Source organism: Aureimonas jatrophae, from assembly GCF_900104035.1.
Classification (GTDB): Bacteria; Pseudomonadota; Alphaproteobacteria; order Rhizobiales; family Rhizobiaceae; genus Aureimonas; species Aureimonas jatrophae.
Window position 1 is genome coordinate 167,993 of the sequence record NZ_FNIT01000006.1, and the last position, 109,529, is coordinate 277,521.

Consider the following 109,529-nt stretch of genomic DNA (forward strand, 5'->3'; position numbering starts at 1 on the left):
CCGAAATCCTGTGTCGGCGTCGGGTCGGCTCGACCACCTGCCGCCGTCGCTCGCTCGACCATGGCATCGACGTCGTCACGCGCCTCCTGCGAAACGCAGAGAAGGACCTGAGCGTCCGCATGCGCGTCGATGATCCGACGCGTCGTGAACTGACGGAACTTGTCGTGCGTCAGGAGCATCACGTGGATTGTCTCGGAGACAACCATGCAGGCCGCCGTCCCGTCGCTGAACTGCGGGTTTCGGCGGGCGCCTGTTGCCTCGTAGAAGCGGATCGACCTGTCGAGATCGGTCACTGGCAGGTTGATGAAGATGAGTTGCGGCATGGTCCCCTCCCGCTGGCTGATCGACTTGCCAACGGAGCGTCGCCTTTCTAGTTATCAAATACAATGGAAAAGGTAGATAAAATAACCAAGACGACGCGTCGTCGTTACGAGGACGCCTGCGCAGCCGCTCATGCGCTCGACCTCGTCGGCGAACGGTGGGCTCTTCTCGTCATGCGCGAACTCATGCTAGGTCCGCGTCGCTTCACCGATCTACGAGCGGGACTGCCGGGCCTCAGCGCCAACGTTCTGACCCAGCGTCTGGGCGATCTGGAGCAAGCAGGGATCCTCGTGCGTCGACGCCTGCCGCCGCCCGCCAACGTCGCGGTCTACGCCCTGACCGATTGGGGCCTCGAAGCGGAGCCCATCCTGCAGGTCATGGGTCGTTGGGCCGCGCGTTCGCCGCGCCATGACCCGACCATGCCGATCAGCGTCGCATCACTGGTCCTGTCGCTGCGCACCATGTTCGATGCGGAACGCGCGCAAGACTATGACGGACGGCTGAGGCTGCGCATGAACGAAGAAAGCTATCTCCTTGAGATCCGGCATCGCGCCCTGCGTATCGAGCGCCAAGCCGACGAGAGCACGGCCGGCGCATCCTTGGAGGGGATACCCGCTTCGATCGCCGCATTTATCTACGGCGGTATCCCCTTGCGGGACTTGGAGAACACGCATTCGCTACACGTGGCCGGCGATCGTCGGCTGATCGAGGCGCTTCCACCCTTCTTTCCCCTGCCCACGAAGGCGTCCGCCCCCCTCCAGCCCGGCAAAAGTTAACGGCGCGATAACCGGTTCGCGCCGAAGGCCCGGACCGGATACGCCGTTCGCCCGTCGGCCGCGCCTTTGCGCGAGGAGCCGATGACTGCCGATACGATGAAGCTTGCCGGGCCCGCCTCGACGCAGGGAGCGGCGGTCCGCTCCTCGCGCGATATCGGATTTGCGATCGGCATCGTCGCGATCCTGGCCGTTCTCTTCGTGCCGATCCCCGCCTTCGTGATCGACATGGGCCTGGTCCTGTCGATCGCGCTGTCGATCCTGATCCTGATGGTGGCGCTTTGGATCGAGAAGCCGCTCGACTTCTCGGCGTTCCCGACCGTCCTTCTCCTCGCCACGATGTTGCGCCTGTCCCTCAACATCGCGACGACGCGTGTCATCCTCAGTCATGGCGACCAGGGGCACAACGCGGCCGGCTATGTGATCGGCGGCTTCTCGCAGTTCGTCATGGGCGGCGACTTCGTGATCGGCATCGTGGTCTTCATCATCCTGATCACGGTGAACTTCCTCGTCATCACGAAGGGCGCGACCCGTATCGCGGAGGTCGGCGCCCGCTTCACGCTCGACGCCATCCCCGGCAAGCAGATGGCGATCGACGCCGACCTGTCAGCGGGTCTCATCGACGAGAAGCAGGCACAGACGCGTCGGCGCGAGCTGGAGGAGGAGTCGAGCTTCTTCGGCTCCATGGACGGTGCCTCGAAGTTCGTGCGCGGCGATGCGATCGCCGGTCTCATCATCACCGCCGTCAACATCTTCGGCGGCATCATCATCGGCGTCACGCGTCACGGCATGGATGCCGGCCATGCGGCCGACGTCTTCGTGAAACTCTCCGTCGGCGACGGTCTGGTCACGCAGATCCCCGCGCTTGTCGTCTCGCTGGCCGCCGGTCTTCTGGTCTCGAAGGGCGGAACCCGCGGCGCGGCGGAAAAGGCGATCATGACGCAGCTCGGGCACTACCCGCGCGCGCTGATGGTCGCCGCCGCGCTGCTGGGCATCCTGTCGCTTCTCCCCGGTCTGCCGTTCCTGCCTTTCGCCGCGGTATCGGGCGGCCTGGCTGCGCTGGCCTACGCCATTCCCCGCCAGCGTGCCGAAACGCAGCGCCGGGCGGACGAAGAGACGGCCGAGCGCGAGGCCAAGGCGATCGAGGCCGAGCGCCAGTCGGTCAAGGAAAGCCTGCGCATCATAGAGGTGGAGCTCGTGCTCGGCAAGCAGCTGGCCGCCCACCTCAACTTCTCGCGCGACGAGCTGGCCAATCGCGTCGGCAAGATGCGGCGCCGTTTCGCGTCGCGCTACGGCTTCGTGATTCCCGAGATCAAGCTGTCGGACGACCTCAACGTCGATCCGCGATCCTACGAGATTAAGGTGCACGGCACGACGGTGGCGACCCAACCGCTGCGGCTGGGAGATCGGCTGATTGTTCTTGGCGAAAGCGCGGCTCCCGACATCCCGCACGACCTGACGCGAGAGCCGGCGTTCGGTCTGCGGGCGGCCTGGATCTCGGAAACCTTCTCGGCAGCCGCTCGGCGCGCGGGGTTCGAGCCCGTGGACACGCTGTCGATCATGCTGACGCACCTGTCCGAGGTCCTGCGCAACAACCTGGCCCAGCTTCTGTCCTACAAGGACATGCGCTCGCTGCTCGACCGGCTCGAGCCGGAATACAAGCGCTTGATCGACGAGATCGTCCCGTCGCACATGAGCTATTCCGGACTGCAGGCCGTTCTCAAGCTGCTGCTGGCGGAGCGCGTTTCGGTCCGCAATCTTACCCTGATCCTCGAGGCCGTGGCCGAGATCGCGCCTCACGCGCGGCGCTCCGAGCGCATCGTCGAGCATGTGCGCACGCGCATGGCGCAGCAGATCTGCGGCGATCTGCTGCACAACGGTCAGCTGTCGGTGCTGCGGCTCGGCAACCGCTGGGATCTTGCCTTCCATCAGGCGCTCAAGCGCGATCCGAAGGGCGATGTCGTCGAGTTCGACATCGATCCGCGTCTGGTGGAGCAGTTCGCGGGCGAGGCGTCGAAGATCATCCGCGAGAAGACCGAGCAGGGCGAGAACTTCGTTCTGGTCGCGTCGCCCGACGCCCGTCCTTACGTCCGCATGATGATCGAGCGCATCTTCGTGAACCTGCCGGTTCTGTCGCATCTCGAGATCGCGCGCGGTGTCGACATCAAGGCCCTGGGCTCGATCTCGTGACCGCGGAAACGCAGGCGACGATCATCGCCGCCTTCCTGATCTTCTGTCGCGTCGGTGCCTGCCTGATGCTGTTGCCCGGCTACGCCAGCGTGCGGATCCCGGCTCAGGTTCGCCTCTTCATCGCCATCGCTCTCTCGCTCGCCATCTCTCCGGGACTGATGCCCGCGATCCGCCCCATGGTGGCGGGCGCGACCGACGACATGCGGATCGCCATGGCGATGGGCGAACTGGCAACCGGACTTCTGATCGGCCTCCTTGGCCGCGTCTTCATGGCGGCGCTGCAATTTGCGGGCTCGCTTGTCGCCAACGCGATCGGCATGGGGCAGACCCTGGGCGTGCCGATCGAGGATCACGAGGCCGTTCCGGCCCTCGTCACGCTCGTGACGATGACCGCGACGGTTCTGATCTTCTCGCTGAACCTGCATGCCGAGATCGTCAAGGCGCTCGTGGCCTCCTACGGCGCCATGCCGGTGGAGCGCGGGTTCGGCATCCGGGCGGCGCTGGCTTCGCTGGTCGATAATCTCGACGAGACCTTTCGGCTGTGCCTGCGCATCTCGAGCCCCTTCGTCGTCTATGCCGTCGTCGTGAACTTCGCGATCGGCCTGGCCAACAAGATGACGCCGCAACTTCCGGTCTACTTCATCTCGCTGCCCTTCACGCTCGCCGGCGGCCTGGTGCTTCTTGGGTTTTCGGTCCGCGAGTTCCTGACGATCTTCGTGGAAGCCTATCGCACCTGGGTCCTGTTCGGATGAGCGCGGGGCGGGCCGATCGGCTGGCCCGTGTTCGGGCGGTTCTGGACCAGAAGCGGCAACTCGCCGAATGGAACCAGGCGCGCTGTCGCCGCGAGGAGGCCGAGCGTGATGCTCTGAGCGTCGAGCTTCTCCAGACGCTGGGCGACCAGTCGCTCATGCAGGGCCTGTTTCTCGAAGCCAAGGCCAATGCCATTCGCCGCAACGACGCGGAACTGGCCGCGGCACGGATCGCATCCGAAAAGGCGACCATAGCCGCGCGTGAGGCCGGCGCCACGCAGAAACGGGTCGAGCGCGCCGAAGCGCGTGCTCGGGTGGACGAGGCCGCTGCGAAGGAGCGCGCGAGCCTTCTCGACATTCTGGACGACCATCTGGCCGCGCAAGCGATGCGCCGCCTCTGATGCTCTCGCAAGCTTCGAATAAGTGGAAACCTGTATCCCTATGAACACGACAGGTCCGGCATCGTCCGGATCGCGCCGAGGGCAGGATTTCCGATGACGAGCGTGACCGCACCCACCGCGACCCAGGCTGCCGCATCGGCTTCGCTGACGCGCACCGGCACGACGGTCGCGAGCGTGGACGCGGATCGTGGCTTTGCCGCCGCGATGAACGAAGTGGGAGCGACGACATCCGCCGCGCCCGACACAAGCGTCGCGTTTCGCCACCAGACCTCGCGCAGCGGGGAACTCAAGCCCGAACAGGCCTTCGAGAGTTTCGTCCTGCGTTCCTTCATCGAAGAGATGCTGCCGAAGGAGAACACGGCGGTCTTCGGCTCGGGTACCGCCGGTAACATCTGGCGCTCGATGCTTGCGGAGCGCATCGCCGACGAGATGGCGGCGGGCGGCGGCATCGGCATCGCGAAGACGATCTCACGCGACGCACCCGCCAAGCCCGACTGATCCGGCAAGCCTCTCGATACCCATTCGACCACGTCGGCTTCGGCCGCACAGGAAGGACATACGCAGTTGGAAGCGGTTCTTACCCAAGCCATCAATCGCCTCGAAGCGGTGCTCGCCGGCGAAACCATGGCCCTGATGGCCGGCGACCACGTCGGGCTCGGCGACATCGCCAACCGCAAGAACCAAAGCCTCCTCGAACTGTCGCGCATCTCGCGCGGTCTCGATGCCGCGTCGATGAGCGATGGACTGCGCGGCCGTATCGGAACCCTTCGCTCGCGCCTCGACGACAACCGGCGCCTGCTGGAACTCCACATCGAGGCGACCACCGAGGTCGCCGGTCTGATCGCGCAGAGCATCGCCGATGCGGAATCGGACGGGACCTACGCGGTCACCTCGCGGGGCGTTGCGGTCAAATGATCAAGGTTCTGGCGATCGGCCTCTGGGTCTGCGCGGCAACGCTCGGGTCGAGCTGGGTCGCGGCGAACCTGCGCGCCGGGGAGAGTGCGGAGGCTCCGAAGAAGCCCGACTTCTTCGAAGGGCTCGATTACCGCAAGACCGATAGCATCGCCGTCCCGCTGATCGCCGATAACGCGATCAGGGGATATGCCTTGGCGCGCTTCGTCTACACGATCGACGGCGAGCTCGCCGCCTCACTGTCCGTGCCTCCGGATCCGGTGATCCTCGACGAGGCCTTCCGCGCCGTCTACTCCGTCTCGGGCTTCGACTTCGAACACCCCGAACGATACGATCTCGCCGCTCTGGTCGCGTCCGTAAAATCCGCGGTCAACACCCGCTACGGCCGGGACGTCGTCGAAGACGTCATGGTGGACCAGTTCGACTTCATTCCGAAATCGCCGACCGGCCCGCTCGCCGAGGTGAAGGCCGCGCAGCTTCCCTAAGCATCCGGTTAACCATTCCCCAACCGGGAGGCTGGTAAACAGCGAGCAGGCCTTTGCCCCGCCGGACAGCTGTCCGCCTATTGATGGCGCGCTCATGATCTCGACGCTTCTCAACTACCGGCTCTACACCAACAACATGGCTCGAACGCTCGAGCAGGTGGCGAGCCAGGCGCAGACCGAGCGGGCGAAGGCCTACTACGACAGCCACATCGGGGGCGTCGCGACGGTCGACGAGTTCCTCGACGACTACAAGCTCTACTCCTACGCCATGAAGGCCTATGGTCTGGAGGACCAGATCAACGCCAAGGGCCTCATGCGGAAGGTCCTGGAAAGCGATCTCACCGACAGCAACAGCTTTGCCAACAAGCTGGTCGACAAGCGCTACCAGGCCTTCGCGAAGGCGTTCGACTTCTCGTCGGGCACCAAGGATCCGCAAGCCCAGACGACAGCTCAAAGCGCGCTCGTCACGGAAGCCTACACGGACAGACTGTCGCGGACGGGACCGCTGGCCGCTCAGGCCGCCGCAAGCTTCACGGCTGCGGTTGCAGGCGCCACGAGCCTCGACGATATTCTCGCCAACCGAGCGAATGTCGACTTCGCGCTGCGGGCCGTCGGGATCGACGATCCGTCGCTGTTCCCGACGGACTACGTGCGTTCGGTTCTGGAAGGGCGGGCCGCCACGCCGATCCCGGCCGGACTGGCGGATCTGCGGACGCGGCTGACGCAGGCGTCGACGCCTGCCGGACGCGCCGACGTCGTCTCCCGGCTCGTCTACGACTACTACAACGAAACCGGCAACGGCTCGACGCCGGGCGCCGCCCAGGCCAACGTCGACTACTTCACTCAGAAGGTTCAGCCGACGCAGACCGCTGCGGCGTTCGTCGCCGACACGCGTCTCCTGCAGATCGCGCTGACGGGGGTCGGCTTCGAACTGACGAGCTACTCGGCCGATTATGTCCTGCCACTTCTCAAGGACGCCACCGCGATCGATCGTCTGGTCGGCGTGTCCGATACCGACAAGGCCCGCTTCCGTCAGTTGAACCAAACCATGGGCTTCGACGCGAACGGCACTGCGACGAACCGCGGATCGGGCTCGCTCCAAACCCTGACCGGGCGATATCTTCAGAACTACGCGACGGCACAGACCGGCAAGGACAACCTGGCGGCCAAGGTCTATCTCGCCGCGATGCAGAACGTCGACTCGGTCTCCGATCTGACGGGTCAAGCCGTGGACAGCCTGCGCTATGCGATGCGCGCGTTCGACATCGACCCGGCCACCACGTCGTTGAACAAGATTCGCGCGGTGCTGACCAGCGATCCGTCCGATCCGGCGAGCTATGTCTCGAAGCTGAAGGACGAGCGCTTCTCGAAGCTGGCCGCCGCCTTCAACTTCGGCGCGGATGGCAAGGCTGGACCGGCACAGGGCGTCCAAACGACGTCGCAGCAGACGCAGACCGGAACGCTCTACGCCGCGTCGTTCGGCGCCGACGTCTCGACGGCCCAGAAGGCCCTCATCAAGTCCGCGACCGAGTCGTATCTCACAGGCATCTCGAAGGCCTATTCGCTCGACTCCCTGCTATCCGACAAACGCACGGTCGCCTTTGCCTTGAAGGCCTACGGTGTGGAGAACGCGAACCTGTCGACGGCGGAGCTTCGCAAGATCCTGACGAGTGATCTGTCGGATCCGAAGAGCTACGCCAATACGCAGGCGGACAAGGCGATCGCGAAGTTCGCGGCCGCGTTCCAGTTCGAGCCGGACGGGTCGGTGCGCGAGGCCGGGCAGGGCATTCAGTTTGGCGCGACGAAGCTGGCGACCGACAACCTCTACCTTCTTCAATCGCTGGAAGAGAAGGCGGGCGAGACCAGCGAGGGGACGCGGCTTGCGCTCTACGCGTTGCGAACCGCGCCCACGATCACATCCGCCTACGGCATTTTGGCCGACAAGGCGCTGTTCCAGGTCGTGCGCACGGCCCTTGGCCTGCCCGAGGGCATGGCCGCAGCCGACATCGAGACCCAGGTGCGGGTTCTGGAAGCGAAACTCGACGTCAAGGATTTCGCCGATCCGAAGTCGTTGGACAAGTTCATCGCGCGCTTCGCCGCCCTCTACGACGCGCAGAACACCGATGCGTCCCAGAACCCGATCCTGCAGCTCTTCGGTGCGTCCTCGGTCGGCAGCGGGATAGCCTCGATCCTGTAGGCGGCGGAACCACTTCGAGCGCCGTAACCTTCCTCCTTGAACGAGAAAGGAACTGCGTCATGTCGAACAGCCATCCCGACCGCATGAACGATGCCCAACTCGACGCCGATATCAGCGTCTTGGGCGACGACAGCCAGGGCGAGCCGAAGCTGCCCCGTCTCGGCGACGCACCGACGCCGACTTCGAAAGAAGGTCTCAATCAAGCCGTCGACGGCACTGGGGAGCGGGGCTCGACAGCGGTGCCGGCAGACCAGCAGCGGGTCTCGCGCGAAGCGGTTCGCGACGTCGTGGACGGCTACGGAAAAGGCTGACGGTCCCTGCGACGGTAATATGTCGGCGGCCAAAGATTCTTAGGCCGCCGATAGGGGCTTGGCGACTTGTCCGCCCCCGACCTCTCCGGCACATGACGACGCCTTTCCATAACAGGGTCCTCATGTCCGATCGCGATCCCTTCATCCTCAAACTCGAGACGTTTGCGACCCTCGACGAGGGTGATCGCGACCTCCTTCGCGACCGTTGCAGGCGTGTGGTTTCCCTCAGGGCCAAGGAAGAGATCGTTCAGGAAGGAACGGACCCGCAGGTCGTGCATCTCGTGCTGTCGGGCTATGCCTGTCGCTATAAGATCCTGGCCGACGGAAGCCGCCAGATCGTCGGGTTCCTGCTTCCCGGGGACTTCTGCGACCTCCATGTCTTCATCCTCGACGAACTCGACCACAACATCGCGACGCTGACCGATTGTCGCTTGGCGGTCCTGTCTCGCGACGACATCACGGCGCTCTGCGGCCGGCCGCGCGTCGCGCGGGCTTTATGGTGGTCGACACTGGTCGATCAGGCGATCCTGCGCGAATGGCTTCTCAACATCGGACGCCGCTCGGCCGACGAACGCGTGGCCCATCTCCTGTGTGAGCTCCTCGAGCGGTTGCGCAATGTCGGCCTCGTGTCGACCGACAACACTTTCACGCTGCCGGTTACGCAGGGCGAGCTTGCGGACACGCTCGGCCTCACCGTCGTGCACGTCAACCGCATGATCCGCAATCTGCGCGACATGAGCCTGATCGCGATCTCCGGACGCCAGATCAGTGTTCGCGACGTCGATGGCCTGAAGCGCTTCTGCGGCTTTCGCGCGAACTACCTTCACATGGACGGCGCGAGGTCCGGTCGCGACGATCTCCTGGCCGAAAGCGAAGCGTTCGCGATGCGGGTCGACTGACGCGTCGTCGGAACTCAGCCGTTGGTTCGCGTGCGTCGAACGGCGTCGCTCCAGCCTCTGAGCTTGCGGCCCCGCTCGACGGCGTCCAGCGTCGGCTCGAAGCGTCGCTCCAGGTGCCACCGTGTCGAGAAGCCGTCCTGATCCGGCCAAACTCCGGCCTGACGACCGGCAAGCCAAGCCGCGCCGAGAGCCGTCGTCTCGAGAACGGTCGGGCGATCGACCGGTGCGTCGAGAATGTCGGCGAGGCGCTGCATCGTCCAATCGCTCGCGACCATGCCGCCGTCAACGCGTAGCACCGTGTCGCCGGCGGCCGGCCAGTCGCGGCGCATGGCATCGAGAAGGTCCGCCGTCTGGAAGCACACGGCTTCCAGAGCCGCACGGGCGAACTCGTCCGGTCCCGTATTGCGCGTCAGCCCGAACATCGCGCCGCGGGCCTCCGCATCCCACCATGGCGCGCCGAGGCCGGTGAAGGCCGGGACGAGATAGACGTCCTGCGTGTCGTCCGCGCGGGCTGCCATGGAACCGGTCTCGGCCGCGCGCTCGACGATGCGAAGGCCGTCGCGCAGCCATTGCACGGCCGCGCCCGCGATGAAGATCGAACCTTCCAAGGCGAACGTCGAGCGACCGTCGAGACGATAGGCGAGGGTGGACAGGAGGCGATTGCCCGAGCGGACGCGCTCCGAGCCCGTGTTCAGAATCGCGAAACACCCGGTCCCGTAGGTGGACTTCATCATGCCGGGTTGGAAGCACGCGTTTCCAAGCGTTGCGGCGTGCTGATCGCCCGCCATGCCGCCGATGCGGATTGAGCCGCCGAACAAGGCGGGCGCGGTCTCGCCGAAGTCGGCCGCGCAGTCGCGCACCTCCGGCAGAAGCGCCATCGGTACTCGCAGGAGCGCGCAGAGGTCGTCGTCCCACGCGTTGGCGACCGTATCGAAGAGCATGGTGCGCGCGGCGTTGGTGGCGTCCGTCGCGTGGACACGGCCCCCCGTCAGGCGCCAGAGCAGAAAGCTGTCGATCGTGCCGAAGGCGAGGGCACCGCTCTCGGCCCGCTGCCGGGCGCCCGATACGGCGTCGAGGATCCAGGCGATCTTCGTACCGGCGAAATAGGGATCGATCACGAGTCCGGTCCGTTCGGCGACCAGGTCTTCCGCGCCATACTGCACCAGTTCACGACAGCGCTCGCTGGTGCGCCGATCCTGCCAGACGATGGCGTTGTGGATCGGCTTTCCGCTCTCGCGGTCCCAGATGACGGTCGTCTCGCGCTGGTTGGTGATGCCAAGCGCGCTGACGTCGCCAGCCGTAAGCGATGCGTCGGCGAGGGCCGCCTTCACGGTGGCGACGACGCTCGTCCAGATGTCCTCCGGATCGTGTTCCACCCAGCCGGATCGTGGCAGGATCTGCGGGAACTCCTGTTGCGCGACGCCGACGACGCGGAAGCTGTCGTCGAAGACGATGGCACGGGTCGACGTCGTGCCTTGGTCGATCGCAAGGACATAGCCGGACATCGGTGGGCGTTCTCCGTGAAGGGTGGGATGCAAGAAGGGCCGGGATCGCTCCCGGCCCTTCGTCGTCGATCGACCTGCCTTACTTGGCGGGCGCGGAGACCGGGGTCGCGGCCGGCATGGCGGCACCACCGGCATTCGAGTCGGCCCAGCTCTTCACCAGCTCGTCGTAGCTGACGGTCTGGCCCTGTTCCTTTTCGTTCTCCTTCTTCGGCTGCGGCGCGAGCGTGCCGTTGGCCTTGGCCTGCTCGACCCAGTAGGCCATGTCGTGCTCTTCGTTGAGCTTCGGCCCCTTGTCGCCCTGGACGCCGGCGCGCTCGAGGCGCTGCATGACGCGCTCCTGCTCCTCGCAGAGTGAGTCCATCGCCTCCTGCGGCGTCTTGTTGCCGGCCGCCGCGTCGCCGATCGCCTGCCACCAGAGCTGCGCGAGCTTCGGGTAGTCCGGAACGTTGGTGCCGGTCGGCGACCACTGCTTGCGCGCCGGCGAGCGGTAGAACTCGACCAAGCCACCGAGGTCCTTGGCACGCTCCGTGAAGCTCTTGTCGCGGATCGTCGATTCGCGGACGAAGGTCAGGCCCACATGGCTCTTTTTCACGTCCACGGTCTTGGACGACACGAACTGCGCGTAGAGCCAGGCCGCCTTGGCGCGATCAGTCGGCGTCGACTGCATCAGCAGCCAGGAGCCGACGTCCTGATAGCCGAGCTTCATGCCCTCCACCCAATAGACGCCGTGCGGCGAGGGGGCCATGCGCCACTTCGGCGTGCCGTCCTCGTTGACCACCGGCAGGCCGGGCTTCACGGCGTCTGCGGTGAAGGCCGTGTACCAGAAGATCTGCTGAGCGACCTCGCCCTGCGCCGGCACCGGACCGGACTCCGAGAAGTTCATGCCCTGAGCGACCGGAGGCGCGTACTTCTTGAGCCACTCGAGGTATTTCTCGATGGAGTAGACGGCCGCGGGCCCGTTGGTGTCGCCACCGCGCGCCACGCACGAGCCGACCGGCTGCGACTTGTCGTTGACGCGGATGCCCCACTCGTCCACCGGCAGGCCGTTCGGCAGGCCCTTGTCACCGTTGCCGGCCATGGAGAGCCAGGCGTCCGTGAAGCGCCAGCCGAGCGAGGGGTCCTTCTTGCCATAGTCCATATGGCCGTAGACCTTCTTGCCGTCGATCTCGCGGCCCGTGAAGAACTCGGCGATGTCCTCGTAGGCCGACCAGTTAACGGGAACGCCGAGGTCGTAGCCGTACTTGGCCTTGAAGTCGGCCTTGTTCTTCTCGTCGTTGAACCAGTCGTAGCGGAACCAGTAGAGGTTGGCGAACTGCTGGTCGGGCAGCTGATAGAGCTTGCCGTCCGGCGCGGTGGTGAAGCTCGTGCCGATGAAGTCGGCGAGATCCAGACCGGGGTTCGTGACGTCCTTGCCCTCGCCGGACATCCAGTCGGTCAGGTTGCGGACCTGGTTGTAGCGCCAGTGCGTGCCGATCAGGTCGCTGTCGTTGACGTAGGCGTCGTAGATGTTCTCGCCCGACTGCATCTGCGTCTGCAGCTTCTCGATGACATCGCCCTCGCCGATGATGTCATGCGTCAGCTTGATGCCGGTGATGTCCGAGAAGGCTTTCGCCAGCACCTTGGACTCGTAGTCGTGGGTGGTAATGTTCTCGGAGACGACCTTGATTTCCATGCCGGCGAAGGGCTTCGCCGCATCGATGAACCACTGCATCTCCTTTTCCTGGTCGGCGCGCGACAGGCTGGAGAGATCCTTGATCTCGCCATCGAGGAACTTGGTGGCGGCGGCCATGTCGGCGAAGGCCGGCGAGGACCCGAGCGCGAGCGCAAGGCCCGCTGCCGTCATCATCCAATGCTTCTTCATGTTTCCCTCCCCAGGGCATGGTTGATCCGGTGAACGTATGGCCCGACCGCGCGACCGGTGACGCGCGAGGGTATGCCGATGCCCGTCCGAACGCGCCGCTCAGACGAAGCGAAAGACGAAAAGGGCGTAGATCGCGCAGACGCCGAGCGCCCACCACAGCGGCGCGTCGACGAGACCCAGCCAAGCCAAGCAGATGAAGGCAGAGCCGAGCAGCGAGACGAAGAGCCGATCGCCCCGCGTCGTCTCGAAGCGCAGGATGCCGAAGCGCGGGCCGCCGCCGGGCGAGGCGATCTCCCATGCTCCCATCAGCCCGATCAGCGCCGCGATCACCACGAAGAAGAGGGCGGTCGGCCAGGTCCAGGCCATCCAGGCGAAGCTCATCAGACCCTCCCCAGGGCGAAGCCCTTGGCGATGTAGTTGCGCACGAACCAGATCACGATCGCGCCTGGAATGATGGTGAGGACGCCGGCGGCCGCGAGCACACCCCAGTCCATGCCGGACGCCGAGACCGTGCGCGTCATGATGGCCGAGATGGGCTTGGCGTCGGTGACCGTCAGCGTGCGGGCGATCAGGAGTTCGACCCACGAGAACATGAAGCAGAAGAAGGCCGCGACACCGATGCCGCTTGCGATCAGCGGCATGAAGATGCGGAAGAAGAAGCGCGGGAACGAGTAGCCGTCGATATAGGCCGTCTCGTCGATCTCCTTCGGCACGCCGGACATGAAGCCTTCGAGAATCCACACCGCCAGCGGCACGTTGAAGAGGCAATGGGCCAACGCCACGGCAATATGCGTGTCGATCAGCCCGAACGCGGAGTAGAGCTGAAAGAAGGGCAGGGCGAAGACCGCCGGCGGGGCCATGCGGTTCGTCAGAAGCCAAAAGAACAGGTGCTTGTCGCCCAGGAACCGGTAGCGAGAGAAGGCATAGGCCGCCGGCAGCGCCACCGCGACCGAGATCACCATGTTCAAAACGACATAGATGATCGAGTTGACGTAGCCCATGTACCAGGACGGGTCGGTGAAGATCGTGCGGTAGTTCGCGATCGTTGGGTCGCTCGGCCAGAGCGTGAAGGTTCCGACGATCTCCTGGTTCGTCTTGAAGCTCATGTTGACGAGCCAGTAGATCGGCAGCAGCAGGAACAGGATGTAGAGGGCCGGGATCAGGGCCTTGGGCCGGAAGCGGCCCGAGGCCATCCTCGAGCGGGCCTTCAGCGCGTCCTCGGAATGGAGCGCGGGCGGGATCGGCCCGGCGCCCGGCGCTTCCACGAGCCGCGGTGCGGTGGTCGTGCTCATGCGGCATCTCCCCGGCGCGGCCTGTCGGTGCCCGCATTCGTCATCACGGTGTAGAAGACCCAGGACAGGAGAAGGATGATCAGGAAGTAGACGAGGCTCATGGCAGCCGCCGGGCCGAGGTCGAACTGGCCCACCGCCATCTTCACGAGATCGATCGACAGGAAGGTGGTTGAGTTGCCGGGACCGCCGCCCGTCAGCACGAAGGGTTCGGTGTAGATCATGAAGCTATCCATGAAGCGCAGGAGCACGGCGATCAGCAGCACGCGCCCCATTTTCGGTAGCTGAATGTAGCGGAACACGGCCCAGCGCGAGGCGCCGTCGATCTTGGCGGCCTGGTAGTAGGCGTCGGGGATCGACACGAGGCCGGCGTAGCACAGGAGCACGACGAGGCTCGTCCAGTGCCAGACGTCCATCACGATGATGGTGATCCAGGCGTCGAGCGGGTCCTGCACGTAGTTGTAGTCGAGCCCCAGTGCCGCCAGCGTGTGGCCGAGCAGGCCGATGTCGGTGCGCCCGAAGACCTGCCAAATCGTACCCACGACGTTCCACGGGATGAGGAGCGGCAGCGCCATCAGGACGAGGCAGACCGGCACCCAGATACCCTTCTTGGGCATGGCGAGCGCGACGAGGATGCCGAGTGGAACCTCGATCGCCAGGATGATTCCGGAGAAGACGAGATTGCGCCAAAGCGCATCGTGGAAACGCTGCGATTCCAGCACCTCCGTGAACCACTCCGTCCCCGCCCAGAAGAACTCGTTCTGCCCGAACGTATCCTGCACGGAGTAGTTGACCACCGTCATCAACGGGATCACCGCCGAGAAGGCGACCAAGAGCAGCACCGGCAGGACCATGAACCAGGCCCGGTTGTTCCAGGTCTTTTCCATCGCGCGTCAGGTCCTTCCGCCGACCAGCCAGGAGTCGGCATAGAGGTTGAGGGCACCGGGTTCGAAGAGAACGGCCGCGTCCGCGGGAAGCGCGGCGTCCTCGGCCACGACTGCCGCCAGCTTCTCGCCGCCGATGCGCGCGCGCACGATGCGCTCGGACCCGATATCCTCGACCTTGTCGATCGTCACCGGCACCGCGCCCGGCGAGCCGGAGGGCACCACGCGCACGAACTCAGGGCGGATGCCGAGCTCCAGCTTCCCCTGCGGCCGGCTGGCCGGCGGCGACGGCAGCCTGATACGACCGGCGCCGAGGTCCGCCTCGTCGCCCTCAATGCGGCAGGGGAGGACGTTCATGCCGGGCGAGCCGATGAAGTAGCCGACGAACGTGTGGCGCGGCCGCTCGAACAACTCCTCGGGCGTACCGATCTGAACGACCTCGCCGTCGTACATGACCATGACCTTCTCGGCGAAGGTCAGCGCCTCGGTCTGGTCGTGCGTGACGTAGATCATCGTGGTGCGGAACTCGCGGTGGAGTTCTTTCAGCTGCGAGCGCAGGATCCACTTCATATGCGGATCGATCACCGTCAGCGGCTCGTCGAAGAGGATGGCCGAGACGTCGGAGCGGATGAGACCGCGTCCCAGCGAGATCTTCTGCTTCTGGTCGGCGGTCAGACCGCGCGCCTTGCGGTTCGCCTCCGCCACCAGCCCGAGGCGCTCCAGCATCTCCGGGACGTGCCGCTTGATCTCGGCCGCAGAGACGCCCCGATTGCGCAAGGGGAAGGCGAGATTCTCGGCCACGGTCATCGTGTCGTAGATGACCGGGAACTGGAAGACCTGGGCGATGTTGCGCGCCTCGGTCGAGCGGTGCGTCACGTCCGCATCGTCGAAGAGGACGCGTCCCTCGCTCGGCGTGACGAGGCCCGACATGATGTTGAGGAGCGTCGTCTTCCCACAGCCCGAGGGGCCGAGCAGCGCGTAGGCGCCGCCGTCGTCGAACGTGTGGTCGACACCGCGCAGCGCGAAACTGCCGCGCGCGGCCAGTTCGGGCGTGTAGGCGTGTCGGATGCGGTCGAGCCGGATGCGAGCCATCGGGAACCTCCGGTCAGGCCGCGAGCGGCAGGGTGGAATGATCGACGCGTCGCCCATCGGCATCGAAGACGAGAAGCGAGGCTAAATCGAAGGTGAAGCGAAGTGCCTCGCCCCGCTCCACGCGGCGCACGCCCGGCAGGAGCGCCACCAGCCGCGCCCCGCCGCCATCGGCATGGACGAAGGTCTGCGAGCCTGTCACCTCCGAGGTCAGGACGGCGGCGGCCAGCGTTCCCGCAGCCGGTTCGGTGTCGCCCAGACGCAGCTTGTGCGCGCGAATGCCGAGCTGGTAGCGGCCGGGCGCGAGACCGGTGCCGAAACCCTGCGGCAGCGTGAGGCCGTTCGAGCCCGTCACCCCTCCGTTCTGCACCTCGAAGGGCAGGACGTTGAGCGGGGGGTCGGACACGATGCGCGCGGTCGCGAGGTCGGCGGGCGTGCGGTAGACGGCGGGCGTCGGCCCGAACTGCGTGATGCGCCCTTCGCGAAGCGTCGCCGTGTTGCCGCCGAGCAGCAGCGCCTCGGTCGGCTCGGTCGTGGCGTAGACGAAGATCGCGCCGGATGCGGCGAAGATGCGCGGCAGTTCCTCGCGCAGTTCCTCGCGCAGCTTGTAGTCGAGATTGGCGAGCGGCTCGTCGAGCAGCACGAGGTCGGCGCCCTTGACGATCGCCCGCGCCAGCGCCGTGCGCTGCTGCTGGCCGCCCGACAGGTTGAGCGGCGTGCGATCGAGATAGGGTTCAAGCTTCATCAACTTGGCGGCGCGCGCGACGGCCTCTTCGATCTTGGCAGATGGCTTGCCGGCCACGCGCAGCGGGGAGGCGATGTTCTCGCGCACCGTCATCGCGGGGTAGTTGATGAACTGCTGGTAGACCATCGCGACGTTGCGCTTGGCGACCGGCACACCGGTCACGTCCTGGCCGTCCATCAGGATGCGGCCTTCGGTCGGCCTGTCGAGCCCGGCCATCAGTCGCATCAGCGTCGTCTTGCCGCTCAGCGTCGGGCCGAGCAGCACGTTCAGCGAGCCGCGCTCGAGGCGCAGGTCCACGTCCGCGACGTGCACGTCGCGGCCGACGGTCTTGCCGACCTTCTCCAACTGCAGCATGGGCTCCTCCCGGCGCCGCTCAGGCGCCAACCCTTGTCGTTCTCCCCGACGCGCCGACGCTACTGCGCCGCCACGCCCCGTCGCAATTCCAGTCGCTCGGCGATCCGTTGATCGAGTCGTTCCGCCTCGGCCTTCGTGAAGTGCAGGCCGAGCTTCGAGCGGCGCCACAGGACGTCCTCCGCGCTGCGGGCCCATTCGTGGTCGATCAGGTAATCGAGCTCGGCCTCGCGGAGGCCGTGACCGAGGTCGTCGCCGAGCTGACCGCCTTGGACGATTGTGAGCGCCCGCGTGCCGTAAGCGCGCACCATGCGCCGCGCGGTCCGCTCGCTCAGCGTCGGGACGGCGGCACGGAGCCGCGCTTCCAGCGCGCCTGCGCCATCCGTCGCGAAGTCGCCGCCGGGAAGCGCGGCCTTGCCGGTCCAGGCAGCCCCGCGCGTACCGATCCGCTCGCCGATCTGTGCGACGGCGTCCTCGGCCAGCTTGCGGAAGGTCGTGATCTTTCCGCCGAAGATGTTGAGGACCGGCGCCTGTCCGGCCTCACCGTCAACGCGAAGGACGTAGTCGCGCGTCGCTTCCTGCGCCTTTGTCGCGTGATCGTCGTAGAGCGGGCGCACGCCAGAGAAGCTCCAGACGATGTCGCTCTCGACGAGGGGCTTGGCGAAGTACTCCGATGCGGCCTTCAGGAGGTAGTCGGTTTCCTCCGGGGTGATCGCGGCCGCCGCCGGATCGCCCTCGAAGTCGCGGTCGGTCGTGCCGACCAGCGTGAACTCGTCCTCGTAGGGGATGGCGAAGATGATCCGCCCGTCCGCATTCTGGAAGATATAGGCGCGGTCGTGCTCGTAGAGCTTGCGCGTGACGATGTGGGAGCCCTGCACGAGACGGATGTTGCGCGCCGAGTTCGACCCCATCGCGCCGCCGAGAACGCGGTCGACCCAGGGGCCCGCCGCGTTCACGAGGAAGCGGCAGCGGTAGTGCGAGACCGCGCCGGTCTCGCGCGATCGCACCGTGATGTGCCAGCGATCACCCTCGCGGCGCGCCTCGCTCACCTCGCTGCGCACCAGGATCTCGGCGCCGCGATCTTGCGCATCCAGTGCGTTGAGCACCACGAATCGCGTGTCGTCGACGCGCGCATCCGAATATTCGAAGCCGCGCCGGAATTCCGGTTTGAGGGGGCCTGCGAGCGGGCCCGTGGTCAGGTCGACGCTGCGCGTTGCGGCCAGTTCCTTCCGGCCGCCGAGATGATCGTAGAGAAAGAGGCCGGTGCGCAGGAGCCAGGCCGGGCGCAAGCCCTTGTGCAACGGCAGGACGAAGCGCAGCGGGCGGATCACGTGCGGTGCGATACGCCAGAGCACCTCGCGCTCCATCAGCGCCTCGCGCACGAGCCGGAATTCGTAATGCTCGAGATAACGCAGGCCGCCATGGATGAGCTTGGTGGACCAAGACGAGGTCCCGCTGCCGAGATCCTTCATCTCGGCCAGAGCCACGCTATAGCCTCGGCCGGCTGCATCGCGCGCGATGCCGCAACCGTTGATGCCACCACCGATCACGAACAGATCGACGTCTCGCATAGCCTCCCCCGAGACTTTCGCAGTGCAGCGAATCCGGCTGCATTGCGAAACCGATATGAGTTAAGGCGAAACAGAAACGAAAGTCAAACGCGCTCGGGCGTCGGCAGCTCGGCCGGCGCCGTCTCGATCAACCGCGTTCCGGTCTCCCGGCACAGGCGACGAAAGTCGTCGTTCGGCACGTGGTCGGTGACGAAGGTCTGGATCTGCGAGAGGTGGCCGACCCGGACCGGCGCGCCGCGATCGAACTTCGAGCGGTCCGACACGAGAATGACGTGCCGGGCGTTGGCCATGATGGCCTGTGCCACGCGGACCTCGCGATAGTCGAAGTCGAGGAGGGATCCGTCCGCGTCGATCGCGGAGACGCCGATCACCGCGTGATCGACCTTGAACTGCCGGATGAAGTCGGTCGCCGCCTCGCCGACGATGCCGCCGTCGGAGCGGCGCAGCACGCCACCCGCCACGATCACCTCGATCTCAGGATACGGCCGCATCACATTGGCGACGTTGATGTTGTTGGTGATGACGAGGAGCCCCGAATGGCGCAGCAGCGCATGCGCTACGGCTTCCGTCGTCGTGCCGATATTGATGAAGAGCGACGAGCCGTCCGGTACGAGGTCGGCCGCCGCGCGACCGATCAGCGCCTTTTCCGAGGCGGCCATGGCGCGTCGCGCCTCGTAGTCGACGTTCTCCACGCCGGAGCCAAGCATCGCGCCGCCATGCACACGCTGCAGAAGCCGCGCCTCGCAAAGCTCGTTGAGATCCTTGCGGATGGTCTGAACGCTGACCTCGAAGCGCTGCGCCAGGTCGTCCACGAGGACGCGCCCCTGCCGTCGCGCGATGGCGAGGATGTCGGTTTGCCGATCGGTCGTCACGCGTTCCTCCCCCAGAAACGCGCGGAACCGTAAAACGAAACCGCTGCCGCCGAAAGCGAAAGTTCGGCGGTCAGATCTCGTCGGTCACCACCTCGAAGTGGGACAGGTTGGCCGGGCCGAAGTTCGTGGACAGGGCGACGTCGGTCGCGTCGCGCCCGGTCGCCATGAGGATCCGACCGATGCGCGGTTTGTTGTGCCGCGCATCGAACGTGTACCAGTGGCCCCCGAGATAGACCTGGAACCAGGCGCTGAAGTCCATCGGATCGGGCACCTTCGGCACGCCGATATCGCCGAGATAGCCGGTGCAATAGCGCGCCGGGATATTCATGCAGCGGCAGAGCGTGATGGCAAGGTGCGCGAAGTCCCGGCAGACGCCCGTCATTTCCGTGAAGCCGTCATGGGCCGAGCGCGTCGAGCGCGCGTTCTGGTAGTTGAACGCGATGCGCGCATGCGCGAAGTCGCAGATCGCCTGAACGAGGCCCCAACCCTTGGCGAGGTGGCCGAACTGACCCCAGGCGAAGTCGGCCAGCTTGTCGGTATCGCAGTAACGACTGCCGAGCAGATAGACGAGCACGTCGTCGGGCAGGTCCTGAATCTCGTGCTGCTGCGCGTCCCAGTTGGTCACGTCCGGCAGGCCGGTGTCATAGATGTCGAACTCGGTCGAGATCGTCGTGCGACCGGGCGGTGCGACGATGCGGGTGCAGCTGTTGCCAAACCCGTCGACATAGTTCCACGACTCGATGGGTCGGTCGAAGGACAGGACTTGATCGGTCAGAAGATCGACGCGCCGCGTCGGATGAATATTCAGGACCAGCAGCATGGGCGTCGGCTGGAAGCAGTCGTAGCCGAGCGTGAAGCCTGCGCGAATCTTCATGCCCGTCTCACTCCGACCACCGATACCCGCCAGTGATATAAGGGCGGATTGGAGGGGCCAAGGTCGATCGCGCGCAAAGTGTTGCGCAAAGATTCCGCAACCTGCCGCGCGGGAAGGCAAAGTCGGAGCAGACCGCTCGGCGATCCGACTCCGAGCGCCGTTGGGCGCGCTTCCAACCGTTACCTTACGACCGGAAGGCTTTCGATATCGAGGTTGCCGTTCCGCGACGAGAGCCGGAGCCGGGTGTCGTGACCTTGCGACTGGGCGGCACCGACGATCTCATGATCGCCCGTGTCGTAGACCGTCGTCCGGCCGTCCCGCTCGATAGCGAGACGCCGCGTATCTGGAAAGACCGCATAGCGTACGCCGTTCTGCTCGCCGGTGGAGGAGGCACGGCCAAGATCGCTGGGCCACCAAGAGGCGTGCGGTGGTTCCCTTCCGTCCCGATCGCCACGATCGCCACGATCGTCGGGAGCCGTGGCGTTGCCGAGGTCTTGCCCGGAGAGATCCTGCGCAAGAGCCGCGACCCGCGCCTTGAGACCATGGTCGTTCATGGCGCCGATCATGATCATGCCGCCCTTGGACCACTGCCCCATGCCGCCCAGCTCGGGGTGGCTGAACTGGGCCTGCGTACCGCCGCCGCGCCGCAGGGCGTCGGCCAGAACCGACACGGCCTCTCGGCTGAACCCATGGCGCATGCCCAGCGTCTCGATCGTCTCGCCCATCGCGTGTTCCCTTCGAACGTGATCGGTGCGAACGCGCAGCCGGGCCGGACCGTTTCATCCGGGATGCGGTCGTTCTATGAAGCTCTGGCCCAACCCGACGGGACCGCCGCACCATGCCGACCGAACCCAATACCCTCGACCCCGTCGCCGACCGCTTCGCCTCGGCTCGCGCGCACGGCTTCCTGCGAGTGGGAACGGGCACGCCCGTTGTCGCGAGCGCCGACCCCGCGCGGAATGGCCAAGCCATCGCCGACCTCGCGCGGCGCGCAGCGGGCGAGGGCGTCGATCTCCTGGTCCTGCCGGAACTCTCGCTGTCGGGCTACGCGATCGACGACCTGCATCTGCAGGACGCGCTCCTCGAAGGCGTTGAGCGAGCGCTGACGCAACTCATCGAGGACACGGCCGCGCTTCGCACGGTGCTGCTCGTGGGCGCGCCGCTTCGGCGCAACGGCCGGCTGTACAACTGCGCCGTCGTCTTGGCGCGCGGCCAGGTGCTGGGCGTCGTGCCGAAGAGCTTCCTGCCGAACTACCGCGAGTACTACGAGAAGCGCTGGTTCGCCGCCGGTGCCGGCGTGCCGGCCGGGGGCACGATCCACGTCGCGGGCCGCGAGGCACCGTTCGGCACCGACCTCCTGTTCGAGGCCGACGATCTGGCGGACTTCGTCTTCCATGCCGAGGTCTGCGAGGACTTCTGGGCACCGCTGCCACCCTCGACGCGCGGTGCGCTTGCCGGCGCGCTCGTGCTCTGCAACCTGTCGGCCTCCAATATCCTCGTCGGCAAGGCAGCCGAGCGGCATCTCCTCTGCGCCTCGCAGGCCTCCCGCTGCATTGCCGCTTATCTTTATTCGGCGGCGGGCGCGGGCGAGAGCACGAACGACATGTCCTGGGACGGGCAGGGCATGATCTACGAGGCCGGCGACCTTCTGGCGGAGGGGCAGCGCTTCTCGCGCGAGCCGCAGCTCGTCGTTGCCGACGTCGATCTCGGCCGGCTGCGCCTCGAGCGGATGCGCACGCCGACCTTCAACGATGCGGCCGCCGCCGAGGGGCACCCCGAGACACGCTTCCGGCGCGTCCGCTTCCCGCACGAGCCGGTCTTCGCCGACGAGGGACTGCGTCGTCCGCAGCGTCGCTTTCCCTTCGTGCCCAACAACCCGCACCATCTCGACCAGGACTGCTACGAGGCCTTCGAGATCCAGGTCCACGCACTGGAGCGACGTTTCCTTGCGACGCCCGGCGACAAGATGGTGATCGGCGTCTCGGGCGGATTGGACTCGACCCATGCCCTGATCGTCGCCGCCAAGGTCTGCGACCGGCTCGGGCTGCCGCGCTCCTCGATCCTCGCCTGGACCATGCCCGGCTTCGCCACGGGCGAGAGCACCAAGGCGAACGCCTGGGCCCTCATGCGCGCGATCGGTGCCGAAGCCGGGGAGATCGATATCCGCCCCGCCGCGCGCCAGATGCTGCGCGACATGGAGCACCCGTTCTCGAACGACGAGCCGATCTACGACATCACCTTCGAGAACGTGCAGGCGGGTCTTCGTACGGACTATCTCTTCCGCCTCGCCAACCAGCGCGGCGCCTTCGTGATCGGTACGGGCGACCTGTCGGAACTGGCGCTCGGATGGTGCACCTATGGCGTCGGGGATCAGATGAGCCACTACGCCGTCAATGCGGGTGTGCCGAAGACGCTGATTCAGCATCTCATCCGCTGGACCGTGGCGAGCGGGCAGTTCGACGACGCGACGGGCCGCATCCTCACCGCGATCCTCGAAACCGAGATCTCGCCCGAACTCGTGCCGGCGGGAGCGGACGGCCTGATCCAGTCGACGGAGTCGAAGATCGGCCCTTACGAGCTCAACGACTTTTTCCTGTTCCACACGCTGCGCTACGGCCAGCCGCCGGCCAAGGTGCTGTTCATGGCATGGCACGCATGGCGGGATGCGGCGGCCGGCGTCTGGCCGGCGCACATGCCGGACGCGAAGCGCCGCCAGTACGATTTGGCGACGATCCGCCTCTGGCTGGAGCGCTTCCTGTTCCGCTTCTTCCAGACCAGCCAGTTCAAGCGCACCGCCATCCCGAACGGCCCGAAGGTTTCGGCGGGCGGGGCGCTCAGCCCACGCGGCGACTGGCGGGCGCCCTCCGACAACACGGCGAACGCCTGGCTGGAGAGCCTCCGGCGCGACGCGCCGGAGGCGTGAGGCATCAGGCCGTCTTGAGCGATCCCGAGCGATAGCGCTTCGCCATGTCGGCGAGCGCGATCGGCTTGATCGACGAGGCGTGACCGGCGGTGCCGAACTCCTCGAAGCGCTGGGCGGCGAGCTTCGTCACCGCCGCCATGGCGGGGCCGAGATACTTGCGCGGATCGAACTCCTCGGGCTTCTCCGAGAACACCTTGCGGATCGCACCCGTCATGGCGAGGCGGCAGTCCGTATCGATGTTGATCTTGCGCACGCCGTGGCGGATGCCGCGCTGGATCTCCTCCACGGGCACGCCCCAGGTCGGCTTGATCTCGCCGCCGTAGCGATTGACGATCTCCTGCAGGTCTTCCGGCACCGACGAGGAGCCGTGCATGACGAGATGCGTGTTCGGCAGCTTCTGGTGGATCGCCTCGATGACGTTCATCGCGAGCACGTCGCCATCGGGCTTGCGCGAGAACTTGTAGGCGCCGTGGCTCGTGCCCATTGCGACCGCCAGCGCGTCGACATGCGTGTCGGCCACGAAGCGCGCCGCCTCGTCCGGGTCTGTAAGCAACTGGTCGTGGCTGAGCGTGCCCTCGAAGCCGTGCCCGTCCTCCTGCTCGCCGCCGCCGGTCTCCAGCGAGCCGAGAACGCCGATCTCGCCCTCCACCGAGGCGCCGCACCAATGGGCCATGTCCGCGACGCGACGCGTGACGCCGGCGTTGTAGGCGTAGTCGGCCAGCGACGTGCCGTCCTCCTTCAGCGAGCCGTCCATCATCACCGAGGTGAAGCCGTGCTGGATCGCGGTGATGCAGGTGGCTTCGTTGTTGCCGTGGTCGAGGTGCATGCAGAGCGGGATGTCGGGGTGCATCTCGGCGAGCCCCTCGATCAGGCGCGCGAGGATCAGGTCGTTGGCGTAGGCGCGCGCGCCCCGGCTTGCCTGCAGGATGACGGGCGCGTCGGTCTGGGCTGCGGCAGCCAGGATCGCGAGACCCTGCTCCATGTTGTTGATGTTGAAGGCGGGCACCCCGTAGCCATGCTCGGCGGCATGGTCGAGAAGCTGGCGAAGCGTGATCAGGGCCATGGAGCTTTGTCTTTCCGGGAGGGGCGTTACGTGCGCAGCGCTGCGATGACGTCGGTGACGATGCCGAGATAGCCTTCGGCCTGCCAGGCGGAGCGACCGATGAAGAGGCCGTCAATCTCGGCTTGCCGCGCGAGTTCCACGGCGTTGCCGGGATTGACGCTGCCGCCGTAGAGGACGGGCAGGGCGGCGCCGAGCCGCTCGCGCAGGAGGCGCTTCACGAGCACGTGCTGTTCGTTGGCGAAGTCCGGATCGGCGGGGGTGCCTCCTTCCCCGATCGACCAGACCGGCTCGTAGGCGATGAGGACCTGGGCGGGCCGGCTCCAGTCGACATGGGCCACGGCGGCCTCGGTCTGGCGCGCCAGCGCCTCGGCGGTGCGCCCGCTCTCGTATTCCTCGCGCGTGTCGCCGATGCAGACCAGCGCCGTCATGCCATGCCGCACGGCGGCGGCGACCTTAAGGCCCACGGTCTCGTCGGTCTCGCCGAAGTGCTCGCGCCGTTCGGAATGTCCGATCTCGACGAGGCTCGCGCCGCAGTCCTTGACCTGGACCGGGGAAATCTCACCGGTCCAGGCGCCGGCATCCTTCCAGTGGGCGTTCTGCGCGCCGACGATGATGTCGGTTTCGTTCAGCGCATCCGCCACGCGGTGAAGCGCGGTGAAGGGCGGGATAACGAAGAGCTGCGCCTCCTCGCAGTGCGTGTAGTCGGATGCCTTGAGCGTCGCGACGAAACGGTCGGCCTCGGCCAGCGTCTTGTTCATCTTCCAGCTGGTGCCGATCCAGGGGCGCTTTTGCATCCGTCGTCCTTAACTCTTGCGTGTTCAGCCGGTGGTCCGGCCCATGAGCCTGTCGATCGCCTCGATCCGGCGGTCCGCCTCGTCGGCGGACAGTCGTCCAAAGCGCATGTCGAGATGCCATTCCCGCTCGCCGTCGAGCGGCACGAAGCGCCCGGCTTCCACCTCGTTGCGGCGTCCGAGTGTCGAGGAGGTGGAGGGAAAGGAGAAGCCGATCGCGTCCTGGTCGGGCGTGCGGCAGATCCAGCGGTTGAGGCGCGGCGCCTGGTCGGGCCGGTGCGCCACGTAGTCGGCCGAGCCGTCGGCGTGTCGCTGCACGGCGTGTGCCCAGCCCGCCTCGTCGGCCACGGCATCGATCGCGAAGACGACCTCCGGATCGAAGCCGAGACCGGGCTCCAACCGGTGATGGAGCGTCGGGTCCGCGGCGAGCGCCTCCAGGAACTCCGCGTAGCCGGGACCGGCCCGCACATGGGCCGGGATGCTGCGGCGGACGCGAACCGCCTCCGGCGTGTAGGGCGCCGTGTAGTGCAGGGTCGCGCCGTCCGAGGGGCGGAAGTTGATGTGGGCGAGGTAGAGAACCTCCATCGGCGTGCGCTTGTCGTTGCGTAGCCGCAGATGGCAGTCGATCAGCGTCTCGTCACGGCCGATGCCGAGTGTGGCCGTCAGCGTGTATCGCGTCGAGAACGCAACGGCATAGCGGAACACGCCGCCGAGCGTGACGCGGCCCGCCGCCTCATCGAGGTCGAGCCAGGCATCCTCGAACGGGGCGCTTGGCAGCTCGCCGTGCAGCGGGTGGCTATCGCCGGCCTCGGGCGCGCCGATGCCCGTCAGCCCGCAATGGATCAGAAAGGCGCCGTAGGTCTCGAGATAGGTCGTCGAGCGCGCGGGCTCGTCGAACATGGACCGCATGGCGAATTCGCGCCCGTCGAAGCGCGCGCGCCAGATCTGCTGGCCGCGAAACGGCAGGATCACGACCTCGCCGCGGCGCGTTCCGATCCGCAGCCCGGCGACGCCGCTCGCGTAGCGGAACGTGGTGACGCTGATGCCCTCGAAGGCGCAAAGCCGGCGTTCGGTTTCGCCGAACATCGCCTCCGTCAGGTCGATGCGAATCCCCATCCGCTCCCCCATGCGGTGTTTCGCCTCCGCACATAGGCGCAAGCGGCGCGGCGGGCAACGCGCGCGGCATGGGATGACGAACGCGAAGAAAGCCTTAGTTTTTGCCGCCGTGCGCCGGTTTCGGGCGCCCGCCACAGGATGCGATCCCCATGGATATCGTGAAGCTCGGCCGCACCGGCCTCGACGTCTCCCGCCTCTGCCTCGGTTGCATGAGCTACGGCACACCCGATCGCGGCAACCATCCCTGGACGTTGCCGGAAGAGGAGAGCCGGCCCTTCATCCAAAAGGCGGTGGAGCTCGGCATCAACTTCTTCGACACGGCCAACGTCTATTCCGACGGCACGAGCGAGGAGATCGTCGGCCGGGCCCTTCGCGACTTCGCGCGGCGTGACGAGATCGTGATCGCGACCAAGGTCCACGGGCGTATGCGGCCGGGCCCCAACGGTGCGGGTCTGTCGCGCAAGCACATCATGGCCGAGATCGACGCGAGCCTGACGCGACTCGGCACGGACTATGTCGACCTCTACCAGATCCACCGCTGGGACCCGACCGTGCCGATCGAGGAGACGCTGGAGGCGCTGAACGACGTCGTGGCGGCGGGCAAGGCGCTCCATATCGGCGCGTCCTCGATGCGCGCCACCCAGTTCGCCAAGGCGCTGGCCGTCTCCGACCGCGAGGGTTGGGCGCGCTTCGCCACGATGCAGAACTACGTCAACCTTCTGTATCGCGAGGAGGAGCGCGAGATGCTGCCGCTCTGCCGCGAGGAAGGGATCGGCGTCATCCCCTGGAGCCCGCTCGCGCGAGGCCGCCTGACGCGTGACTGGGACGAGACGAGCGAACGCTCGCAGAGCGACACGTTCGGGCGGACGCTCTACGAGCACACGGCCGAGGCGGACCGGCGCGTCGTCGAGGCGGTGGCCGAGATCGCGAAGGCGCGGGGTGTGCCACGGGCTCAGGTCGCGCTCGCCTGGGTCCTCCAGGTGCCAGGCATCACGGCACCGATCGTCGGAGCCACCAAGCCGCATCACCTCGACGACGCGGTCGCCGCGCTCGCGATCAAGCTGACGCCCGATGAGATCCGGGAACTCGAAGCCCCTTATGTTCCCCACGCCGTCGTCGGCTTCTCCTGAGGCTTTGCGGGGCGGCGCGCCTTGCGCTAAGCCGCTCTCCTTTCGAAACTCAGGGACGAGGCGGTGGTGGCGGGAACGAACCGAACGGGCGAGATCATGCGCGGGGGACCGGCCATCATCCTCGTCGAGCCGCAGCTCGGCGAGAACATCGGCATGGTGGCTCGCGCCATGGCCAATTTCGGCCTGTCGGACCTTCGTCTCGTCAACCCGCGCGACGGCTGGCCGAACGAGCGGGCGGTCGCCGCCGCGTCTCGTGCGGACCACGTGATCGAGGCGGCGCGCCTCTTCGACACGATCGAGGAGGCCGCGGCCGATCTCACCTTTCTTCTCGCGACCACGGCGCGGGCGCGCGATTCCCACAAGACCGTGCTCGGACCGCGTGACGCGGCCGCAGCGCTTCGCGCGCGCATCGATGTGGGGCAGGGCGCCGGTATTCTCTTCGGGCGCGAGCGGACCGGTCTGGAGAACCACGAGGTCGATCTCGCCGATACGATCGTGACCTTTCCGGTGAACCCGGCCTTCGCCTCGCTCAATCTCGCCCAGGCCGTGCTTCTGATGAGCTACGAGTGGATGAACACGACCGGGGAGACGGCTCCACGCTTCCAGGCGCCCGAGCAGGTTCCCGCCGAGAAGGACGAACTTTACCGCCTGTTCGATCATCTCGAAGGCGCGCTCGACAAGGCGAACTACTTTCATCCACCGGCCAAGCGCGAGGCGATGATTCACATCCTGCGCGGAATGCTGACGCGGCCCGGTTTCTCGGAAGGCGAGGTGCGGACCCTGCGGGGTGTCGTGCGCACCTTCGAGCGGAGCATGGGGCGAGCCGGGGCGGAGGAATGAGCGCGGAGCCGCCGATCCTCGTCTTCGATTCCGGCATCGGCGGTCTCAGCGTCCTGCGCGAGCTGCGCACCGTGATGCCCGACCGACGCTTCCTTTATGTCGCCGACGACGCGGGCTTTCCCTACGGCGGCTGGGAAGAGGCAGCACTGCGCGACCGGATCGTCGCGCTGTTCGAGACCCTCGTCGCGGATCATCGGCCGCTTCTGGCCGTGATCGCCTGCAACACGGCCTCGACGCTCGTGCTTCCGGCGCTGCGCGCTCGTTTCAGCCTGCCTTTCGTCGGCACCGTACCGGCCGTGAAGCCGGCTGCCGAGCGCTCGCGCTCCGGCCTCGTCAGCGTGCTCGCCACGCCGGGAACCGTGAAGCGTGACTACACGCGCGCCCTGGTATCGGAGTTTGCGCAAGGCAAGGACGTGGCACTGGTCGGCTCGCAGCGACTTGCGACGTTGGCCGAATCGCACATTCGAGGGGAGCGGATCGATCTCGACGAGATCGAAGCCGAGATCGCGCCGTGCTTTCGCGAGCGCGATGGTCGGCGCACCGATATCGTCGCGCTCGCCTGCACGCACTACCCGTTTCTCGCCAACGCCTTCCGGAAGGTCGCGCCCTGGCCGGTCGACTGGCTCGACCCCGCCGAGGCGATCGCCCGTCAGGCGGCGCGCTTCCTGCCCGATCGACCCTCGACGCTGCCCGAGGGCTTCGACCGGGCGGTCTTCACAGGGGGCGCACCGGACTACCCGACGCGCCGCCTGATCCATGGGTTCGGCCTCTCGTGCGAGACGCCCTGAGGGTCGATCAACCGCGCGACAGGGTGACGTTCGAGGTCTGCTGCGGCTTTCCGTCGACCTGATCAGTCACCTGCATCGTGAACTGGCCATTGCCGCTGTTGGTGATGCGCATCACCGCATTGCGGTCGCCATGAACGACCTGCGGATAGACGAGATCGAACACCAGCGTCGAGCCCTGCAGGCGACCGTTGCGCAGTTGCGCCGGCCCCCGGCTGGCGCCGGTATAGGTGCCGGAGAAGCGCTGGCTGTCGGGGTCATACCGGATCGAGGCGCCGATCTGACGTGTGACGATGACCGCGGCGCGGCAGCTTCCTGCGATCTCGATGTCGTTGCTCGACGGCGTTCGGCCGGTCACGCGGCACGTGACGTTGCGCGGTGACGAGTCCTGCTCCCGCTGCACGGTGCCCGAGCCGCTGTAGGACCCCTCGAAGCGGGACAGGAAGTTGGTGTCGGCGTGGCTGGGTCCTGCCAGGACCAAGGGCAAAGCGGCAGCGATCAGGGCAGTGGGGATCAGGCGCATCGGATCGTCCTCATGGCGGATGCGACGCGTCCGGCCGCTCCGGCGAATGTGTGCTCGGCTTCGGGAACGGCTCTGCCGCCGTTTCGTTCGATGCGCTGCGACACTGTTTCCAGCGGATGCCTCATGGACCTGATCAAGATCATCATCGCCATCATCTTGCCGCCGCTCGGCGTGTTCATGGAGGTGGGCCTGGGCAAGCACTTCTGGATCAACATCATCCTGACGCTGCTGGGCTACATTCCGGGTATCGTTCATGCGGTCTGGGTGATCGCCCGGCGGTAAACTTCCGCCGGCTTGACTTCGGCGGCCCTGTCACTTAACCGACACGCAACGGCGGAATGCGAGTTCCGCCGTTTTACGTGTCCCGTGGATCGCCGTGGCCTATCGCCGGCCCGTGGTCCTGTCAGTCCGCTCCATGCGGGCAGAGGAGGGCGCGTTTCCTCGAAGGGCCCCCGGATCCGCCGGGCTGGCCCGCCAACCGTTTGGGAAATGCGATGTCGAAGCGCGAAGCTTCCAAGTACAAGATCGATCGCCGTATGGGCGAGAACATCTGGGGACGCCCGAAGTCCCCGGTGAACCGCCGTCAGTACGGCCCGGGCCAGCATGGCCAGCGCCGCAAGGGCAAGATGAGCGACTTCGGCACGCAGCTGCGCGCCAAGCAGAAGCTCAAGGGCTACTACGGAGACATCTCCGAGAAGCAGTTCCGCAAGACCTACGAGGAAGCCGCCCGTCGTCGCGGTGATACCTCGGAGAACCTGATCGGTCTGCTCGAGTCGCGCCTCGACGCGATCGTATACCGTGCGAAGTTCGTTGCGACGATCTTCGCCGCCCGCCAGTTCGTCAACCACGGCCACGTCAGCGTCAACGGCGTGCGGACCAACATCGGTTCGTACCGCTGCAAGCAGGGCGACGTGATCGAGGTCCGCCAGAAGTCCAAGCAGCTGACCGTGCTCATCGAGGCGACCCAGCTCGCCGAGCGCGACGTGCCGGACTACATCGAGGTCGACCACTCCAAGATGGTCGCGACCCTTCAGCGCGTTCCCGGTCTCTCCGACGTTCCGTATCCGGTCGTCATGGAGCCGAACCTGGTGGTCGAGTTCTACTCGCGCTGATCCCTCAGCCGGATCGCCTCGCATTCGCGAAAGGCCGCCCCTTCGGGCGGCCTTTCGTTTTTCGGCCCGCCGCGTTAAGCGAAGCCGATCTGAGGGAAATCGCCATGCTCGATCAGGACGAGTCCGCGGCCGCCGCGTTCGAGGCGGCTCCCGCCGAGGAACCCGGCGGAAGTCATCCGATCTTCGCGGACGCGCCGGCGAGCGTCTCCTTCAAGAAGGGACGCAAGCGTCTCCTGCGCCAGATGCGTGAGACGATCGAGACCCACGCGATGGCGCGTCCCGGCGCGCGATGGCTGGTTGGAATCTCCGGCGGCAAGGACTCCTACGCGCTGCTCGCTCTCCTGCTCGACCTGCGTTGGCGCGGGCTCTTGCCGGTCGATCTTCTGGCCTGCAACCTCGACCAAGGACAGCCGGGCTTCCCGAAGCACATTCTGCCCGAGTTCCTCACACGCCACGGCATCGCCCACCGGATCGAGTACCGCGATACCTATTCGGTGGTGAAGGAGAAGGTGCCGGAGGGCGCGACGACCTGCGCGCTCTGCTCGCGCCTTCGTCGCGGCAACCTTTATCGCATCGCGCGCGAGGAGGGCTGCGAGGCGCTGGTGCTCGGTCACCACCTCGACGACAGCCTCGAGACCTTCTTCCTCAACATGTTCTTCGGCGGCAAGCTGTCGGCCATGCCAGCGAAGCTGGTGAACGACGAGGGCGACCTTCTCGTGCTTCGCCCGCTGATCCAATGCGCGGAAGCCGACATCGCGCGCTTCTCGGCGGCGATGCGCTTCCCGATCATTCCCTGCGACCTGTGCGGCAGTCAGGAGGGGCTGCAACGCGGCGCTTTGAAGACGCTGATCGCCGACATGGAGCAGCGCTTCCCTGGGCGACGCGACACGATCGCCCGCGCTCTCGCCAACGTGCGGCCGGGCCACCTTCTCGACACCAGCCTCTTCGACTTCCGCAGCCTCGAGCCTCGATCGGATGCCCTGTGAGCGACATCGCCGACTTCCTGTTCCAGACGCTTCGCGAAGCCGCCAGATCTGAGGTGCTACCGCGCTTCCGTCGTCTTGCCCAAGGCGACGTGCGCGAAAAGACCTCGGCCATCGACCTTGTGACCGAGGCCGACGAGGCCGCCGAGCGTTTCATCCAGGCGGCCTGTGCCCGTTCGCAACCGGCGGCGGTGTTCGTCGGCGAGGAAGGCGTGGCGGCCGATCCCGGGCTTCTGACGCGTATCCGGCATGCCGAGATGGCCATCGTGGTCGACCCGATCGACGGCACCGCGAACTTCGCCGCTGGCGCGCCCATGTTCGGAATGATGGCGGCCGTGGTGCGCGGAAACGAGACGGTGGCTGGCGTCATCTACGATCCGCTCGGCGACGACGCAATGATCGCGGAACGCGGCGCCGGCGCCTTCCTGGTTCGCCCCGACGGCGAGCGCGAACGCCTCCGTGTCGCATCGGCGCAGCCGTTGACCGACTCCATCGCCGTCGCCAGCACGAGCTATCTTCCGCTGCCGCAGCGCCGGGACGTGCTGACGCGAATGGCCGAGCTCCGCATCCTGGCGAACTACCGCACGGCGGCGCAGGAATATCGGCTCATGGCGTCAGGCCATATCCACTTCCAGTTCTACCTGAAGCTCATGCCTTGGGATCACCTCGCCGGCACGCTCCTTGTCGAGGAGGCCGGGGGATACGTGCGCAGGCTGGATGGCGGACGTTATCTGCCGAGCGACGTCGCGGGCGGTTTGCTGACCGCGCCGGACGCCGAGAGCTGGGCTGCCATGCGCGCGCTTCTCGGTCCGAATATCGCCTGACGCCTTATTCCGCAGGGGAAGCGGCAGCCGCAACGGGAACCGCGGGCGCGCCTGCCTTGGCGGGTGCGAGTTCGCGCCGGAAGAGCTGGCCGCGCTCCGCGATCAGGACGCAGCCGATCGACAGCAGCGAGAGGACGACGTAGCCCGTCAGAAGCGGGATCAGCGTCCCGTCGTAGAAGTAGCCGATCGTCGCGCCGATCAGGCCACCGCCAAGCGTCTGCATGAAGCCGAGCACCGACGAGGCCGTACCGGCGACGTGGCCCAACGGGTCCATCGCGAGCGCGTTGAAGTTCGTGCCGACGAAGCCGAACATGCACAGCGTCAGGATCGTCATCGGCATGAAGATCGCAAACGGCGGCACCCCGCCGGACGCCAGCGCGATCACGAGATGAAGGCTGCTCAAGGCCGCGTAGAGAACCAGGGCGCCATGCGAAAGCCGGCGCATGCCGAAGCGCTGCACCAGGCGCGAGTTCGAGAACGAGGCGAAGGCCATGAAGATGGCGCCAGCCGAGAAGTAGAGCGTGAAGGCGGGACCCAGCGCATAGGTGTGCGCGTAGACCTGCTCGGCCTGGTTGATGAAGGCGAAGAGCACGCCCAGCATCAGCATCGTGCCGAAGGAGTAGGAGAACGCGACGCGGTTGGTGACCACGGTTCGGAAGGCGCCGGCGACCCGTGAGACCGTCAGCGGCAGGCGGTCTTCCGGATGCTGCGTCTCCGGCAGCCGGAAATAGGTCCAGAGCGTCACCAGCGTCCCGAACGCGGCGATCGCGTAGAAGATCTCACGCCAGTTGCCGAACAGGAGGATCAGCTGCCCGAGGTTGGGCGCGATCACCGGGATGACCATGAAGATCATCATGATCAACGACATGACGCTGGCCATGCGGGCGCCGCCGAAGCAGTCGCGAACGATCGAGACCGCGATGACACGGGTCGCGGCCGCACCGATGCCCTGAACCGCACGCCAGAACAAAAGCACGCCGAATGTCGGCGAGAAGACCGCCGCCAGCGACGCGGCCACGTAGATCGCAAGCCCGATCAGCAACACGGGACGCCGTCCGAAGCGGTCCGACAACGTACCGTAGACGATCTGCGCCGCGCCGAATCCGAGCACGTAGGCCGTGATGACGAACGGCGCACGGTTGGGGTCGCTGAGTTGCAGCGACTGCGAGATGTTCGAGAGAGCGGGGATAAAGACGTCGATCGCGGCGGCGTTGAGCGCCATGATGCAGGCGATCAGGGTGACGAGTTCCCAATAGGGAAGCGTGCGCGATCCGGTCTGGACGTTCGGCATAAGACGGTCTTCCTGAAGGATGCGGCCTTCTTATACCGCGGCGCGACAGAAACAAAGGGTACCTGACAATTCGCAGGCCATGGGTTCGCGCTGTGGTCCCAAACGCAGAAGGCCCGCTCGGGTTTCGAGCGGGCCTTCGGAGATACAAAGAGGAACGAGAGGCTAGTTCGCCGGCGCCGGTGCCGCGATGCCCTTCTCGCTCAGGAAATCCTGCAGTTCGCCGGCCTGGAACATCTCGCGCAGGATATCGCAGCCGCCGACGAACTCACCCTTCACGTAGACCTGGGGAATGGTCGGCCAGGAGCCGTATTCCTTGATGCCCGTACGCAGCTCGTCCGACGACAGGACGTTGACGCCCTTGTACGGCACGCCAAGGTAGTTGAGAATCTGGACCACCTGACCCGAGAAACCGCATTGCGGGAAGTCGGGCGTGCCCTTCATGAAGACCACGATATCGTTGGTCTTCACCTCGTTGTCGATCCAGTCGATGATGCCGCTCATGATGGGCCCTGCTTCTAGTCGCCATGCGGGAAAGCTCCATCCCACATACGGTCTTGAACGCCGGATTTAAAGGGCACTCCCGTTGGACGGCCCGTTCGCTGAACCGGTTTCCAGTCGCGAAAGCCATTCCTCGTGATCGTCGAGGCGTTGTTCGCGGTCGCGCAGATCCGCGATCTCCTGCGAGATGCGACTTTCCAGCAGCACGATGTCGCTCTTGATCTCCTTCAGGTCGCGATCCGACCGGGAGAGACCGTCGCGCAGGTCGCGATCGATCAGCGCGAAGCCGTCGCGCAGATCGCGCTCCAGACGGTTGATGAGGTCCTGCTGGCGAAGGATCAACTCCATCATCTGCCGCTGGCGCTGGTCGATGCCGCGCAGAAGGCCGAGCGTATGGCTCGCGATCTTGAGGTCCGGCAGGGAGTCCGACACCACGCCGCCCTACTTGGGCGCGCTGGTTTGGAGGGCGAGCGCGTGAAGCGGTCCTCCCATGTTTCCCTGCAGCGCCTGGTAGACCATCTGATGCTGCTGCACGCGCGACTTACCGCGGAAGCTTTCGGCGACGACCTCGGCGGCGTAGTGGTCGCCGTCGCCCGCGAGGTCCCGGATCGTCACGGTCGCGTCGGGAATGCCCCGCTTGATCAGCGACTCGATGTCGTGGGCATTCATGGGCATCGCTGAACTCCTCGGCTACCGCGAACGCGTTGCGGCGCGTCGCTTCGGCTCACGATAGGGGGCATCGCGGCGAGCGGCAACCGCCGGTCAGGCCGCGGTCGCCGCGGTCTCGGGCACAGTGCCGGCCATGAAACGCGGGAACCACGACTCGTGCGCGATGGTCATGTCCGCAACCTCGACGACCAGCGGTCCGGCCCGCAGCGTGTTGCCGCCCACCGTCCCGAGACGACGAACCGGCACGCCATCGGCGGCCGACAGAATGCCTTCGGCATCTGCCGACGATACCGCCAAGACGTAGCGCGCCTGGTCCTCGCCGAAGAGGCGCGCGTGAAGCGAGCCGTCGCCGGGCTCGACGTCGGCACCCAAGCCCGAAGCCATGCACATCTCCGCCAGCGCGACCGCGAGGCCGCCATCGGACAAATCGTGGCAGGCGGTCACGCGGCCCGACCGGATCAGCGTGCGCACGAAGTCGCCGTTGCGCTTCTCGGTCTCGAGGTCGACCGGCGGCGGCGCACCGTCCTCGCGCCCTTCGATCTCCCGCAGGTAGATCGTGGCGCCCAGATGCGTGCCCTCCGACCCGACGAGGATGAGAACGTCGTCCTCCCGCATCCCGCCGATCGTCGCCGTCTTCGTGCGATCCTCGACAAGGCCGACACCGCCGATGGTGGGTGTGGGCAGGATACCGGTGCCTTGCGTCTCGTTGTAGAGCGAGACGTTGCCCGACACGATCGGGAAGCCGAGCGCGCGGCAGGCCGCGCCGATGCCCTCGATGGCGCGCACGAACTGACCCATGATCTCGGGCTTCTCGGGATTGCCGAAGTTGAGGTTGTCGGTGGCTGCGAGCGGTTCGGCGCCGACCGCCGTGAGGTTGCGCCAGCACTCGGCCACGGCCTGCGCACCGCCCTGGTAGGGGTCGGCCTCGCAGTAGCGCGGCGTCACGTCGGAGGAGAAGGCGAGGGCCTTCGTCGGGTGTCCGTCGACGCGCACGAGGCCGGCGTCGCCGCCGGGTCGCTGCAGCGAGTTGCCGCCGATCAGCGTGTCGTACTGCTCGAACACCCAGCGGCGCGAGGCGATGTCGGGCGAGCCGAGCATGCGCAGGAGCGTGTCGGAGAGATCGGCGGGAACGGTCAGATCCTCGGCGCGAACCACGGCCGCTGCCTTTGGCGCGACCCACGGACGGTCGTATTCCGGCGCCTCGTCGCCGAGCTCCTTGATCGGCAGGTTCGCGACTTCCTGTCCGTCGAAGAGGATGCGGAAGCGCAGGTCGTCGGTCGTGTGGCCAACCACGGCGAAGTCGAGACCCCACTTACGGAAGATGGCTTCGGCCTCGCCCTGCTTCGAGGGCTCGAGCACCATGAGCATGCGCTCCTGGCTCTCCGAGAGCATCATCTCGTAAGGGGTCATGCGCTCTTCGCGCACGGGGACGCGGTTGAGGTCGAGCTCGATCCCGAGGTCGCCCTTGGCGCCCATCTCGACCGCCGAGCACGTCAGGCCGGCCGCGCCCATGTCCTGGATCGCAATCACCGCGCCGGTCTGCATCAGCTCGAGGCACGCCTCCAGAAGGCACTTCTCGGTGAATGGGTCGCCGACCTGCACGGTCGGGCGCTTCTCCTCGATGCCCTCGTCGAATTCGGCCGAGGCCATGGTGGCGCCGCCGACTCCGTCGCGGCCGGTCTTGGCGCCGAGATAGACTACCGGCAGGCCGACGCCCTTGGCTTCCGAGTAGAAGATCGCATCGGTCCTGGCCAAGCCCGCAGCGAAGGCGTTGACGAGGCAGTTGCCGTTATAGCGCGGGTGGAAGTTCACCTCGCCGCCCACCGTCGGCACACCGAAGGCGTTGCCGTAGCCTCCGACGCCCGCCACGACGCCCGAGACCAGATGGCGCGTGCGGGGGTGGTCGGGCGCCCCGAAGCGAAGCGCGTTCATTGCCGCGATGGGGCGCGCGCCCATCGTGAAGACGTCGCGCAGGATGCCGCCGACGCCGGTCGCCGCGCCCTGGTAGGGCTCGATGAAGGACGGGTGGTTGTGCGACTCCATCTTGAAGACGACGCACAGGCCATCGCCGATGTCGACGACGCCGGCATTCTCGCCCGGACCCTGGATCACGCGCTCGCCCTTGGTGGGCAGCGTGCGCAGCCAGCGCTTCGACGACTTGTAGGAACAATGCTCGTTCCACATGGCCGAGAAGATGCCGAGCTCGGTGATCGTGGGCTCGCGGCCGATGAGGTCGAGGATGCGCTGATACTCGTCCGGCTTCAGCCCATGCGAGGCGACAAGATCGGGCGTGATGGCGACGTCCTGCATGGGACCTCCGGCGGGCGTGGTGTTGAACTCGTGCGTCACCGGACCGGCGTCCAGTCGGTGCGGTTGCGGCAGGGGGCGACCTCGGCACCCGAGCGCAGGATTGCAGCGTCGTCCTCGACCTGGCTCACCGCACCGTCGATCCGGCGCTGGAGCACGAGAAGCGTATGGTCGAGGCGTCCGTTGCGCACCGCCCGCACGCACAGGCCGTAGCCGCGTCCGTCGCCGGCGAACACGAACCCGCGCGTTTGTTCGACGGGAAGGCGACGGTAGATGGCGCGTCCGGTCTCGGCGGCGTAGCGAAGTTCCGCCGCGTTGGGAGCCGGGCCGCCGAGGTTCGGGGGTGGCGCCGCCACGGAGGCGCAGCCGCTGCCGAGCGCCAGGAAAATCGAGAGCGAAAGCGCGAACCGCAGCCGGTCAGGCATCGCAGGATGTCGACCCCGACCGCCACCGTGAGAGATCCGTTTCGAGACGCGGACGCAGCGCTCCGTTCAGAAGCGGGCCGTAGGTATCCACGCGCGTCGAACCCGTGAAGCCCTCGACGACCAGGAGCGGGCGCGCCTCGATGCGCCCGCGCGGCACGAGCAGGAAGCGCGGCTTGCCGGAGAAGGAGGAGAGTTCGGGCGCGAGCGAATAGGCGGCAAAGGCCGGATCGCCCGACTTGAACCAGCAGCGATTCGCCGTCAGCGCCAGACGCTCCATTCGGTCGAGCCCGGTATCGGCGCGCGGCGCGGCGGACTTCGACGGAGCGGGCGCGGGCGAACCCGCACAACCGGCAAGTGCCAGGCCGACGACTGCCAGGGCAAGGGCGGTCTTGAGACGCATCACGCGGCGAGCGAACGACCGGAGAGCCCGAGCGCGGACTCGAAGATGCCGCGTCCGTCGGTGCCCCCGTGCTCGGGCTCCACGAGATTCTCGGGATGGGGCATCATGCCAAGCACGTTGCCGCCCTCGTTCAACACGGCCGCGATGTCGTTCAGCGCGCCGTTCGGGTTCGTGCTTTCGGCGTAGCGGAAGACGACACGACCCTCGCCCTCGACACGAGCCAGCGTCTCCGCATCCGCGAAGTAGTTGCCGTCGTGGTGGGCGACCGGGCAGCGGATCACCTGGCCTTGCGAATAGGCCGTGGTGAAGCGCGTCTGGGCGTTGGCGACTTCCAGCTTCACCTCGCGGCATACGAACTTGAGGCTCGTGTTGCGCATCAGGGCCCCCGGCAGGAGACCGGCCTCGCACAGGATCTGGAAGCCGTTGCACACGCCCAGCACCGCGACGCCGCGCGCTGCCTCGTCGGCCACCGCGCGCATCACGGGCGAGCGGGCGGCTATCGCGCCGCAGCGCAGGTAGTCGCCGAACGAGAAGCCGCCCGGGACGACGATGAGGTCGACCTTGGGAATCGTCGTCTCGGTCTGCCAGACGGTCGCGGGCGCCGAGCCGCTGATCGAGGTCAGCGCCGCGATCATGTCGCGGTCGCGGTTCAGGCCGGGCAGAAGGACGACGGCGGCTTTCATCGGGAAGTTCCTCGGGCGCTCACGGATCGACGGGTCGGCAGGGCGCCGGTCAGGCGATCTCGACCGCGTAGTTCTCTATCACCGTGTTGGCGAGGAGCTTCTCGCACATGGCGGAAAGCTGGTCTTTCGCCTTCTCGCGGTCGTCGCCGTCCACCACGACGTCGAACACCTTGCCCTGCCGCACGCCCGCCACGCCCTCGAAGCCGAGCGTGCCGAGCGCACCCTCGATCGCCTTGCCCTGAGGATCGAGCACGCCGTTCTTCAGCGTGACGACGATGCGCGCCTTGATCACGTTTGCCGCCTGTTCTGCGAATGAACCAGTCTCAAAGCCGGCGCGGGTCGCGACGCCGGCGGATGCGTCACTTCACCAGCACCGGCCCCGAAGGGCGGGGTGGTTCGTTCTCGTTCATGATGCCGAGACGACGGGCCACTTCCTGGTAGGCCTCGACGAGACCGCCCATGTCGCGACGGAAGCGATCCTTGTCGAGCTTGTCCTGGGTTTGGACGTCCCACAGACGGCACGAGTCGGGCGAGATCTCGTCGGCTACGATGATGCGCATCATGTCGCCCTCGTAGAGGCGGCCGGTCTCGATCTTGAAGTCCACGAGCTGGATGCCGACGCCCAGAAACAGGCCCGACAGGAAGTCGTTGACGCGGATCGCCAACGCCATGATGTCGTCGATCTCCTGCGGGCTCGCCCAGCCGAAGGCCGTGATGTGCTCTTCCGACACCATCGGATCGTCAAGCTGGTCGGCCTTATAGTAGAATTCAATGATCGAGCGGGGCAGCACGGTGCCCTCCTCGATGCCGAGGCGCTTGGCCAGCGAGCCGGCCGCGACGTTGCGCACCACGACCTCGAGCGGAATGATTTCGACTTCCTTGATCAGCTGCTCGCGCATGTTCAGCCGACGGATGAAGTGCGTCGGAATGCCGATCCGGTTGAGGTGCGAGAAGATGTATTCCGAGATGCGGTTGTTCAGGACGCCCTTGCCGTCCACGACCTCGTGCTTCTTCTTGTTGAAGGCCGTCGCGTCGTCCTTGAAGAACTGAACCAGGGTGCCGGGCTCGGGCCCCTCGTAGAGGATCTTGCCCTTGCCTTCGTAGATACGGCGGCGACGTGTCATAGGGTGATGCCTGATCGTGGACGAGGCAGGCCGACGGCGACCCGCAAGAAAAGCTTGTGTCTTGTGCGGGTCAATAGCCCATAGGGTCGCCTGAAACAATCGGTCGCCCGCAAATGGTCCGTGGAAGCAACACGATACGATCACGTTCCCTGGGGATCGGCTGGACGAGACGGCTCGATGGCATAGGCTATGGCGCGCGAATCCATCGCCCGCACGAGGCGACGGACGCAACGATCAACGGAGGACGTCCATGTCGCTGAGGGACCGGGGAGACGATTTCGAGGCACGCTTCGCCCACGACGCGGACTTGCGGTTTCGCGTCGAGTCGCGCGCGACCAAGCTTCTCGGACTTTGGGCGGCAGGACGGCTTGGGCGCTCGGGCGATCCGGCCGAGACCTATGCCGCGGACCTCGTTCGCCACGATCTCGGCGCGGCGGGATCGGACGACGTCGTGGACAAGGTGACGGCCGACCTGGCCGGGCAGGCGTCGCGCGAAGAGGTGGTGCGCCAGCTCGGGGCCGCGCGCCTGGAGGCCGAACGGCAGATCCGCGCCCAATGAGCGATTCTCTTCTCACGTTGCGCCGCCTTCTCGATCGCGAGGGAAGCGCCCTGTCGGCCTGGTCGAGCCTCGGCGATCCGACGGTCCACGAGGTTCTTGCGCGCACCTTCGATGCGGTGACGCTCGATGTTCAGCATGGGCTGCAATCCGTCGACGAGATCCGGGACGGTATCGCCCGTGTGGTTCTGGCCGGGCGGCCCGTGCTGGTGCGAGTGCCGGTGGACGACCTGTCGCTGGCCGCGCGTGCGCTCGACTTTGGCGCGCACGGCGTCATCCTTCCCATGGTCGAGGGAGCCGAGGACGCGCGGCGGTTCGCTCGCGCATTGTCCTATCCGCCGCGTGGGCAACGGTCGTATGGTCCCGCGCGAGCCGCCGATCTTCATCAAATGCCGTCGGGACCCGATTACATGCGGGCGGCGCACGACGCCATCATGACCTTCGCCATGATCGAGACGCCCGCCGCTTTGGCCGCGATCGACGACATCCTCGCGGTGGAGGAACTGCACGGCGTCTTTGTGGGGCCGTCCGACCTGTCGCTCGCCATCGACTCGAGCCGGCTCGATCCGGACGGCGAGCGGACGGAGTCCGCCGTGCGCACGATCGCGCAGAAGGCGTCGCAGGCCGGCAAGGCGACGGCCATCTACGCCGCGACGGCCGAGACGGCGCGCCGCTACGCTGCGATGGGGTACGACCTCATCTGCGTGGCGAGCGACATCGCGCTTCTGAGGGACGCCTCGCGCCGCATCGTCGAGACGATTCGCGCGCCCTAGCGTCAGCCGAGCGGGAGCGACGACAGGAACTTGCCGAAGGTGAGCAAGCCTTCGGGCCAGGGACCGTGGCCGCTCTCGCCGTTCAGGTGACCCGATTCGCCGGCATCCACGAACCGGGAGCCCCAGGCTCCCGCAGCGTCCTCGGCAGCCTCGAACGACGAGAACGGGTCGTTGCGACTCGCCACGACAACGGACGGGAACGGCAGCGGCTCGCGCGTATAGGGGCCGAACGTGCGCAGGTGCTTGGGACGCAGGCGCTCGTCGTCGACGTCCGGAGGCGCGACCAGAAATGCACCGGCGACCGGGCGGCGAAACAACGGCACGGCCTGCACCGCTGCCGCGACGCCCAGCGAGTGCGCAACGAGCACGGGCGGTCGTTCGCTCGCGTTCACGGCCTCGGCGACGGCTTGCGTCCACTCCTCGCGGACAGGCTTGGACCAGGCCACCTGCTCCACACGACGGGCCGTCGAGAGCTTGCGCTCCCAACGCGTCTGCCAGTGCTGCTCGTCGGAGTTCTGATATCCGGGGATGATGAGGATGTCGGCTTCTGAAACGCGCATCGCGGGCAGATGCGGACGGGTCTGCGTCCTGTCAAGGGCGCGTCACAGAAGCGGGCTGATGAGGCGCGTGACGTTCTCGGCGAGCTGGCGCCAGAAGCCGCGCCGCTGCCATTGCGCCATCTGAAGGCGGTGGCTCTTGGCGCGATAGTCGTCCTCGATCACGCGCAGGTCGCGCACGAGATCCTCGTTGAAGGCGATCAGTGTCACCTCAGAGTTCAACTCGAAGGAGCGCCGGTCCATGTTGGCCGAACCCACCACCGCGATGTCGTCATCGATCGACAGGTGCTTCGCGTGCAGGAACCGTTCGCGGTAGAGCATGACCTCAATGCCCGCCTCGAGAAGCTCGTCGTAGTAGCTCTGCTGCGCGTGATCGATCAGGACGCTGTTGGTGGTCGAGGTTACGAACAGGGTCACGCGAACGCCCTTGGCGACCGCCGTGCGCATCGCGACGAGAAGCGGCTCGTTCGGAATGAAGTAGGGCGTGGCGAGAACCACGCGCTGGCGTGCGGCGTAGATCAGGTCGGTGAAGAGAATGTCGACGCCGGCCTCGGGGTAGTCGGGGCCGCTCGGCAGGACCTGCGCGATCGCCTTGTGCTCCACCGTGGGCGGCGGCGGCTCCGGCATCAGGTCCGGCGAGGCGATGTCCTCGTCCGTCTCGAGATACCAGTCGCCGATGAAGATCGACTGCAGCTCGAGGACGACGGGTCCCTCCACACGCGCCATGACCTCGCGGTAGAAGGTCTTCGGCTCGTACTCGATGCGGTGCATGTTCTGCGAGCCGACCCATCCGATCAGCCCGTCCACGACGACGATCTTGCGATGGTTGCGCAGGTCCAGGCGTGTCGCCTGGTTCCAGAAGCGCAGCGGAAGGATCAAGCGTAGCTCGACGCCCGTGCCCGTGAGGCGCTTGGCGATAGCGCGTCGATCGCGCGAGGAGCCGACCGCATCGATCAGCAGGCGACATTTGACGCCGCGCCGCGCCGCGCGCTCCAGCGCGCTCAGGATCTTGTTGCCAGCCTGGTCGTTCTGGAGAATGTAGACCATGACGTGGGCATGGTGCCTGGCCTTGTCGATGTCGGCCGCGATGCGGTCGACGACGCGATTGTAGTCCGCGTCCAGCGTGATCTTGTTGTGCGCCAAGCACGGGAAGTTGCCGATACGCTGGACGAGGTGGGAGGTTGCGCGATGCCGCTGGGGCAGGGCGCGCAGCCCCGACACGCCGTCCAGCTTGATATGGGCGATCGCCTTGCGGATGATCGACGGTACCTGCTCGATCCGGTCGCGACGCCATTTCGGATGGCGCGCGTTGCCGACCGCCAGGTAAACGGGCAGGGCGATCCAGGGCAGGAAGAAGAACAGCATCAGCCAGGCCTGCGCAGCCACGGGACTGCGCCGGAAGGGAATGTAGACGAGCGCTCCGACGATGATGCTCCAGCCCGCCACGCTCACGGCAAGGGGCCAGACCGTCCCGTCGAAAAATTCGATCATAGGGCCTCGTCGATTCGGTCAGATGCGGAGCGATGCCGGCGGTCCGGCCATGAAGCGTCCCGCCATGCCCGCGGATTCGGGCGGGCGCAAGGCCCCGGCCGGGATCGGCCGATCGGACGACCTTCCGGACGACGACGGGACCCTATATGGACCCCCGCGCGTGCCGCCCGGTGTCCGAGGCGGCGCGTCGAGGGATGTCGCATGATCCGCATCGTCTACGCCAATCTCGGCTACTCCCGCGCGATCGACGGGTCGCTTGGTCACCACGTGCGTCGGGCGCACCGCCACCTGTTCACGACGGAACGGGTGCAGCGGCGGGCGCTGAACCAGGTGCGCGAGCGGCTCGACGCGCTGCAGCCCGATCTCGCGTGCTTCGTGGAGATCGATCGGGGGTCGTTCAACAACGGCTTCCTCGACCAGATGCGCATTCTGGCCGACGAGCGCCACACGACGGTCCGCATCGACAACAAGTACGGAGCGGACAAGCACTTCCGGCGCCTGTCGGTCTCGCGCGGCAAGTCCAATGCGTTTCTCGCGACCCGACCGATCCGCTATGCGGCGCGCTATCTGTCGGCCGGCAAGAAGCGGCTCGTCTACGACATCGAGATCGAGGGTGTCCGCGTCCTCGCCGCGCATCTGTCGCTGCGCTATCGAATCCGCTGCCTCCAGATCGGGGAACTGGCGAGATGGGTGGCGGAACGCGAAGGGCCGACCGTGGTGGTCGGCGACTTCAACCTGTTTCGCGGCGCCAGCGAACTCGCGCCGCTGCTCGGCTCGGGTCGCCTCGTTCACGCCAACGCCGACAGCGGCCCGACCTTTCGGCTCGGGCCCTACCGGGCGACGCTCGATACCTGCCTCGTGTCCCGCGACCTGATCGACTCGTGCCGCGTCAGCATCCTCGATCAACCCTTCTCGGACCATCAGATGATCCGCCTCGACATCGAGGGTGTCGGCGGCGATGGCGGGGCGAGCGGCCGTGCGGTTCTCGTCGCCGATCCGGTTGACCCGGCGGAGTTGCCGTCGGAGGCTTGACGGATCAGGCCCGACCGAAGACGCGCCGGAAGATCGTGTCGACGTGCTTGGTATGATAACCGAGGTCGAACTTCTCCCGGATCTCGCTCTCGCCCAACGCCTGGGTCACCTCCGGGTCGCCCAGAAGCTCGGTCAGAAAGTCCGCGCCCTGTTCCCACACGCGCATCGCGTTGCGCTGGACGAGGCGATAGCTCTCCTCGCGCGAGAGGCCGGCCTGGGTCAGTGCCAGGAGCACGCGTTGCGAATGGACGAGGCCCCGGAACTGGTTGAGGTTGCGCTCCATTCGCTCGGGATAGACCAGCAGCTTGTCAACGACCCCGGTGAGACGCGCGAGAGCGAAGTCGAGCGTGATCGTGGCGTCCGGCCCGATGAAGCGTTCCACGGAGGAGTGCGAGATGTCCCGCTCATGCCAGAGCGCGACGTTCTCCATCGCAGGCATCGCGAACGAGCGCACCATGCGGGCCAGGCCCGTCAGGTTCTCGGTCAGAACCGGGTTGCGCTTGTGCGGCATGGCCGAGGAGCCCTTCTGACCGGGCGAGAAGTATTCCTCGGCCTCGAGTACCTCGGTGCGCTGGAGGTGGCGAACCTCCGTTGCCAGCCGTTCCACGCAGGAGGCGATGACGCCGAGCGTCGCGAAGAACATGGCGTGCCGATCGCGCGGGATGACCTGGGTCGAGACGGGCTCCGGCTGGAGCCCCAGCGCCTTGGCGACATGCTCCTCGACGCGCGGGTCGATGTTGGCGAAGGTGCCGACGGCGCCCGAGATGGCGCAGGTCGCGACCTCCGCGCGCGCCGCGACGAGCCGCTCGCGGCAACGCGCGAACTCGGCATGGGCGAGAGCCAGCTTGACGCCGAAGGTCGTCGGCTCAGCATGAATGCCGTGGCTGCGCCCGATCGTGACAGTGTCCTTGTGCTCGAACGCGCGACGCTCCAGCGCGGCCAACAGGGCGTCGAGGTCTGACAGCAACAGATCGGCCGCGCGCGTCAGCTGGACGTTCAGGCACGTGTCGAGAACGTCCGACGAGGTCATGCCCTGATGGATGAAGCGGGCGTCCGGGCCGACGAACTCGGCCAGATGCGTCAGGAAGGCGATGACGTCGTGCTTGGTCTCGCGCTCGATCTCGTCGATGCGCTCGACATCGAAGGTGGCTGCGCCGCCCCGCTCCCAGATCGTCTTTGCGGCCTCGTGCGGGATGACGCCGATCTCGGCCAGCGCATCGCAGGCATGGGCCTCGATCTCGAACCAGATCCGGTACTTGGTCTCCTGCGACCAGATCGCGACCATCTCGGCACGGGAATAGCGGGGGATCATCGTCGAGACCTTTCGCGGCAGGCTGGGGAGGAGCGTGGCCGGGCCTTAACAGACGCGCCCGCACGCCTCAACTCGCGCTAGCCGGCGAGCGAGGTCCAGGCCGGCAGCGTGTCGCCGGGAAGCGGCAGGGTCGCAAACACCGCGCGCGCCACCGCGCGTGCCATGACCGAAGAGGCGGCCGCCGCAACCTCCACCCGTGCGCCCCCATCCGGCACCGGTCCCCGCTCGCCGGTCGCCAATGCGAAGACGAGATCGCCGTCGTAGTCCGTATGTACGGGCCAGAGCGCCAGGGCGAAGCCGTCGTGGGCGGCCAGCGCGAGGCGGCGCGCAGAGGCCTTGTCGAGATGCAGATCCGTCGCGATCACTGCGATCGTGGTCGCCGTACCCGGCAGGGCGATCTTCGAGCGCGGAACCGCGACGTCGTCGGGCAGGGGATGGGGCAATCCGAGGCCGCCGAACTCGCCGCCGATCTCGAACGGGGCGGCGCGGAAGTGGCGCGTCGAGCCGACGAGCGGCGAGCCGAGGGCATTCACCGCGACGAGGGCTGCGATCGTGGCGCCGTTCGGGAGCTGCACCGACGCCGAGCCGAGGCCGCCGCGACACGCCGCCGTGGTCGCACCCAGCCCGGCGCCGATGCCGCCGAGCTCGAAGTCGAGCGCCGCCGCCTGGGCCGCGACAACCCCGAGATCGCGATAGGGCGAATGGTCGCCCCAGTCCTTGTCGCCGCCATTCGCAAGATCGAACAGGATCGCGGCCGGAACGATGGGCACGCGAAAGGCACCTACCGCAAAACCTCGGCCCCAGCCGCGCAGCACCGACTGAACGCCCGATGCGGCGTCGAGGCCGAAGGCCGAGCCGCCGGACAGGACCAGCGCATCGACGCCTGCGACCGTCGCGTCGGGTGCCAGGAGGTCGGTCTCGCGCGTGCCGGGCGCACCGCCCAGAACGGCGACCGAGGCCAGCGTCGGCCGATCGCACAGTATCGCCGTGACGCCGCTCCGCAGCCGCTCGCTGGATGCGTGGCCAACGCGCAACCCGGCGACGTCGGTCAGACGATTGCGGGGTCCAGCCCGCCAGCGCTCGCTCACCCCTCGTCCTCGGGCAGAAACCGGTCGCCCTCCCATCGGTAAGCACGGAAGGGGAGGATGTCGGCCGCCCCGTCCGTTCCGAAGCGGGCGGTTCCGGCGGAGGTTTCGAACGTCCCGGATGCAAGGGTGTCCGCGAGTGGTCGGCCGGATGCCAGAGCCGACTGCGCGATCTCGACGCCCAGGCGAGCCGGCCACCCGTAACCTTCGTCGACCGGCGCCTCCTCCGATGGCGGCCAGGCCGCGTCATGGGCGGCGCTCACGGCAACGATGCCGTTCGGAAGCATCGGCTCCGTGCGCGTCTCGTCGAGCAGCGCTTCGCCGCCGACGACCGAGAGGTCGAGGCCGATCGCGGCGGCATCGCGCACGATCACCGCGACATCAGAACGACTGCCCAGAATGACGACATGCGTCACGCCGCTTTGCGCGATCCGCCGTGCCAACGCGAACTGCTTCTCCTCGGCGGGTCGAAAGTTGTCGATCAGCGCAAAACGGTATCCGTCGGCCTCCAGACGCTCCCGTATCCGATCCGCCAGGTCGCGGCCCGTCGCCGAACCGTCCTCGACGAGACCGACGGACTCCGTTCGCCAACGCTCCCGAACAAAGCGCGCCAGCGCCTCGGCTTCGTCGTCCGAACCCGGCGCGATGCGCCATAACGGCCAGCTGTCGCTCTCGCGACGCTTCAGCAGGCGGTCGGCCCGTACGCCGACGTCGATCACCGGTATCGTCGCATCTCGCAGGATCGGCATCGCCGCCTCCAGCGCGCTGGTGCACAGAAAGCCAACGGCGATGCGGACGCCGGCGTCGCGCATCTGCGTTGCGACGCGCGCGCCGCCCTCGGCGGAGCAGCCGTCGTCGAACTCCTGGAGTTGCGCACGCTTCGGGTCGAGCGCCGCGCGCGAGCCGGCAACGAGCTGGCGACCGAGGATCTCCTCGGGACCGCTGAGCGGCGCGGCGATTCCGATGCGCGGTGGAACGCCGTCCTGGGCGGACGCGGGACCGGCAAGAACGAGGGACACGAAGAGGGCGCGAACGAGTGTCATGGCGGCCGTAGTCTAGTGCCTTTCACCTTGTGCTGCGAGGGCGGCTTGATTCCGGCTTGCGCGCTCCGTTAACTCGCGCCCGAGTGCGGGACCGGCGTCCCGCGCCTTGCCCACAGGAGCCCATCTCGATGACAACCGGCGGCACGCTGCGCAGCCTTCTCCTCGCCACGGCCGCCCTGGCCCTCGGGCCCTCCCTGGCCCAGGCCCAGGACGTCGTCCGGATCGGCATGATCGGCGGCATCACCGGACCGATCGAAAGCCTCATGCCGCCCATCACGGAGGCCGCCCGCATGGCGGTGGGACAGGTGAACGTAGCCGGCGGTCTGGGTTCTGCGGGCGCGAAAGTGGAGATGGTGGTCGGCGACGACGGCTGCATCGACGCGGCACGTGCCTCGGCGGCGGCGGACCGGCAGGTGAACTCGGAGACCGTAGCCGGCATCGTCGGCGCCATGTGTTCCGGCGCGACGATCGCCGCCGCCAACTCGGCCGCGATCCCGGCGAAGGTCGTGATGGTCTCGCCTTCCTCGACCTCGCCGGCCGTCACGGACCTGAAGGACAACGATCTGGTCTTCCGCACCGCGCCCTCGGATGCCTATCAGGGCGAGGTTCTGGCGCGTGTCGCCCGACGCAACAACATCGATACGGTCGCCGTGACCTACGTCAATAACGACTACGGATCGGGCTTCGCGAAGGCCTTCGAGGCGGCCTTCACGGCGGGCGGGGGAAAGGTCACGCTGTCCCAGGCCCATGAGGACGGCAAGGCCGACTACCGTCCCGAGATCGGCGCGCTCGCCTCCAGCGGCGCCGATGCGCTTGTGGTGCTCGCCTATGTCGATGGTTCGGGCGGCCGCATCATCAGCCAGGCGCGCGAGACCGGCGACTTCTCGACCTTCGTCGGTGGTGACGGCATGGTGGGCGGCAACCTCACCAACGTGGCCGGCGGAGACGAGCGGTTGATCCTGACGCGTCCAGGCGGCACGGCGGCCGGCGGAGCCGAGCGCTTCGCCGAGGCGGCAAAGGGAGCCAACCTGGACCCGGAGGCGACCTATGCCGCGACGAGTTACGACGCCGCCTTCTCGCTCCTGCTCGCGCTGGAGAAGACGGGTGGCAAGCGCGAGCGCCTTTCGGCGGCGCTTCGCGACGTCTCGTCGGCGCCCGGCGAACGCATCCTGCCGGGCGAGTGGGACAAGGCCAAGAAGCTGATCGCGGCCGGCACCGACATCGACTACGAAGGTGCATCCGGATCGCTGGAGTTCGATGCGAACGGAGACGTTCCCGGTTCCTACGACGAAGTCACGATCGAGGACGGGCAGATCAAGGTCGTCGGTCCGGCGACCTGATCGACGTCTCGGCCGCATTTCGAAGGTCCCGAACGCTCTGCGTCCGGGACCTTCGTCATTTCAGGGGGTCATGTCCCCAGTTCATCAGCGAGTAGCGCCACTTGGTGTCCTCGACGTCGCCCTTGGGGCGCTGCTTCGAATGGCGGGCGATGTAGCTCACAACCTTCTTCATATGCGCCCACTGCGCGTCGGTAAGGTCGACCTTCTTGGTATGCTGGATCTCGATGATCTTGCGGCCCGATTCGTGCCCGATCGACTCGCCACCATCCTTGGACTGGCCGACGTCCTTGGACTCGTCACTCTCCAACCAGTGCTCGATCTCCTTGGGCGTCATGTTCACGCCGTCGCGGAACTCACGCCAGGTATCCTCGTGGTCATCCTTCGCCGTCATGGCCGTCTCCGGGCTTCGTGGATTCGTCGAACCCGCGAATCGGCAGCCGCGTTCCATGGAGCCGCCTAGGGCGCGGCACGCCGCTCCGGCAGGAGCCCGTTCGGCGCGAAGCGCAGGACCAGCGTGATCGTCAATCCGATCACGAAGACGCGCATCTGGAGCGCACGGGAGTCGAGATCGGCCGGCGCCTGCCAGCCGAACCAGGCCGAGCCGAGATCGCGAGCCAGACCGAAGAGCCAGAGCGCTGCGGGTTCCGACATGGTCCAGACGACGTAGACGAAGACCGCTCCGACGATCGCGCCGCGGTTGTTGCCGGCGCCGCCCAGGATCACCATCACCCAGATCAGGAAGGTATGGTTGAGGTCTACGAATCCGGCCGGGTCGAAGATCGTCGTGAAGTGGACGAGGATCGCACCGCCCAGACCCATCAGGCCCGCCCCCAGCATGAAGATTTCCAGCCGGCGGCGGTCGACGTTCTTGCCCATGGACGAGGCGGCGATCTCGTTGTCCCGGATCGCCCGCATCATGCGGCCCCAAGGGGCATGATAGGCGCGCTCCATCAGGAGATAGACCACGAGCAGGATCACGGCCGAGAGCGCGAGATAGCTGCCGCGCGCCCAGAGGAAACCGACATCCGCGGGCGTCGGAACGGGCCAGGGCAGGGGCGAGATCGTCAGGGGACCGCGCGTCAGCCAGTCGGCGTTGCGCAGGAAGGTCTTCACGATCTGCGCGATGCCGAGCGTCGCGATCGCGAGGTAGTCGGCCCGCAGCCCGAGGCAGATGCGTCCGATGACATAGGCGAGAAAGGCCGCGACGAAGCCCGCCGCCGCCCAGCCGACGGCGACCGGCAGGCCGAAGCCTCCGACGAAGCCCGCCTCCCGCTCGATCGCCTCGATAGCCGGAGCAAAGCGGGACGTGACCACGGCAAAGGCGACGAGCGAGGCCACGATGGTCAAGGCCGACGTCTGGCCTCGGCTGAGCCCCCAGCGGTGCGCGCGTGCCAGCATGGCCACGACGGCCACGCAGGCCCCCAGCCACAGCAGCGCTTGGCCGAGCAGCGGCGCGCCGGTGCCGGCCCAGAAGGCGTCGTTGACCGGAATCGTCAGAAGCACCGACGCGCAGGCGCCCGCCACGATGAAGCCCATGATGCCGACGTTGAAGAGGCCGGCGTAACCCCACTGGATATTGAGGCCGACCGCGATCAGCGCGTAGGCCGCGGCCTCGGCGAGCATGCGTACCGCGTATTCCGGTCCCTGGAGCGCGAACACAGCCGCGAGGATCGCGGCAAGGCCGGCTGCGATCCACAGCTCCGAGCGCGGCTTGTTCGTGATCGAAACGGCCCGGCTCATGCGAAGACCCTTCCCTTGAAGATGCCGGTCGGCCGGTAGATCAAGACCGCGACGAGAATCACGAAGGGCACGACGAGGCGGTACTCGTTGGGCACGAGGGCAAGGTTCGCGGGCAACTCCCACCCGACCGGTAGAACCGCGCCGAGCGGACGCAGCAGCGTCGCCACGTTGAAGACCGCCAGCGTCTCGGCGAACCCGACGACGAAGCCGCCCGCGACCGCTCCGTAGGGCTGCCCGATGCCGCCGAGGATCGCGGCGGCGAAGATCGGCAGAAGAAGGTTGTAGGCGAGGTCGGGTCGGAGTTCGACGTCGAGCGCGAGCAGCGTTCCCGCGACGGCTGCAAGGCCCCCGCCGATGATCCAGGTCGCCGCCACGACCCGCTCGATCGGAATGCCGGTCACCCTCGCCAGAGCGGGATCGTCGGCCACCGCGCGCATCGCGACGCCCAGGCGCGAGCGCGTCAGGAAGAGATGCAATGCCGTGACGAGAACGGCGGTCGCCAGCAGCAACGCCACTTGCGGTTCGGTGACGACGATCGGCCGCCCGCCGGTCGGAATGCGAAAGATCGTCTTCGGCGCGCCGAGCGCGAGGTTCCAGGAGCCGGTGCCCGCAAAGAGACGAATCAGCCCCTGCAGCATCAGTGCGACGCCGATCGAGGCCATGACCATGACGACGGGCCGCGCACCCCGTTCGCGCAACGGGCGGTAGAAGACGCGGTCGAGCCCCACCGCGAACCCGGCCGTGACGATCATCGAAAGCGGAAGGACGAGCAGCGCCAGCGGCAGCGGGGCGGCGATGCCGAGGCCGGATGCGACGCCGGCCAGGATCAGCGTGACGAAGGCACCTGCGGTCATCATGTCGCCATGGGCGAAGTGGGCAAACCGCAGGATGCCGAAGATCAGAGTCACGCCGACGGCGCCGAGCGCATAGATCGAGCCGATCACGAGGCCGCCGACGAGGCCGCGATTGATGAAGAAGACGAGATCGTCCAAGGGGGCGTTCCGGAAGCGAGGCGGGGCGTCAGCCGCCGAGGAAGGATCGGGCGACGTCGGGGTCGGCGAGAAGCTCGGCGCCCGTGCCGGTGAAGCGCATGCGCCCGCCGGCCAGGACGAAACCCCGCGTCGCTATGCCGAGGGCTTGGCGAGCGTTCTGTTCGACCAGCGCCACCGTGACTCCGGTCCGGTTCACCGCCACGACGCGGTCGAACAGTTCGCTCATGTAAAGCGGCGACAGGCCGGCCGTCGGCTCGTCGAGCAGGAGGACGCTCGGGTCGCTCATCAGCGCCCGGCCGACCGCGACCATCTGGCGCTGGCCGCCCGAAAGCTCTCCCGCCGGTTGCGCACGCTTGGCTTTCAGCGGCGGGAAGATCTCGAACACGCGGTCGAGCAAGGCGGCACGCTCGCCTCGACGGACATAGGCACCCATGTCGAGGTTCTCCTGCACGGAGAGCGTGCGGAAGACATTGTGCTCCTGCGGCACGAAGGCGAGGCCGCGTCCGGCATGCGACTCGGTCGGCCGGTTCGCGATGTCCTCTCCGCGCAGGAGGATGCAGCCGTCCGATACGGCGAGAAGCCCGAACACGGCCTTCAGCGTGGTCGATTTGCCGGCCCCGTTCGGGCCGACGATGACGCCGATGTCGCCCTCGTCGAGCGCAAGGTCGAGCCCATTGAGGATCGGGGCGGAACCATAGCCGGCGACGACGCCCTGGAGGCTGAGGATGCTCATGAGCGAACGCTTCCGGTTGCGTGTCCCGTGGGCGACCCACCGAAATACGCTTCCACGACCGCCGCGTCGTTGCGCAGGTCGCCAAACGAGCCCTCGCGCATCACCGTGCCCGCCGCCATGACGATAACGGGATCGCACAAGCGGCTGATCAGATCCATGTCGTGCTCGATCACGAAGAAGGTGTAGCCGCGCTCGCGGTTCAGGCGCTCGATGCTGTCGGCGAGCGAGGCGAGAAGCGTGCGGTTCACGCCCGCCGCGATTTCGTCGAGCAGCACGACCTTGGCGTCCACCATCATGGTGCGGCCGAGCTCGAGGAGTTTCTTCTGGCCGCCGGACAGGTTGCCCGCCAACTCCTGCGCGACATGGCCGAGACGCAGGAAGTCAACGACCTCCTCGGCGCGCTCGCGCACCCGTCGCTCGCCCTCGCGCATTCGGCTTCCCTGTAGCCATACCGAGGCGAGGTTCTCGCCAGGCTGCGCGGCTGGCACCATCATCAGGTTCTCGAGAACCGTCAGGCGCGAGAACTCATGCGCGATCTGGAAGGTGCGCAGGAGCCCGCGTCCGAAAAGCTCATGCGGCTTCAGTCCATCGGTTTTTCGGCCATCGAAGCGGATCGTGCCGGACGAGGGGGCGACATTCCCGGCCACCATGTTGAAGAGCGTCGTCTTGCCCGCGCCGTTGGGCCCGATCAGACCCGTGATCGAGCCGCGCCGAACCTGGAGCGAGCAATCGTTCACGGCCGTGATGCCGCCGAACCGTCGCGAGACGTTCTCGACCTCGATGATAGCGTCCATGAGGTCAGGTCCCGTAGTAGACGATCGGATCGCCAAAGCGCGGATGAAGGCCGGTGCGCAGACGGTGCAGCCCGGCGCGCTCATAGAAGCGGCAGGCCCGCTCGTTGCCTGGTCGGGTGTAGAGCGTGAACCCATCCGGAAGGACGCCCCGCACCCAACCGAACAAACGCGTTCCAATCCCGGACCCGAGCTCCTCGGGAGCGACGAAAAGTTCGGCCAGGACCCGTTCCGCCGGCTTCACCGCCGCGAAGCCCAGAACCTCGTCGCCTCGCGTCGCGACCTGGGCGAGCCAGCCTTGCGCGAACTCCGCATCCACGCGCTGTCGCAACGTGGCCAACAGGGGCGCTGCCGCAGGACCGACGCCCGGAAGACAAGCGCCGGCATGCCAGATCTCGGCGATCCGGTCCCGGTCGGCCTCTGTGGCCGGGCGCAGTTCGATGCTTGCGGTATCGCTCGTCATGCCTTCGCGAGCCGCCGTTTGCGGATCGCCCTCGTCGAACGGTGAAACAGGGGTCGGCTCGGCGGACGATGCTCCGCCAACCGAAGCCGTGCTGCATAAAGGCGGAAGCTCGCGCACGCAAATGCCGCCATCCGACGCCCGCCTACAGTGTTCATCAACGGGTCGAGTGCTATGTGTGGCCGCACACCTCCGGCAAGCCGGCGGTAACGGCTGAAGGACGAGCGTGCTGACCATCCAAAACGATACGGCGAGCGATGCCTTCCGCGAGGCGATGAGCCATGTCGCCTCGGCGGTCTGTCTGGTCACGACCGACGGCGCGGCAGGACGGCGCGGCGTGACGGTCACGGCGGTCTGCTCGGTTTCCGACAACCCGCCGACGCTTCTCGTTTGCCTCAATCATGCGAACGCCGCCAACGCGCTGTTCGATACGAACGGCGTGTTTGCGGTCAACGTCCTGGCCGAGCACAACGAGGGCGTGGCTCGTGCTTTCGCGGGCGAGGGGAAACTGGAGCCGGAAGAACGCTTCAGACGCGGACATTGGCGCACGTTACGGACGGGCGCACCAATTCTCGAGAACGCGTTGGTCGCCTTCGACTGCCGGTTGGAAGACAGCCGCATCGTCGCGACCCATCGCGTCCTGATGGGCCGGGTCGTCGCCGTCAGCGAGCCGGTCGCGGGCTCGAGCCTTCTTTATCGCGCACGCCGCTACCATTTTCTTCCCGCGCTATAGGTTCGAGGCGGCGGCCGCCGCTGCCGGACAGCCGCCGGGAGTGGGTCATGGACGACGTTCTGGAGATTGCCGAGCGATGGAGCGCCGAAGGGCGGCGCCTGGCGCTCGCTACGGTGATCGAGACCTGGGGCTCGGCCCCTCGCCCGAGCGGCAGCCATCTGCTGGTGGACAGCGAGGCCAACTTCGAAGGGTCCGTATCGGGCGGTTGCGTCGAGGGCGCGGTGATCACGGAAGCGATCGACGTCATCGAGACCGGTGCGCCGCGTGTTCTCGAGTTCGGCGTCGCCGACGAGACGGCCTGGCAGGTCGGCCTGTCCTGCGGCGGTCGCATTCGCGTCTACGTTGAACGGCTGGTCTGATGGACGCTACGCTGCTTCATGATCTGAACGCGGAACGTGCGGCGCGTCGCGCCTGCGCGGTCGTCACACAGCTTGACGGCGGCGAACAGCGCCTCGTTCGCGAGACCGGACTGGAAGGCGACGCTCTGGCAAGCGAGATCGTCGCCGCGCTTCGCACGGGCCGCGCGCGGCTGACCGAGGACGGCAGGAGTTTCATCAACGCCTACCTTCCGCCGGCCCGCATTCTGGTGATCGGTGCCGTGCATATCTCGCAGGCGCTGGCGCCGATCGCCCGTATCAGCGGCTTCGACGTGCGCATCGTGGATCCGCGCGGCGCCTTCGCGACCCCGGAGCGTTTCCCCGACGTTCCGGTCTCGGCGGCATGGCCCGAGATCGCGCTGCGCGAACAGCCGCTGGATCCGTACACGGCTCTGGTCGCCGTGACGCATGATCCCAAGATCGACGACCTGCCGCTCGAGATGGCGTTGCGCACGGGCTGCTTCTACGTGGGGGCTCTCGGGAGCCGGAAGACCCACGCCCGGCGCGTCGAACGCCTTCTCGCCGCCGGCTTGCCCCAACATCGCATCGACACGATCGACGCCCCGATCGGCGCCGATATCGGTGCCTCGACGCCGGCCGAGATCGCGGTGGCCATTACCGCGTCGGTGATCGAGGCATTCCGGAAGCGTCGCATGCATGCCGAGCGCCGAGGCGAGACGCAGGCCGCATGAAGTTCGGGACATGGCCGCTCGACGAAGCCGAGGGTACGCTGCTCGCCCATGCCGTCCGCTTGCCGGACGGTCGCCTTCCCAAAGGTCGGAAGCTGACGACGGATGATATCGAGCGCCTTCGGGCAGGCGGTCAGCGCGACGTGATCGCCGCGCGGCTCGACGCAGGCGACATCGGCGAAGACGAGGCCGCTGGATGGATCGCGTCGGCGCTTGCCGGCACGGACGTTCTGGCAGAAACGCCGGCCACCGGGCGGAGCAATCTCTTCGCGCAGAAGGCCGGCCTGTTCCTGCCACAGCGTTCCGTTGTCGACGACCTCAACCGCATCGATCCCGCGATCACGCTCGCGACGCTGCCGGAACACGCGTCTGTCGAGGCAGGCCGCATGGTGGCGACCGTCAAGATCATACCGCTGGCCTTGCCGCGCACGGCCGTCGAGGCGGCGGTCGAGTTGGTGCAACGCTCGCCGGCATGGCGACTTCAGCCGTTCCGTTCGATGGCTGTCGGGCTGGTGCAGACGCAACTTCCGTCCGTCAAGGCAAGCGTACTCGACAAGACGCGCGGGGCATTCGAGGTCCGTCTGAGGCCGAGCGGCTCCCACCTCGTCCGCGAGCGTCGCTGCGACCATGAGGCCGCTGCTTTGGCCGAGGCTTTGAGCGCACCGGCCGGCGGCGAGCAGCTGACCGTGATCTTCGGAGCCTCGGCCGTGATCGACCCGGACGACGTCGTGCCGAGCGCCGTACGGCAGGCCGGCGGGACGGTCGATCACCTCGGCATGCCGGTCGACCCGGGGAACCTGCTCCTGATCGGCCGCATTGGGGAGCGCACCGTGATCGGCGCACCGGGCTGTGCGCGCAGTGTGCGTGAGAACGGTTTCGATTGGGTGCTGAACCGGATACTGGCCGGACTTCGCGTCACGCCTCAGGATCTGACGGGCATGGGCGTCGGCGGATTGTTGATGGAGATCGCCTCCCGCCCGCAGCCTCGAGAGGCTGTCGTTGACGGCGCATCGAACGGCGTGTCGATCGTCCTGCTCGCGGCCGGGCGATCGAGTCGTATGGGCGGACCCAACAAGCTGCTTGCGACGATCGACAGCAAGCCGCTCGTGCGGCGATCGGCCGAGACCGCGCTGGCTGCGGGAGCCGAGCGCGTTCTCGTGGTCGTGGGACACATGGAGGCGGAGATCGTCGAGGCGCTGGCGGGGCTTCCGGTCGAGATCGTGCGCAACGGTCGCTTTGCCGAAGGACTGTCGACATCCGTTCAGGCTGGGTTCGCGGCGGCGGGATCGGCGGCGGGTGTCCTGGTCATGCTGGCCGACCAGCCGCTCCTGACCGCGCAGCATCTGCGGCAATTGATGGACCGCTTTTGCCCGACCGGCGAAGGCTCCATCGTGCTCGCCTCCGATGCCGGGCAACGGGCCAATCCCGTAATTCTGTCCGCGCTCTATCGGGACGAGATCGGCCGTCTCGTCGGCGATGTGGGCGCGAGATCCATCGTGCAGGCTCATCGATCAGCGGTTGTCGAGGTCGACCTCGGTCCGGCTGCCTCCTTCGATGTCGATACACCCGACCTCATGGTCCGCGCCGGTGGCATCCTGCCGGTGGCTTCGCCAGGATTCTGAGGCGCTCGCGTCAACCCTTCGCGCGAGCGTGATTTTTCTTGGCGTCCGCCTGACAGCGGTCGGAACAGTAGAGAACGTTGTCCCAGTTGCGAGCCCAGGACTTTCGCCACGTCATGGGGCGACCGCACTGGACGCAGGTCTTCGTGGGAAGCTCGCCCTTTCGACGCATCCTCGGCATCGCAACTCCTCGTTTGATCGCGCCAATGCCGTATGTCCCACTCGGGTTCCGGGCCGCGCTTTGAGGACACACTTGAACGGCCGAAGTGTCGCGACATCTCGCCTGCCACAATGAACAAGGAGAGTGCGGGCGTGGGGCGTTACATCGTGATCGGGGCACACGGGGGCATCGGCGAGGCCACCGCACGGCGTTTGGCGGCAGCCGGCCACGACCTCGTACTGGTGGGGCGGGATGGCGGAGCCGTTTCCGCGCTCGCGTCCGAGCTCGGAAACGCGGAGCCGGTCCTTGGCGACAGCGAGGACGGCGACCCCTACGCCGATCTCGGCGAGAAGGCAGGCCCGCGTCTGGATGGGCTCGTCTACGCGGCGGGGACCATCACGCTGAAGCCGTTCCCGAAGGTGACGCCCGACGATGCGTTGCGCGACTTCCGCATCAACGCGCTGGGCGCGATGATCGCGGTTCAGCGTTGCCTTCCCGCTCTGACGGCAGCCGAGAACGGCGCAAGCGTCGTTCTGTATTCCACCGTGGCCGTCGCGCAGGGCTTTGCGTCCCACGCCTCGATCGCCATGGCGAAAGGAGCGGTCCAGGCGCTGGCGCTGTCATTGGCCGCCGAGCTCGCGCCAAAGGTGCGCGTCAACGCCATCGCACCCTCGCTGACCCTTTCGCCGCTCGGACGCAGCGTCGCCGGCAACGAGCGGATCGAGGATGCCCTGGCGAAGCTCCACCCGATCCCGCGGCTGGGCGAACCCGACGAGATCGCGGCCCTGACCACCTTTCTGCTGTCGGCGGACGCCGGCTGGATCACGGGCCAGGTGTTCGGCGTGGACGGCGGACGCTCGACGCTGCGCACCGCGCGTAGCTGACCGCATGGCCGGCACGCTGCGGTTCGTCCTCGGCGATCAGCTGAGCCGGTCGCTGTCGTCGCTGCGGGACTGCGCCGACGGCGACGTCGTGCTGATGGCGGAGGTCGGCGACGAGGCGACCTATGTGCGCCACCACCAGCGCAAGATCGCCTTCCTGTTTGCGGCCATGCGTCACTTCGCCGGCGATCTGCGCGCGGAGGGACTGAGCGTCGACTACGTCGTGCTCGATGACCCCGCCAACACCGCAAGCTTCACCGGTGAACTGGCACGCGCCCTCGAGCGGCATCCCGACCTCGATCGGGTCGTCGTGACCGAGCCCGGCGAATGGCGTGTTCTGGAGATGATGGAGGACTGGGAAGCCTTCATCGGACGTCCGGTCGAGATCCGCTCCGATGACCGCTTTCTCTGCTCGCATGCCGAGTTTGCCGCCTATGCCGGCGAAGCGAAATCGCTTCGCATGGAGGACTTCTACCGTGGCATGCGTCGCCGGACCGGCTTCCTGATGGAGGGCGAGCGGCCGATCGGCGGACGCTGGAACCTCGACAGCGAGAACCGCGAGCCGCTTCCCGCACGGGTCCAGGCGCCCGAGCGCCCGCACTTCGAACCGGACCAGACGACACAGGAGGTGTTGGGTCTCGTATCGGGCCGTTTCGGCAATCATTTCGGTTCGCTCGACGGCTTCGACTATCCCGTGACGCGCCACGACGCCTTGGCCTACCTAGACTGGTTCACCGAAGTCGCGCTTCCGAACTTCGGAACCTACCAGGACGCGATGCGACAGGGCGAGCCGCTCCTGTTTCATTCCCATTTGTCGGCTCTTATCAACTGCGGTCTTCTTCTGCCTCGCGAATGTTGCGAGCGGGCAGTGGCTGCCCACGGGACGGGCGCCGTGCCGCTCAACGCCGCTGAAGGCTTCGTGCGTCAGATCATCGGTTGGCGTGAATTCGTACGCGGTGTCTACTGGCGGGAGATGCCGGACTACGCCGGGCGCAACGCCCTGCGAGCGGAGCGACGGCTACCCGACTTCTTCTGGACCGGCGACACGGACCTCAACTGCCTCGCCCAGTCCATCCGCGAGACGGCCGCCAATGCCTATGCGCATCATATCCAAAGGTTGATGGTGCTCGGCAACTTCTGCCTGCTGGCCGGCATCGATCCACGCGAGGTGCAGGAGTGGTATCTCGTCGTGTTCCACGATGCCTACGAATGGGTCGAGATGCCGAACGTCGTCGGCATGATCCTGCATGCCGACGGCGGGCTGCTCGCGACCAAACCCTATGCGGCGTCCGGCAACTACATTCATCGCATGTCGGACTACTGCGACCACTGCCGGTTCGATGTGAAGCAGCGGACAGGCGAGGACGCTTGCCCCTTCAACTATCTCTACTGGGATTTCGTGGCGCGGCATCGCGAACGCCTTGCGCGTAACCATCGCACCGCACGCACGGTGTCATCGCTCGACCGTCTCGATCCGGCGCGGCTTGATCAGATGCGCGAGAGTGCGCGACGCTTTCTGCATGCGCTTCCCGCGAGTGCCTCCTATTGAGCATGCTCATATGTGGGGCAATGCGAAGTGCGCCGTTAACGTCTCGTTCATGATGCGGGCGCACGCTTCAAGGTGCAGGCGGCGATACGCCCGCCGAACGAAGCACAAGGAGCCGACATGCCCTATGCGCGCGTTTCCGATCCAGCCTTCATCGAGCGACTCCGCGGCGCCGGACTGACGACCGCCGAAATTCTCTACCGCATGCCGGACCATCCCGCGCTGCTGCAGACCTTCTCCTGGCAGTTCGAGGATACGGCGCCGAACTATCCGCGCCTGCGCCGCTTCCTCGATTACTGGGAGCGGGAGATCGAGGCCAAGATCCACTCCGTACGGGTGATGCATTCCCGCTTGATCAAGCCGCAGGAGATCCACTGCCTCGCCGAGATCGGCTACCTCAACTGATCAGTCCGAGTCCTCGGAAGCTCGCCTGGCTATTGCGGCCTATGATGATGTGATCGTGCACGCTGATCGACAGCGTCTTGGCAGCGGCCACGATCTGGCGCGTGAGCTCGATATCGGCGCCCGACGGTGTCGGATCGCCCGATGGATGGTTGTGCACGAGGATCACGGCGGTCGCCGAAAGTTCCAGGGCGCGCCGCACGACCTCGCGAGGGTAGGCGGGCGTATGATCCACCGTGCCCGTGCCCTGTACCTCGTCCGCGATCAGGGCGTTCCGCTTGTCGAGAAACAGGATGCGGAACTGCTCGCGCGTTTCGAAGGCCATGGCCGCGTGGCAATAGGCAATCACCGCGCTCCAGGACGACAGAACTTCGCGCTGACGCAGGTCCGAGCGCATGACGCGCTGGTTCAGAGCCGCGAGGATCTGGAAATCGACGATCGCCGATCGGCCCATGCCCTCGACCTCCGCCAGGAGACGCGGTGGCGCGTTGACGACGTCGGCCAGCGTTCCGAACCGGCGCAAGAGCGTCTTGGCGAGCGGCTTGACGTCGCGCCGGGGGATCGAGCGGAACAGCACGAGCTCCAGCATCTCGTAATCGGCGAGCGCGTCCGCGCCGGCCTCGACGAACCGGGCCCGCAGGCGGTCGCGATGGCCGTCGTGATGCTTCGGGGCGGCCGTCGCTGAGGACGCCTCCGACACGTCGAAGGCGGACGCTGCCTCGCTGATGCCGCCCCGGCGGTCGCTCATGCGGCGTTGGAAGTCCAGGGCGCCCAGGTCGAGGGAGGGAAGCCCGGCATGTCGCGTCCGCCGGGCGAGTAGGTGAAGACCTCGCAGCCTGTTTCGGTCACGCCCACCGTGTGCTCGTATTGCGCGGAAAGGGACCGGTCGCGCGTCACCGCGGTCCATCCATCGTTCAAGACCTTCACATGGGGGCGGCCCGTGTTGATCATCGGCTCGATCGTGAAGATCATGCCCGGGCGCATCTCGACGCCTTCGCCACGCCGTCCGTAGTGCAGGATGTTGGGTGCGTCGTGAAACAGGCGGCCGACGCCGTGGCCGCAGAAGTCGCGCACGACCGAGCAGCGCTCGCCCTCCGCATATTCCTGGATCGCGGCACCGATGTCCCCGACGTGGCCGCCGGGCTTCACCGCCTCGATACCAAGAAGAAGCGAGCGATAGGTGATCTCGCACAGGCGCTCGGCAACGCGCTTCACCTTGCCGACCGGATACATGCGTGACGAGTCGCCATAGTAGCCGTTGACGATCAGCGTGACGTCGATGTTGGCGATGTCGCCCTCGCGCAACGGCTTGTCGTTCGGGATACCGTGGCACACGACGTGGTTGATCGAGATGCAGGTACTTTTGCCGTAGCCACGATAGTTGAGGGTCGCCGGCAACGCCTTGTTGTCCATCGCGAATTCGAAGACCCGGTCGTCGATGAACTGGGTGGTCACGCCCGGCTGAACGAGATCGGTCAGCTCGTCGAGGCAGCGCGCGGTCAGCTGACACGCACGCCGCATGCCCTCGAACGCTTCGGCGTCATAGAGGCGGATCGAGCCGGTGTTCCGGGTCGGATGGGCTTCGGCTTCGAGATAGACGGTCATCGGACGGCATTCATCGTGTGCGGGAAAGTCTTCCGCACCGATGTCGCATTGCGCGTGCCGCGCTTCAACCCCGCAGATCGGCGATGCCGACCGGCAGGCATCTCAACTGCACACATAGGATCCGGGCGCATCCTCGATCGGCGCCAGCTTGTCGCCGCCCGGTTCGCGGGCCGCCACGCGCTCCTCGCCCGACTGCTCCCGCAGCCAGGCTTCCCAGTCGGGCCACCAGGAACCCTTGGTCTCGTTTGTCTCGGTCCACCACGCCTCGAAGCTCAAGCCCTCGCGCGGCTGCGGACCGGTCCAGAACTGGTACTTCCCGCGCGCGGGCGGGTTCACGACACCCGCGATATGTCCGGAACCCGTGACCACGAAGCGCACGGGTCCGCCGAACGCACCGCTTCCCTCATAGACGCTGAGTGCGGGCGCGATGTGGTCCTCGCGCGTGGCCAGGTTGTAGATCGGCGTATCGATCGACGAGAGATCGATATCCACGTCGCCCAACCGCATCCGGCCGCGCGACAGGCGATTCTCGAGATAGCAGTTTCGCAGATAGAAGAGGTGGTTGGCCTTCGCCATCCGCGTGGCATCGGCGTTCCAGAACAGCAGGTCGAAGGGCAGTGGCTCGCGGCCCTTCAGGTAGTTGTTCACGAAGTAGGGCCAGATCAGATCGCCCGAACGCAGGAGGTTGAAGGCGGTCGCCATCTTCGTGCCGTCGAGATAGCCGCGGCTCATCGCCTTCTCGATCTCCGCCAGCTGTTCCTCATCGACGAAGACCTTGAGGTCGCCGGCGTGGCGGAAGTCGACCTGTGTCGTCAACAGCGTCGCCGAGCGGATCCGGTGATCTCCCTTCGCCTTCAGGTAGGCGAGGCTGGCCGCCAGCAGCGTGCCGCCGACGCAGTAGCCGACCGCGTCGACCTCGGTCTCGCCGGTCGCCTCGCGCACCGTGTCGAGACCGAAGACAAGGCCCTCCTCGATGTAGGCTTGCCAGTCCTTGTCGGCATGCCGCTCGTCCGGATTGATCCAGGACACGACGAACACCGTGCGACCCTGCTCGACCAGCCAGCGGATCAGGCTCTTCTCCGGCGTCAGGTCGAGAATGTAGAACTTGTTGATCCAGGGCGGCGAGATCAGAATCGGCCGCCGGTACACCGTCTCGGTCAGGGGCGCGTATTGGACGATCTGACACAGTTCGTTCTGCGCTACGACCTTGCCGGGGGTCGTTGCCAGGTTGTCGCCGACACGGAAGCGGCTGGCGTCGGACTGACGCAGCTTCAGCGTGCCGGCTCCCTTGGCGAGGTCCTCGGCGAACATCTTCATGCCACGCGCTAGGTTCGCGCCGTTCTCCGCCACCGTCTCGCGAAACAGCTCCGGATTCGTCAGGACGAAGTTGGAGGGGCTGATGGCGTTGGTGATCTGGCGTACGTAGAAGATCGCCTTCTGGCGCGTATGGGGGTCGAGGCCCTCGGCCCTGTCCACCAGACCCTGCGCCCATTGCGTGACGAGGGTGTAGGCTTCGCGAAGGAAATTGAAGAAGAGGTTGCGTCGCCACTCCTCGTCCGCGAACCGCTTGTCGTTCGGCGCCGAACCCGGGACGGGGGGCGCAGCCGGCTCGGTCGAGACCGTCTGGAGCGATCGCATCCAGATATTGAAGAAGCCGGCCATCAGGCCCGTCTGCGCCTCGAGCGCGCGCACCGGATCGTTCAGCCAGTACTCGGCGACGCGCGACAGCGTCGAGACGACATCGCCGTAGCTCACCGGTCCATCCACGGCCTCGCCGCGTTCGCGCGGCTCGACCCAGGCCGAGGCAGCCTTTCCCAGGTGTTCCAGCATGTGCGCCATGTTGCGCGCGAACGCTTCCGGATCCCGCACCGCATAGGGCGCGAAATCGGCCGCATCGTCGCGGCTGGGCCGGGTCGCGGACTCGGACATGACGTGACCTCCTCTAGCGCTCCTAGAAAGCACAGAAGCGGTCGGAGTTCAGCCGCCGGGCATGATGCATCGCGCAGTTTCGTCGCCGCAGCGCAGCATCATCGACGCCATTCCAAACGGGCGTTGCTTCAGCTAAGACAACGGCCAGCGGATCAGGTAAGTCCGCCCGACGGCGAAGGAACGGTCGCGACATGGGAATGAGACTTCCGGCAGTTCTGGCCATGGTGGCGGCATCGGGTGCCGCACTCGCCGGCTGCCAGTCCTTTGTTCCCCAGGCGTTTCTTCCGCAGGACGACACGCCCGTCATCCCGGCGCGTCTCTCGGCCGCACCGCCCGTCACCTCGTCCGGGCAGCAGCAGGACAAGAACGGCTTCCCCCTGATCGGGGCCTATCCGAAGGCCGCGACGAAGCAGGTCTCCGACGAGACGGTCGCCCAGACGCGCGAGCGTTACGCCCGCGCCGGCCGACGGGGCACAGGGTCGACGGCGCCCCAATATCGCCGCACGGTCGCGGAGATGCAGGCCCTGGCTGCCTCGCAGGCGCAAGCCGCAGCGGATCTGCCGGCGGCAGCCGCGCCGGCGCAGGCCGGCAGCCGGGCGCAATAGAGCGCCGCCGGCGCCTCTCCGGCGCCGATGCACCCGGCTTCAGCGGACGCTCGCGATCCCACGCTTGCCACGGCGCCGTTTGCACGCGCGCCCTATCCGTCCTGCCGAACATGAAGGCCTCGCAGCCATGACCGAAGAATTTCACAAGGTTCGCCGTCTCCCTCCCTACGTCTTCGAGGAGGTTAACAAGAAGAAGGCGGCTGCCCGTGCCCGTGGGGTCGACATCATCGACCTCGGGATGGGCAATCCCGATCTGCCGACCCCGAAGTTCGTGGTCGATAAGCTGTGCGAGGCGATCCGGGATCCGCGTACGCATCGCTACTCCGCGTCCAAGGGCATTGCGGGCCTGCGGCGGGCGCAGGCGGCCTACTACGAGCGCCGCTTCAACGTGAAGCTCAATCCCGACACGCAGATCGTCGCAACGCTCGGATCGAAGGAAGGCTTCGCCAACATGGCGCAGGCCATCACGGCACCCGGCGACGTCGTTCTCTGTCCCAATCCGACCTATCCGATCCACGCCTTCGGCTTCCTGATGACGGGCGGGACGATCCGCTCGATTCCGGCCAAGCCCGACGAGGACTTCCTGCGCGCGATCGACCGCGCCGTGCGCCACTCGATCCCGAAGCCGATCGCCATCATCCTGAACTATCCGTCGAACCCGACGGCCTACGAGGCGGATCTCGATTTCTACAGGGAGGTCGTCGCGTTCGCGAAGCAGAACGAGATCATCGTTCTGTCGGACCTGGCCTATTCCGAGATCTTCTTCGACGGTGCGCCGCCGCCTTCGGTGCTGGAAGTGCCCGGCGCGATGGATGTCGCGGTGGAGTTCACCTCCATGTCCAAGACCTTCTCGATGCCGGGTTGGCGCGTGGGCTTCGCGGTGGGCAACGAGCGACTGATCGCGGCGCTGGCACGCGTGAAGAGCTATCTCGACTACGGCGCCTTCACGCCGATCCAGGTGGCGGCGACCGCCGCCCTGAACGCGGGCGACGCCGCGATCGAGGAGGTGCGCTCGATCTATCGCCACCGGCGCGACGTCCTTGTGGAGAGCTTCGGCCGCGCGCATTTCGACGTCCCGCCGCCGTCCTCCACGATGTTCGCCTGGGCGCCGATCCCCGAACGCTTCCGGTACATGGGTTCGCTCGAGTTCTCCAAGCTCCTGATCGAGAAGGCCGACGTCGCGGTCGCACCCGGCATTGGCTTCGGCGAGTACGGTGACGACTACGTGCGCATCGCGCTGGTCGAGAACGAACACCGCATCCGGCAAGCCGCGCGCAACATTCGCCGCTTTCTTGCATCGGGCAACGATCCCGTTCAAAAGGCGGTCGCGGCGGCGCAGTAGCGGCCATCCCCGGCCGGGGATGCCGGACGGCTCCGCCGTACCCGGTTCGCTCGCAACGCAAGGTTTTCCATGGAACGCCCGATGAGGCTCGGCATCGCCGGGCTTGGAACGGTGGGCGCCTCGCTCGCCCGTCTCCTCGCGGACAAGCGGGATGTCTATGGCATGCGGGCCGGTCGGCCGCTCGAGGTGGCGGCCGTGTCGGCGCGCGACCGCACGCGCGACCGGGGCGTCGACCTTTCCGGCGCGACCTGGTTCGACGATCCGGTTGCGCTCGCCCGTGACGGCGAGATCGACGTCTTCGTGGAACTCGTCGGCGGCGCGGATGGCGCGGCGTTCGAGAGCGTGAAGGCTGCCCTCAACCGCGGCCTGCCCGTCGTGACGGCCAACAAGGCGCTCCTGGCTCACCATGGCCTGCAGCTCGCCCGTCTGGCTCATAAGCGCGGCGCCCCGATCTTCTTCGAGGCGGCCGCGGCTGGCGGCATCCCGATCATCAAGACGATGCGCGAGGCTCTGCGCGGCAACACGGTCGAGCGCGTCTACGGCATTCTCAACGGCACCTGCAACTACATGCTGACGCGCATGGAGCGCGAGGGCATCGCGTTCGATGCCTGCCTCGCCGATGCGCAGCGCTTGGGCTACGCCGAGGCCGATCCGACCTTCGACATCGGCGGCTTCGACGCTGCCCACAAGCTGGCCCTCCTGACCTCGCTCGCCTTCGGCTGCGAGATCGATCTCGACGCGATCTTCATCGAGGGCATCTCGACGGTGACGAACGCCGATATCGAGGCCGCTGCCGAACTCGGCTACCGCATCAAGCTGCTCGCGGTCGCCCAGCGCACGGACTCCGGCATCGAGCAACGGGTTCACCCGACCATGATCCCCGCGCACTCGGCGTTGGCACAGGTCGACGGCGTGACGAACGCGGTCGCGGTGGATACCGATCTCCTGGGCTCCGTGCTTCTGGTGGGGCCGGGCGCAGGCGGCAACGCCACGGCATCGGCCGTTCTATCCGACGTCATCGACGCGGCGCAGGGCATCCGCATGCCGGCCTTCGGCCTCGAGCCGTCCAAGCTCGCGCCTTACCGTCGGGCCCGGATGCGGGCGCATGAGGGCGGCTACTATATCCGGTTGTCGGTTCTGGATCGCGTCGGCGCCTTCGCGTCGATCGCGCGGCGCATGGCGGAGAACGACATCTCCCTGGAATCGATCGTGCAACGCAAGCCCGAAAGCGGTCGGGCGGCGGAGACCGTGCCGGTGATCCTGATCACGCACGAGACCACGGAGGCCGCCGTCCGTCGGGCGCTGGATGCCGTGTCGCGCGACGGGCACCTGAGCGGCGAGCCACGCATGATCCGCATCGAGGCGCTCGATTAGAAGCGCCCGGCAGGCGTCCGGGGGAACGACATGAACACACAGGTCGAGGAGATCGACGAAGCGGCATCGCTGGAGCGCGTCCTGTCGATCGAGATCGCGCGCGTGACGGAACGCGCCGCCGTAGCGGCCGCGACATTTCGCGGACGGGGCGACGAGCGAGCGGCCGATGGCGCGGCGATCGCGGCCATGCGTGAGGAACTGGACACCCTCGCTGTCAGCGGCACCGTCGTGATCGGCGAGGGCGAAGCCGACGACGCGCCGTCCTTGTACCTCGGCGAGGAATTGGGCAGCGGGGGGCCGAGGGTCGACATCGCGCTGGATCCCCTGGAGGGAACCACGATCTGTGCGAAGAACCTTCCAAACGCGATCTCGGTCGTCGCTGTGGCGACGCGCGGCGCGTTGCTGACGACACCCGACGTCTACATGGACAAGATCGCCGTCGGCCCCGGCTATCCCGACGGTATCGTCGGGCTCGACCGTTCGCCCCGCGACAATATCGAGGCGTTGGCGCGAGCCAAGGGTGTTCGCGTGCAGGAGATCACGGCCTGCATCCTGGACCGGCCCCGTCATGCCCGCTTGATCGAGGAGGTCCGGCAGGCGGGTGCCGCGATCCGGCTGATCGGCGACGGCGACGTCGCGGGCGTCATCCACACGACGGATCCGGCCGTCACCGGCATCGACATCTATCTTGGCATCGGTGGTGCGCCCGAGGGTGTGCTCGCAGCAGCCGCACTGCGCTGCCGCGGCGGCCAGATCGAGGGTCGCCTTCAGCTCAACACGATGGATCGACGGATCCGCGCCGAGAAGCTGGGTCTGACGGATCCCGACCGACTTTTCCGCCTGGACGACATGGTGATGGGCGATGTGATCTTCGCCGCGACAGGCGTCACGGGTGGCACCTTTCTCGAGGGCGTTCGCTTCCAGGCTGACCGGATCGAGACCCATACGGTCGTGATGCGGTCGCGAACCCGCACCGTGCGCGACATCCGGGCGCGCCACTACGATCGCGAGAAGTTCGGCCTCTGAGCCCGCAGTCCGCATGACCGAGGCCGCGCGAACCTTCCTCGACGTCGAGCGCTCCGCCAACGGCCGACGCTGGGTGCATGCGCTGGACACCCGGCAAGAGGCGAGCGCGGCCCGGATTTCTCAGCTTGCCGCGCTGCCGGATCTGGTCGCGCGGGTTCTGGCGGGGCGCAACGTGCCGGCCGACGACGTCGAGCGCTTCCTGCATCCGACACTGCGCGATCTGATGCCGGACCCGTCGCGCCTGCGCGATATGGACGTGGCGGCCGCGCGGCTGGCGGATGCGGTCGAGCGTGGCGAGCGGATCGCGATCTTCGGGGACTACGACGTCGATGGGGCCGCCTCGTCGGCGCTGCTGTTCCGTTATCTGCGTGAACTCGGCCTGGAAAGCCGGATCCGCATCCCCGACCGGCTGACGGAGGGGTATGGTCCAAGCGTTCGGGCGATGAACGAACTCGCCGACGAGGGCGCGACGCTGATCGTCACCGTAGACTGTGGCTCCGCCGGTTTCGAGGCGCTGGCGGCCGCGAAGGCACGAGGCGTCGACGTCGTCGTTCTGGATCATCACCAGACCGGTCCCGAACTTCCCGAGGCGGTCGCGCTGGTGAATCCGAACCGGCAGGACGATCTGTCGGGACAGGGGGCGCTCTGCGCCGCTGGCGTCGTGTTCCTGACCCTCGTTGCCATCTCGCGCGAGCTGCGCCGGCGCGGTCGCACCGACCTTCCCGATATCCGCGACGACCTCGACCTCGCGGCGCTCGCGACCGTATGCGACGTCGTTCCGCTGACGGGCTTCAACCGGGCGCTCGTCGTGCGCGGCCTGGAGCGGATGCGGCTGCAGCTCAACCCGGGTTTGCGCGCGCTGGCGGAGGTGGCGCGCCTCTCTGGACGGGTGGAGGCCTTCCATCTTGGTTACATCCTAGGGCCGCGCATCAATGCGGGCGGGCGTATCGGTGCCGCAGACCTCGGAAGCCGCTTGCTGAGTACGGTTGATGGCAACGACGCGCGCGAGATCGCAGAAGAACTCCATCTCCTGAATGCGGAGCGGCAGGCGATGGAGCGTGAGATGCTCGTCGATGCCGAACGGGAGGTCGTTGAGGAACTGGGTGAGGGGACAGGGCCCGCCGTTCTGGTCGCGGGTCGAACGGCATGGCACCCCGGCATCGTCGGCCTGATCGCAGCCCGCCTCAAGGAACGCTTCAACCGCCCGGCGTTTGCGATCGCCTTCGACGCCGGTGGGCGCGGCACCGCGTCGGGTCGCTCGATCGAAGGCTTCGATATCGGCGCCTTTGTGCGCGATGCGGTGGCAGCGGGCATAGCCGTGAAGGGCGGCGGCCACCGCATGGCGGCCGGCCTGACCATCGAACGATCGCGGCTCGGCGACTTTCGCGAGTTGGCCGAGACGCGCGCCCGAGAGAAGATCGACGCGTTGGTCGCGGCGGACACGCTTCGCATCGACGGCGCCGTCACCGCCTCCGCGTTGAAGCCCCAGATGATCCATGCCCTCGAACAGGCTGGTCCGTTCGGCGCCGGACATCCCGCTCCGATCTTCGCGCTGCCGCGGCATCGCCTGACCTCGCTTATACCGGTTCGCGGCGGACACCTGCGGCTGACCTTGCGCGCCGCAGATGGCGCCAGCACGAGCGCGATCGCATTTCGCGCGGAAGGGGCGCCGGTCGGCGACCTTCTGGCGCGCAGCCGCGACGAACTCCTGCACGTCGCCGGCCACCTCGATCTCGACCGCTACGGGGGGCGCGAGAGCGTCACGCTACGCGTTTCCGACGTCGCGAAACCACCGCGCTAACGGCAGGGTGCCGTTCGCAGTCACGAAGCGGTTTTGTCGTGGGTAGTGATGGTACGCCCAAGGGGAATCGAACCCCTCTCTCCACCGTGAAAGGGTGGCGTCCTAACCGATAGACGATGGGCGCGGACAAGGCGCTCTATAAGGGAAGAACCCGGCGGCGCGCAACCCGTAAGCAGCGTCCGACAGCGTTTTTCGTCAGCCTGCGCGACGCTGACGGCACGCCCAATTCCAGTCCCGCATCGGTCCGACGTCGATGTGGATCGCCGCCGTGTGGCAATAGGTGCCCACGCCGCCACGTCCGGGCAGCGCGCGGACGAACGCGGCCACCGTTTGTCCGTTCACGCCGGGCACATGAAGGTCGGCCGCCTTGCAGGCCATGTGCATGGACGCCTTGGCGCCGTTCACGCGCCGGTTATGCGACGGCGAGCGGTAGCCCGACGTGATGACGACCTTCTGCTTGAAGCGCTGCTCGATCTGCGAGATCAGGCCAAGGAGATCGGACTGGAAACAATTGGTGACGATGTCGTCCCGCTGGATCATCAGGCCGGACGGCGCCAGTCGCGCGATGCCGGACAACGATGCGATCTGGTAGGATCCGCCGATATCGTCCAGGAGCTCGGAGTCCGCGGACGCGCGCTGGCCGATCTCGAACAACGATTTCGGATCGACCCCCGGAAGCGCGTTGTCTCCCGGCTTCTTGTCGATGCCGTCGGTTTGGATCACCACGACGCGGCGGCTCTTCTGCGCGTCGGCGTTCTTGATCGGAGTGCGGGCCGTCGATTCGTTGTAGAGCGAGGCGTAAAGGGACCGGTCCGACTGCCGGCCTCCAGCGTCGCGCTCCGCATAGGCCGCGATCGCGGGGTTCGAGGTGCGCTGCAGCAGGCTGGTCGGTGCGATGCCGCCGTCGTTACTTTTCGCAAGCGCTGCGACCTCGGCTCCCGCTTTCGTCGAAGCCGCCATTTCGCCGCCTGCCGCGATGCGTTCGGCGACGGTCGCCCGAGCGGCTGCTGCGATGCGCGAACCCTTATCCGATGCGGCATCGGATGACGCGCCGCTTTCGGCTGGCTTCGGGTCCACAGCTTCGGCTTCGGGTTGTCCCGTCTGCGAAGCATCGGCGTCGATCAAAGCCGCCACCTGGTCGGATCCGGGAGGACTTGCGCTGGATCCCGGCGCACCCTGAGGCGAGAAGCCGAAGCTGGCACTCTCGTCGACGGCGGACACGCATCCGCCGAACAGGATGCAGGACGATACCGCGAGGACCGACGTCAGAAGGCGTCGGCTCGATGCGGTGCGGAGAGTCGCGTTGGCATCAGTCAATCGGAAGTCCACCCCCTCGACGCGCCGGCGCAGAGCGCGAACGACGCATGTCAGCCGGCATCGCCTTCGAGCGGAAGGCGTATCCCCGACCAGCGATTCGCGGGAGGCGGTTCCCCATCCGCCTTTTGCCCGAAGGCCTTCCCACAAATATGACGCTCAGTTCATTTGTATGGCCCAAATAAGGCCAGCTTGTCACCTGTCACCAGGTTCCGGTGTTCTGCATCGACGTCCAGGGCTCGGCTGGCGCCTTTGCGTCACCCTTCTGAAGGATCTCGATCGAGATGTTGTCTGGCGACTTCACGAAGGCCATCCGCCCGTCACGGGGCGGACGATTGATCACGACCCCCGCGTCCATGAGCTTCTGGCAGAACGCATAGATGTCGTCGACCTCGTAGGCGAGATGACCGAAGTTGCGACCGCTGCCGTACTCTTCCGGATCCCAGTTGTAGGTGAGTTCGAGGAGGGGAGCGCTTCGGCTGCGCCCAGCCTCGACGTCCTCGGACGCCGCAAGGAAGATAAGCGTGAAGCGACCGGCCTGGCTCTCGCTCCGGCGCACTTCGACCATGCCCATCTTGTTGCAGTAGAAATCGAGGGCGCGCTCGACGTCGGCGACGCGAACCATGGTGTGAAGATAGCGCATGGCGGCTTGAACACTCCTGAAGGGGCTGCGGCCAAGCTAGTGCTGCGGCCAAGCACGCCAAGATCGGGGAACCTCAGACGCGCATGATGCGTCTCATGCCCGAGCGGCATGGTGCAGAACTGGAGCGCCCTCGCGCCTAGCACACAGGAAAAAGCGTGAACGAGGATTCACAAACTCACCGATCATTCTATTCTGCAAGCTATGGTGAAGAACGGCGGCGGGGCGGTGATGACAGCGCGATCCGGTTTGAGCCGGCAACCGCTGGAAACTGCGGGGCCGGATCTGGCTCTTCCTCCGATCTCCCCGAAGGAGAGGTTTCGGCGATGAGCGAGCGCGATCTGGCCGAGCCCCTGACGCGTGAGAACGCCGACGCCGCGGTGAATCTCAGGACCGTTTCCGGCAGCATCAAGTGGTTCGACGTCGCCAAGGGGTTCGGTTTCATCGTTCCCGACGATGATGGCGGCGACATCCTGCTGCATGTGACCTGTTTGAGGCGTGGCGGCTTCTCGACGGTCTTGGAGGGCGCACGCATCGTTTGCGAGGTGCAGAAGGGGGAACGAGGACTTCAGGCGTTCCGAGTTCTGTCGATGGACCAATCGACGGCGGTGCATCCGGCGCAGACCGTGCCGGCGCGGACCCATACGCAGATCGTGCCGACGAGCGATCTGGAGCCCGCCGTTGTGAAGTGGTTCAACCGCACGAAGGGTTACGGTTTCCTGTCGCGCGGCGAGGGAACCGAGGATATCTTCGTGCATATGGAGACGCTGCGCCGCTACGGCATGACCGAGCTGCGGCCCGGGCAGAACGTGCTCGTCCGTTTCGGAAACGGCTCCAAGGGACTGATGGCCGCCGAAGTGCATCCCGCCTCCGGCGCCGTGGGAGCGACGACGCACTGATGCTGGCCTCTTTGAAGCGGAACCGCGCGGTCCTTGCGATCATCGCCGTTCTGGTCGTGACTGCCTACTTCGTATTCACGTCGGGTTCGCAGGGTGCGACGGCGACATTGACGACGGCCAGCGGCGAGCATGCGATCGAGGTGGAGATCGCCGATACCGACGCCTCGCGCGAGACCGGTCTCATGAACCGGAGCTCGATGCCGGCCGATCACGGGATGCTGTTCGATTTCAAGCAGACGCGACCCGTCGCCATGTGGATGAAGAATACGATCATACCGCTCGACATGCTGTTCCTGGATGAGCGCGGGAAGATCGTGAACATCGCGACCAACGCCAAACCCTACTCGCTCGACGTCATTCCATCGGCGGGACCGGTGCGGTACGTTCTCGAACTCAACGGCGGCGCCGCGTCGCGCTATGGTGCCAAGGCTGGCGACCGGCTGCGCCATCCGATCATTCCCTGAGACCGACCTGAACCGCTGCGCGGGTTCGTTCCTTGGGAGAACGAAGCGGCCAGGGGTCGCGGCCCTTGACTATCGGCCCGTCGCGCGGCACTTCCACCCCATCCCGGCTGACACCGGGGACGGAGCGTAGCGCAGTCTGGTAGCGCATCTGGTTTGGGACCAGAGGGTCGCAGGTTCGAATCCTGCCGCTCCGACCAGTTCCAGCCTGTCGGAGAAGGCCCGCCATGGTCGCTCGCATCTTTCGTCCCGCCCGTACCGCGATGCAGTCCGGCAAGGGAAAGACCAAGGAGTGGCTGTTTCTCTACGAGCCGACGGAGCCCAAGTCGATTGATCCTCTGATGGGGTACATCTCGTCGGGCGATACGCAGGCTCAGGTCCGTCTGTCCTTCGAAACGAAGGAACAGGCGATCGAGTACGCGACCCGCAACGGCATTGAGTATCGTGTCGAGGAAGAGCATGTCGCGGTTCGCCCGCGCGTCTCGTATTCCGACAATTTCCGATACGACCGGCAGCAACCCTGGACCCACTGACACCGACGGCCCCGTAGCTCAGAGGATAGAGCACCGGCCTTCTAAGCCGATGGTCGCAGGTTCGAATCCTGCCGGGGTCGCCACCTTTCGTGGCGTCGATGCATGGTCCCGGTGGTTAGGGGCGGCGGTGTTGGCGGGATGGCGACACGGCTCAGCGACGGGACCATCGATCCGACAGCCCCGTCTGGAGGCTCTACCGTCCAGCCGATTGGACGCTTGCGGCGGCTTCAAGGCCTGCCTCAAGGTCCCGCATGAGATCCTCCGGGTCTTCCAAGCCGATCTGAAGCCGGATCACCGGGCCTTCAGCGGGAGCGCGCGCCTCTCGGCGGTCGTTGAGTTGCGACTCCAGCGCGAGGCTTTCGAACCCACCCCAGGAGTAGCCAAGGCCGAAGATGCGCAGGGCGTCGAGGAAGGCATCCGCCGCTGGCGTGCCTCCGCCGTTCAGCACGATCGAGAACAGGCCGCTCGCGCCGCTGAACTGACGCTTCCACAGATCGAAACCCTCGAAGCTGGGGAGGGCGGGGTGAAGGACGCGCGCGACCTCCGACCGTGACTCGAGCCATTGCGCTAGGTGGAGCGCGGCCGACTGATGGGCGGCCAGACGAACCGGCATCGTCTTCAGGCCGCGATAAACGAGGTAGGCGTCATCGGGCGAGACGTTGATGCCGAGTGCCATCTGCGTATCGCGCAACGTCTTGATGAACCCCGCAGACGCCGAGACGCTACCCATCAAGATATCGGAATGGCCGCCCGGATACTTCGTCAAGGCATGGATCGAAAGATCGACACCATGCTCGAGTGGACGGAAGAAGAGCGGGGTGGCCCAGGTATTGTCCATCATGGTGACTGCGCCGCGCTCGTGCGCGACGGAGCAGAACGCCGCGACATCGATCATCTCGAACGTGTTCGAGCCGGGCGCCTCCAGGAAGACGACGCGCGTATTGTCGCGCATCCGGGCGCGCAGGCCGTCCGCGCCGAGGTGCGGGTCGAGATACTCCGTCTCGACGCCCAACCGCTTCAGCACCGTATCGCAGAACACCCGCGTCGGGCCGTAGACGCTGTCGATCGCCAGGCAATGGTCGCCGCTCGACAGGAAGGCGAGAAGCGGGACACTGACCGCGGCGAGGCCGGATGGAACCAGAATGGTCCCGGCCGATCCTTCCATTTCGTCGATCGCGCGTTCCAGTGATTCCAGCGTCGGCGTTCCGCGAAGGCCGTAGGTGTAGCGCTGGTCGCGGCTGCGCATGGCGGCGGCGTTCGGAAAGAGAATCGTCGACCCCCGGAACACCGCTGGGTTGACGAACCCGTGAAACTCCTTCGGCTCATGCCCGGCGTGCAGAAGTCGGGTCGAAGAATCGTAGATGGGTGCTGAGGGAGTGGATTTGCTCACCGAAGATGCATCCTGCGTTATCGTATGGCGTAACTTGGAGTACGCCGTTGTTCATCATTGGAAAATTTGGGCCAAGACTTGACCTGCCAATTTTTATGGCATGACATCACGCACCGTGAACGATCGTTGGTTCGGGGCGCGTGACGTCTTCGTGCCGTTCCCCGTTTGCGGGACGTTCCGTCTTCATTTGTGCTCCGAACCCAAGGACCTTCCATGAACCTGAAGCTTGTGACCGCCGCCCTCGGATTGTCGGCCATCACCCTGGCCGCCACCAGCGCGTCGGCTGCGACCCTCGACGATACGAAAGCTCGCGGCACGGTACGCTGCGGCGTCAATACGGGTCTTCCGGGCTTCGGCTTCCAGAACGACCAGGGTCAATGGGCTGGTCTGGACGTCGACTACTGCAAGGCCGTCGCCGCCGCCATCTTCAACGATCCCTCCAAGGTCGTTTATTCGCCGCTCTCGGCGGTCCAGCGCTTCCCCGCGCTGCAGAACAGCGAGGTCGACATCCTCGCCCGCAACACGACCTGGACCATGAGCCGCGACACGTCGCTCGGTCTGAAGTTCGCCGGTATCAACTACTACGATGGCCAAGGCTTCATGGTGAAGTCGTCGCTGGGCGTGAACTCGGCGCTGCAGCTTTCGGGAGCGACCGTCTGCGTGCAGAGCGGCACCACGACCGAGCTGAACCTGGCCGACTACTTCGCGGCCAACAACATGCAGTACAATCCGGTGGTCATCGAGGCGCAGGCCGACGTGAACGCCGCCTACGACAGCGGGCGCTGCGACGTCCTGACGACCGACCAGTCCGGTCTCTACGCCTCGCGTCTCGAGCTTGCGCAGCCGAACGACCACGTCGTTCTGCCCGAGATCATCTCCAAGGAGCCGCTTGGACCCGCCGTCCGCCAGGGCGACGACCAGTGGTTCAACATCGTGAAGTGGACCCACTTCGCGCTGCTCGATGCCGAGGAACTGGGCGTGACCCAGGCCAACGTCGAGGAGATGAAGGGCTCGGCCAACCCCGAGATCCGCCGCCTGCTCGGCGTCGAGGGCACGTTCGGCGCCGATGCCGGCCTGACCAACGACTTCGTGGTCAACATCGTCAAGGCCGTCGGCAACTACGGCGAGATCTTCGAGCGCAACGTCGGCACCGGCTCGCCGCTCGGCATCGCGCGCGGACAGAACGCGTTGTGGACGAAGGGCGGCCTGCAGTACGCCCCGCCGATCCGCTGATCTGACGCCATGAGACGTCGCCGGACCTCGGTCGGGTCCGGCGACGCCCGCATCCACGCGCCGCAAGGGACATTCATGACTGCAGACCTCGGCGCGGTGCGCGCCCAGTCCCGCCGTGATTCGGTCTGGACCAATCCGACCATCCGCAGCATCGTCATTCAGGTCGTGCTGGTGGTCGGCCTTGCCGCGTTCGCATGGTGGCTCGTCGGCAATACGGCGCAGAACCTGCGCAACGCCAACATCGCGTCGGGATTCGGCTTCCTGCAGAACCGCGCGGGATTTGATATCTCGCAGGTTCCGATCGCCTACACCAACAACGCGACCTACGGACAGGCGATCGCGGTCGGCATCGCCAACACGTTGATCGTCGCCGCGACCGGCATCGTCTTCGCAACCATTCTCGGCTTTCTGGTCGGCATCGGTCGACTGTCCCAGAACTTCCTCGTGCGCGGTCTGTGCACGATCTATGTCGAGACCTTCCGCAACATCCCGCCGTTGCTGGTGATCCTGTTCTGGTACTTCGGCGTGCTTTCGGTGCTGCCGGGACCTCGCGAAGCGATCGAGCTGCCTTTCGACGCCTTCCTCTCGAATCGTGGTCTCCAGACACCGAGCGTAACCTGGCTTCCCGGTAGCGTCTGGGTTCTGGCGGCCTTCCTCGTCGGTATCGTCGCCACGATCATTCTCTCGCGCGTCTTTCGGGCTCGGCAGGTCGCAACCGGATCGCGGCCCGGCCTCCTGCTTCCGGCCCTCGGTCTCATCGTCCTGCTGCCGATCGTCGTATTCGCCGCGCTCGGCTTCCCGGCCAGCCTCAATCTGGTGACGCGCGGAACGTTCAACCTGACCGGCGGCTTCCAGATCAAACCCGAGTTCCTGTCGATCTTCCTGGCTCTTTCGGTCTACACGGCTGCCTTCATCGCCGAGATCGTCCGGGCGGGCATCCTGTCGGTGTCGAAGGGCCAGAACGAGGCGGCCGCGGCGCTCGGTCTTCGCCGTGGAACCGCGCTGCGCCTGGTCGTCGTGCCGCAAGCCTTCCGCGTGATCATTCCGCCGCTGACCTCGCAGTACCTCAACCTGACCAAGAACTCATCGCTCGGTCTCGCGATCGGCTATCCCGATCTCGTCGCGGTCGGATCGACCGTCCTGAACCAGTCCGGGCAGTCGATCGAGGTCGTGGTCATCTGGATGACGGTGTACCTGACCATCAGTGTCGCCGTGTCGCTCCTGATGAACTGGTTCAACCGCCGCATGAAACTCGTCGAGCGCTAAGAGGGCCCCATGGAAGAGCAAGTCGCCTCCTATGCGCCGCGCGGCGGGCTGCCCGCGTTGCCTCCACCCGTCGACACGACGAGTCCCTTTGCTCGCCTGCGCACCCGCTTCTTCGCCACGCCTCTCGACGCGGCGCTCTCGATCCTGTTCGGCCTGCTGGCTGTCTATATCGTCTGGTCGTTGGTTCAGTGGGCGATCGTCGACGCGGTTTTCGTGGGCAACGATCGCACCGCGTGCCTCGACACGCCCGAGCGCGAGGTCGGTGCGTGCTGGGCGTTCGTGGCAGCGCGCTTCAGCCAGTTCATCTACGGTCTCTATCCCATTGAGCAGCGTTGGCGCGTGGATTGGGTCTTCGGCCTGGGCGCGGTTCTGATCGCCTTGGTCGCCATTCCGCGCGTTCCGTTCAAGAAGCTGTTCGCGCTGCTTCTGCTCGGTGTCTATCCGCTGGTGGTTCTGGTGCTCCTGACCGGCGGTCAGTTCGACATGTCGGGTTCCGGCATCGCGATCGTTTTCATGCTGGCGGCGGCAGCGACCATCTTCCTGGCCTTCGGGCGCAGCAGCACGGTGAGCCGAACACTGCCGATGAAGATCGCGCTCTGGCTGACCGTTCTATCGGCCGTCGTCGGCGTCGTGTCCTTCTACTACGCCCCTGGTGGAAGCGAGAGCATCCTCACGTTCCGCTTCAACACGTTCGCGCAGATCGCCTTCTACGCGGCTCTCGTGGCGATCGTGCTGGCGCTCGTCGCGACCATTGCGACGGCGGATGATCGGCTTGCCGCCGTTCGCCTGCTCGTGCCGACCGCGGTCGCCATCGCATTCGTCCTGATCCTGACCGCACCGCTCGGCATCCCGCATGTCCCGACGAACCTCTGGGGTGGCCTTCTGGTCACCCTGGTCGTCGCTCTGACCGGCATCGCCTTTTCGCTGCCGCTCGGCATCCTGCTGGCACTCGGTCGTCAATCCAGCATGCCGGCCGTGCGCTTCCTGTCGGTGGTCTTCATCGAGTTCTGGCGGGGTGTCCCGCTGATCACCGTTCTGTTCATGGCGAACTTCATGCTGCCGCTGCTCCTGCCGCAGGGCGTGAGCTTCAACCAGCTGCTTCGCGTGCTCGTCGGCGTTTCGTTGTTTGCGGCAGCCTATATGGCTGAGGTCATCCGAGGCGGGCTGCAGGCGATCCCGAAAGGTCAATACGAGGGCGCCGACGCGATGGCCCTGACCTATTGGCAGAAGATGCGCATGATCATCCTGCCGCAGGCTCTGACCCTCGTCATCCCGGGTATCGTGAACACGTTCATCGGGCTCTTCAAGGACACGAGCCTCGTCTACATCATCGGCCTGGCCGATCTGCTCGGAACGATCCGGCGCGGCTTCAACGATCCGGTCTGGATCACCCCGTCGACGCCCGCGACCGGTCTCGTCTTCGGAGCCTTCGCGTTCTGGCTGTTCTGCTTCAGCATGTCCCGCTATTCGATCTTCATCGAGGGTCGGCTCGCGCGCGGTCGCAAGCACTAGCCGATTTCCATCAAGCCTGCCGTCTCGAAGGTTCCCTCACGCCATGACCCTCCAGTCCGCCCAAGCCACGCGTCCCGTCGCTGCCTCCGGTGACGGTCTCGCCATCGAGCTGACCAACGTCAACAAGTGGTACGGCGAGTTCCACGTGCTGCGCGACATCAACCTACGTGTTCGGCGGGGCGAGCGCATCGTGGTCTGCGGACCGTCGGGATCCGGCAAGTCGACCATGATCCGGTGCATCAACCGACTGGAGGAGCACCAGAAGGGAACGATCGTCGTCGACGGCGTCGAGCTGACGAACGATCTCAAGAAGATCGACCTCGTGCGTCAGGAGGTCGGCATGGTGTTCCAGCACTTCAACCTGTTTCCGCACCTCACGATCCTCGAGAACTGCACGCTCGCCCCAATCTGGGTTCGCAAGATGCCCAAGAAGCAGGCCGAGGAGGTGGCGATGCACTTCCTCACGCGCGTGCGCATCCCGGAACAGGCCAACAAGTATCCCGGCCAGCTCTCGGGCGGTCAGCAGCAGCGCGTGGCGATCGCCCGCGCGCTCTGCATGCGTCCGAAGGTGATGCTGTTCGACGAGCCCACCTCCGCTCTGGATCCCGAGATGGTCAAGGAGGTGCTCGACACGATGGTGTCGCTGGCCGAAGAGGGAATGACCATGATCTGCGTGACGCACGAGATGGGCTTTGCCCGTCAGGTGGCGGACCGCGTGATCTTCATGGATGCCGGCCAGATCGTGGAAGAAAACAAACCCGACAGCTTCTTCTCCAACCCGCAGCACGAGCGCACCAAGCTCTTCCTCAGCCAGATCCTGCACTGAGCGCGTTCGCGACACACGGATCCCATACGCCGTAGCCGACGGCGCGTCGCGCGCGACACGAATTGCAAGGGCCGGGACTCCGTTGGGAGTCCCGGCCCTTTTTCTGCGTCAGGGTCCGGTCACGCGTATCCGCCGGGCCGGAGGTTGCTCACTGGCGGGGCGCGCCGGCCGTCTCCACGGGCTTCACGAGGGCCGTGATGCGGCGCAGGGTCACGCGCCGGTTCTCGGCATTCGGGCCTTGTGCATCGACCTTGAGGTCTTCTTCGCCGTAGCCTTGCGTCACGATGTTTTCTGCGGGGATCTCGAAATACTCCGTCAGTGCCGTCGCCACCGCCTCGGCACGTCGATCCGACAAGGCCAGGTTGGCGACGTTGCTGCCGACAGCATCGGTATGACCTTCGAGGAGGAAGACCTCCGCCGGGTTCTCATCGATGACCCGCTTCACCGCGTCCGCCAACGCCTGCAGGTTCTCGACCTGATCCTGTGCGATCTGGTCGGAGCCGAAGGCGAAGTTGATGGTGGCCAGATCGATACGCCGGACCTTGTCGCGAATGCGGGGCGAGCGGCGAACTTCATCCACGGAGTAGATGCGCTCGACCGTCTCAACCGGCGGAGCGACGAGGGTCTCGTAGTAGAGTTCCTCGTCCGGCTGCCTCACGTCGACGATGTAGCGATCCTCGGGTATCTCGAGCCGGAGCGGCGGCAAGTCCGCGCCGACGTCGGCATAGTAGTTCGGCCGCGTGTCGTCCTCAGCGTAGGGATCGTAGAACAGCACGGTCTCGCGACCGTCCGGCGCGATGCGCGAGCGCTGAATGACGTCGCCGTACTCGTTCTCGATCGTGACGATCTGGACTCCGTTCTCGCGGACGATCGTCTCACGCGAAAGGCCGCGCGGCAGCCGTTCGTAGTAGACGTCGCGCGAGCCCCGCGAGAGGCGATCGTTGTCGTCCGACCGAATGAAGTAGGCGGCGGCTGCGCCGGCTGCTGCGCCTGCGACGCCTGCACCCACGATCGAGAGGATGTCCCGGTCGCCCACCCGCTCCACGACCTGGGCCTGAGGCGGCAGCGCGAAGTCGGGACGACGGTCGATGCGTTCGCCCTGGACGGCGGTGACCGGACGGACCTCGACGGGTGCCTGCAGACGCTGGACCTGCGCGTCGACCGCGCCGACCTGGCCGGCCGGGACCGGTGCGGTCTGCAGATCTGTCGCAACGGGCTCCGGCGGGCGGGTCGGAGGGAGCGTCGCCTGCGGGGTCGTCGCAGCGCCGGGTGCCGGCTGGTCGGGCAAGGCCGCAGGCGGCGCTCCCGGTACCGTCCCGTTCGGCGGGGTGCCGGGCGGCAGTGCCTGCGGGGCCGGCGGGGTGCCGGGAACCACCGGAGCACCCGCCTCCGGAGCCACCGGTGCGGTGGACGGCGCGGTCGGGGTTGCCGGCGTCGCCGGGTTGGCCGGGGCTGCTGGGGTCACGGGTTCGGTGCCCAGCACCGGCGCGGCTGGCGGAACGGGCGCGGCGGCATCTGGAGCCCGGGGTGCCGCGGGCGTTTCCGTTGATGCTGCGGGCGGGGTCGGTTGCTGGCGCGCGTCAGGACGCTCGCCCGCTCCGGCCGGAGCGCGAGGTTCGGCCGCCGGTGCCGCTGGTTCGCGAACGTCGTTCTGCGTGCCGTTGTCCACCGGCAAGCGGGACGGATCGCCCTGCGGCGCGTCGGCCGGGGGAGGGCCGCTGTCGGGAGCGGCCGCATTGGGTCTGTCACCGGCGCGTGGCGCCTCGCTGTCTGGTGCCGCCGGGCGGCGTGGTTCATCCGGTGCCCGATCCCGCGCCGGCGCTTCGCCGCTGTCGGGTGCTGCGGGACGCTCGGGCGCTTCCCGGCGGGACGGCGTTTCCGGTTCCTCGGCGGCAGGGCGTCGGCGCGCAGGTGCTTCGCCGTCCGCCGGGGGCGTGGCATCGTCGGCGGCCGGCGCCGGACGCTCACGCCCGGGCGCGCGCTCGCGCGTCGCCGGCGCCTCGTCCTGTGCAGGCTCGGCTTCCGGCGCTGCTCGGCGGGCCGGCGCTTCGCGGCGGGCCGGTGCTTCGCCTTCAGCGGCGGGAGCGGGACGCCGCCGCGGGGCGGGCTCTTCGGCCGCTGCGCCTTCGCCGGCCGCTTCGGGAGCTCCACGACGCTCGCGCGGCGCCGGACGATCGCCGCCCTGCGGGGCGTCGCCGCCGCCCGGTGCGCCGCGCTCGGCAGGTGCTTCGCCGATTGCGGGAGGCGGCGCTTCCGAGCCCTGGGCGAGGGCGGCCATCGGGCCGGTGAGGGCGGTGGAAGCGGCCAGCGCGGTCACGCAGATTATGCGTCCCGCCTTGGGTAGTCTCAGCATCGGTCGACCTTTCGTCGCATCTGTCCCTTACAGTGCGCGGGGTCGGCGCGGATGCGGCCCGAGGGACCGACGCCGCGCCGGCCATCCCAGTCGAGATGGCCCGCGGGACGCGACACATAGGTTCGATCGCACGAAAGGAAACGCGTGGCGCTCCTCAGTCGGTCGCGAAATCGATCGGCGGAGCGCGCCAATCGTAAAGCCAGGCAAGCTGACGATTCAGGCGCTTAGCGGGCGTTGCCATGAGAACGAGGTCCCGAGCGAAGGAGGTCGGGGCCGGCAGGTGGTATACCCGTCGATGGAAGGCGACCCGCGAGAGCACCCTCGCGACGCGCGTGGCGCGAGCCGCTTCGTAGTCGTGCAGCGCCCTCTCGACATCCGGCGAGCGCGCGAGGCACGAGGCCAGTACCCATCCATCCTCGATCGCCATCGCAGCGCCCTGCGCGGCGTAGGGCAACATGGCGTGGGCGGCGTCGCCGAGATAGGCGAGGCCGGGCGCACGCCAGCGCGGCGTTCGGGTGAGGAGCGGCCAGACACCCAGCGTATCGCCGGCTTCGATCAAGCCGAGGAGCCGCTTGTCCCATCCGTCGAAGAACGAGGCAGGAGCCTCCGCCACCTCGGCGTCCGGACCGATCAGAACAAGATTCGTTTCGCGTCCGGCCGCGACGGGATACGCGACCGCGTGGGCGCGCGCACCGAGCCACGCTTCGATGCCGGGCGAGGCCGGCTGCCGCACCCGTAGCCGAACCGCCGCAACGCCCTCGCTTCGTGCGGGAGCGCCGCCGAGCAGCATGCCGATGCTGGAATGAACGCCATCGGCGGCCACAAGAACATCACAATGCGCAGCGGGATGATCTTGCGAGAATTGGAGAACCCAGGCCGGTTCGCGTCGCGCCGCCAAGATTTCGTGGCCGAAGCGAAGCTCGATCCGCGGCTCCGCCTGCGCGCCCGCAAGCAGCGCGTCCTGAAGGTCAGCACGCAGAAGCGACAGGTAGCCGCGACCGTCTTGCGATCCGACGGGAATACGCGCGATCGCGCGCCCGCTCGAGCCACGTCGGAGTGTTACGGTCTCGGCCGGGACCGCACGCCCTTCCAGATCGCGCGCGACGCCGAGCCGATCGAGCACATCGAGGGCGTTTGGCGAGAGTTGGAGTCCCGCTCCCACGGGCGTGAGAGCCGTGGCGCGTTCGAAGACGGTGACCTCGCGCCCGGCTCGTGCCAGCGCGAGCGCGGCGGTCAGTCCACCGATACCCGCTCCCGCAATCGCGATGCGCACGCGGTTCCTGTCAGGCGGCCTGTGGGTCGCGGTAGAGGCAGCCGGCCGGGCGCGTCTCGTAGGTCTTCAGGGTCTTGTCCAGACGGTACAGCGTCGAGCAGTAGGAGCATACCTTCTCGCCCTCGTCGCCCATGTCGAGATAGACGTGAGGGTGATCGTAGGGAGGATTGGCGCCGACGCACATGAACTCGGTGACGCCGATCGCAATCACGTCGTAGCCGGCATCGTTCTGGAAGTGGGGGGTGCCGTGATTGGCCATGGGGCGGCTCCTCGCTAGCGGACGGTTCGGTTCGCGCGGGACCATAAGGCGGGGACTGCGCAAAGAACAGGGTGGTTCTGACACCGTTCTTCGCGCTATCGAGCGGCATGAACGACCGAGGCGGCGGGATGACGGATCGATTTCACAGCGGCGGCTTCGAGCTTGCCTTTATCGACGAGGGCGAGAGCACCGCGCCGGTCGTCGTGCTGGTGCACGGTTTCGCCTCGAGCCTGCGCATCAATTGGGTCGACCCCAGTTGGGTTGCGACATTGGTGGCGGCGGGCTTCCGCGTCCTTGCGTTCGATCATCGCGGTCATGGCGACAGCGACAAGCCGCTCGATCCCGAGCAGTACACACCGCAACATATGGCGGACGACATGCGAGCCCTTCTGGACGCGCGTGGCGTCCGGCGCGCGGCGGCCTTCGGCTACTCCATGGGCGCGCGAGTCAGCGCCTTTGCCGCCTTATCTCATGCCGAGCGCTGGCCGGTTCTCGTGTTCGGCGGCCTTGGGATCGGACTCGTTCATGGGGTTGGCGACTGGGACCCGATCGTGACAGCGCTTCTGGCACCCGCGCTCGGCGACGTTTCGGACGAGCGCGGCCGCATGTTCCGGGCATTCGCCGATCGCACCCACTCGAACCGACAGGCGCTCGCCGCCTGCATCACCCATTCGCGCCGCGAACTCTCACGCGACGAGGTGGCACGGATCACCCAGCCGGTTCTGGTCGGCGTGGGAACGCGCGACGACATCGCCGGATCGCCCGGCGAGTTGGCGGACCTTCTGCCGGCAGGCGAGGCCTTCGCGATCGAGAAGCGTGACCACATGCTCGCGGTCGGCGACCGCACGTTCAAGGCGGCGGTCGTGGAGTTCCTTTCGCGACACAAGGAGCGCTTCGCCCCGTGAGCGCCGTTGCGCTCTCCACTGGTGGCGACGACGCGAGGGCCTATCTGCCTCGCCGAGACACTGAACCCGCAGCTCGCGAAGGGCGAAGCCGATGACCATCGCCTACAAGACGGCGGAGCGCCTGCAACTGGTCGATCCGATCTGGGCCCAGATCCGCGAGGAGGCCCAGGCCGCTTCCGAGCGCGAACCCGCTCTCAGCGCGTTTCTTTACGGCACGGTGCTGAACCACCATGCCCTCGAAGAGAGCGTCGCGCACCGTATCTCCCAGCGCCTCGACCATTCCGACTTGCCCGCGTGTCATATCGAGCAGGCGTTCCTCGAGATGGCGGCCGGTGACGCCGAATGGGGCAACGTCCTTCGGACCGACCTCCAGGCCGTGTTCGACCGCGATCCGGCTTGCGAGCGCCATCTGGAGCCGCTCCTGTACTTCAAGGGCTTCCACGCGATCCAGACCCATCGTCTCGCCCACTGGCTCTGGGCGCGTCAGCGAACCGATTTCGCGCTCTATCTGCAGTCGCGCTCGTCCTCGGTTTTCCAAACGGATATCCACCCGGCGTCTAGCATGGGGCGCGGCATCTTTCTCGACCACGCTACGGGCCTGGTGGTCGGCTTCACCGCGCGGATCGGCGACAACGTATCGATCCTGCAGGACGTGACGCTTGGTGGAACAGGCAAGGAATTCGGCGACCGGCATCCCAAGATCGGAAACGGCGTCCTGATCGGGGCGGGAGCCAAGATTCTCGGCAACATCCGCGTCGGAGATTGTTCGAAGATCGCGTCCGGCTCGGTCGTGCTCAAGGAGGTGCCGCCTCACTCCACGGTCGCGGGCATTCCCGCACGCGTGATCGGCCGGCCTGAAAGCAGTGTTCCCGCTCGATCCATGGACCAGGAATTCGACCGGACCGACGACTGACCGTTCCGTCCGCGAACCATTCAACGGCGCGCCGAAAGGGCCGCCCCATCCGCTCAATGCTCAGGAGCAGTACACGTGAAGCCCGACGAAATACGCAAGCTCGAGGCCTATCTGAAGCGCACCTTCAAGGGGGTCGACCTTCAGGTCCGGGCGATGCCGCGCAAGAACGATACGGCGGAGCTCTACATCGGCGGCGAGTTCGCTGGTCTCCTTTCCAAGGATACCGACGAAGGCGAGACCTCGTATCATCTCACGATGACGATCCTGGACATCGACCTCGACTGACCATGACGAAGCTGGTCCGGGGCCCTGAAGACTCGCGGACCAGCTTCGACCTATCCCGCCGGGGAGCCGAAGCCCAGTCAGGCCTTCGGCCGAAGGCTGAGTGCCTTCAGCGCTGAACGCTTCCCACCAGCAGATCGCGATCGTCGTCGATCGATACCCAGCGCGATGCGTCGGTTTCCGATTGACGCTTGAGGTAGTGATACGTCGTCTGCGTCCAGTCGAGAACGCGGCGATCCAGATTGTCGAGAATGAGATCGCCCCGATCCGTGCGCAGCGTCAGCACGGCGTGACCGTCACCGTTCTGCTGACGAACCACAGTCAGCACCATCGCCGAGCGCGGGAAGCCCTCACGCTCCAGCATGTACTGCTTGAGGAGCGCGAAGTCCTCGCAGTCGCCCTCGGTTGTCGGGTAGGCCCAATACTCGGCCACACCGTAGATCTCTTCGTCCGTGCGCGGCGTGATGCCGACATTCACCGCGTTGTTGATCTCGACAATCGTCTCCCAGACCTTCTCCGTGACGGCGATCGGGCCGCTTCGCTCGGTGACCGTGCATTCCTGAGGCGTGCGCTTGCAGAAATCGTAGTGGCCCACCGGCTGCGACGTTGCGCCTCGCACGGTCATGCTCACCGACGCGGCGTTGGCCGTCGAGAAGCCGGCCACGATTGCGATGAGGACTGCGATGGAAAGGCGCTTCACGACTGTCTCCTCGTCCGATGAGGTGACAGTCGCAGGTCGGTTTTACTGCAGAAACAAACAGAAAAGCGGCATTTGAGACGAATGAACGCGTTTCTGTTCAGACACTATGCTTGCTTGGTTCGCAATAAACAGCCTTAAAAACTCATGATGGACGGTTACAATCTGGAAGGCATGTAACCGGTCCGGCAATCTTTCTGAACGACGGGGCGAAGCGAAGCCCATGCACGCCGGGGGGTACGCCGCACCTGTTAAGATGCGGGCGCGCTGGTGTTCATGGACATGAAGAGACCAACACCCGCCTTACCCGCGGCGGCTTGTCCTGCGTGGTTAAGGAGGTGCGATCAGACGATTAACGCAGGACGCAAGAGGGCTGTGACATTGTCCACAGGCCTGTTGGGTTATCCACAGATGGAACCCCGTCAGGGGGCCTCCGGGATCGTCAGCTGAAGCTGCGGTCGAGCGACTCGGGCGTTTGAAGCGAGGCGAACTCGATCGCGATGCCGTCTTCGATCTGACGGACGACCCGTCCCTTCATGGTTCCGAGCGTCAGCCGGGCTCCAATGGCCGGACGCACCGCGCACAGGACGGCAGCACCCGAAAGCGACAGGTCCTGGATGCGGACGTCGTAGCGGCGACCATCCTCGAGGACCATCTCGATCACCGGGTTACGCGGCTCGATGCGCTCGTGGCGACGGTCTTCGGGCAGGGATAGTTCGTGGCGGTTGGCCAACCACATGAGCTTGGCAGCCAGTTTCTCGCGCTTGCGCTCTGTGGCTTGCGTCACGAGCGCGAACCCGCCGCTGTACAAGCGCGTGACGCTGCCCTCGAGCCGCCCGACATGGTCGGCGTAAAGGATCACTCGCTCGCCGACCCGCGGAACGACCGGCGTGACCACACCCACGTCACCCGGCGACATGTTGCCGACGCGGCAGGGATATTCGCTTCGGTTCTCGAGCATGAACCGTCCGAGCAGGTCGACGTTCACGCGCTTGAACGCGCGCCGGTCATCGGCGACAGCCGGGATCGGGGGAAGAACGTTGAGCATCGCCAAGCCCGTTCACCTGTGGGTTGGATTTCTTGATAGGGCGTGGAGGGTTAACGGCCGGTTCCCGGCGCTGCCTCAGCGTAAGAAAGAGGTAGGATCGCCTTCCCGTCGCGTTGTCGGATGGCCGTCGAGCGGTAGAACCGCTGGCGACAGCAGGAGGTAGCGCGTCCGTGACCATCGATCCTCAACCCAGCGAACCGCTTCGGCACAGGGACCCGCCGGCGATCAACGTGCCCTTCGTGGTTCTGGCCACGATCGCGGTTCTCGCGTTCGTCCACCTGCTGCGCACACAGGTTCTCAGTGAGACGCAGGACATCTGGACGCTGATCAACCTGTCGATGATCCCGGACTGCTACCGTTCCAACGACGAGGTCTGCGTTCTGCGCGAGCCTTGGGCGAACGCCGTCTCGCCACTCTCGCATGCCTTCCTTCACGGCGATTGGACACATTTCCTGACGAATGCCGTTTGGCTGCTGGCCTTCGGCACGCCTGTGGCGCGGCGCATAGGGGCGGGACGCTTTCTCATCTTCTGTGCGCTCGGAGCTACGGCGGGCGCGCTGCTCTTCGACCTGCTCAATCCCGCGCTGCTGCAGCCGATGATCGGTGCGTCCGGCGTCGTGTCCGCGCTGATGGGCGCGGCGGCGCGCTTCGCGCTGTCGGGCGGTGCCCAGCGTTGGGGCGAGCCCGCCTATGTGCCCCGGCTGACGCTTCGCGAGAGCCTGACGGATCGCACCGTGCTCTTCTTCATCGTCATCTTCTTCGTGACCAACGTGGCGCTCGGGTCGGGAGCGGCATTCCTTCTCGGGGAAGGCGGCGCCATTGCCTGGGAAGCCCATGTCGGCGGGTTCCTGTTCGGCCTGCTCGCGTTCGACCTGTTCGATCGCGCCCCGCGGCCGGACCTGTGGGATCGCGAGGAGCGGGGACTTCGCCCCTGACGGATAGGTTGCGTTCGGCCGAGACCGGATCCACGATGCGGATGGTCTGGTCCATTCCTGTGGGAGGAAGGCATGTCCATACGCACCATTCTGCAAACCAAGGGTCGTGAGGTCGCGACCGTCGATCCGTCGGCGTCGCTGGAGTCGGCTGCCCAGCTTCTGGCGGCTCGCAAGATCGGCGCGCTTGTCGCGCTCGGCGAGGCCGGGAACGTCATCGGTATCCTTTCGGAGCGCGATGTCGTGAAGGCGATCGCGCGTGACGGGGCCGGCGCCCTGAACGCCACCGTGTCGTCCGTGATGACCACAACGGTTACGGTTTCCGACGAGGAGACGACGATCGACGAGGCGATGGAAATCATGACGCGCGGCCGCTTCCGCCACTTGCCGGTTTGCGAGAACGGCACGCTCCTCGTGGGCATCGTCTCGATCGGCGACGTCGTGAAGCGTCGCATCGAGGCGGCCGAGGAGGAGGCCGAGCAGATGCGGACCTACATTCACGCCGGCTGACGCGTCAGACCGTACCGAGTTCCTCGCAGAGGCGACGAATTTCGGGCATGGCCCGCGTCGCCTCCTCGTAGCCGAAGCGGATCGACTCCTTCGCGCGGAAGAACTCCGACAGGCCGATATCGCGTACGCGAGGATGCAGCGACAGGTCCGGCGGGTCGCCCGCCAGACGCGCGCGCGAGATGCGATCCTGAATAATGTTGAACGCGTCTACCATCGACCGGGCGATACCAAGCTTCTCGCGACGCGTCTCGACAGCCTGAAGTCCCGATAGGAGCGGTTCGCCGGCCTGCGGCTCGGACTCGGTGCTCGCGCCATGGCCTGCCCGCATCCGCAGGACGGCGGCGCGCCCGAACAGGTCGTAGTGCAGGTTGACGGCGACCACGAGCGGCGCCTCGTAGACGCGACAGACCGAGACCGGAACCGGGTTGACCAATGCGCCGTCGAAGAGCTGCCGGCCACCGCAGTCCACCGGTTGAAAGATGCCGGGCAGGGCATACGACGCCCGCATCGCCAGGACCAGCGAGCCCTGGTCGAGCCAGACCTCATGGCCGGAGCGGGCCTCGGTCGCCACGCAGACCAGAGGCCGATCGAGGTCTTCGATCCGAACGTCGGCGAGGTGTTCGATCAGGCGCCGATGTAACCGCTCGCCGCCGATGAAGCCCGATCCACCCCAACGAAAGTCGAGAAAGCGCATCATTCCGGTGCGTGTGAGGGAGTGCGCGAAGGCCTCCAACTCGTTCATGCGACCGGCCAGATAGCAGCCGCCTACCAACGCGCCGATCGATGTGCCGGCGATCATCGAGATCGGGATCTGATGTTCGTCGAAGGCCCGCAGAACGCCGATATGGGCCCAACCGCGAGCGGCACCGCCGCCGAGCGCTAGCGCGACGCCTCGCCCCGGTGGAGGCGGGCGGCGCGTCGGGCGTGGTTCGGCGGATTTGATCGTCGGAACGGTGCGTCGGAACACTTGCTGCAGCATCGCGTACGGTTTCCGCCCCCCACCAGCCAAGCCACTATACCCGCCTGCCTTCGGGACAAGCTCGGCTCGTGGCTATGGTCGCTGAAAGCTCTTTCCAGAACCTTCAGGGTCTAAGGACGGGGGACCGATTGTCGTCAAAGACAAGCGTCCGTCCACCGTCCCGTTCGAGATCGAGACGCCGGTAGAAACAGGAAGCGCGTCCCGTGTGGCATGTATCGTCCGGCTTCGCGACGTCGACCTTGATCCAGACGGCGTCCTGGTCGCAGTCAACGCGCAGTTCGCGCACGCTCTGCAGAGCGCCAGACGTTTCGCCTTTCTTCCACAACGCGTTGCGGGAACGGGAGCGGTAGTGCGCGACGCCCGTACGGATCGTCAGGTCGAGAGCCTCGGCGTCCATATGCGCGACCATCAGCAGATTTCCCGAGCCGGCATCCGTCACGACGGCGGTGACGAGACCCTGGGCATCGAAGCGGGGCATCAGCTGATCGCCTTCCTCCGCGTCCCGCTTGTCGCCGGCCGATGCGAAGGCCGAGCTCATCGCTTCAGCGCCAGGGTCGTGAAGCGGGCCTGCTGGGCCGCGTCGTTGCGGAACGCCCCGTAGAAGGCGGTGGTGACGGTCGACGACCCCTTCGTGCGGATGCCGCGCATCGACATGCACATGTGCTCGGCCTCGATCATGACCGCGACCCCACGCGGTGTCAGGGCGCCGTCGATCATCGCTGCCACCTGCTCGGTCATCGCCTCCTGCGTCTGCAGGCGACGCGCGTAGATGTCGACGATCCGTGCGATCTTGGACAGGCCCAACACCCGTCCCTCGGGAAGGTAGGCGACGTGGGCTCGCCCGATGATCGGGACCATGTGGTGCTCGCAGTGCGAGGTGAAATCGATGTCGCGCACGAGCACCATCTCATCGTAACCGGCGACCTCCTCAAAGGTCCGCTCGAGCACCGCGGCCGGGTCCTGGCGGTAGCCGCCGTAGATCTCTTCGAAGGCCTTCACGACGCGGCGGGGTGTGTCGATCAGACCCTCGCGCTTCGGATTCTCTCCGATCCAGCGCAAAAGAACCTCGACCGCGGCCTCCGCCTCGGTGCGGCTCGGCCGTGCCTCGTCCAGCACCGGCTGGTTCGTGGTCTTGTCGGCGATGGCATCCATCGTGCTGTTCCCGGACTCCGATTCCCCGGCTCGGTCGAAGTCGATCCGCGGGGTTCGTCCCACCCGGGCCGCGAGCGGGTCATGATCCAAGCTCCGGCATCCGTCAACGGGACGCCGCGCCCGGGCGGCCGGCGCGTCGCATTCCGCGACCGCTTCTCCTATATACGGATCGCGCCCGCCGTTTGAAGACGCGTCCGGGCGACGAACCGTCCAGCAGGCGCAGCATGATCGACGACCTCTACAACGCTCGCATTCTCGACTGGGCCGGCAACATCGGACGGCTCGGGCGTCTGGAAGCGCCTGATGGCACCGCGACCGCGCACTCGAAACTCTGCGGCTCGACGGTGACCGTGGATCTTCAGCTGCAGGATGGTGTGGTCACCGACTTTGCGCACGAGGTCCGGGCTTGCGCGCTCGGACAGGCTTCGTCGTCCGTCATGGCGCGTCACGTGGTCGGCGCCTCGGCGCAGGAGTTGCGCCACTTGCGCGAGACCATGACGGCGATGCTGAAGAGCGACGGTCCTCCGCCGGTAGGCCGGTTCGAGGAACTCCGCTACCTGGAGCCCGTGCGCGCCCACAAGGCCCGCCATGCCTCGACGCTGCTGACCTTCGATGCCGTTGTCTCGGCTCTCGACTTGGCGGAGGCGAAACAGCACGAGGCGGCGTGATGCGCCGATCCGTCCGTGGCCGTAACTACGACGGGCCGTGGCGGCGTACGCCCGGTCGCCTGTTCGGGATCGGCGCCATTCGTTTCTACCAGCTCGTTTTCTCACCGTTTGTCGGCGGTCATTGCCGTCACGTTCCGACCTGTTCCGAATTCGGCTACGAAGCCGTCGCGAGACATGGCTTATGGCGAGGCGGTTGGCTGACCGCGCGACGGGTCGCACGTTGCGGCCCCTTCGGCCATCCCGGGCACGACCCGGTGCCGACCGAGCGTCGTTGAGCCGCGAAACGCTTGCTCGGCGGCTGGGGTTGTGAGAAGCCGCGCGTCTCGCGCGGTTTGTGGCCGCACCTTATCGATCGACGAAGCTTTCCCGCATGGTGGGCGGGGGTGAGCGAAAGGAAGACTCATGATCGAACTGCGTTTCCCCGACAACTCCGTTCGCCCCGTCGAGCCCGGTACGAACGGCTTGGCTGTTGCGACGGGCATCTCCAAGTCTCTCGCCAAGAAGGCGCTGGCCTACGCGCTGGACGGCGAGTTGCGGGATTTGTCCGACCCGATCGAACGGTCCGGCTCGATCGAGATCGTGACGCGGGATGATCCGCGGGCGTTGGAGCTCATCCGTCACGATGCGGCGCACGTTCTGGCCGAGGCGGTGCAGGAGCTGTGGCCCGGGACGCAGGTCACGATCGGTCCGGTGATCGAGAACGGCTTTTACTACGACTTCGCCAGGGACGTGCCGTTCACGCCCGACGACCTGCCGGTGATCGAGAAGAAGATGGCGGAGATCATCCGTCGCAACGCGCCCTTCACCAAGGAGGTCTGGCCACGCGAGGAAGCGCGCCGCGTGTTCGGCGAGAAGGGCGAGACCTACAAGGTCCAGCTCGTCGACGCGATCCCGGAAGGGCAGGATCTCAAGATCTACCGCCAGGGCGACTGGTTCGACCTATGCCGCGGCCCGCACATGCCCTCGACGGGTCATGTCGGCGAGGCCTTCAAGCTCATGAAGGTCGCCGGCGCCTATTGGCGCGGCGACTCGAACAACCCGATGCTGACGCGCATCTACGGCACGGCCTGGGCGACGCCCGACCAGCTTAAGAACTACCTTCATGTGCTGGAAGAGGCCGAGAAGCGCGACCATCGACGTCTCGGACGCGAGATGGATCTCTTCCACTTCCAGGAGGAGGGCCCGGGCGTCGTCTTCTGGCATCCCAAGGGCTGGTCGCTGTTTCAGGACCTCGTCTCGTACATGCGCCGCCGCCTCAAGGGCGACTACGACGAGGTCAACGCACCTCAGGTGCTCGACAAGTCGCTCTGGGAGACGTCCGGCCACTGGGGCTGGTACCGCGAGAACATGTTCCAGGTGCAGTCGGCGGGCGACGAGGCGGAGGACAAGCGCATCTTCGCGCTGAAGCCCATGAATTGTCCGGGCCACGTCATGATCTTCAAGCACGGTTTGAAGAGCTATCGCGATCTGCCGATCCGTTATGCGGAATTCGGTACCGTTCATCGCTACGAACCGTCCGGCGCCATGCACGGCCTGATGCGCGTGCGCGGCTTCACGCAGGACGACGCGCACGTCTTCTGCACCGAGGAGCAGATGGCGGACGAGTGCCTGAAGATCAACGACCTGATCCTCTCCGTGTATCGCGACTTCGGCTTCGAGGAGGTGGTCGTGAAGCTCTCGACGCGACCCGAGAAGCGGGTCGGTTCGGACGAGCTCTGGGATCACGCCGAGACGGTGATGACGCAGGTTCTCGAGCGCATCGAGCGGGAGTCGGGCGGGCGCATCAAGACCGGTATCAATCCGGGCGAGGGCGCCTTCTACGGTCCGAAGTTCGAGTACACGCTGCGCGACGCGATCGGCCGTGAGTGGCAGTGCGGTACGACGCAGGTGGACTTCAACCTGCCGGAGCGCTTCGGTGCCTTCTACATCGACGCCTCGTCCGAGAAGAAGGTGCCGGTGATGATCCACCGCGCGATCTGCGGATCGATGGAGCGCTTCCTCGGCATCCTGATCGAGAATTTCGCGGGTCATTTCCCGCTCTGGCTCTCGCCCACGCAGGTCGTGGTCGCGACCATCACCTCCGAGGCTGACGCCTACGCGCAGGAGGTCGCCGACATCTTTCGGGCGGCAGGCCTCCGCGTCGAAAGCGATCTTCGCAACGAGAAGATCAACTACAAGGTCCGTGAGCACAGCCACGCGAAGGTGCCGGTCATTTTGGTCTGCGGCAAGCGCGAGGCCGAGGAGCGGTCCGTGAATGTGCGCCGGCTGGGATCGCGCGACCAGGAGGCTATGTCGCTCGACGGTGCGCTCGCCGCTCTGACGCGAGAGGCGACGCCTCCGGACCTGCAGCGGCGTTCCGTCGGGGTTGCCGAGGCCGCCTGAGCCAACGACGAAAAAGGGGCCCGCGTGCCCCTTTTTTGACGTCAGTCTCCGCTGCCGAGCGCCGGATCGTTCGGATCGATGAGATCGGACGTCAGAACCTCGACATCGGTGTTCTCGCCGGCTTTCACCGAGAAGGGGCGCTGGAACACGCGCTCCTTGTTGCGGGCCGAGATGACGTAGTTGCCTTCCTCGAGAACCATCGAGGGAAACGCGCTCACGATGTTGTCGCGTACGAGGTCGCCCTGGTCGGTCGTGATTACCCAGGCCGTGTCGGCAATCGCCTCGCCGCCCGGCTCGCGCACGAGCTTCATGGTCAGCTGCGCGGCATGGTGCTGAAGCGTCGCGTCGGTGATGCGGCCCGGCTCCACCCGGAGATCGGCGCGAACCGTCGCGTTCACCGAACCGTAGTTCGATACCACATGGTAGTCGCCGGCGTTGAGCCGGGTCACGACGCCAGCCTTGACGTCGGACGCGATGAGACGCCGGTCGGCATCGTCCGTCGCGGCGCTGTAAATGTCGAAGCGAAGAGCGTCCGAACGGATCGGCCTTTTGCTGGCTGCGGTTGCGTTCAACCGGAGCCCTCCGGCCTCCAGCGCGACGGTCTCGCGCGTTTGCTCGCCCGAAAAGTCGATGCGTCGCGTCATGCCCGCTCGACCGAAGCCAAGATGCAGCAGATAGGACCCGGCCGGCACGTCGAAGACAGCCTCGCCGCCGCGCGCCACGGCGACCAACGGCAGCTTTCCGTCCGGACCCGGCAGAGGCGCGAAGAGACGCCAAATCAACTGATCCGGGATACGGGGACCGCCGTCGCCGAGCGTTGCGTTCAGAACAAGACTCTTGGGCGGGCGTCCGATATTGAGCCGTGGTTCGGTCGGCTGCGGCGCGTAAGCCGGCAGGGCGGGAAGATCGAGCTTTGGCGCAGGCAGATCGCCCTGGCGCTGCGGCAAGGCGATCGGCTCCAGTCGCTTCAAGGGGTCGATCTTCGGAATGCCGATATCGGATGCCGCCGGATCCTTGGGAATAGCCGAGGGCGACGCATAGGCGCCCGGAACCTGATCGTCAGGTCCTCCAGCGCCCCGCGATCCTCCACCCGATGGGCCGCCCTGCGCCAGAACGGGTGCAACCGCGAGCATGACGACGACCACGGACAGTTCCAGAACGCGGCGCGTTCGCTTGCCGGTCGCTTGCCTGCCCTGCTTCAATGCGAGCCTTCCCCATCCTGTCCGCGACCCATGAAGGACATCGCATAGACGATTTCATGGCGAAAGGCGGACCGATGCGAACGGCGTTGGATTTCACAAGCGGAACGATCTATCTCCGGCCGCAACCCATCGCATTCGAGGATTCCGTCGTGATCGACGCCCAGACCCTGCTCTCGACCCGCCGCTCCGTCCCGATTCCGGCGCTTCGGGCCCCGGCACCGGAAGGCGCCGAACTTGATGACATTCTCGTGGAGGCGATGCGCGTGCCCGACCATGGCAAGCTCGCGCCTTGGCGTTTCATCCTTTTCCGGGGCGATGGCGCCAGGAAGATGGGGCAGAAGCTCGCGGACGTGGCGGAACGCCGCGAGGGGACGCTCGGCGAGGGGCGCCGCGCCTACGAGGAAACGCGCTTCACTCGCGCTCCATTGGTTGTTGGCGTTGTGTCGACGGCCAAGCCGCACTTCAAGATCCCCGAATGGGAACAGGTCCTGTCGGTCGGCGCGGCGACGATGAACCTGATCCATGCGGCCCACGCGCGCGGTTACGGCGCGAACTGGATCACCGAATGGGTTGCCTACGACGACGATGCGAAAGCGATCATGGGCATCAAGGCCGACGAGAAGGTCGCGGGCTTCGTTTACATCGGCACGGTGAGCGAGCGACCGAGCGATCGTCCCCGACCGGCGATCACCGACCACGTCGTGGAAGCCGGCGCAGCATGATGTTCTACGAAACCGCCGGGAACCGACACGGACTGCCGCACGACCCGTTCAAGGCGATCGTCGCGCCACGACCCATTGGCTGGATCTCGACCCGTTCGCGTGCCGGCGCGGTGAATCTGGCGCCCTACAGCTTCTTTTCGGCCGTCTCGGACGACCCCAAGCTCGTGCTCTTCGGCTCGTCCGGCGCCAAGGACAGCGCGGCCTTCGCGATCGAGAGCGGCGAATTCGTCGCGAATTTCGCCTCCGCGCACCTGGCCAACGCGTTGGTGCGAACCTCGGCTGCGGCCGCGCGCGGTGTCAGCGAGTTCGAGATCGCCGGCCTGACGGAGCGCCCGGCTCGGCTCGTGAGCGCACCGATCGTCGACGAGGCCTATGCCGCGCTCGAATGTCGGGTCACGCAGAGCTTTCATCCGGAAACGCTGGATGGGCAGGGGACCGAGACGGTGATCGTCGTCGGACAGGTCGTCGGCATCCACATCGACGAGCGTATTTTGCGCGACGGGCTGATCGCCGTCGACCTCGCCGAACCGCTCTCGCGCCTCGGCTATCTCGACTATGCGGTGACCCGCGAGGTCTTCGCTATGAAGCGGCCCCGCCAACCGGATGCCTCCGATCTACCCGTCGAACCTGGGTTGCCGCCGGGTGTGAAGCGTTAGCGACCTGCTACCGGACGTGGTGAACGTTTTATAAACCGATTGCGAGCAGGAATGGCGGTGTCATAGCGGACGGCATCTGGAGTTCCCCATGCTTGCTCAGCATTTCGTATCGTGGTGCGCGGTAGCCGGCAGCGCGGAACGGGCGTCGGGTGTGGCCCTGCTAGCCGAAGCCGTCACCCAGAATCGCTTCCTGCCGGCCGAGACACGCGAGGCCGAGGCTGCTCTCCTGTTCGCGCTCGACGATCCGTCGCCACGCGTTCGCGCGACCATGGCCCGGATCGTCGCGGGGTCCGACCGCGTCGCGCGCCAACTCGTGCTGGGACTGGCGAAGGACACGGACGAGATCGCGACCCGGGTCGTCGAGCGATCCCCGATGCTCAACAGCGGGGATCTCGTGGAACTGGCGCAGAGCGGAAGCGCTGCGATCCGTCTGGCGATCGCCAGCCGGGAGCTTCTGCTTCCCGACGTGATGGCGGCGCTTGTGGCGAGCGGCGACCGTGATGCGCTCCTCGAACTCGCGCGCAACGACGATGCCCCGATCAGCCCCGATCTGCTGCGACGGATCGGAGACATGTTCCGGGCCGATGGCGAAGTGCGACACGCTCTTCTCCTGCGTACGGACCTCCCGGCGGACTTGCGGCATTCGCTTCTGAGCGCCCTCGGTGAGACGCTGTGCGAACTGTCGCTGGTCCAAGGCGTGCTCGGAAGCGAGCGTGCGGCTCAGCTATCGCAAGAGCTGGTGGAACAGGCGACCGCCGCGCTGATCGACCTTTTGGAAAAGACCGATGTTGCGGCCTTTGCCGAACACCTGCGCACGACGCAGCAGTTGACGACGGCGGTGCTCGTTCGCGCCGTGTGCTGTGGCCGGGTCGATCTTTTTGCGGCCGCCCTCGCGCGTCTCAGTCATCTGCCGGAAGCGCGGGTCCGTAGTCTCATCGTCGATGCCAGCGAGCCGAGCTTCACCGCTCTCGTGCGGGCCGCCGGCGTACCCTTTGCGGTCGTGCCGTTGATGCTGTCGGCCGTTCGCGCCTGGAAGGACGTCTCTCGCGGCGACGAGATCGATCCGGTCGATCTCGCATCGACCGTCATGGACCGTGTGGTCATCGCATTCCGAAAGCAGGAAAGCGGCCGCGACGACCTGGAAGCGGTGCGCGACCTGCTCCACCGCCTTGCCAGCGAAACGCAGCGCTTCACCGCGCGCAAGCGCGCCGAACGCTATCTCGCCGCCTAGTAGCGGAATTGCTCGGCGAGGATCCGTTCGTCCCAGGAATGTTCGGGGTCGAACAGGATTAGGCTGCGCAACTCGGTGGATTGCCGGATGGTGATGCGCTGGACCGACTTCACCTCGCGGTGATCCGCGACGGCGTTGACCGGTCGCTTGCCGGCTTCCAGAACCTCGATGTCGACGCTCTGATGGCTTTTCAGAAGCGCACCGCGCCATCGACGGGGCCGAAACGCGCTGACGGGTGTAAGCGCTAGAAGCGGAGCGTCGATCGGGATGATAGGACCCTGCGCCGACAGGTTGTAGGCCGTCGATCCGGTCGGCGTCGCGACGAGGACACCGTCGCAGACCAGTTCCTCGAGGCGCGTCTTGCCGTTGATCGAGATCTTCAGCCGGGCCGCTTGATAGGATTGCCGAAACAGGGCGACCTCGTTGATCGCGAGCGCGGAATGCGGCAGCCCGTCCTCGTCGATCGCCGTCATCTGGAGGGGACGGATTTCGTTTTCGACCGCGCGCGAGATGCGGGCGATGAGATCGCCCTCGCGGTAGTCGTTCATCAGGAAGCCGACCGTCCCCTTGTTCATGCCGTAGATCGGTCGGCCCGTATCCATGAAGCGGTGGAGGACCTGAAGCATGAACCCGTCGCCGCCCAAGGCGACGATGACGTCGGCTCGATCCGGGTCGGTGGTCTCGTACAGGACGCGAAGACGTTGCGCCGCTTCTTCGGCGTCGGGTGCTTCGCTGGCCATGATGGCGATCGTCGGGATCATAGGCATCCTTGGCCCGGTCGGCAGTCCACGGCACAAGGCGGCGGCGAGGCGAAGCTAGGCACTGACGCAGGCTTCGCACAGGGGGCAGGACCCGATCCGAGCCTAAAAGACAGCTTGGTTGCACAACGGCATCTGACTTATGGACGGACCATCGATCCGACTCGCGGGCTGCATTCCATGACCGACCTCCTTTTTACCGGCTGCGACATCTTCGACGGCGAGCGGCGCCGTTCGGAGGTCGACTTGCGCGTCCGCGACGGACGGGTCGTGGCGATCGAGCCGATGGGTGGCACCGATGCGGACGAGATCGTACGCGTACCGGGCGGATTGCTCGCGCCGGGCTTCGTCGACATCCAGGTGAACGGCGGGGGCGGCGTGCTGCTGAACGAGACCCCCAGTGTCGACGGGGTTCGCACGATCTGCGAGACGCACGCTCGGTTCGGCACGACCGCTCTTCTGCCGACCGTGATCACCGACAGGCCGGAGGTGACCTTTGCCGCTCTCGACGCGGTCGCCCAGGCCCTGGCTAGCGGCGTGCCGGGCTGTGCGGGCATCCATGTCGAGGGGCCTTTCATCGCCAAGGCCCGCAAGGGTGCCCACGACCCCTCGCTGATCCGGCCGATGACCGAGGAGGATCTTCGTCGACTGGTCGCGTCTCCCGTTCGGCCGCTGTTGATCACGGTGGCAACCGAAAGCGTCACGAACGCGCAGATCGCACGGCTCGCGGAGGCTGGCCTTCATGTGTCCATCGGACATTGCGATGCGAGCTACGACGAGGCGATGGCGGCCTTCGAGAACGGGGCGAACTGCGTCACGCACCTGTTCAACGCCATGAGCCAGCTCGGTCATCGTGATCCGGGCCTTGCCGCGGCGGCGCTCGACCATCCCGGCGTGTGGGCCGGCATCATCCCGGATGGCCATCACGTCCACCCCGCCATGGTCGCGCTGGCGCTGCGTGCAAAGCGGGGCGAGCGGCGCATGATCGCCATCAGCGACGCCATGCCGACGGTCGGCGTCGCCGATACCGTGTTCACCTTGTCGGGACGAACGGCAACCCGCGAGAACGGTCGCCTGACCCTGGACGATGGTACGCTGGCCGGGGCGGATGTCGCGGTGATCGACGTCGTGCGCTTCCTCGTGAACCGGATGAATGTCCCCTTGGAGGAGGCGCTTCGCCTGTCGTCCCGTCATCCGGCGGAGTTCCTGCGACAAGAAGGCGAGCGCGGTTGCCTGCGTCGAGGAGCACGGGCGGACATCGTTTGGCTCAGCGACGAGCTCGACGTCCGCGGCGTCTGGATCGGCGGGAAGCCGGTTCCGCTCGACGCCTGAAGGTCAGGCGTCGTCGGGGTCGGCCACCACCGAGAGCGGCGCCGTCATCTCGAACACGAGGCCTTCCGCCGGCCATTCGAGATGGGCGCTCCCCTCCGTCTCGGCCACAAGAGCGCGTTCGATGAGTCGCAGACCGAACCCGCGTCGGGTTGGAGGGGTCACCGGCTCATTGGAACTCTCGCGCCAGGTCAGATGGAGCGTTTCGTCGTCCACGATGTGCCAGGCGACAGCGACGGATCCACCCGCCGGCGACAGCGCTCCATACTTCGCGGCGTTGGTTGCGAGCTCATGGAGCGCCAAGGCAATGGCGAGCGCTGAGCGAGGCCGCAGGCGAACTGGGGGCCCGGACATCGATACCCGGTTCCGAGGGCCTCCTCCGAACGCCTTGGTCGTGACCTCGACAACCTGGGAAAGGGCGACACCCTCCCAGTTTTCATCCGTCAAGACATTGTGAACGTTCGATAAGGCCAAGATACGGGAATTGACCAAGCCCAACGCTTCGTCGCGATCCTCGGTCGCTCGCAGCGTCTGCCCGACGATCGAGATGACGGTCGCAAGCGTATTCTTGACCCGGTGGTTGAGCTCCTTGGTCATGAGCTTGCCGTGCCTCTCAGCCCGAACGCGCTCCGTCACATCCTGAAGAACACCTGCGAATCCAAGGACCTCGCCATCGGCGCGATGACTGGGTTGGCCCCGAACCTCGATCCACCGTCTACGTCCGTCCGGGTGTCGGAGCGAGAGAACGATGTCGAGGTCGCCGCCTCGAGCGGTCGATCGTTCGAGAGCGTCGTCCCAATCGGTCCGGTCTGCCGGCACCAGCGCGTCGCGAAAGCTCGCACCATCGAAGGGAGCGTCGGCCGCGACGCCGAAGATGCGGCGCGCTTCCTCGGAAACCGTCAACCGGCCCGACGGCAGATCGAGCGTCCACGCGCCCAGGCGTCCGGCGCGAAGGGCGAAGCGAAGCCGCTCCTCGTTCTGGCGCTGCTCTTCGAGCCGCCGGTCGACCTCCCGTTCCAGGGTCGCCCGCTCGTTCTCCAGAATCTGCAGGGTGCGTCGCTGCTGCGTGACGTCGAGTTGCGAGGCGAAGAAGAACATGACTTCACCGGCATCGAAGACGGGTGAGATGTAAACGCGGTTCCAGAACGTCTCGCCGGACCTCTTGGCGTTCAGGATCTCGATCTCGATCGGCTCGCGACGTGTGATCGCGTCACGGATCCGGCCGACATCGTCCCGGTTCGTTTCCATGCACTGGAGGAAGCGACAGTTCCGGCCCACGATCTCGTCGCGCTCGTACCCCGTCAGCTTCATGAAGGCACGGTTGGCGAAGACGATCGGATTGTCGGCCTGGCGAGGATCCGTGATGACCATGGGCATACGCGTCGCGCGAACGGCCGCCGCGAAAGGGTCGCCGGCAGCGCCTTCCGGCCCGAGCGTTTCGTCGAAGCGCGACTGGAGGGTATCGGTCAAAAGGGCCCGCAATGCTGGATTCGTTGCAGGACCACCCTACACGAGCGGATTGCCGCGACAACAGCGCTACGGAGCGCGTGAGCCCGTGCCGGGGACGGGATGCGCCCCCGGCACGTTCCACTAGTCGTCAGCGCGACGCCTTGTAGAGCTTCTGAGCGATCTCGAACATCTCTTCCGGCGCGTAGTCCGGCGTGAAGGCGGACGGCACGCCCGTCAACTGATGGATCTTGCCGCCGTCCGGCATGCCGTCCACGACCTCGAGTTCACCCGGTGGATCGCCCGGCAACGCCGTCTCGCCATTGCCCCAGATGCCGGCCATCTCGCGGTAGTCGTTCGGGCTGAACGTGTAGAGGCGCCGATGCGAGCCTTCGTCGAGATACTTCTGGCACTCGGGGATCTTGGAGAGGTTGATGTTCGGCGTCGGCAGGAACTTGTCGAGGTCGACGCCGGTGATCTTCTTGAGAGCGAGCGCGTAGGCATGCGCATGAACGGAGCCGCGAACGAGAAGGTAGCCGCATACCTCGCGACCTGTCGGATCCGACAGCGTCTCGTAGACGCGCAGCTTGTGGAGCCGCGCTCCGCATTCGAGATGGAAGTTATGCAGAAGATCGACGACCACGTTGCCCGTGGACGTGATGAAGTCGTTGTTCCAGGACACGCCGTTGGAGTTGGCGGGCATGACGCCGCCGCCATTCGAAAGAAACGCAGCCGCGAGCCGGATATCCTTCATGTCGGAGAACGGGGCGTCCGAGATATCCCCGCCGTCGCCAAGGTCGCCCTTGGGCTTGTCAGGCCCGTTGGCGATCATCGCAACGCCGTTCGACACGAGTTCGACGTGCCCGAGTTCCTCGGCAGTGATCGAGGCGACGAGGCTATAGAAGGGGCGCAGCTTGTCCTTGGAGCGGAAGTTGAAGCTCTGGAACATGTAGTTCCCAAGCGTCGACATCTCGCCGTACTTGCCCCCGAGCAGTTCCTGCAGCGCGAAGGCCGCGTTGGGGTCGGCCTTCTTGGGAGGCGGCAGGTTGGCCTGCAGCTGGTCGACGCGCATGAACATGGGGCGATCTCCTGTTGGATGCCGTTGCCAAGGCCCAACGGAAGGTCTTCAGTGCCGTTCCTGCGTGTCGCCCGCTCAGTTGGTAGCGGACTATGCTTAGTCAGCTACGCGGTTGCCGCTGCCGTGCGCTCCTCGCTGTAGACCATCAGCGTCGAGCCAACGATCGCCAGGACAATGCCGAGGAAAGCTGGTAGGGACGGCAGCGTGCCGTAGAAGATCAACGACAGGATGATCGTCAAAACCGGAGCCAACGCGTTGGTGCAAGGCGCCACGATGACCGCCTTGCCGCGGCTGAGCGCCATGACGAGGAAGAGCGCGCCGATCGCGTTCAGAAGCTGTGTCACCAGCGTCAGGCCGGGCGCGGCCCAGGGGTAGCCGGTCGCGGGGGCCTGCATCATCCAGAAGGCGATCGGGACCAGAAGGAAACCGCTGATCGTCATCCACGCAAAGGTCGTGCCGTCGTTGACGCCAGCCAGAGCCGCGCGCTTCATCAAAAATGCCTGCACCCCCCAGCAGATGCAGATGACGACCGCGAGAAGCAGCCACGGCCCGTAGTTCGCCTCACCCGCCGTATCGGTCGGCACCGAGAACATCACGACGGCGACAAGCGCCATAACGACGCCGACGAGACCGAGGCCCGCGATCTTCTCACGCAGGAGCACAAAGGCCATCAGCACGGTTATGGCAGGAGAGACCGAGATGACGGGAAAGATGAGGTAGGCGGGTCCGATCGTCAGGGCCTTGAAGAGAAGGAGTTGCCCTCCCGCACCGGTTAGACCGATCGCCAGACCATAGACGGCCGCGATCGTACGCCGATCGAACCGGTCCCGGCGCAGGCCGAACCAGCACGGGATCAGCATCGTGAAGGCCCAGACGATGTAGACCATCTGGTCTGGGTAACCGTAGAGCTGTGTCGGCAGTGCCGAGAAGGCCCCCCATACGCCCCAGAACAGCACCAGAAGCGCCGTATAGGCGATCCATCCCTTGTCGCGCATTGTCGTGCCTCCCAGCATTGCTCAGGCGGTTCGAGGTGTGAGTACGGTACCCGCCAGACGGGCTGCGTAGAGCGCAGCGCCCACGACCGGCTCATAAAGCGGCTGACGCAGCTCGAAGTGCGGACCGGCCGCGAGTTCCCTCCGGAAAGCGTCCAGCACGTGCCGGGATCGGAATACGCCACCGGAATAGGATACGGCGACCACGGCGTTCTCGTCGAAGTCCAGCGCCTCACGCGTTGCCCGCAACAGGAGTGCGAGTTCGCGCGCCGCCTCGTCGAGAATGCGGATCGACTGCGGGTCACCGGACGCTGCGGCGTCGTCGACGACGCGCGCCAGACCGGCAATGCGCGTCCGGTCGCCGGCCCACTGGTTCAGCACGACATCGACGATGTCGAGTTCGACGCCCAGCGCGAGATAGGCGCTGAGGCGTTCGAGAAGCGGCGAGGGCGGCTCGCGGCCATCGCTCATACGCGAGAATGCCTGCAACGCCGCCCGACCGATCCAATAGGCGGACCCCTCGTCGCCGAAGATCTCGCCCCATCCCCCGCAACGTCGGCCGACGCCCTCGTTCACGCCATAGCTGATGGAACCCGTACCCGCGACGATGTTGATCCCGTCGGCGGCGCCGAGCGATCCGGCCCACCCGCAAACCGTATCGTTGCCGCACTCGTAGCGGTCGTGGCCGAGAATAGTGCGCGGAAAGTGGTTGAGCCGATCGATGACGCTCGAAACCTCGCCATAAGCCGGCAACCCGAAGAACGCGTAGGTGAGCTCGTCGGGCGCGATGCCGGCGACATGGCAGGCATCCTCGACGCCCTTCGCGACGCGTCGTTCGGCCTCGTCGAGACCGATCCGCAGGAAGTAGCAGGTCTCGCCCTCCGTGCGGGCCCGAACCGCCCCGGTCTCGTCCAGGATACAGAAGGCGGTCTTCGTGCCGCCGCCGTCGACGCCGAGAAACATCGCCACGTCAGTGCGTCCCGTCGCCGAGGGGATGGATCGTCACGCCTTGGACGACGCGGTTGACCTCTCCGGAAGGGAACGGATTGTCGGGCGTCCGACCGGCGGCAAGGGACGCTTGAAGAGCGATCAGCTGCGCCGCTGCCAGATAAGGAAGAACGAGCGGCCAGTCGCCAGCGGCTTGGCTGCTGCCGGCTGCGATCTCCCAAACGGGACAGGTGACGCGGGGGAGCGGCTCGGGCGAGAAGGCGACGACCCGATCGTCACCGAGCTGGTCCCGCATCTCGGCCAGGATGTCGAGATCATAGAGGCGAGCGTACGGATCGCTCGATACGAGGACGACGACGAGAGTGCGATCGTCCAGCAGGGATTTCGGACCATGCCGGAAGCCGAGCGGGGTATCATGGTAGCTCAGCGTCTGTCCGCCGGTCAGCTCAAGGATCTTGAGTGCGGCTTCCTCTGCCATGGCGCGCAGGATGCCGCTGCCGAGATAGACGATGCGATCGAAGCGACGCGCCATGAGGTTTTGCGCCTCAGCCGGACGTCGCGACAGTACCTCTTCGGTCGAACGGGCCAACTGGTCGATCGAACCGTCTTCAACAAAGCTCGGTGCGAAGGCGCCCAGAACCGCGAGCATCATCGAGGTGATGCTCGATGTCATCGCAAAACCCTGATCGTTCGTCTCGGCCGGCATCAGAACGACGCGCGAGTCGCTGCGGCCCGCGTGGCGCCGCGCGAGTTGCCCGTCTTCGGCACACGTCACCACGAGATGCCGGCAATCGGTGGTCACGGCCTCGACGAGTTCCGCCGCGGCGACGCTTTCGGGGCTGTTGCCGGAGCGTGCGAACGAGACGAGCAAGATCTTGTCGTCCCTTGCCATCAACTCGCGCGGCCGTGCGACGATGTCGGTCGTCGCGATCGCTTCGACCGGTCGCCCCAACGCCCGCGCCAGCAACGGTGCAACCATGCGGCCGCCAAAGGCCGAGGTTCCCGCGCCGGTCAGGACGATCCGCCGCGACGCATCGGCGACCAGCAGCTCGAGGAAGCGTCGCGTTGCCTCGTCGGCCCGCGACTGCGCCGCGACGGTCCGCCAGACTGACGGCTGCTGCGCGATCTCACGGGCCGTGTGCTCCCCGCCGGAGCCAGGAGGAACAAGGAGGTCGAACGTTGGCATGAACAATTCCAAGGGTCGGAGAAAGGGAAGTGTCGTCAACTTCTGGCGCGGGTGGCAGCATCGATGGTTCCCGGCTTGAGCGCTGCCGTGAACCTGCCTCGGGCAGGCGACTTCGCGGGATTTGCGGCGGTGCGAGAGTTCATACGAGCGTCAGGTCCACACGACGCCGACGCATCTCGCTTCGAAAGGCATCCGGCAACGCATCGTCGGTGACGAGCCGATCGATCTCGTCGAAGGACGCGACATGGTAGATCCCGCGCTGTCCCGCCTTGCTGGAGTCGGCGACGGCGACGACCTGCGCGGCGATCTGCACCATCGCCCGGTTGAGGCGCGCCTCGCCCTCGTTGTCGCTGACGATCCCGTTCTCGATCGATATGGCGTCGGCACCGAGAAAGAGCTTGTCGAAGCGATAGGCGGCGAGCATCTCTTCCGCAATCGCTCCGGAAAACGAAAGGGCGGTCTTGCGCAGTCGCCCTCCCAGCACCACGACCTCGATGCCCGGCGCGTGCGACAGTTCCATCGCGATATCGAGCCCGTTCGTGAGGACAAGAAGGTTCTCGCGGTCCTTGATGCAGCGGGCGATCTCGAGCGTGGTCGTGCCAGCGTCGAGGATCACAGCATCGCCGTCCGCGATCAGGAGGGCGGCCGCCTCGCCGATGCGTTCCTTGATGCCGCCATGGCGCTGCCGTCGCTCCGCGAACGCGATCTCCGCCGCAGCGTTGCGGGACAGGACAACGGCACCGTGCAGGCGCACGACGTAGCCCGTGCTTTCCAGCATGGACAAGTCGCCGCGCATGGTCACCGTGGACACGCCGAGGCAGCGCGCGAGGTCGCCGACGCGCGCCCGCTCGTTCATTTCCAAATGTCGCAGGATCGCTTCGCGCCGTTCCTGGCCCGTCATCGCGTCATCTCCCCAACCGAAGGCTATCACCTTCCTTTGTTTTCACAAGGCGAAGGGTCGAAGGAATTCGAAGGAGAAAGGTGGCTACGGCGTAACCGCCTCGCCAGCCGTATGTTGTATCTCCCATGTTCAATGTTACATATCACATGCAGGGTGTGGAGCGATCGACAACGCATGAAGCAGCAGGAGCGGCGACGGGCGATCTTCGAGCGACTGGTGGCGAAGGGATCCGCAACCATCGAGACGCTGTCGCAGCAGTTCGCGGTCTCGCGGATGACGATCCATCGCGATTTGGAAGACATGGAGGGCGAGGGTCTTCTGCGTCGGGTGCGAGGGGGCGCGAGCGTCGAGGCCAGCGGCTTGTTCGAAAGCGACGTGCGTTACCGTTCCCATGTCGCGTCGACCGAGAAGCGCGCATTGGCCCAGATGGCCGCCGGTTTCGTTGAGCCCGGTATGAGCGTCATGGTGGATGACGGTTCCACCGGCCGATGTCTCGCCCCGTTCCTCGTCGAGCGGGCGCCGCTCACCGTCATCACCAACAACATGGGTTTGATCACCGACCTGACCTTCGCCCCAAGAATTCGCCTGCTTTCGCTTGGCGGGACCTATTCGCCTCGGTTCGACGGCTTTTTCGGCATCGTCACCGAGACGGCGCTGGGAGCCTTGCGGGCCGATGTCGCCATCATGTCGAGTTCCGCGATTGAGGGATGCACCGCCTTCCATCAGGACCAGGAGGTGCTGGCGGTGAAGCAGCACATGCACGGCGTCGCACGTCGGCGATTCCTGATGGCGCATCATCAAAAGTTCGGTCGAACGGCGCTGCACCGTTGGACCGATCTGTCCGCCTTCGACGGCGTTGTCACCTCAAGCGCTCTGCCCGTGTCGTCATTGGAAGCGATGCGCGAGGAGGGCATACCTGTCCATGTTGCGGACGTCGTGCCGTGAACGATTCCATCTCCGTTCCCGCCGGCAACTCGTCGGTGGCCATCGGCCGGGTTTCCGGCCATCTGCCGTGTATCCACGCGGCTTTCCGGCGGGTCGTCGGACCCGGCCGATTTTGAAAGGATCAGCCCCATGAAGATCGCGATCGCAGGCGACAGCGCGGGCGCACCGCTCGCCAAGGCTCTGGCGGAGCATCTGTCCTCCCGCAACGGTCTGGACGTCTCGGAAGTCTCGACGCCACTTGCGGGCTCGGGCGAGCTCTATGCGGGGCTGTCCGAGCGCGTCTCGCAGGGCATCCTTGACGGCACGTACGATCGGGCGATCCTGTGCTGCGGCACGGGCATCGGCGTTGCGCTGTCGGCCAACAAGATCCCCGGTATCCGGGCGGCCCAGACGCACGACACCTACTCGGCCGAGCGTGCCGCCCTTTCCAACAACGCGCAGATCATCACGATGGGCGCGCGGGTGATCGGCACGGAACTCGCCAAGAGCATCGCCGACGCCTTCATCGCAGTCGAGTTCGACCCGAACGGCCGCTCGGCCGACAACGTCAAGGCGATCGACGCACTGGACGCCAAGTACAACGCGCGTTGAAGACGCGAAGGGAAGCGCCGGCGGTCGGCGCTTCCCTTCGTCCCGAATGTCCGCTTCTCGCTTACTCCGAGAGCGTGAAGGCAGCCGTGTACTTGTCGACGTTGTCCTTCGTGATCAGGAGGCAGTCGAAGAGCTGCTTCTCCGTGTCGGCACCGGTCTTGCCGTTCTTGATGAAGCTGTCGGCCTGCTGGACGGCGGTCTTCGAGAACACCGCGACCGGCTGAAGGACAGTATATTGCATCTCGCCCGCCTTGACGGCGGCGACCGCGTCCGGCGAGCCGTCGAAGCCGCCGACCTTCACGTTCGCGAGCTTGCCGGCCTCCTTGAGAGCTGCGATCGCACCGAGCGCCATCTCGTCGTTGCCGCTGATGACGCCCGTGATGTCGGGGTTGGCCTGCAGAAGGCTCTGCATCTTGGCGTAGCCCTGGGTACGATCCCAGTTGGCGACCTCCTGGCCGGCCTTCACGAGGTCCGGGTACTGCGAGAGCACGGTCTCGTAGCCGTTCGAGCGGGTCTGCGCGTTGTTGTCGGAGGGCGCGCCGAAGAGTTCGACGTACTTGCCCTTGTCGCCGACGTCCTCGACCCACTGCTGGGCACCGAGCGCCGCGCCTTGGGCGTTGTTCGAGACGAGCTGGGCCTTGGCAAGACCCTCCTTGTTGATCTCGGCATTGACGAGGATTACCGGAATGCCGGCGCTGACCGCCTTCTGCACGGCGCCGACCGAACCGTCGGCATTGGCGGGGTCGAGGATGATCGCGACCGACTTGTTGGTGATGGCGGTGTCGATCAGGTTGCTCTCCGCGTTCGTGTCGCCCTTGTGGGCGCCGACGCTGGCCGTGTAGCCGAGCTTCTCGGCCTCGGCCTTGGCGACCTCGCCCTCCGTGAACCAGTAGGGGTTCGAGGGATCGTTGACGATGATCGAGATCTGACCCGCCGCGAAGGCCGGCGCGCCGAAGACGCTCATCATCGCGGCCGTGGCTCCGGCCAGAAGAAGGGTCCTGCGGGTCTTCATCATCTGTTCTATCTCCCTGTTTCGGTTCGAGGATCGAGACGCCGGCCTCCCCGGCGCCGCTTGGCAGTCCGCCCCGCCGTCAGGCCTTGGGTGCGGGCTGCGAAGTGCGGGCCGGCACGGCCTTCGTCCTGGTGGGACGGCGGCCGTACTGGATCGAATTGAGAAGCACGGCGAAGACGATCACCGCGCCGGTGAAGACGGTCTGCCAGTAGGACGACACGCCGATGATCACGAGTCCGTCCGACAGGAAGCCGATCACGAAGGCGCCGAGCATCGTGCCGCGCACCGTGCCGCGCCCGCCGGTCAGCGCCGCGCCACCGATCACGACGGCTGCGATTGCCGTCA

The 109,529-nt window shown here is 66.4% G+C and carries 116 protein-coding genes, 3 tRNA genes and 1 pseudogene (2 of these 120 running past the window's edge); 57 read left to right on the top strand and 63 right to left on the bottom strand.

The window, feature by feature from the left end:
• Positions 1–323, bottom strand: partial view of a VOC family protein gene (locus tag BLQ76_RS14320; RefSeq protein WP_090674507.1) — the 5' portion only. It extends 97 nt beyond the left edge of the window; only the first 323 of its 420 coding nucleotides appear in the window; its start codon is at positions 321–323; its stop codon lies beyond the left edge, outside the window.
• Positions 324–386: 63 nt separating this feature from the next.
• Here BLQ76_RS14320 and BLQ76_RS14325 point away from each other — a divergent pair, with 63 nt between their 5' ends.
• The 10 genes from BLQ76_RS14325 to BLQ76_RS14370 all read left to right on the top strand — a co-directional run bounded on the left by BLQ76_RS14325 (position 387) and on the right by BLQ76_RS14370 (position 9,238).
• Positions 387–1,097 (top strand): winged helix-turn-helix transcriptional regulator, encoded by a 711-nt coding sequence (locus tag BLQ76_RS14325; RefSeq protein ID WP_090674510.1) that lies wholly within the window; start codon positions 387–389, stop codon positions 1,095–1,097.
• A 96-nt stretch (positions 1,098–1,193) separates the two neighbouring features.
• Positions 1,194–3,284: a flagellar biosynthesis protein FlhA gene (gene flhA, locus BLQ76_RS14330; protein WP_244519653.1), complete on the top strand. Its 2,091-nt coding sequence runs from the start codon at positions 1,194–1,196 to the stop codon at positions 3,282–3,284.
• Entirely contained in the window at positions 3,281–4,036 is a 756-nt protein-coding gene (locus BLQ76_RS14335; RefSeq protein WP_090674513.1) for a flagellar biosynthetic protein FliR, read from the top strand. Before flhA ends, BLQ76_RS14335 begins: the two co-directional genes overlap by 4 nt.
• Complete coding sequence (locus tag BLQ76_RS14340; RefSeq protein WP_090674516.1) at positions 4,033–4,434, top strand: hypothetical protein; 402 nt, start codon at positions 4,033–4,035, stop codon at positions 4,432–4,434. Before BLQ76_RS14335 ends, BLQ76_RS14340 begins: the two co-directional genes overlap by 4 nt.
• 93 nt (positions 4,435–4,527) lie before the next feature.
• Positions 4,528–4,932, top strand: a complete 405-nt coding sequence (locus tag BLQ76_RS14345; RefSeq protein ID WP_090674519.1) for a rod-binding protein — start codon at positions 4,528–4,530, stop codon at positions 4,930–4,932.
• Between the two features lie 66 nt (positions 4,933–4,998).
• Entirely contained in the window at positions 4,999–5,349 is a 351-nt protein-coding gene (locus BLQ76_RS14350; RefSeq protein WP_090674520.1) for a hypothetical protein, read from the top strand.
• Entirely contained in the window at positions 5,346–5,831 is a 486-nt protein-coding gene (locus BLQ76_RS14355) for a hypothetical protein (RefSeq protein WP_090674522.1), read from the top strand. Before BLQ76_RS14350 ends, BLQ76_RS14355 begins: the two co-directional genes overlap by 4 nt.
• 94 nt (positions 5,832–5,925) lie before the next feature.
• Positions 5,926–8,028, top strand: coding sequence for a DUF1217 domain-containing protein (locus tag BLQ76_RS14360; protein ID WP_090674524.1), 2,103 nt, complete (start codon positions 5,926–5,928; stop codon positions 8,026–8,028).
• A gap of 59 nt (positions 8,029–8,087) precedes the next feature.
• Positions 8,088–8,339: a hypothetical protein gene (locus BLQ76_RS14365; protein ID WP_090674526.1), complete on the top strand. Its 252-nt coding sequence runs from the start codon at positions 8,088–8,090 to the stop codon at positions 8,337–8,339.
• A gap of 122 nt (positions 8,340–8,461) precedes the next feature.
• Entirely contained in the window at positions 8,462–9,238 is a 777-nt protein-coding gene (locus BLQ76_RS14370) for a Crp/Fnr family transcriptional regulator (RefSeq protein WP_244519633.1), read from the top strand.
• A 14-nt stretch (positions 9,239–9,252) separates the two neighbouring features.
• Here the strand turns inward: BLQ76_RS14370 and glpK are convergent, their stop codons facing one another.
• The 11 genes from glpK to BLQ76_RS14425 all read right to left on the bottom strand — a co-directional run bounded on the left by glpK (position 9,253) and on the right by BLQ76_RS14425 (position 21,004).
• On the bottom strand, positions 9,253–10,743 hold the full coding sequence (gene glpK, locus BLQ76_RS14375) for a glycerol kinase GlpK (RefSeq protein WP_090674530.1): 1,491 nt from the start codon (positions 10,741–10,743) through the stop codon (positions 9,253–9,255).
• Positions 10,744–10,822: 79 nt separating this feature from the next.
• A complete protein-coding gene (locus tag BLQ76_RS14380) occupies positions 10,823–12,604 on the bottom strand; it encodes an ABC transporter substrate-binding protein (RefSeq protein WP_090674532.1) in 1,782 nt (593 codons plus the stop codon).
• Between the two features lie 99 nt (positions 12,605–12,703).
• Entirely contained in the window at positions 12,704–12,985 is a 282-nt protein-coding gene (locus BLQ76_RS14385) for a DUF2160 domain-containing protein (protein WP_090674534.1), read from the bottom strand.
• Complete coding sequence (locus tag BLQ76_RS14390; protein ID WP_090674835.1) at positions 12,985–13,797, bottom strand: carbohydrate ABC transporter permease; 813 nt, start codon at positions 13,795–13,797, stop codon at positions 12,985–12,987. Before BLQ76_RS14390 ends, BLQ76_RS14385 begins: the two co-directional genes overlap by 1 nt.
• A gap of 95 nt (positions 13,798–13,892) precedes the next feature.
• Positions 13,893–14,780: a carbohydrate ABC transporter permease gene (locus tag BLQ76_RS14395; protein WP_090674537.1), complete on the bottom strand. Its 888-nt coding sequence runs from the start codon at positions 14,778–14,780 to the stop codon at positions 13,893–13,895.
• Between the two features lie 6 nt (positions 14,781–14,786).
• Positions 14,787–15,869 carry an ABC transporter ATP-binding protein gene (locus tag BLQ76_RS14400; RefSeq protein WP_090674539.1) on the bottom strand — a complete coding sequence of 361 codons (1,083 nt, stop codon included), beginning with the start codon at positions 15,867–15,869 and terminating at the stop codon, positions 14,787–14,789.
• A 13-nt stretch (positions 15,870–15,882) separates the two neighbouring features.
• Positions 15,883–16,965, bottom strand: coding sequence for an ABC transporter ATP-binding protein (locus BLQ76_RS14405; protein ID WP_090674542.1), 1,083 nt, complete (start codon positions 16,963–16,965; stop codon positions 15,883–15,885).
• Positions 16,966–17,024: 59 nt separating this feature from the next.
• On the bottom strand, positions 17,025–18,533 hold the full coding sequence (glpD, locus tag BLQ76_RS14410) for a glycerol-3-phosphate dehydrogenase (protein WP_090674544.1): 1,509 nt from the start codon (positions 18,531–18,533) through the stop codon (positions 17,025–17,027).
• 83 nt (positions 18,534–18,616) lie between these two features.
• Positions 18,617–19,405, bottom strand: a complete 789-nt coding sequence (locus tag BLQ76_RS14415) for a DeoR/GlpR family DNA-binding transcription regulator (protein ID WP_090674547.1) — start codon at positions 19,403–19,405, stop codon at positions 18,617–18,619.
• Positions 19,406–19,475: 70 nt separating this feature from the next.
• On the bottom strand, positions 19,476–20,279 hold the full coding sequence (locus tag BLQ76_RS14420; RefSeq protein WP_090674550.1) for a transglutaminase-like domain-containing protein: 804 nt from the start codon (positions 20,277–20,279) through the stop codon (positions 19,476–19,478).
• 179 nt (positions 20,280–20,458) lie between these two features.
• Positions 20,459–21,004, bottom strand: a complete 546-nt coding sequence (locus BLQ76_RS14425; protein ID WP_090674552.1) for a hypothetical protein — start codon at positions 21,002–21,004, stop codon at positions 20,459–20,461.
• A 113-nt stretch (positions 21,005–21,117) separates the two neighbouring features.
• Between BLQ76_RS14425 and BLQ76_RS14430 the strand changes: the two genes are divergently transcribed.
• Complete coding sequence (locus tag BLQ76_RS14430; protein WP_090674554.1) at positions 21,118–23,202, top strand: NAD(+) synthase; 2,085 nt, start codon at positions 21,118–21,120, stop codon at positions 23,200–23,202.
• Positions 23,203–23,206: 4 nt separating this feature from the next.
• Here BLQ76_RS14430 and fba read toward each other — a convergent pair whose 3' ends face one another.
• Genes fba through BLQ76_RS14445 form a run of 3 tightly spaced genes read right to left on the bottom strand, consistent with a single transcriptional unit; the run spans position 23,207 to position 26,172 of the window.
• A complete protein-coding gene (fba, locus tag BLQ76_RS14435; RefSeq protein ID WP_090674556.1) occupies positions 23,207–24,265 on the bottom strand; it encodes a class II fructose-bisphosphate aldolase in 1,059 nt (352 codons plus the stop codon).
• A 26-nt stretch (positions 24,266–24,291) separates the two neighbouring features.
• The gene (locus tag BLQ76_RS14440) at positions 24,292–25,059 is read right to left on the bottom strand and encodes a triose-phosphate isomerase (RefSeq protein WP_090674558.1); all 768 of its coding nucleotides are present in this window, start codon (positions 25,057–25,059) and stop codon (positions 24,292–24,294) included.
• A 24-nt stretch (positions 25,060–25,083) separates the two neighbouring features.
• On the bottom strand, positions 25,084–26,172 hold the full coding sequence (locus BLQ76_RS14445; RefSeq protein WP_170842602.1) for a DUF4432 family protein: 1,089 nt from the start codon (positions 26,170–26,172) through the stop codon (positions 25,084–25,086).
• Between the two features lie 149 nt (positions 26,173–26,321).
• Here BLQ76_RS14445 and BLQ76_RS14450 point away from each other — a divergent pair, with 149 nt between their 5' ends.
• From BLQ76_RS14450 to murI, 3 genes are all read left to right on the top strand, one after another.
• Entirely contained in the window at positions 26,322–27,302 is a 981-nt protein-coding gene (locus BLQ76_RS14450) for an aldo/keto reductase (protein WP_090674562.1), read from the top strand.
• Between the two features lie 66 nt (positions 27,303–27,368).
• Positions 27,369–28,142, top strand: coding sequence for an RNA methyltransferase (locus BLQ76_RS14455; protein ID WP_090674837.1), 774 nt, complete (start codon positions 27,369–27,371; stop codon positions 28,140–28,142).
• Positions 28,139–28,930, top strand: coding sequence for a glutamate racemase (murI, locus tag BLQ76_RS14460; protein WP_090674565.1), 792 nt, complete (start codon positions 28,139–28,141; stop codon positions 28,928–28,930). The genes BLQ76_RS14455 and murI overlap by 4 nt, the downstream gene beginning before the upstream one ends.
• A 7-nt stretch (positions 28,931–28,937) precedes the next feature.
• Here murI and BLQ76_RS14465 read toward each other — a convergent pair whose 3' ends face one another.
• Positions 28,938–29,450: a hypothetical protein gene (locus BLQ76_RS14465; protein ID WP_090674567.1), complete on the bottom strand. Its 513-nt coding sequence runs from the start codon at positions 29,448–29,450 to the stop codon at positions 28,938–28,940.
• A 123-nt stretch (positions 29,451–29,573) separates the two neighbouring features.
• Here BLQ76_RS14465 and BLQ76_RS14470 point away from each other — a divergent pair, with 123 nt between their 5' ends.
• The 4 genes from BLQ76_RS14470 (at position 29,574) to BLQ76_RS14485 (ending at position 32,369) form a co-directional block, all read left to right on the top strand.
• Positions 29,574–29,732 (top strand): YqaE/Pmp3 family membrane protein, encoded by a 159-nt coding sequence (locus tag BLQ76_RS14470; protein ID WP_090674570.1) that lies wholly within the window; start codon positions 29,574–29,576, stop codon positions 29,730–29,732.
• A 212-nt stretch (positions 29,733–29,944) separates the two neighbouring features.
• Positions 29,945–30,562, top strand: coding sequence for a 30S ribosomal protein S4 (gene rpsD / locus BLQ76_RS14475; protein ID WP_090674571.1), 618 nt, complete (start codon positions 29,945–29,947; stop codon positions 30,560–30,562).
• A 104-nt stretch (positions 30,563–30,666) separates the two neighbouring features.
• Complete coding sequence (gene ttcA, locus BLQ76_RS14480; RefSeq protein ID WP_090674573.1) at positions 30,667–31,548, top strand: tRNA 2-thiocytidine(32) synthetase TtcA; 882 nt, start codon at positions 30,667–30,669, stop codon at positions 31,546–31,548.
• A complete protein-coding gene (locus tag BLQ76_RS14485; RefSeq protein WP_090674575.1) occupies positions 31,545–32,369 on the top strand; it encodes an inositol monophosphatase family protein in 825 nt (274 codons plus the stop codon). The genes ttcA and BLQ76_RS14485 overlap by 4 nt, the downstream gene beginning before the upstream one ends.
• A 4-nt stretch (positions 32,370–32,373) precedes the next feature.
• Here the strand turns inward: BLQ76_RS14485 and BLQ76_RS14490 are convergent, their stop codons facing one another.
• The 10 genes from BLQ76_RS14490 to purC all read right to left on the bottom strand — a co-directional run bounded on the left by BLQ76_RS14490 (position 32,374) and on the right by purC (position 39,766).
• Positions 32,374–33,660, bottom strand: a complete 1,287-nt coding sequence (locus BLQ76_RS14490; RefSeq protein WP_090674581.1) for a multidrug effflux MFS transporter — start codon at positions 33,658–33,660, stop codon at positions 32,374–32,376.
• Positions 33,661–33,822: 162 nt separating this feature from the next.
• The gene (grxD, locus tag BLQ76_RS14495) at positions 33,823–34,161 is read right to left on the bottom strand and encodes a Grx4 family monothiol glutaredoxin (protein ID WP_090674584.1); all 339 of its coding nucleotides are present in this window, start codon (positions 34,159–34,161) and stop codon (positions 33,823–33,825) included.
• 66 nt (positions 34,162–34,227) lie between these two features.
• Complete coding sequence (locus BLQ76_RS14500; RefSeq protein WP_090674586.1) at positions 34,228–34,593, bottom strand: hypothetical protein; 366 nt, start codon at positions 34,591–34,593, stop codon at positions 34,228–34,230.
• A 6-nt stretch (positions 34,594–34,599) separates the two neighbouring features.
• Positions 34,600–34,833: a BolA/IbaG family iron-sulfur metabolism protein gene (locus tag BLQ76_RS14505; protein WP_090674588.1), complete on the bottom strand. Its 234-nt coding sequence runs from the start codon at positions 34,831–34,833 to the stop codon at positions 34,600–34,602.
• A gap of 87 nt (positions 34,834–34,920) precedes the next feature.
• Complete coding sequence (gene purL, locus BLQ76_RS14510) at positions 34,921–37,137, bottom strand: phosphoribosylformylglycinamidine synthase subunit PurL (protein WP_090674839.1); 2,217 nt, start codon at positions 37,135–37,137, stop codon at positions 34,921–34,923.
• A 35-nt stretch (positions 37,138–37,172) separates the two neighbouring features.
• On the bottom strand, positions 37,173–37,559 hold the full coding sequence (locus tag BLQ76_RS14515; RefSeq protein ID WP_090674590.1) for a hypothetical protein: 387 nt from the start codon (positions 37,557–37,559) through the stop codon (positions 37,173–37,175).
• The gene (locus tag BLQ76_RS14520; RefSeq protein WP_090674842.1) at positions 37,552–37,959 is read right to left on the bottom strand and encodes a hypothetical protein; all 408 of its coding nucleotides are present in this window, start codon (positions 37,957–37,959) and stop codon (positions 37,552–37,554) included. Before BLQ76_RS14520 ends, BLQ76_RS14515 begins: the two co-directional genes overlap by 8 nt.
• Positions 37,959–38,642 (bottom strand): phosphoribosylformylglycinamidine synthase subunit PurQ, encoded by a 684-nt coding sequence (gene purQ / locus BLQ76_RS14525; RefSeq protein ID WP_090674592.1) that lies wholly within the window; start codon positions 38,640–38,642, stop codon positions 37,959–37,961. The genes BLQ76_RS14520 and purQ overlap by 1 nt, the downstream gene beginning before the upstream one ends.
• A 49-nt stretch (positions 38,643–38,691) precedes the next feature.
• Positions 38,692–38,934 (bottom strand): phosphoribosylformylglycinamidine synthase subunit PurS, encoded by a 243-nt coding sequence (purS, locus tag BLQ76_RS14530; RefSeq protein WP_090674594.1) that lies wholly within the window; start codon positions 38,932–38,934, stop codon positions 38,692–38,694.
• Positions 38,935–39,001: 67 nt separating this feature from the next.
• On the bottom strand, positions 39,002–39,766 hold the full coding sequence (purC, locus tag BLQ76_RS14535; protein WP_062014383.1) for a phosphoribosylaminoimidazolesuccinocarboxamide synthase: 765 nt from the start codon (positions 39,764–39,766) through the stop codon (positions 39,002–39,004).
• 250 nt (positions 39,767–40,016) lie between these two features.
• Between purC and BLQ76_RS14540 the strand changes: the two genes are divergently transcribed.
• Both BLQ76_RS14540 and BLQ76_RS14545 read left to right on the top strand, forming a co-directional pair.
• Complete coding sequence (locus tag BLQ76_RS14540; protein ID WP_090674597.1) at positions 40,017–40,325, top strand: DUF1476 domain-containing protein; 309 nt, start codon at positions 40,017–40,019, stop codon at positions 40,323–40,325.
• Complete coding sequence (locus tag BLQ76_RS14545) at positions 40,322–41,095, top strand: HpcH/HpaI aldolase family protein (protein ID WP_090674599.1); 774 nt, start codon at positions 40,322–40,324, stop codon at positions 41,093–41,095. Before BLQ76_RS14540 ends, BLQ76_RS14545 begins: the two co-directional genes overlap by 4 nt.
• 2 nt (positions 41,096–41,097) lie before the next feature.
• Here the strand turns inward: BLQ76_RS14545 and BLQ76_RS14550 are convergent, their stop codons facing one another.
• Positions 41,098–41,655, bottom strand: a complete 558-nt coding sequence (locus BLQ76_RS14550; RefSeq protein ID WP_090674602.1) for an RBBP9/YdeN family alpha/beta hydrolase — start codon at positions 41,653–41,655, stop codon at positions 41,098–41,100.
• 42 nt (positions 41,656–41,697) lie between these two features.
• Positions 41,698–43,143: a cardiolipin synthase gene (gene cls / locus BLQ76_RS14555; RefSeq protein WP_090674605.1), complete on the bottom strand. Its 1,446-nt coding sequence runs from the start codon at positions 43,141–43,143 to the stop codon at positions 41,698–41,700.
• A gap of 201 nt (positions 43,144–43,344) precedes the next feature.
• Between cls and BLQ76_RS14560 the strand changes: the two genes are divergently transcribed.
• Positions 43,345–44,175, top strand: coding sequence for an endonuclease/exonuclease/phosphatase family protein (locus BLQ76_RS14560; protein WP_090674608.1), 831 nt, complete (start codon positions 43,345–43,347; stop codon positions 44,173–44,175).
• Between the two features lie 4 nt (positions 44,176–44,179).
• On the opposite strand, the gene purB is transcribed toward BLQ76_RS14560, so the two are convergent.
• From purB to BLQ76_RS14575, 3 genes are all read right to left on the bottom strand, one after another.
• Positions 44,180–45,487 carry an adenylosuccinate lyase gene (gene purB, locus BLQ76_RS14565; RefSeq protein WP_090674611.1) on the bottom strand — a complete coding sequence of 436 codons (1,308 nt, stop codon included), beginning with the start codon at positions 45,485–45,487 and terminating at the stop codon, positions 44,180–44,182.
• Positions 45,488–45,564: 77 nt separating this feature from the next.
• A complete protein-coding gene (locus tag BLQ76_RS14570; protein ID WP_090674613.1) occupies positions 45,565–46,611 on the bottom strand; it encodes a P1 family peptidase in 1,047 nt (348 codons plus the stop codon).
• Positions 46,572–47,615 (bottom strand): ABC transporter substrate-binding protein, encoded by a 1,044-nt coding sequence (locus tag BLQ76_RS14575; protein ID WP_090674616.1) that lies wholly within the window; start codon positions 47,613–47,615, stop codon positions 46,572–46,574. Before BLQ76_RS14575 ends, BLQ76_RS14570 begins: the two co-directional genes overlap by 40 nt.
• A gap of 128 nt (positions 47,616–47,743) precedes the next feature.
• On the opposite strand from BLQ76_RS14575, the gene BLQ76_RS14580 reads away from it, so the two are divergent.
• Entirely contained in the window at positions 47,744–48,955 is a 1,212-nt protein-coding gene (locus BLQ76_RS14580) for an ABC transporter substrate-binding protein (RefSeq protein ID WP_090674618.1), read from the top strand.
• Between the two features lie 55 nt (positions 48,956–49,010).
• Here BLQ76_RS14580 and BLQ76_RS14585 read toward each other — a convergent pair whose 3' ends face one another.
• The 6 genes from BLQ76_RS14585 to BLQ76_RS14610 form a co-directional block, all read right to left on the bottom strand.
• Entirely contained in the window at positions 49,011–49,346 is a 336-nt protein-coding gene (locus BLQ76_RS14585; protein WP_090674621.1) for a DUF3140 domain-containing protein, read from the bottom strand.
• A 65-nt stretch (positions 49,347–49,411) separates the two neighbouring features.
• A complete protein-coding gene (locus BLQ76_RS14590; protein WP_090674623.1) occupies positions 49,412–50,695 on the bottom strand; it encodes a branched-chain amino acid ABC transporter permease in 1,284 nt (427 codons plus the stop codon).
• A complete protein-coding gene (locus tag BLQ76_RS14595; protein WP_090674626.1) occupies positions 50,692–51,687 on the bottom strand; it encodes a branched-chain amino acid ABC transporter permease in 996 nt (331 codons plus the stop codon). Before BLQ76_RS14595 ends, BLQ76_RS14590 begins: the two co-directional genes overlap by 4 nt.
• A 28-nt stretch (positions 51,688–51,715) precedes the next feature.
• Positions 51,716–52,420 carry an ABC transporter ATP-binding protein gene (locus tag BLQ76_RS14600; RefSeq protein WP_090674628.1) on the bottom strand — a complete coding sequence of 235 codons (705 nt, stop codon included), beginning with the start codon at positions 52,418–52,420 and terminating at the stop codon, positions 51,716–51,718.
• Positions 52,417–53,214: an ABC transporter ATP-binding protein gene (locus BLQ76_RS14605; protein ID WP_090674631.1), complete on the bottom strand. Its 798-nt coding sequence runs from the start codon at positions 53,212–53,214 to the stop codon at positions 52,417–52,419. Before BLQ76_RS14605 ends, BLQ76_RS14600 begins: the two co-directional genes overlap by 4 nt.
• Positions 53,215–53,218: 4 nt before the next feature.
• A complete protein-coding gene (locus BLQ76_RS14610; RefSeq protein WP_170842603.1) occupies positions 53,219–53,674 on the bottom strand; it encodes a GNAT family N-acetyltransferase in 456 nt (151 codons plus the stop codon).
• A gap of 223 nt (positions 53,675–53,897) precedes the next feature.
• Between BLQ76_RS14610 and BLQ76_RS14615 the strand changes: the two genes are divergently transcribed.
• From BLQ76_RS14615 to BLQ76_RS14630, 4 genes are read left to right on the top strand one after another with little or no spacing between them, the layout of a single operon-like run.
• Positions 53,898–54,404: a flavin reductase gene (locus tag BLQ76_RS14615; protein WP_425285167.1), complete on the top strand. Its 507-nt coding sequence runs from the start codon at positions 53,898–53,900 to the stop codon at positions 54,402–54,404.
• Positions 54,405–54,451: 47 nt separating this feature from the next.
• On the top strand, positions 54,452–54,763 hold the full coding sequence (locus BLQ76_RS14620) for an XdhC family protein (protein WP_090674638.1): 312 nt from the start codon (positions 54,452–54,454) through the stop codon (positions 54,761–54,763).
• Entirely contained in the window at positions 54,763–55,473 is a 711-nt protein-coding gene (locus BLQ76_RS14625) for an XdhC family protein (RefSeq protein ID WP_090674640.1), read from the top strand. Before BLQ76_RS14620 ends, BLQ76_RS14625 begins: the two co-directional genes overlap by 1 nt.
• Positions 55,470–57,092: an NTP transferase domain-containing protein gene (locus BLQ76_RS14630; RefSeq protein WP_090674642.1), complete on the top strand. Its 1,623-nt coding sequence runs from the start codon at positions 55,470–55,472 to the stop codon at positions 57,090–57,092. Before BLQ76_RS14625 ends, BLQ76_RS14630 begins: the two co-directional genes overlap by 4 nt.
• A gap of 10 nt (positions 57,093–57,102) precedes the next feature.
• Here the strand turns inward: BLQ76_RS14630 and BLQ76_RS14635 are convergent, their stop codons facing one another.
• A complete protein-coding gene (locus tag BLQ76_RS14635) occupies positions 57,103–57,270 on the bottom strand; it encodes a DUF2256 domain-containing protein (protein ID WP_090674645.1) in 168 nt (55 codons plus the stop codon).
• 131 nt (positions 57,271–57,401) lie between these two features.
• On the opposite strand from BLQ76_RS14635, the gene BLQ76_RS14640 reads away from it, so the two are divergent.
• From BLQ76_RS14640 to BLQ76_RS14650, 3 genes are all read left to right on the top strand, one after another.
• Positions 57,402–58,133 (top strand): SDR family NAD(P)-dependent oxidoreductase, encoded by a 732-nt coding sequence (locus BLQ76_RS14640; protein WP_090674845.1) that lies wholly within the window; start codon positions 57,402–57,404, stop codon positions 58,131–58,133.
• 4 nt (positions 58,134–58,137) lie between these two features.
• Positions 58,138–59,679, top strand: coding sequence for a cryptochrome/photolyase family protein (locus tag BLQ76_RS14645; protein WP_090674648.1), 1,542 nt, complete (start codon positions 58,138–58,140; stop codon positions 59,677–59,679).
• A 117-nt stretch (positions 59,680–59,796) separates the two neighbouring features.
• Positions 59,797–60,081 carry an usg protein gene (locus BLQ76_RS14650; protein ID WP_090674651.1) on the top strand — a complete coding sequence of 95 codons (285 nt, stop codon included), beginning with the start codon at positions 59,797–59,799 and terminating at the stop codon, positions 60,079–60,081.
• Here BLQ76_RS14650 and radC read toward each other — a convergent pair.
• The 3 genes from radC to phaC all read right to left on the bottom strand — a co-directional run bounded on the left by radC (position 60,074) and on the right by phaC (position 63,612).
• Positions 60,074–60,826 carry a RadC family protein gene (gene radC / locus BLQ76_RS14655; protein ID WP_090674654.1) on the bottom strand — a complete coding sequence of 251 codons (753 nt, stop codon included), beginning with the start codon at positions 60,824–60,826 and terminating at the stop codon, positions 60,074–60,076. The two genes, BLQ76_RS14650 and radC, sit on opposite strands and share 8 nt — an antisense overlap.
• Positions 60,823–61,683: a type I methionyl aminopeptidase gene (gene map / locus BLQ76_RS14660; protein ID WP_090674657.1), complete on the bottom strand. Its 861-nt coding sequence runs from the start codon at positions 61,681–61,683 to the stop codon at positions 60,823–60,825. The genes radC and map overlap by 4 nt, the downstream gene beginning before the upstream one ends.
• Positions 61,684–61,785: 102 nt before the next feature.
• Entirely contained in the window at positions 61,786–63,612 is a 1,827-nt protein-coding gene (phaC, locus tag BLQ76_RS14665; RefSeq protein ID WP_090674658.1) for a class I poly(R)-hydroxyalkanoic acid synthase, read from the bottom strand.
• Between the two features lie 197 nt (positions 63,613–63,809).
• On the opposite strand from phaC, the gene BLQ76_RS14670 reads away from it, so the two are divergent.
• The 5 genes from BLQ76_RS14670 to recJ all read left to right on the top strand — a co-directional run bounded on the left by BLQ76_RS14670 (position 63,810) and on the right by recJ (position 69,760).
• Positions 63,810–64,217 carry a hypothetical protein gene (locus tag BLQ76_RS14670; protein ID WP_183193186.1) on the top strand — a complete coding sequence of 136 codons (408 nt, stop codon included), beginning with the start codon at positions 63,810–63,812 and terminating at the stop codon, positions 64,215–64,217.
• Positions 64,218–64,344: 127 nt separating this feature from the next.
• Positions 64,345–65,559, top strand: a complete 1,215-nt coding sequence (locus BLQ76_RS14675) for an LL-diaminopimelate aminotransferase (protein ID WP_090674662.1) — start codon at positions 64,345–64,347, stop codon at positions 65,557–65,559.
• 69 nt (positions 65,560–65,628) lie between these two features.
• Positions 65,629–66,933: a homoserine dehydrogenase gene (locus BLQ76_RS14680; RefSeq protein WP_090674664.1), complete on the top strand. Its 1,305-nt coding sequence runs from the start codon at positions 65,629–65,631 to the stop codon at positions 66,931–66,933.
• A 30-nt stretch (positions 66,934–66,963) separates the two neighbouring features.
• A complete protein-coding gene (glpX, locus tag BLQ76_RS14685) occupies positions 66,964–67,959 on the top strand; it encodes a class II fructose-bisphosphatase (RefSeq protein WP_170842604.1) in 996 nt (331 codons plus the stop codon).
• A 13-nt stretch (positions 67,960–67,972) separates the two neighbouring features.
• Positions 67,973–69,760, top strand: coding sequence for a single-stranded-DNA-specific exonuclease RecJ (recJ, locus tag BLQ76_RS14690; protein WP_090674667.1), 1,788 nt, complete (start codon positions 67,973–67,975; stop codon positions 69,758–69,760).
• Between the two features lie 49 nt (positions 69,761–69,809).
• On the opposite strand, the gene BLQ76_RS14695 is transcribed toward recJ, so the two are convergent.
• The 3 genes from BLQ76_RS14695 to BLQ76_RS14705 form a co-directional block, all read right to left on the bottom strand.
• Positions 69,810–69,884: transfer RNA gene (locus BLQ76_RS14695), tRNA-Glu, on the bottom strand.
• A gap of 71 nt (positions 69,885–69,955) precedes the next feature.
• Positions 69,956–70,720, bottom strand: a complete 765-nt coding sequence (locus tag BLQ76_RS14700; protein ID WP_090674850.1) for a YcbK family protein — start codon at positions 70,718–70,720, stop codon at positions 69,956–69,958.
• A 556-nt stretch (positions 70,721–71,276) separates the two neighbouring features.
• Positions 71,277–71,717 carry a VOC family protein gene (locus BLQ76_RS14705; RefSeq protein ID WP_090674670.1) on the bottom strand — a complete coding sequence of 147 codons (441 nt, stop codon included), beginning with the start codon at positions 71,715–71,717 and terminating at the stop codon, positions 71,277–71,279.
• Between the two features lie 323 nt (positions 71,718–72,040).
• On the opposite strand from BLQ76_RS14705, the gene BLQ76_RS14710 reads away from it, so the two are divergent.
• From BLQ76_RS14710 to BLQ76_RS14730, 5 genes are all read left to right on the top strand, one after another.
• Positions 72,041–72,613, top strand: coding sequence for a cold-shock protein (locus tag BLQ76_RS14710; protein WP_090674673.1), 573 nt, complete (start codon positions 72,041–72,043; stop codon positions 72,611–72,613).
• Positions 72,613–73,077, top strand: a complete 465-nt coding sequence (locus tag BLQ76_RS14715) for a DUF192 domain-containing protein (RefSeq protein WP_090674675.1) — start codon at positions 72,613–72,615, stop codon at positions 73,075–73,077. The genes BLQ76_RS14710 and BLQ76_RS14715 overlap by 1 nt, the downstream gene beginning before the upstream one ends.
• A 120-nt stretch (positions 73,078–73,197) precedes the next feature.
• Positions 73,198–73,274: transfer RNA gene (locus BLQ76_RS14720), tRNA-Pro, on the top strand.
• A 27-nt stretch (positions 73,275–73,301) separates the two neighbouring features.
• Positions 73,302–73,607, top strand: a complete 306-nt coding sequence (locus BLQ76_RS14725) for an ETC complex I subunit (RefSeq protein WP_090674677.1) — start codon at positions 73,302–73,304, stop codon at positions 73,605–73,607.
• A 7-nt stretch (positions 73,608–73,614) separates the two neighbouring features.
• A tRNA-Arg gene (locus BLQ76_RS14730) sits at positions 73,615–73,690 on the top strand.
• A gap of 110 nt (positions 73,691–73,800) precedes the next feature.
• Here the strand turns inward: BLQ76_RS14730 and metC are convergent.
• Positions 73,801–74,997, bottom strand: a complete 1,197-nt coding sequence (gene metC, locus BLQ76_RS14735; RefSeq protein ID WP_090674680.1) for a cystathionine beta-lyase — start codon at positions 74,995–74,997, stop codon at positions 73,801–73,803.
• Between the two features lie 213 nt (positions 74,998–75,210).
• Here metC and BLQ76_RS14740 point away from each other — a divergent pair, with 213 nt between their 5' ends.
• From BLQ76_RS14740 to BLQ76_RS14755, 4 genes are all read left to right on the top strand, one after another.
• Positions 75,211–76,230 carry an amino acid ABC transporter substrate-binding protein gene (locus BLQ76_RS14740; RefSeq protein WP_090674682.1) on the top strand — a complete coding sequence of 340 codons (1,020 nt, stop codon included), beginning with the start codon at positions 75,211–75,213 and terminating at the stop codon, positions 76,228–76,230.
• Positions 76,231–76,305: 75 nt separating this feature from the next.
• Entirely contained in the window at positions 76,306–77,496 is a 1,191-nt protein-coding gene (locus BLQ76_RS14745) for an amino acid ABC transporter permease (RefSeq protein WP_090674685.1), read from the top strand.
• A 9-nt stretch (positions 77,497–77,505) separates the two neighbouring features.
• On the top strand, positions 77,506–79,008 hold the full coding sequence (locus tag BLQ76_RS14750) for an amino acid ABC transporter permease (RefSeq protein ID WP_090674688.1): 1,503 nt from the start codon (positions 77,506–77,508) through the stop codon (positions 79,006–79,008).
• A gap of 43 nt (positions 79,009–79,051) precedes the next feature.
• Entirely contained in the window at positions 79,052–79,834 is a 783-nt protein-coding gene (locus BLQ76_RS14755) for an amino acid ABC transporter ATP-binding protein (protein ID WP_090674691.1), read from the top strand.
• Positions 79,835–79,982: 148 nt separating this feature from the next.
• Here BLQ76_RS14755 and BLQ76_RS22555 read toward each other — a convergent pair whose 3' ends face one another.
• The 3 genes from BLQ76_RS22555 to BLQ76_RS14770 all read right to left on the bottom strand — a co-directional run bounded on the left by BLQ76_RS22555 (position 79,983) and on the right by BLQ76_RS14770 (position 83,719).
• Entirely contained in the window at positions 79,983–82,187 is a 2,205-nt protein-coding gene (locus BLQ76_RS22555) for an OmpA family protein (RefSeq protein WP_244519637.1), read from the bottom strand.
• A 154-nt stretch (positions 82,188–82,341) separates the two neighbouring features.
• A complete protein-coding gene (locus tag BLQ76_RS14765; RefSeq protein ID WP_090674693.1) occupies positions 82,342–83,460 on the bottom strand; it encodes an FAD-dependent monooxygenase in 1,119 nt (372 codons plus the stop codon).
• 10 nt (positions 83,461–83,470) lie between these two features.
• Positions 83,471–83,719: a zinc-finger domain-containing protein gene (locus BLQ76_RS14770; RefSeq protein ID WP_090674695.1), complete on the bottom strand. Its 249-nt coding sequence runs from the start codon at positions 83,717–83,719 to the stop codon at positions 83,471–83,473.
• Positions 83,720–83,847: 128 nt separating this feature from the next.
• Here BLQ76_RS14770 and BLQ76_RS14775 point away from each other — a divergent pair, with 128 nt between their 5' ends.
• The 3 genes from BLQ76_RS14775 (at position 83,848) to BLQ76_RS14785 (ending at position 85,822) form a co-directional block, all read left to right on the top strand.
• Positions 83,848–84,624 (top strand): alpha/beta fold hydrolase, encoded by a 777-nt coding sequence (locus BLQ76_RS14775; RefSeq protein ID WP_090674855.1) that lies wholly within the window; start codon positions 83,848–83,850, stop codon positions 84,622–84,624.
• A 91-nt stretch (positions 84,625–84,715) separates the two neighbouring features.
• Positions 84,716–85,537: a serine O-acetyltransferase gene (gene cysE, locus BLQ76_RS14780; protein ID WP_090674698.1), complete on the top strand. Its 822-nt coding sequence runs from the start codon at positions 84,716–84,718 to the stop codon at positions 85,535–85,537.
• Positions 85,538–85,612: 75 nt separating this feature from the next.
• Complete coding sequence (locus tag BLQ76_RS14785) at positions 85,613–85,822, top strand: DUF3126 family protein (protein WP_090674700.1); 210 nt, start codon at positions 85,613–85,615, stop codon at positions 85,820–85,822.
• Positions 85,823–85,928: 106 nt separating this feature from the next.
• On the opposite strand, the gene BLQ76_RS14790 is transcribed toward BLQ76_RS14785, so the two are convergent.
• Complete coding sequence (locus BLQ76_RS14790; protein ID WP_090674857.1) at positions 85,929–86,444, bottom strand: transglutaminase-like cysteine peptidase; 516 nt, start codon at positions 86,442–86,444, stop codon at positions 85,929–85,931.
• Between the two features lie 514 nt (positions 86,445–86,958).
• Positions 86,959–87,564: a PilZ domain-containing protein gene (locus BLQ76_RS14795; RefSeq protein WP_090674704.1), complete on the bottom strand. Its 606-nt coding sequence runs from the start codon at positions 87,562–87,564 to the stop codon at positions 86,959–86,961.
• A gap of 170 nt (positions 87,565–87,734) precedes the next feature.
• Between BLQ76_RS14795 and BLQ76_RS14800 the strand changes: the two genes are divergently transcribed.
• Both BLQ76_RS14800 and BLQ76_RS14805 read left to right on the top strand, forming a co-directional pair.
• Positions 87,735–88,499 (top strand): rhomboid family intramembrane serine protease, encoded by a 765-nt coding sequence (locus tag BLQ76_RS14800; protein WP_090674707.1) that lies wholly within the window; start codon positions 87,735–87,737, stop codon positions 88,497–88,499.
• Positions 88,500–88,571: 72 nt separating this feature from the next.
• Positions 88,572–89,006, top strand: coding sequence for a CBS domain-containing protein (locus BLQ76_RS14805; protein WP_090674709.1), 435 nt, complete (start codon positions 88,572–88,574; stop codon positions 89,004–89,006).
• Positions 89,007–89,010: 4 nt separating this feature from the next.
• Here BLQ76_RS14805 and BLQ76_RS14810 read toward each other — a convergent pair whose 3' ends face one another.
• The 3 genes from BLQ76_RS14810 to folE all read right to left on the bottom strand — a co-directional run bounded on the left by BLQ76_RS14810 (position 89,011) and on the right by folE (position 91,137).
• Complete coding sequence (locus tag BLQ76_RS14810) at positions 89,011–89,985, bottom strand: patatin-like phospholipase family protein (protein ID WP_090674712.1); 975 nt, start codon at positions 89,983–89,985, stop codon at positions 89,011–89,013.
• Positions 89,986–90,088: 103 nt separating this feature from the next.
• Positions 90,089–90,523 carry a phosphoribosyl-AMP cyclohydrolase gene (gene hisI, locus BLQ76_RS14815; RefSeq protein ID WP_090674714.1) on the bottom strand — a complete coding sequence of 145 codons (435 nt, stop codon included), beginning with the start codon at positions 90,521–90,523 and terminating at the stop codon, positions 90,089–90,091.
• A complete protein-coding gene (folE, locus tag BLQ76_RS14820; protein ID WP_090674717.1) occupies positions 90,520–91,137 on the bottom strand; it encodes a GTP cyclohydrolase I FolE in 618 nt (205 codons plus the stop codon). Before folE ends, hisI begins: the two co-directional genes overlap by 4 nt.
• A gap of 224 nt (positions 91,138–91,361) precedes the next feature.
• Between folE and BLQ76_RS14825 the strand changes: the two genes are divergently transcribed.
• From BLQ76_RS14825 to thrS, 3 genes and pseudogenes are all read left to right on the top strand, one after another.
• Positions 91,362–91,805: an iron-sulfur cluster assembly scaffold protein gene (locus BLQ76_RS14825; RefSeq protein WP_090674720.1), complete on the top strand. Its 444-nt coding sequence runs from the start codon at positions 91,362–91,364 to the stop codon at positions 91,803–91,805.
• A pseudogene (gene yidD / locus BLQ76_RS14830) lies at positions 91,805–92,071 on the top strand (membrane protein insertion efficiency factor YidD); the annotation flags it as partial. The gene BLQ76_RS14825 and the pseudogene yidD, both read left to right, overlap by 1 nt.
• A gap of 136 nt (positions 92,072–92,207) precedes the next feature.
• Positions 92,208–94,187: a threonine--tRNA ligase gene (gene thrS, locus BLQ76_RS14835; RefSeq protein ID WP_090674725.1), complete on the top strand. Its 1,980-nt coding sequence runs from the start codon at positions 92,208–92,210 to the stop codon at positions 94,185–94,187.
• 41 nt (positions 94,188–94,228) lie between these two features.
• On the opposite strand, the gene BLQ76_RS14840 is transcribed toward thrS, so the two are convergent.
• Positions 94,229–95,389 carry a hypothetical protein gene (locus tag BLQ76_RS14840; protein ID WP_244519643.1) on the bottom strand — a complete coding sequence of 387 codons (1,161 nt, stop codon included), beginning with the start codon at positions 95,387–95,389 and terminating at the stop codon, positions 94,229–94,231.
• 149 nt (positions 95,390–95,538) lie between these two features.
• Between BLQ76_RS14840 and BLQ76_RS14845 the strand changes: the two genes are divergently transcribed.
• The 3 genes from BLQ76_RS14845 to BLQ76_RS14855 all read left to right on the top strand — a co-directional run bounded on the left by BLQ76_RS14845 (position 95,539) and on the right by BLQ76_RS14855 (position 97,998).
• Positions 95,539–96,111 (top strand): nitroreductase family protein, encoded by a 573-nt coding sequence (locus tag BLQ76_RS14845; protein WP_244519645.1) that lies wholly within the window; start codon positions 95,539–95,541, stop codon positions 96,109–96,111.
• Positions 96,111–96,767 (top strand): flavin reductase family protein, encoded by a 657-nt coding sequence (locus BLQ76_RS14850; protein WP_090674861.1) that lies wholly within the window; start codon positions 96,111–96,113, stop codon positions 96,765–96,767. The genes BLQ76_RS14845 and BLQ76_RS14850 overlap by 1 nt, the downstream gene beginning before the upstream one ends.
• Before the next feature lie 88 nt (positions 96,768–96,855).
• Positions 96,856–97,998, top strand: a complete 1,143-nt coding sequence (locus BLQ76_RS14855; protein ID WP_090674729.1) for a DUF2336 domain-containing protein — start codon at positions 96,856–96,858, stop codon at positions 97,996–97,998.
• Here BLQ76_RS14855 and BLQ76_RS14860 read toward each other — a convergent pair.
• Positions 97,995–98,765, bottom strand: a complete 771-nt coding sequence (locus BLQ76_RS14860) for an NAD kinase (RefSeq protein WP_170842605.1) — start codon at positions 98,763–98,765, stop codon at positions 97,995–97,997. The two genes, BLQ76_RS14855 and BLQ76_RS14860, sit on opposite strands and share 4 nt — an antisense overlap.
• A gap of 171 nt (positions 98,766–98,936) precedes the next feature.
• Here BLQ76_RS14860 and nagA point away from each other — a divergent pair, with 171 nt between their 5' ends.
• Complete coding sequence (nagA, locus tag BLQ76_RS14865; RefSeq protein WP_090674735.1) at positions 98,937–100,088, top strand: N-acetylglucosamine-6-phosphate deacetylase; 1,152 nt, start codon at positions 98,937–98,939, stop codon at positions 100,086–100,088.
• A gap of 3 nt (positions 100,089–100,091) precedes the next feature.
• On the opposite strand, the gene BLQ76_RS14870 is transcribed toward nagA, so the two are convergent.
• The 6 genes from BLQ76_RS14870 to agaR form a co-directional block, all read right to left on the bottom strand.
• Positions 100,092–101,555 carry a PAS domain S-box protein gene (locus tag BLQ76_RS14870; RefSeq protein WP_244519646.1) on the bottom strand — a complete coding sequence of 488 codons (1,464 nt, stop codon included), beginning with the start codon at positions 101,553–101,555 and terminating at the stop codon, positions 100,092–100,094.
• Between the two features lie 127 nt (positions 101,556–101,682).
• A complete protein-coding gene (locus BLQ76_RS14875) occupies positions 101,683–102,609 on the bottom strand; it encodes a manganese catalase family protein (protein ID WP_090674737.1) in 927 nt (308 codons plus the stop codon).
• Positions 102,610–102,713: 104 nt separating this feature from the next.
• Complete coding sequence (locus BLQ76_RS14880) at positions 102,714–103,604, bottom strand: DMT family transporter (protein WP_090674739.1); 891 nt, start codon at positions 103,602–103,604, stop codon at positions 102,714–102,716.
• Between the two features lie 21 nt (positions 103,605–103,625).
• Positions 103,626–104,564: an N-acetylglucosamine kinase gene (locus BLQ76_RS14885; protein ID WP_090674867.1), complete on the bottom strand. Its 939-nt coding sequence runs from the start codon at positions 104,562–104,564 to the stop codon at positions 103,626–103,628.
• Positions 104,565–104,571: 7 nt separating this feature from the next.
• Complete coding sequence (locus tag BLQ76_RS14890; protein WP_090674741.1) at positions 104,572–105,735, bottom strand: SIS domain-containing protein; 1,164 nt, start codon at positions 105,733–105,735, stop codon at positions 104,572–104,574.
• A 139-nt stretch (positions 105,736–105,874) separates the two neighbouring features.
• Positions 105,875–106,636: a transcriptional repressor AgaR gene (gene agaR, locus BLQ76_RS14895; protein WP_090674742.1), complete on the bottom strand. Its 762-nt coding sequence runs from the start codon at positions 106,634–106,636 to the stop codon at positions 105,875–105,877.
• Between the two features lie 174 nt (positions 106,637–106,810).
• Between agaR and BLQ76_RS14900 the strand changes: the two genes are divergently transcribed.
• Positions 106,811–107,581: a DeoR/GlpR family DNA-binding transcription regulator gene (locus tag BLQ76_RS14900; RefSeq protein WP_425285170.1), complete on the top strand. Its 771-nt coding sequence runs from the start codon at positions 106,811–106,813 to the stop codon at positions 107,579–107,581.
• Between the two features lie 129 nt (positions 107,582–107,710).
• The gene (gene derI / locus BLQ76_RS14905) at positions 107,711–108,172 is read left to right on the top strand and encodes a D-erythrulose-4-phosphate isomerase (protein ID WP_090674743.1); all 462 of its coding nucleotides are present in this window, start codon (positions 107,711–107,713) and stop codon (positions 108,170–108,172) included.
• A 61-nt stretch (positions 108,173–108,233) separates the two neighbouring features.
• Here derI and BLQ76_RS14910 read toward each other — a convergent pair whose 3' ends face one another.
• Both BLQ76_RS14910 and BLQ76_RS14915 read right to left on the bottom strand, forming a co-directional pair.
• Positions 108,234–109,187 (bottom strand): D-ribose ABC transporter substrate-binding protein, encoded by a 954-nt coding sequence (locus BLQ76_RS14910; protein WP_425285168.1) that lies wholly within the window; start codon positions 109,185–109,187, stop codon positions 108,234–108,236.
• A 76-nt stretch (positions 109,188–109,263) separates the two neighbouring features.
• Positions 109,264–109,529, bottom strand: partial view of an ABC transporter permease gene (locus tag BLQ76_RS14915; protein WP_090674745.1) — the 3' end only. Its footprint extends 820 nt past the window's final position; only the last 266 of its 1,086 coding nucleotides appear in the window; the start codon falls outside the window, past its right edge — the gene reads right to left on this strand; its stop codon occupies positions 109,264–109,266.

Bases quoted from the DNA above. Each gene is read 5' to 3' on its own strand.
- BLQ76_RS14325 (WP_090674510.1), top strand. From the start codon at position 387: ATGGAAAAGGTAGATAAAATAACCAAGACGACGCGTCGTCGTTACGAG.
- flhA (WP_244519653.1), top strand. From the start codon at position 1,194: ATGAAGCTTGCCGGGCCCGCCTCGACGCAGGGAGCGGCGGTCCGCTCC.
- BLQ76_RS14340 (WP_090674516.1), top strand. From the start codon at position 4,033: ATGAGCGCGGGGCGGGCCGATCGGCTGGCCCGTGTTCGGGCGGTTCTG.
- BLQ76_RS14345 (WP_090674519.1), top strand. From the start codon at position 4,528: ATGACGAGCGTGACCGCACCCACCGCGACCCAGGCTGCCGCATCGGCT.
- BLQ76_RS14355 (WP_090674522.1), top strand. From the start codon at position 5,346: ATGATCAAGGTTCTGGCGATCGGCCTCTGGGTCTGCGCGGCAACGCTC.
- BLQ76_RS14360 (WP_090674524.1), top strand. From the start codon at position 5,926: ATGATCTCGACGCTTCTCAACTACCGGCTCTACACCAACAACATGGCT.
- BLQ76_RS14365 (WP_090674526.1), top strand. From the start codon at position 8,088: ATGTCGAACAGCCATCCCGACCGCATGAACGATGCCCAACTCGACGCC.
- BLQ76_RS14370 (WP_244519633.1), top strand. From the start codon at position 8,462: ATGTCCGATCGCGATCCCTTCATCCTCAAACTCGAGACGTTTGCGACC.
- glpK (WP_090674530.1), bottom strand. From the start codon at position 10,743: ATGTCCGGCTATGTCCTTGCGATCGACCAAGGCACGACGTCGACCCGT.
- BLQ76_RS14380 (WP_090674532.1), bottom strand. From the start codon at position 12,604: ATGAAGAAGCATTGGATGATGACGGCAGCGGGCCTTGCGCTCGCGCTC.
- BLQ76_RS14385 (WP_090674534.1), bottom strand. From the start codon at position 12,985: ATGAGCTTCGCCTGGATGGCCTGGACCTGGCCGACCGCCCTCTTCTTC.
- BLQ76_RS14390 (WP_090674835.1), bottom strand. From the start codon at position 13,797: ATGGCCTCGGGCCGCTTCCGGCCCAAGGCCCTGATCCCGGCCCTCTAC.
- BLQ76_RS14395 (WP_090674537.1), bottom strand. From the start codon at position 14,780: ATGGAAAAGACCTGGAACAACCGGGCCTGGTTCATGGTCCTGCCGGTG.
- BLQ76_RS14400 (WP_090674539.1), bottom strand. From the start codon at position 15,869: ATGGCTCGCATCCGGCTCGACCGCATCCGACACGCCTACACGCCCGAA.
- BLQ76_RS14405 (WP_090674542.1), bottom strand. From the start codon at position 16,965: ATGCTGCAGTTGGAGAAGGTCGGCAAGACCGTCGGCCGCGACGTGCAC.
- glpD (WP_090674544.1), bottom strand. From the start codon at position 18,533: ATGCGAGACGTCGATCTGTTCGTGATCGGTGGTGGCATCAACGGTTGC.
- BLQ76_RS14420 (WP_090674550.1), bottom strand. From the start codon at position 20,279: ATGAAGATTCGCGCAGGCTTCACGCTCGGCTACGACTGCTTCCAGCCG.
- BLQ76_RS14425 (WP_090674552.1), bottom strand. From the start codon at position 21,004: ATGGGCGAGACGATCGAGACGCTGGGCATGCGCCATGGGTTCAGCCGA.
- BLQ76_RS14430 (WP_090674554.1), top strand. From the start codon at position 21,118: ATGCCGACCGAACCCAATACCCTCGACCCCGTCGCCGACCGCTTCGCC.
- fba (WP_090674556.1), bottom strand. From the start codon at position 24,265: ATGGCCCTGATCACGCTTCGCCAGCTTCTCGACCATGCCGCCGAGCAT.
- BLQ76_RS14440 (WP_090674558.1), bottom strand. From the start codon at position 25,059: ATGCAAAAGCGCCCCTGGATCGGCACCAGCTGGAAGATGAACAAGACG.
- BLQ76_RS14445 (WP_170842602.1), bottom strand. From the start codon at position 26,172: ATGGGGATTCGCATCGACCTGACGGAGGCGATGTTCGGCGAAACCGAA.
- BLQ76_RS14450 (WP_090674562.1), top strand. From the start codon at position 26,322: ATGGATATCGTGAAGCTCGGCCGCACCGGCCTCGACGTCTCCCGCCTC.
- murI (WP_090674565.1), top strand. From the start codon at position 28,139: ATGAGCGCGGAGCCGCCGATCCTCGTCTTCGATTCCGGCATCGGCGGT.
- BLQ76_RS14465 (WP_090674567.1), bottom strand. From the start codon at position 29,450: ATGCGCCTGATCCCCACTGCCCTGATCGCTGCCGCTTTGCCCTTGGTC.
- BLQ76_RS14470 (WP_090674570.1), top strand. From the start codon at position 29,574: ATGGACCTGATCAAGATCATCATCGCCATCATCTTGCCGCCGCTCGGC.
- rpsD (WP_090674571.1), top strand. From the start codon at position 29,945: ATGTCGAAGCGCGAAGCTTCCAAGTACAAGATCGATCGCCGTATGGGC.
- ttcA (WP_090674573.1), top strand. From the start codon at position 30,667: ATGCTCGATCAGGACGAGTCCGCGGCCGCCGCGTTCGAGGCGGCTCCC.
- BLQ76_RS14490 (WP_090674581.1), bottom strand. From the start codon at position 33,660: ATGCCGAACGTCCAGACCGGATCGCGCACGCTTCCCTATTGGGAACTC.
- grxD (WP_090674584.1), bottom strand. From the start codon at position 34,161: ATGAGCGGCATCATCGACTGGATCGACAACGAGGTGAAGACCAACGAT.
- BLQ76_RS14505 (WP_090674588.1), bottom strand. From the start codon at position 34,833: ATGCCCATGAATGCCCACGACATCGAGTCGCTGATCAAGCGGGGCATT.
- purL (WP_090674839.1), bottom strand. From the start codon at position 37,137: ATGCAGGACGTCGCCATCACGCCCGATCTTGTCGCCTCGCATGGGCTG.
- BLQ76_RS14515 (WP_090674590.1), bottom strand. From the start codon at position 37,559: ATGCCTGACCGGCTGCGGTTCGCGCTTTCGCTCTCGATTTTCCTGGCG.
- BLQ76_RS14520 (WP_090674842.1), bottom strand. From the start codon at position 37,959: ATGCGTCTCAAGACCGCCCTTGCCCTGGCAGTCGTCGGCCTGGCACTT.
- purQ (WP_090674592.1), bottom strand. From the start codon at position 38,642: ATGAAAGCCGCCGTCGTCCTTCTGCCCGGCCTGAACCGCGACCGCGAC.
- purC (WP_062014383.1), bottom strand. From the start codon at position 39,766: ATGACACGTCGCCGCCGTATCTACGAAGGCAAGGGCAAGATCCTCTAC.
- BLQ76_RS14540 (WP_090674597.1), top strand. From the start codon at position 40,017: ATGTCGCTGAGGGACCGGGGAGACGATTTCGAGGCACGCTTCGCCCAC.
- BLQ76_RS14545 (WP_090674599.1), top strand. From the start codon at position 40,322: ATGAGCGATTCTCTTCTCACGTTGCGCCGCCTTCTCGATCGCGAGGGA.
- BLQ76_RS14550 (WP_090674602.1), bottom strand. From the start codon at position 41,655: ATGCGCGTTTCAGAAGCCGACATCCTCATCATCCCCGGATATCAGAAC.
- cls (WP_090674605.1), bottom strand. From the start codon at position 43,143: ATGATCGAATTTTTCGACGGGACGGTCTGGCCCCTTGCCGTGAGCGTG.
- BLQ76_RS14560 (WP_090674608.1), top strand. From the start codon at position 43,345: ATGATCCGCATCGTCTACGCCAATCTCGGCTACTCCCGCGCGATCGAC.
- purB (WP_090674611.1), bottom strand. From the start codon at position 45,487: ATGATCCCCCGCTATTCCCGTGCCGAGATGGTCGCGATCTGGTCGCAG.
- BLQ76_RS14570 (WP_090674613.1), bottom strand. From the start codon at position 46,611: ATGGGAGGGCGACCGGTTTCTGCCCGAGGACGAGGGGTGAGCGAGCGC.
- BLQ76_RS14575 (WP_090674616.1), bottom strand. From the start codon at position 47,615: ATGACACTCGTTCGCGCCCTCTTCGTGTCCCTCGTTCTTGCCGGTCCC.
- BLQ76_RS14580 (WP_090674618.1), top strand. From the start codon at position 47,744: ATGACAACCGGCGGCACGCTGCGCAGCCTTCTCCTCGCCACGGCCGCC.
- BLQ76_RS14585 (WP_090674621.1), bottom strand. From the start codon at position 49,346: ATGACGGCGAAGGATGACCACGAGGATACCTGGCGTGAGTTCCGCGAC.
- BLQ76_RS14590 (WP_090674623.1), bottom strand. From the start codon at position 50,695: ATGAGCCGGGCCGTTTCGATCACGAACAAGCCGCGCTCGGAGCTGTGG.
- BLQ76_RS14600 (WP_090674628.1), bottom strand. From the start codon at position 52,420: ATGAGCATCCTCAGCCTCCAGGGCGTCGTCGCCGGCTATGGTTCCGCC.
- BLQ76_RS14605 (WP_090674631.1), bottom strand. From the start codon at position 53,214: ATGGACGCTATCATCGAGGTCGAGAACGTCTCGCGACGGTTCGGCGGC.
- BLQ76_RS14610 (WP_170842603.1), bottom strand. From the start codon at position 53,674: ATGACGAGCGATACCGCAAGCATCGAACTGCGCCCGGCCACAGAGGCC.
- BLQ76_RS14620 (WP_090674638.1), top strand. From the start codon at position 54,452: ATGGACGACGTTCTGGAGATTGCCGAGCGATGGAGCGCCGAAGGGCGG.
- BLQ76_RS14625 (WP_090674640.1), top strand. From the start codon at position 54,763: ATGGACGCTACGCTGCTTCATGATCTGAACGCGGAACGTGCGGCGCGT.
- BLQ76_RS14630 (WP_090674642.1), top strand. From the start codon at position 55,470: ATGAAGTTCGGGACATGGCCGCTCGACGAAGCCGAGGGTACGCTGCTC.
- BLQ76_RS14635 (WP_090674645.1), bottom strand. From the start codon at position 57,270: ATGCCGAGGATGCGTCGAAAGGGCGAGCTTCCCACGAAGACCTGCGTC.
- BLQ76_RS14645 (WP_090674648.1), top strand. From the start codon at position 58,138: ATGGCCGGCACGCTGCGGTTCGTCCTCGGCGATCAGCTGAGCCGGTCG.
- BLQ76_RS14650 (WP_090674651.1), top strand. From the start codon at position 59,797: ATGCCCTATGCGCGCGTTTCCGATCCAGCCTTCATCGAGCGACTCCGC.
- radC (WP_090674654.1), bottom strand. From the start codon at position 60,826: ATGAGCGACCGCCGGGGCGGCATCAGCGAGGCAGCGTCCGCCTTCGAC.
- map (WP_090674657.1), bottom strand. From the start codon at position 61,683: ATGACCGTCTATCTCGAAGCCGAAGCCCATCCGACCCGGAACACCGGC.
- phaC (WP_090674658.1), bottom strand. From the start codon at position 63,612: ATGTCCGAGTCCGCGACCCGGCCCAGCCGCGACGATGCGGCCGATTTC.
- BLQ76_RS14670 (WP_183193186.1), top strand. From the start codon at position 63,810: ATGAGACTTCCGGCAGTTCTGGCCATGGTGGCGGCATCGGGTGCCGCA.
- BLQ76_RS14675 (WP_090674662.1), top strand. From the start codon at position 64,345: ATGACCGAAGAATTTCACAAGGTTCGCCGTCTCCCTCCCTACGTCTTC.
- BLQ76_RS14680 (WP_090674664.1), top strand. From the start codon at position 65,629: ATGGAACGCCCGATGAGGCTCGGCATCGCCGGGCTTGGAACGGTGGGC.
- glpX (WP_170842604.1), top strand. From the start codon at position 66,964: ATGAACACACAGGTCGAGGAGATCGACGAAGCGGCATCGCTGGAGCGC.
- recJ (WP_090674667.1), top strand. From the start codon at position 67,973: ATGACCGAGGCCGCGCGAACCTTCCTCGACGTCGAGCGCTCCGCCAAC.
- BLQ76_RS14700 (WP_090674850.1), bottom strand. From the start codon at position 70,720: ATGGCGGCTTCGACGAAAGCGGGAGCCGAGGTCGCAGCGCTTGCGAAA.
- BLQ76_RS14705 (WP_090674670.1), bottom strand. From the start codon at position 71,717: ATGCGCTATCTTCACACCATGGTTCGCGTCGCCGACGTCGAGCGCGCC.
- BLQ76_RS14710 (WP_090674673.1), top strand. From the start codon at position 72,041: ATGAGCGAGCGCGATCTGGCCGAGCCCCTGACGCGTGAGAACGCCGAC.
- BLQ76_RS14715 (WP_090674675.1), top strand. From the start codon at position 72,613: ATGCTGGCCTCTTTGAAGCGGAACCGCGCGGTCCTTGCGATCATCGCC.
- BLQ76_RS14725 (WP_090674677.1), top strand. From the start codon at position 73,302: ATGGTCGCTCGCATCTTTCGTCCCGCCCGTACCGCGATGCAGTCCGGC.
- BLQ76_RS14740 (WP_090674682.1), top strand. From the start codon at position 75,211: ATGAACCTGAAGCTTGTGACCGCCGCCCTCGGATTGTCGGCCATCACC.
- BLQ76_RS14745 (WP_090674685.1), top strand. From the start codon at position 76,306: ATGACTGCAGACCTCGGCGCGGTGCGCGCCCAGTCCCGCCGTGATTCG.
- BLQ76_RS14750 (WP_090674688.1), top strand. From the start codon at position 77,506: ATGGAAGAGCAAGTCGCCTCCTATGCGCCGCGCGGCGGGCTGCCCGCG.
- BLQ76_RS14755 (WP_090674691.1), top strand. From the start codon at position 79,052: ATGACCCTCCAGTCCGCCCAAGCCACGCGTCCCGTCGCTGCCTCCGGT.
- BLQ76_RS22555 (WP_244519637.1), bottom strand. From the start codon at position 82,187: ATGCTGAGACTACCCAAGGCGGGACGCATAATCTGCGTGACCGCGCTG.
- BLQ76_RS14770 (WP_090674695.1), bottom strand. From the start codon at position 83,719: ATGGCCAATCACGGCACCCCCCACTTCCAGAACGATGCCGGCTACGAC.
- BLQ76_RS14775 (WP_090674855.1), top strand. From the start codon at position 83,848: ATGACGGATCGATTTCACAGCGGCGGCTTCGAGCTTGCCTTTATCGAC.
- cysE (WP_090674698.1), top strand. From the start codon at position 84,716: ATGACCATCGCCTACAAGACGGCGGAGCGCCTGCAACTGGTCGATCCG.
- BLQ76_RS14790 (WP_090674857.1), bottom strand. From the start codon at position 86,444: ATGACCGTGCGAGGCGCAACGTCGCAGCCGGTGGGCCACTACGATTTC.
- BLQ76_RS14795 (WP_090674704.1), bottom strand. From the start codon at position 87,564: ATGCTCAACGTTCTTCCCCCGATCCCGGCTGTCGCCGATGACCGGCGC.
- BLQ76_RS14805 (WP_090674709.1), top strand. From the start codon at position 88,572: ATGTCCATACGCACCATTCTGCAAACCAAGGGTCGTGAGGTCGCGACC.
- BLQ76_RS14810 (WP_090674712.1), bottom strand. From the start codon at position 89,985: ATGCTGCAGCAAGTGTTCCGACGCACCGTTCCGACGATCAAATCCGCC.
- hisI (WP_090674714.1), bottom strand. From the start codon at position 90,523: ATGAGCTCGGCCTTCGCATCGGCCGGCGACAAGCGGGACGCGGAGGAA.
- folE (WP_090674717.1), bottom strand. From the start codon at position 91,137: ATGGATGCCATCGCCGACAAGACCACGAACCAGCCGGTGCTGGACGAG.
- BLQ76_RS14825 (WP_090674720.1), top strand. From the start codon at position 91,362: ATGATCGACGACCTCTACAACGCTCGCATTCTCGACTGGGCCGGCAAC.
- thrS (WP_090674725.1), top strand. From the start codon at position 92,208: ATGATCGAACTGCGTTTCCCCGACAACTCCGTTCGCCCCGTCGAGCCC.
- BLQ76_RS14850 (WP_090674861.1), top strand. From the start codon at position 96,111: ATGTTCTACGAAACCGCCGGGAACCGACACGGACTGCCGCACGACCCG.
- BLQ76_RS14855 (WP_090674729.1), top strand. From the start codon at position 96,856: ATGCTTGCTCAGCATTTCGTATCGTGGTGCGCGGTAGCCGGCAGCGCG.
- BLQ76_RS14860 (WP_170842605.1), bottom strand. From the start codon at position 98,765: ATGCCTATGATCCCGACGATCGCCATCATGGCCAGCGAAGCACCCGAC.
- nagA (WP_090674735.1), top strand. From the start codon at position 98,937: ATGACCGACCTCCTTTTTACCGGCTGCGACATCTTCGACGGCGAGCGG.
- BLQ76_RS14875 (WP_090674737.1), bottom strand. From the start codon at position 102,609: ATGTTCATGCGCGTCGACCAGCTGCAGGCCAACCTGCCGCCTCCCAAG.
- BLQ76_RS14880 (WP_090674739.1), bottom strand. From the start codon at position 103,604: ATGCGCGACAAGGGATGGATCGCCTATACGGCGCTTCTGGTGCTGTTC.
- BLQ76_RS14885 (WP_090674867.1), bottom strand. From the start codon at position 104,564: ATGTTTCTCGGCGTCGACGGCGGCGGCACGAAGACCGCCTTCTGTATC.
- BLQ76_RS14890 (WP_090674741.1), bottom strand. From the start codon at position 105,735: ATGCCAACGTTCGACCTCCTTGTTCCTCCTGGCTCCGGCGGGGAGCAC.
- agaR (WP_090674742.1), bottom strand. From the start codon at position 106,636: ATGACGGGCCAGGAACGGCGCGAAGCGATCCTGCGACATTTGGAAATG.
- BLQ76_RS14900 (WP_425285170.1), top strand. From the start codon at position 106,811: ATGAAGCAGCAGGAGCGGCGACGGGCGATCTTCGAGCGACTGGTGGCG.
- derI (WP_090674743.1), top strand. From the start codon at position 107,711: ATGAAGATCGCGATCGCAGGCGACAGCGCGGGCGCACCGCTCGCCAAG.
- BLQ76_RS14910 (WP_425285168.1), bottom strand. From the start codon at position 109,187: ATGATGAAGACCCGCAGGACCCTTCTTCTGGCCGGAGCCACGGCCGCG.